Annotated in this window: 105 protein-coding genes, 2 tRNA genes and 3 pseudogenes (1 of these 110 running past the window's edge); 38 read left to right on the top strand and 72 right to left on the bottom strand. The window is 34.0% G+C overall.

What is annotated here, in order from left to right; genetic code table 11:
- From FNW38_RS00535 to FNW38_RS00520, 4 genes are all read left to right on the top strand, one after another.
- A protein-coding gene (locus tag FNW38_RS00535) for a glycosyltransferase (protein ID WP_143385795.1) crosses the window boundary here: on the top strand, positions 1–679 show its 3' portion. The gene continues 455 nt to the left of window position 1, outside the view; 679 of the gene's 1,134 nt are visible here — the last part of the coding sequence; the start codon falls outside the window, past its left edge; its stop codon occupies positions 677–679.
- Positions 680–1,073: 394 nt separating this feature from the next.
- Positions 1,074–2,147, top strand: a complete 1,074-nt coding sequence (locus FNW38_RS00530; RefSeq protein ID WP_143385796.1) for a glycosyltransferase — start codon at positions 1,074–1,076, stop codon at positions 2,145–2,147.
- A gap of 16 nt (positions 2,148–2,163) precedes the next feature.
- A complete protein-coding gene (locus FNW38_RS00525; RefSeq protein ID WP_144064430.1) occupies positions 2,164–3,516 on the top strand; it encodes an O-antigen ligase family protein in 1,353 nt (450 codons plus the stop codon).
- A 227-nt stretch (positions 3,517–3,743) separates the two neighbouring features.
- Positions 3,744–5,138: an exopolysaccharide biosynthesis polyprenyl glycosylphosphotransferase gene (locus tag FNW38_RS00520; RefSeq protein ID WP_144064431.1), complete on the top strand. Its 1,395-nt coding sequence runs from the start codon at positions 3,744–3,746 to the stop codon at positions 5,136–5,138.
- 246 nt (positions 5,139–5,384) lie between these two features.
- Here FNW38_RS00520 and FNW38_RS00515 read toward each other — a convergent pair whose 3' ends face one another.
- Complete coding sequence (locus FNW38_RS00515) at positions 5,385–6,524, bottom strand: lipoprotein N-acyltransferase Lnb domain-containing protein (protein WP_144064432.1); 1,140 nt, start codon at positions 6,522–6,524, stop codon at positions 5,385–5,387.
- A 316-nt stretch (positions 6,525–6,840) separates the two neighbouring features.
- Positions 6,841–7,911, bottom strand: coding sequence for a putative type IX sorting system protein PorV2 (locus FNW38_RS00510; RefSeq protein ID WP_449404041.1), 1,071 nt, complete (start codon positions 7,909–7,911; stop codon positions 6,841–6,843).
- An 825-nt stretch (positions 7,912–8,736) separates the two neighbouring features.
- Here FNW38_RS00510 and FNW38_RS00505 point away from each other — a divergent pair.
- Genes FNW38_RS00505 through FNW38_RS17910 form a run of 3 tightly spaced genes read left to right on the top strand, consistent with a single transcriptional unit; the run spans position 8,737 to position 10,483 of the window.
- A complete protein-coding gene (locus FNW38_RS00505; protein WP_143385800.1) occupies positions 8,737–9,450 on the top strand; it encodes a CDP-alcohol phosphatidyltransferase family protein in 714 nt (237 codons plus the stop codon).
- Between the two features lie 8 nt (positions 9,451–9,458).
- On the top strand, positions 9,459–10,322 hold the full coding sequence (locus FNW38_RS00500; protein ID WP_143385801.1) for a GH25 family lysozyme: 864 nt from the start codon (positions 9,459–9,461) through the stop codon (positions 10,320–10,322).
- A 17-nt stretch (positions 10,323–10,339) separates the two neighbouring features.
- Positions 10,340–10,483: a hypothetical protein gene (locus FNW38_RS17910; protein WP_185963055.1), complete on the top strand. Its 144-nt coding sequence runs from the start codon at positions 10,340–10,342 to the stop codon at positions 10,481–10,483.
- 136 nt (positions 10,484–10,619) lie between these two features.
- Here FNW38_RS17910 and lptB read toward each other — a convergent pair whose 3' ends face one another.
- From lptB to FNW38_RS00475, 4 genes are all read right to left on the bottom strand, one after another.
- Entirely contained in the window at positions 10,620–11,360 is a 741-nt protein-coding gene (lptB, locus tag FNW38_RS00490) for an LPS export ABC transporter ATP-binding protein (protein WP_035667905.1), read from the bottom strand.
- 159 nt (positions 11,361–11,519) lie between these two features.
- A complete protein-coding gene (locus tag FNW38_RS00485) occupies positions 11,520–11,873 on the bottom strand; it encodes a carboxymuconolactone decarboxylase family protein (RefSeq protein WP_143385803.1) in 354 nt (117 codons plus the stop codon).
- Positions 11,866–12,681 (bottom strand): twin-arginine translocase subunit TatC, encoded by an 816-nt coding sequence (tatC, locus tag FNW38_RS00480; protein ID WP_143385804.1) that lies wholly within the window; start codon positions 12,679–12,681, stop codon positions 11,866–11,868. The genes FNW38_RS00485 and tatC overlap by 8 nt, the downstream gene beginning before the upstream one ends.
- Positions 12,681–13,646, bottom strand: a complete 966-nt coding sequence (locus FNW38_RS00475; RefSeq protein ID WP_185963054.1) for a KpsF/GutQ family sugar-phosphate isomerase — start codon at positions 13,644–13,646, stop codon at positions 12,681–12,683. The genes tatC and FNW38_RS00475 overlap by 1 nt, the downstream gene beginning before the upstream one ends.
- Before the next feature lie 85 nt (positions 13,647–13,731).
- On the opposite strand from FNW38_RS00475, the gene recQ reads away from it, so the two are divergent.
- Complete coding sequence (recQ, locus tag FNW38_RS00470; protein WP_143385805.1) at positions 13,732–15,927, top strand: DNA helicase RecQ; 2,196 nt, start codon at positions 13,732–13,734, stop codon at positions 15,925–15,927.
- Between the two features lie 128 nt (positions 15,928–16,055).
- Here recQ and FNW38_RS00465 read toward each other — a convergent pair whose 3' ends face one another.
- Positions 16,056–16,289 (bottom strand): hypothetical protein, encoded by a 234-nt coding sequence (locus FNW38_RS00465; RefSeq protein ID WP_143385806.1) that lies wholly within the window; start codon positions 16,287–16,289, stop codon positions 16,056–16,058.
- Between the two features lie 194 nt (positions 16,290–16,483).
- On the opposite strand from FNW38_RS00465, the gene FNW38_RS00460 reads away from it, so the two are divergent.
- Complete coding sequence (locus FNW38_RS00460) at positions 16,484–18,046, top strand: NAD(P)/FAD-dependent oxidoreductase (RefSeq protein WP_143385897.1); 1,563 nt, start codon at positions 16,484–16,486, stop codon at positions 18,044–18,046.
- 84 nt (positions 18,047–18,130) lie between these two features.
- On the opposite strand, the gene FNW38_RS00455 is transcribed toward FNW38_RS00460, so the two are convergent.
- From FNW38_RS00455 to FNW38_RS00425, 7 genes are all read right to left on the bottom strand, one after another.
- Positions 18,131–18,490, bottom strand: coding sequence for a cupin domain-containing protein (locus tag FNW38_RS00455; RefSeq protein ID WP_185963053.1), 360 nt, complete (start codon positions 18,488–18,490; stop codon positions 18,131–18,133).
- A 289-nt stretch (positions 18,491–18,779) separates the two neighbouring features.
- On the bottom strand, positions 18,780–19,391 hold the full coding sequence (locus FNW38_RS00450) for a PAS domain S-box protein (protein WP_143385808.1): 612 nt from the start codon (positions 19,389–19,391) through the stop codon (positions 18,780–18,782).
- 247 nt (positions 19,392–19,638) lie between these two features.
- Entirely contained in the window at positions 19,639–20,421 is a 783-nt protein-coding gene (locus FNW38_RS00445; RefSeq protein WP_143385809.1) for a CHAD domain-containing protein, read from the bottom strand.
- A 92-nt stretch (positions 20,422–20,513) separates the two neighbouring features.
- On the bottom strand, positions 20,514–20,726 hold the full coding sequence (locus tag FNW38_RS00440) for an SHOCT domain-containing protein (RefSeq protein ID WP_143385810.1): 213 nt from the start codon (positions 20,724–20,726) through the stop codon (positions 20,514–20,516).
- 141 nt (positions 20,727–20,867) lie between these two features.
- On the bottom strand, positions 20,868–21,494 hold the full coding sequence (gene msrA / locus FNW38_RS00435; protein WP_143385811.1) for a peptide-methionine (S)-S-oxide reductase MsrA: 627 nt from the start codon (positions 21,492–21,494) through the stop codon (positions 20,868–20,870).
- Between the two features lies 1 nt (position 21,495).
- On the bottom strand, positions 21,496–22,056 hold the full coding sequence (gene msrB / locus FNW38_RS00430; RefSeq protein ID WP_143385812.1) for a peptide-methionine (R)-S-oxide reductase MsrB: 561 nt from the start codon (positions 22,054–22,056) through the stop codon (positions 21,496–21,498).
- 260 nt (positions 22,057–22,316) lie between these two features.
- A complete protein-coding gene (locus tag FNW38_RS00425; RefSeq protein ID WP_143385813.1) occupies positions 22,317–22,778 on the bottom strand; it encodes a GNAT family N-acetyltransferase in 462 nt (153 codons plus the stop codon).
- A 161-nt stretch (positions 22,779–22,939) separates the two neighbouring features.
- Between FNW38_RS00425 and idi the strand changes: the two genes are divergently transcribed.
- The 6 genes from idi (at position 22,940) to FNW38_RS00395 (ending at position 26,041) form a co-directional block, all read left to right on the top strand.
- Entirely contained in the window at positions 22,940–23,467 is a 528-nt protein-coding gene (gene idi, locus FNW38_RS00420) for an isopentenyl-diphosphate Delta-isomerase (RefSeq protein WP_143385814.1), read from the top strand.
- A gap of 101 nt (positions 23,468–23,568) precedes the next feature.
- Positions 23,569–23,979 carry a 6-pyruvoyl trahydropterin synthase family protein gene (locus FNW38_RS00415; protein WP_143385815.1) on the top strand — a complete coding sequence of 137 codons (411 nt, stop codon included), beginning with the start codon at positions 23,569–23,571 and terminating at the stop codon, positions 23,977–23,979.
- Entirely contained in the window at positions 23,979–24,437 is a 459-nt protein-coding gene (locus FNW38_RS00410) for a peroxiredoxin (protein ID WP_143385816.1), read from the top strand. Before FNW38_RS00415 ends, FNW38_RS00410 begins: the two co-directional genes overlap by 1 nt.
- A 154-nt stretch (positions 24,438–24,591) precedes the next feature.
- Positions 24,592–25,554, top strand: a complete 963-nt coding sequence (locus tag FNW38_RS00405) for a type I phosphomannose isomerase catalytic subunit (RefSeq protein ID WP_144064433.1) — start codon at positions 24,592–24,594, stop codon at positions 25,552–25,554.
- 68 nt (positions 25,555–25,622) lie between these two features.
- On the top strand, positions 25,623–25,889 hold the full coding sequence (locus FNW38_RS00400) for a hypothetical protein (protein WP_073209770.1): 267 nt from the start codon (positions 25,623–25,625) through the stop codon (positions 25,887–25,889).
- Between the two features lie 78 nt (positions 25,890–25,967).
- Positions 25,968–26,041, top strand: a tRNA-Thr gene (locus tag FNW38_RS00395).
- 160 nt (positions 26,042–26,201) lie between these two features.
- On the opposite strand, the gene FNW38_RS00390 is transcribed toward FNW38_RS00395, so the two are convergent.
- The 11 genes and pseudogenes from FNW38_RS00390 to FNW38_RS00345 all read right to left on the bottom strand — a co-directional run bounded on the left by FNW38_RS00390 (position 26,202) and on the right by FNW38_RS00345 (position 35,668).
- Complete coding sequence (locus tag FNW38_RS00390; protein WP_144064434.1) at positions 26,202–26,912, bottom strand: DUF4369 domain-containing protein; 711 nt, start codon at positions 26,910–26,912, stop codon at positions 26,202–26,204.
- A 221-nt stretch (positions 26,913–27,133) separates the two neighbouring features.
- Positions 27,134–28,980 (bottom strand): annotated as a pseudogene (locus FNW38_RS00385) (M61 family metallopeptidase).
- Between the two features lie 118 nt (positions 28,981–29,098).
- On the bottom strand, positions 29,099–29,263 hold the full coding sequence (locus tag FNW38_RS17390) for a hypothetical protein (protein WP_185963051.1): 165 nt from the start codon (positions 29,261–29,263) through the stop codon (positions 29,099–29,101).
- 9 nt (positions 29,264–29,272) lie between these two features.
- On the bottom strand, positions 29,273–29,443 hold the full coding sequence (locus tag FNW38_RS17385; RefSeq protein WP_185963050.1) for a hypothetical protein: 171 nt from the start codon (positions 29,441–29,443) through the stop codon (positions 29,273–29,275).
- 63 nt (positions 29,444–29,506) lie between these two features.
- Positions 29,507–29,785 (bottom strand): DUF2805 domain-containing protein, encoded by a 279-nt coding sequence (locus FNW38_RS00375; RefSeq protein ID WP_035670363.1) that lies wholly within the window; start codon positions 29,783–29,785, stop codon positions 29,507–29,509.
- Between the two features lie 119 nt (positions 29,786–29,904).
- A pseudogene (locus FNW38_RS00370) lies at positions 29,905–30,657 on the bottom strand (sterol desaturase family protein).
- A gap of 249 nt (positions 30,658–30,906) precedes the next feature.
- Positions 30,907–31,509, bottom strand: a complete 603-nt coding sequence (locus FNW38_RS00365; protein ID WP_144064435.1) for an alpha-ketoglutarate-dependent dioxygenase AlkB family protein — start codon at positions 31,507–31,509, stop codon at positions 30,907–30,909.
- Positions 31,510–31,577: 68 nt separating this feature from the next.
- Positions 31,578–32,486 (bottom strand): EamA family transporter, encoded by a 909-nt coding sequence (locus FNW38_RS00360; RefSeq protein WP_144064436.1) that lies wholly within the window; start codon positions 32,484–32,486, stop codon positions 31,578–31,580.
- A 53-nt stretch (positions 32,487–32,539) separates the two neighbouring features.
- Positions 32,540–33,709 (bottom strand): DUF1501 domain-containing protein, encoded by a 1,170-nt coding sequence (locus tag FNW38_RS00355; RefSeq protein ID WP_143385823.1) that lies wholly within the window; start codon positions 33,707–33,709, stop codon positions 32,540–32,542.
- Between the two features lie 18 nt (positions 33,710–33,727).
- Positions 33,728–35,119, bottom strand: coding sequence for a DUF1800 domain-containing protein (locus FNW38_RS00350; protein WP_185963049.1), 1,392 nt, complete (start codon positions 35,117–35,119; stop codon positions 33,728–33,730).
- A gap of 144 nt (positions 35,120–35,263) precedes the next feature.
- Positions 35,264–35,668 (bottom strand): DUF2721 domain-containing protein, encoded by a 405-nt coding sequence (locus tag FNW38_RS00345; RefSeq protein ID WP_143385825.1) that lies wholly within the window; start codon positions 35,666–35,668, stop codon positions 35,264–35,266.
- A gap of 166 nt (positions 35,669–35,834) precedes the next feature.
- Here FNW38_RS00345 and FNW38_RS00340 point away from each other — a divergent pair, with 166 nt between their 5' ends.
- The gene (locus FNW38_RS00340) at positions 35,835–36,302 is read left to right on the top strand and encodes a hypothetical protein (protein WP_143385826.1); all 468 of its coding nucleotides are present in this window, start codon (positions 35,835–35,837) and stop codon (positions 36,300–36,302) included.
- A gap of 91 nt (positions 36,303–36,393) precedes the next feature.
- On the opposite strand, the gene FNW38_RS00335 is transcribed toward FNW38_RS00340, so the two are convergent.
- From FNW38_RS00335 to htpG, 6 genes are all read right to left on the bottom strand, one after another.
- Positions 36,394–37,128 carry a DUF3784 domain-containing protein gene (locus FNW38_RS00335; RefSeq protein ID WP_143385827.1) on the bottom strand — a complete coding sequence of 245 codons (735 nt, stop codon included), beginning with the start codon at positions 37,126–37,128 and terminating at the stop codon, positions 36,394–36,396.
- Positions 37,129–37,501: 373 nt separating this feature from the next.
- Complete coding sequence (locus tag FNW38_RS00330; RefSeq protein WP_143385828.1) at positions 37,502–38,191, bottom strand: hypothetical protein; 690 nt, start codon at positions 38,189–38,191, stop codon at positions 37,502–37,504.
- 5 nt (positions 38,192–38,196) lie between these two features.
- Positions 38,197–39,252: an RHS repeat domain-containing protein gene (locus FNW38_RS00325; protein WP_143385829.1), complete on the bottom strand. Its 1,056-nt coding sequence runs from the start codon at positions 39,250–39,252 to the stop codon at positions 38,197–38,199.
- Positions 39,253–39,256: 4 nt separating this feature from the next.
- Positions 39,257–40,300 (bottom strand): hypothetical protein, encoded by a 1,044-nt coding sequence (locus FNW38_RS00320; protein WP_143385830.1) that lies wholly within the window; start codon positions 40,298–40,300, stop codon positions 39,257–39,259.
- 2 nt (positions 40,301–40,302) lie between these two features.
- Entirely contained in the window at positions 40,303–41,652 is a 1,350-nt protein-coding gene (locus FNW38_RS00315) for a hypothetical protein (protein ID WP_143385831.1), read from the bottom strand.
- Positions 41,653–42,056: 404 nt separating this feature from the next.
- Complete coding sequence (htpG, locus tag FNW38_RS00310) at positions 42,057–43,958, bottom strand: molecular chaperone HtpG (protein WP_143385832.1); 1,902 nt, start codon at positions 43,956–43,958, stop codon at positions 42,057–42,059.
- A gap of 177 nt (positions 43,959–44,135) precedes the next feature.
- Here htpG and FNW38_RS00305 point away from each other — a divergent pair, with 177 nt between their 5' ends.
- The 4 genes from FNW38_RS00305 to FNW38_RS00290 all read left to right on the top strand — a co-directional run bounded on the left by FNW38_RS00305 (position 44,136) and on the right by FNW38_RS00290 (position 47,870).
- Positions 44,136–44,615, top strand: coding sequence for a lipocalin family protein (locus FNW38_RS00305; protein WP_143385833.1), 480 nt, complete (start codon positions 44,136–44,138; stop codon positions 44,613–44,615).
- A gap of 15 nt (positions 44,616–44,630) precedes the next feature.
- Complete coding sequence (locus FNW38_RS00300) at positions 44,631–45,326, top strand: OmpA family protein (protein ID WP_143385834.1); 696 nt, start codon at positions 44,631–44,633, stop codon at positions 45,324–45,326.
- A 103-nt stretch (positions 45,327–45,429) separates the two neighbouring features.
- Positions 45,430–46,410 carry an ABC transporter ATP-binding protein gene (locus tag FNW38_RS00295; protein ID WP_143385835.1) on the top strand — a complete coding sequence of 327 codons (981 nt, stop codon included), beginning with the start codon at positions 45,430–45,432 and terminating at the stop codon, positions 46,408–46,410.
- 452 nt (positions 46,411–46,862) lie between these two features.
- On the top strand, positions 46,863–47,870 hold the full coding sequence (locus tag FNW38_RS00290; protein WP_143385836.1) for a 3-oxoacyl-ACP synthase III family protein: 1,008 nt from the start codon (positions 46,863–46,865) through the stop codon (positions 47,868–47,870).
- A gap of 97 nt (positions 47,871–47,967) precedes the next feature.
- Here FNW38_RS00290 and FNW38_RS17380 read toward each other — a convergent pair whose 3' ends face one another.
- The 3 genes from FNW38_RS17380 to FNW38_RS17865 form a co-directional block, all read right to left on the bottom strand.
- Positions 47,968–49,425: a T9SS type B sorting domain-containing protein gene (locus tag FNW38_RS17380; protein ID WP_185963048.1), complete on the bottom strand. Its 1,458-nt coding sequence runs from the start codon at positions 49,423–49,425 to the stop codon at positions 47,968–47,970.
- Between the two features lie 78 nt (positions 49,426–49,503).
- Entirely contained in the window at positions 49,504–52,230 is a 2,727-nt protein-coding gene (locus FNW38_RS17375; protein WP_185963047.1) for a choice-of-anchor L domain-containing protein, read from the bottom strand.
- A 248-nt stretch (positions 52,231–52,478) separates the two neighbouring features.
- The gene (locus FNW38_RS17865; protein WP_262710377.1) at positions 52,479–52,613 is read right to left on the bottom strand and encodes a hypothetical protein; all 135 of its coding nucleotides are present in this window, start codon (positions 52,611–52,613) and stop codon (positions 52,479–52,481) included.
- Positions 52,614–52,820: 207 nt separating this feature from the next.
- On the opposite strand from FNW38_RS17865, the gene argS reads away from it, so the two are divergent.
- Positions 52,821–54,611 carry an arginine--tRNA ligase gene (gene argS, locus FNW38_RS00280; RefSeq protein WP_144064437.1) on the top strand — a complete coding sequence of 597 codons (1,791 nt, stop codon included), beginning with the start codon at positions 52,821–52,823 and terminating at the stop codon, positions 54,609–54,611.
- 2 nt (positions 54,612–54,613) lie between these two features.
- Here argS and FNW38_RS00275 read toward each other — a convergent pair whose 3' ends face one another.
- From FNW38_RS00275 to FNW38_RS00265, 3 genes are read right to left on the bottom strand one after another with little or no spacing between them, the layout of a single operon-like run.
- On the bottom strand, positions 54,614–57,157 hold the full coding sequence (locus tag FNW38_RS00275) for a TonB-dependent receptor (protein WP_143385839.1): 2,544 nt from the start codon (positions 57,155–57,157) through the stop codon (positions 54,614–54,616).
- Positions 57,158–58,057, bottom strand: coding sequence for a FecR family protein (locus FNW38_RS00270; protein WP_143385840.1), 900 nt, complete (start codon positions 58,055–58,057; stop codon positions 57,158–57,160). It lies immediately after the preceding gene.
- A 44-nt stretch (positions 58,058–58,101) separates the two neighbouring features.
- The gene (locus FNW38_RS00265) at positions 58,102–58,623 is read right to left on the bottom strand and encodes an RNA polymerase sigma factor (RefSeq protein WP_144064438.1); all 522 of its coding nucleotides are present in this window, start codon (positions 58,621–58,623) and stop codon (positions 58,102–58,104) included.
- Positions 58,624–58,858: 235 nt separating this feature from the next.
- On the opposite strand from FNW38_RS00265, the gene FNW38_RS00260 reads away from it, so the two are divergent.
- From FNW38_RS00260 to FNW38_RS00240, 5 genes are all read left to right on the top strand, one after another.
- Positions 58,859–59,890, top strand: a complete 1,032-nt coding sequence (locus tag FNW38_RS00260; RefSeq protein WP_144064439.1) for a hypothetical protein — start codon at positions 58,859–58,861, stop codon at positions 59,888–59,890.
- A gap of 134 nt (positions 59,891–60,024) precedes the next feature.
- Positions 60,025–60,753: a hypothetical protein gene (locus tag FNW38_RS00255; protein ID WP_235890115.1), complete on the top strand. Its 729-nt coding sequence runs from the start codon at positions 60,025–60,027 to the stop codon at positions 60,751–60,753.
- Positions 60,754–60,878: 125 nt separating this feature from the next.
- A complete protein-coding gene (gene ffh, locus FNW38_RS00250) occupies positions 60,879–62,228 on the top strand; it encodes a signal recognition particle protein (RefSeq protein WP_143385843.1) in 1,350 nt (449 codons plus the stop codon).
- 136 nt (positions 62,229–62,364) lie between these two features.
- Entirely contained in the window at positions 62,365–63,246 is an 882-nt protein-coding gene (locus FNW38_RS00245) for a bifunctional 5,10-methylenetetrahydrofolate dehydrogenase/5,10-methenyltetrahydrofolate cyclohydrolase (protein ID WP_143385844.1), read from the top strand.
- Positions 63,247–63,475: 229 nt separating this feature from the next.
- Positions 63,476–64,402: a magnesium transporter CorA family protein gene (locus tag FNW38_RS00240; protein ID WP_144064440.1), complete on the top strand. Its 927-nt coding sequence runs from the start codon at positions 63,476–63,478 to the stop codon at positions 64,400–64,402.
- A gap of 117 nt (positions 64,403–64,519) precedes the next feature.
- On the opposite strand, the gene FNW38_RS00235 is transcribed toward FNW38_RS00240, so the two are convergent.
- The 5 genes from FNW38_RS00235 to FNW38_RS00215 form a co-directional block, all read right to left on the bottom strand.
- Positions 64,520–66,751 carry a response regulator gene (locus FNW38_RS00235; RefSeq protein WP_144064441.1) on the bottom strand — a complete coding sequence of 744 codons (2,232 nt, stop codon included), beginning with the start codon at positions 66,749–66,751 and terminating at the stop codon, positions 64,520–64,522.
- 216 nt (positions 66,752–66,967) lie between these two features.
- Positions 66,968–67,780 carry a 23S rRNA pseudouridine(2604) synthase RluF gene (gene rluF / locus FNW38_RS00230; protein WP_144064442.1) on the bottom strand — a complete coding sequence of 271 codons (813 nt, stop codon included), beginning with the start codon at positions 67,778–67,780 and terminating at the stop codon, positions 66,968–66,970.
- 100 nt (positions 67,781–67,880) lie between these two features.
- Positions 67,881–68,729, bottom strand: coding sequence for an alpha/beta fold hydrolase (locus tag FNW38_RS00225; protein ID WP_144064443.1), 849 nt, complete (start codon positions 68,727–68,729; stop codon positions 67,881–67,883).
- A gap of 39 nt (positions 68,730–68,768) precedes the next feature.
- The gene (locus tag FNW38_RS00220) at positions 68,769–69,548 is read right to left on the bottom strand and encodes a zinc ribbon domain-containing protein (RefSeq protein WP_143385849.1); all 780 of its coding nucleotides are present in this window, start codon (positions 69,546–69,548) and stop codon (positions 68,769–68,771) included.
- A gap of 3 nt (positions 69,549–69,551) precedes the next feature.
- Positions 69,552–70,646, bottom strand: a complete 1,095-nt coding sequence (locus FNW38_RS00215) for a Nif3-like dinuclear metal center hexameric protein (protein ID WP_144064444.1) — start codon at positions 70,644–70,646, stop codon at positions 69,552–69,554.
- Positions 70,647–70,756: 110 nt separating this feature from the next.
- On the opposite strand from FNW38_RS00215, the gene lpxK reads away from it, so the two are divergent.
- Together lpxK and FNW38_RS00205 are read left to right on the top strand one after the other, a co-directional pair.
- Complete coding sequence (lpxK, locus tag FNW38_RS00210) at positions 70,757–71,791, top strand: tetraacyldisaccharide 4'-kinase (RefSeq protein ID WP_143385851.1); 1,035 nt, start codon at positions 70,757–70,759, stop codon at positions 71,789–71,791.
- The gene (locus FNW38_RS00205; protein ID WP_144064445.1) at positions 71,754–72,566 is read left to right on the top strand and encodes a purine-nucleoside phosphorylase; all 813 of its coding nucleotides are present in this window, start codon (positions 71,754–71,756) and stop codon (positions 72,564–72,566) included. Before lpxK ends, FNW38_RS00205 begins: the two co-directional genes overlap by 38 nt.
- Before the next feature lie 6 nt (positions 72,567–72,572).
- Here FNW38_RS00205 and FNW38_RS00200 read toward each other — a convergent pair whose 3' ends face one another.
- The 13 genes from FNW38_RS00200 to recF all read right to left on the bottom strand — a co-directional run bounded on the left by FNW38_RS00200 (position 72,573) and on the right by recF (position 87,037).
- On the bottom strand, positions 72,573–74,738 hold the full coding sequence (locus FNW38_RS00200) for a tetratricopeptide repeat-containing hybrid sensor histidine kinase/response regulator (RefSeq protein WP_144064446.1): 2,166 nt from the start codon (positions 74,736–74,738) through the stop codon (positions 72,573–72,575).
- A gap of 22 nt (positions 74,739–74,760) precedes the next feature.
- The gene (gene gap, locus FNW38_RS00195) at positions 74,761–75,765 is read right to left on the bottom strand and encodes a type I glyceraldehyde-3-phosphate dehydrogenase (protein WP_143385854.1); all 1,005 of its coding nucleotides are present in this window, start codon (positions 75,763–75,765) and stop codon (positions 74,761–74,763) included.
- Between the two features lie 74 nt (positions 75,766–75,839).
- Positions 75,840–76,709, bottom strand: a complete 870-nt coding sequence (gene lipA / locus FNW38_RS00190) for a lipoyl synthase (protein ID WP_143385855.1) — start codon at positions 76,707–76,709, stop codon at positions 75,840–75,842.
- Between the two features lie 289 nt (positions 76,710–76,998).
- Positions 76,999–77,820: an energy transducer TonB gene (locus tag FNW38_RS00185; RefSeq protein WP_143385856.1), complete on the bottom strand. Its 822-nt coding sequence runs from the start codon at positions 77,818–77,820 to the stop codon at positions 76,999–77,001.
- 203 nt (positions 77,821–78,023) lie between these two features.
- Positions 78,024–78,575 carry an RNA polymerase sigma factor gene (locus FNW38_RS00180; protein WP_143385857.1) on the bottom strand — a complete coding sequence of 184 codons (552 nt, stop codon included), beginning with the start codon at positions 78,573–78,575 and terminating at the stop codon, positions 78,024–78,026.
- Positions 78,566–79,672: a glycosyltransferase gene (locus tag FNW38_RS00175; protein WP_143385858.1), complete on the bottom strand. Its 1,107-nt coding sequence runs from the start codon at positions 79,670–79,672 to the stop codon at positions 78,566–78,568. Before FNW38_RS00175 ends, FNW38_RS00180 begins: the two co-directional genes overlap by 10 nt.
- A gap of 99 nt (positions 79,673–79,771) precedes the next feature.
- Positions 79,772–80,386: an FMN-binding negative transcriptional regulator gene (locus FNW38_RS00170; protein WP_144064447.1), complete on the bottom strand. Its 615-nt coding sequence runs from the start codon at positions 80,384–80,386 to the stop codon at positions 79,772–79,774.
- Between the two features lie 121 nt (positions 80,387–80,507).
- Entirely contained in the window at positions 80,508–81,521 is a 1,014-nt protein-coding gene (gene murB / locus FNW38_RS00165; RefSeq protein ID WP_144064448.1) for a UDP-N-acetylmuramate dehydrogenase, read from the bottom strand.
- Positions 81,522–81,569: 48 nt separating this feature from the next.
- The gene (gene asnB, locus FNW38_RS00160) at positions 81,570–83,417 is read right to left on the bottom strand and encodes an asparagine synthase (glutamine-hydrolyzing) (protein ID WP_144064449.1); all 1,848 of its coding nucleotides are present in this window, start codon (positions 83,415–83,417) and stop codon (positions 81,570–81,572) included.
- 2 nt (positions 83,418–83,419) lie between these two features.
- On the bottom strand, positions 83,420–84,487 hold the full coding sequence (locus FNW38_RS00155) for a glycosyltransferase (protein ID WP_143385862.1): 1,068 nt from the start codon (positions 84,485–84,487) through the stop codon (positions 83,420–83,422).
- Positions 84,488–84,502: 15 nt separating this feature from the next.
- Entirely contained in the window at positions 84,503–85,174 is a 672-nt protein-coding gene (locus FNW38_RS00150; RefSeq protein WP_143385863.1) for a DUF2461 domain-containing protein, read from the bottom strand.
- A 7-nt stretch (positions 85,175–85,181) separates the two neighbouring features.
- Positions 85,182–85,880, bottom strand: a complete 699-nt coding sequence (locus FNW38_RS00145) for a thioredoxin domain-containing protein (RefSeq protein ID WP_143385864.1) — start codon at positions 85,878–85,880, stop codon at positions 85,182–85,184.
- A gap of 77 nt (positions 85,881–85,957) precedes the next feature.
- A complete protein-coding gene (recF, locus tag FNW38_RS00140; protein ID WP_143385865.1) occupies positions 85,958–87,037 on the bottom strand; it encodes a DNA replication/repair protein RecF in 1,080 nt (359 codons plus the stop codon).
- Positions 87,038–87,269: 232 nt separating this feature from the next.
- Between recF and FNW38_RS00135 the strand changes: the two genes are divergently transcribed.
- The 7 genes from FNW38_RS00135 to FNW38_RS00105 all read left to right on the top strand — a co-directional run bounded on the left by FNW38_RS00135 (position 87,270) and on the right by FNW38_RS00105 (position 94,331).
- Positions 87,270–88,043, top strand: coding sequence for a tetratricopeptide repeat protein (locus tag FNW38_RS00135; protein ID WP_143385866.1), 774 nt, complete (start codon positions 87,270–87,272; stop codon positions 88,041–88,043).
- A gap of 86 nt (positions 88,044–88,129) precedes the next feature.
- Positions 88,130–88,705 carry a 6,7-dimethyl-8-ribityllumazine synthase gene (ribH, locus tag FNW38_RS00130; protein WP_143385867.1) on the top strand — a complete coding sequence of 192 codons (576 nt, stop codon included), beginning with the start codon at positions 88,130–88,132 and terminating at the stop codon, positions 88,703–88,705.
- A gap of 153 nt (positions 88,706–88,858) precedes the next feature.
- The gene (locus tag FNW38_RS00125; RefSeq protein WP_143385868.1) at positions 88,859–89,542 is read left to right on the top strand and encodes a DUF6624 domain-containing protein; all 684 of its coding nucleotides are present in this window, start codon (positions 88,859–88,861) and stop codon (positions 89,540–89,542) included.
- A gap of 177 nt (positions 89,543–89,719) precedes the next feature.
- Positions 89,720–91,561, top strand: a complete 1,842-nt coding sequence (gene mutL, locus FNW38_RS00120) for a DNA mismatch repair endonuclease MutL (RefSeq protein ID WP_143385869.1) — start codon at positions 89,720–89,722, stop codon at positions 91,559–91,561.
- On the top strand, positions 91,558–92,304 hold the full coding sequence (locus FNW38_RS00115) for a rhomboid family intramembrane serine protease (protein ID WP_143385870.1): 747 nt from the start codon (positions 91,558–91,560) through the stop codon (positions 92,302–92,304). Before mutL ends, FNW38_RS00115 begins: the two co-directional genes overlap by 4 nt.
- A gap of 73 nt (positions 92,305–92,377) precedes the next feature.
- The gene (locus FNW38_RS00110) at positions 92,378–93,241 is read left to right on the top strand and encodes a rhomboid family intramembrane serine protease (RefSeq protein ID WP_143385871.1); all 864 of its coding nucleotides are present in this window, start codon (positions 92,378–92,380) and stop codon (positions 93,239–93,241) included.
- Between the two features lie 43 nt (positions 93,242–93,284).
- The gene (locus tag FNW38_RS00105) at positions 93,285–94,331 is read left to right on the top strand and encodes an endonuclease/exonuclease/phosphatase family protein (RefSeq protein WP_143385872.1); all 1,047 of its coding nucleotides are present in this window, start codon (positions 93,285–93,287) and stop codon (positions 94,329–94,331) included.
- A gap of 11 nt (positions 94,332–94,342) precedes the next feature.
- Here FNW38_RS00105 and FNW38_RS17640 read toward each other — a convergent pair.
- The 10 genes and pseudogenes from FNW38_RS17640 to FNW38_RS00055 all read right to left on the bottom strand — a co-directional run.
- Positions 94,343–94,466: pseudogene (locus FNW38_RS17640) on the bottom strand (WbqC family protein); the annotation flags it as partial.
- Positions 94,467–94,480: 14 nt separating this feature from the next.
- A complete protein-coding gene (locus FNW38_RS00095; RefSeq protein WP_143385873.1) occupies positions 94,481–95,092 on the bottom strand; it encodes a nucleotidyl transferase AbiEii/AbiGii toxin family protein in 612 nt (203 codons plus the stop codon).
- Positions 95,047–95,352, bottom strand: coding sequence for a DUF6922 domain-containing protein (locus FNW38_RS00090; RefSeq protein ID WP_143385874.1), 306 nt, complete (start codon positions 95,350–95,352; stop codon positions 95,047–95,049). The genes FNW38_RS00095 and FNW38_RS00090 overlap by 46 nt, the downstream gene beginning before the upstream one ends.
- Before the next feature lie 30 nt (positions 95,353–95,382).
- Positions 95,383–96,003, bottom strand: coding sequence for a WbqC family protein (locus FNW38_RS00085; protein ID WP_143385875.1), 621 nt, complete (start codon positions 96,001–96,003; stop codon positions 95,383–95,385).
- A gap of 68 nt (positions 96,004–96,071) precedes the next feature.
- A complete protein-coding gene (gene lepB / locus FNW38_RS00080; protein ID WP_143385876.1) occupies positions 96,072–97,682 on the bottom strand; it encodes a signal peptidase I in 1,611 nt (536 codons plus the stop codon).
- A 45-nt stretch (positions 97,683–97,727) separates the two neighbouring features.
- Positions 97,728–99,302: a signal peptidase I gene (gene lepB / locus FNW38_RS00075; protein ID WP_143385877.1), complete on the bottom strand. Its 1,575-nt coding sequence runs from the start codon at positions 99,300–99,302 to the stop codon at positions 97,728–97,730.
- A 71-nt stretch (positions 99,303–99,373) separates the two neighbouring features.
- Positions 99,374–100,075 (bottom strand): 4-hydroxy-tetrahydrodipicolinate reductase, encoded by a 702-nt coding sequence (gene dapB / locus FNW38_RS00070; RefSeq protein WP_143385878.1) that lies wholly within the window; start codon positions 100,073–100,075, stop codon positions 99,374–99,376.
- 59 nt (positions 100,076–100,134) lie between these two features.
- Entirely contained in the window at positions 100,135–100,698 is a 564-nt protein-coding gene (locus tag FNW38_RS00065) for a DUF5683 domain-containing protein (RefSeq protein WP_143385879.1), read from the bottom strand.
- Entirely contained in the window at positions 100,698–101,597 is a 900-nt protein-coding gene (locus tag FNW38_RS00060) for a ParB/RepB/Spo0J family partition protein (RefSeq protein ID WP_143385880.1), read from the bottom strand. The genes FNW38_RS00065 and FNW38_RS00060 overlap by 1 nt, the downstream gene beginning before the upstream one ends.
- A gap of 4 nt (positions 101,598–101,601) precedes the next feature.
- Positions 101,602–102,369, bottom strand: coding sequence for a ParA family protein (locus FNW38_RS00055; RefSeq protein WP_143385881.1), 768 nt, complete (start codon positions 102,367–102,369; stop codon positions 101,602–101,604).
- Positions 102,370–102,782: 413 nt separating this feature from the next.
- On the opposite strand from FNW38_RS00055, the gene FNW38_RS00050 reads away from it, so the two are divergent.
- Both FNW38_RS00050 and trxB read left to right on the top strand, forming a co-directional pair.
- Positions 102,783–102,857, top strand: a tRNA-Pro gene (locus FNW38_RS00050).
- Between the two features lie 132 nt (positions 102,858–102,989).
- On the top strand, positions 102,990–103,937 hold the full coding sequence (trxB, locus tag FNW38_RS00045; protein WP_143385882.1) for a thioredoxin-disulfide reductase: 948 nt from the start codon (positions 102,990–102,992) through the stop codon (positions 103,935–103,937).
- Between the two features lie 190 nt (positions 103,938–104,127).
- Here the strand turns inward: trxB and FNW38_RS00040 are convergent, their stop codons facing one another.
- The 5 genes from FNW38_RS00040 to FNW38_RS00020 form a co-directional block, all read right to left on the bottom strand.
- Entirely contained in the window at positions 104,128–104,961 is an 834-nt protein-coding gene (locus tag FNW38_RS00040; protein ID WP_143385883.1) for a GIN domain-containing protein, read from the bottom strand.
- A gap of 89 nt (positions 104,962–105,050) precedes the next feature.
- Positions 105,051–105,791: a head GIN domain-containing protein gene (locus FNW38_RS00035; protein ID WP_143385884.1), complete on the bottom strand. Its 741-nt coding sequence runs from the start codon at positions 105,789–105,791 to the stop codon at positions 105,051–105,053.
- 2 nt (positions 105,792–105,793) lie between these two features.
- Positions 105,794–107,533 carry a PspC domain-containing protein gene (locus FNW38_RS00030; RefSeq protein ID WP_143385885.1) on the bottom strand — a complete coding sequence of 580 codons (1,740 nt, stop codon included), beginning with the start codon at positions 107,531–107,533 and terminating at the stop codon, positions 105,794–105,796.
- A gap of 2 nt (positions 107,534–107,535) precedes the next feature.
- Complete coding sequence (locus FNW38_RS00025) at positions 107,536–107,868, bottom strand: PadR family transcriptional regulator (protein WP_143385886.1); 333 nt, start codon at positions 107,866–107,868, stop codon at positions 107,536–107,538.
- A gap of 298 nt (positions 107,869–108,166) precedes the next feature.
- Entirely contained in the window at positions 108,167–108,622 is a 456-nt protein-coding gene (locus FNW38_RS00020) for a DUF4870 domain-containing protein (RefSeq protein WP_143385887.1), read from the bottom strand.
- A gap of 262 nt (positions 108,623–108,884) precedes the next feature.
- Between FNW38_RS00020 and FNW38_RS00015 the strand changes: the two genes are divergently transcribed.
- Positions 108,885–109,337 carry a DUF4442 domain-containing protein gene (locus FNW38_RS00015; protein ID WP_143385888.1) on the top strand — a complete coding sequence of 151 codons (453 nt, stop codon included), beginning with the start codon at positions 108,885–108,887 and terminating at the stop codon, positions 109,335–109,337.
- Positions 109,338–109,435: 98 nt separating this feature from the next.
- On the opposite strand, the gene FNW38_RS00010 is transcribed toward FNW38_RS00015, so the two are convergent.
- Both FNW38_RS00010 and FNW38_RS00005 read right to left on the bottom strand, forming a co-directional pair.
- A complete protein-coding gene (locus FNW38_RS00010) occupies positions 109,436–109,669 on the bottom strand; it encodes a hypothetical protein (protein ID WP_143385889.1) in 234 nt (77 codons plus the stop codon).
- A gap of 134 nt (positions 109,670–109,803) precedes the next feature.
- The coding region (locus tag FNW38_RS00005; protein ID WP_143385890.1) for a LamG-like jellyroll fold domain-containing protein at positions 109,804–115,343 on the bottom strand (5,540 nt) is incomplete at its 5' end.

The raw sequence follows: 115,343 nt of genomic DNA, 5'->3' as shown, positions 1-115,343 counted from the left end.
TATCTTCCTTACTAGAAATATACAAGTTTTGGTTTATGGAAAATGGGAAGGAAGTACAAAAAACATCAAATCTTTTTTTACAGCTACTTATGCAGCCAAAGATAAATTGCCATTAACTCGAAAAGATGTAAAGGAAAAAATTAATTTTGTTTTTATGGGGGCTTTAGTGATGGGTAAAAATCCTTTGTATGCCATTCAGTTAGTGGAATTGATGTCAAAAAAAGGATACGACGTAATGTTGCGTTTGTATGGTGAAGGAATAGAAAGAAAAATACTAGAAGATTATATCACAGTAAATCATTTGAAAAAAAACATTTCATTAGAAGGAAATCAGACCCAGGAAATTATAAAAAATGCGTACAAGGAAAGTCATTTTGTAATTTTACCTTCCGATAGCGAAGGTTGGCCAAAAGTTATTGCTGAAGGTATGTTTTGGGGTTGTGTTCCTGTGGCTACTTCCGTATCTTGCGTTCCTTTTATGTTGGATTATGGGGAAAGAGGAGTTTTGTTGGAAATGAATTTAGAGGAAGATGGGTTGCAGATTGAAACTCTTTTACATCATCAAATGGACTTTGATATTAAGCGTAATAACGCTGCCCAATGGTCAAGAGGTTATACCTTAGATGTTTTTGAGCAAGAGATTGAAAAATTATTAAACTGTTCTCGATATAATTTATAAATCTTGAACATTTGTTTTTATCTAGAATAACAGTTGTTATTTTAAAAATCACTCGAACTGATGCGTTTTGTTGTTGAATTGAGAAATTTTATTGAGAAATTTAAACGCAAAGATCATGAAGATTTTGTGTATTTAGAAGTTTTTAGTTTTCATACAACGGTTCTCGATATAATTATATAAAAATACTTTCGCTATTTTATACAATCGAAACTGACGCGTTTTTTGGAGTGTTTTTTGCATTATTATATGACAAAGAGAGATAGTGAACCGGCCCAGCGGCAATGACAAAACGGTAGGAGCGATAAACACAGATGAGATTCCTCCTTCGTCGGAATGACAAGTAAGATTGGAATGACAAATGGAATCGAATGATATTAGTTAGAGGAAATAAAAAATGCGTATACTTCAAATTATAGATTCTCTCGAGGCCGGTGGTGCCGAACGAATAGCAGTAAGTTATGCCAATGCCTTGATACGGCATAGCGAATTTTCAGGATTAGTGGTCACCCGAAAAGAAGGACCATTTGTCAATCAGATTGATAGCAGCGTTTCTTATCTTTTTTTGAATAAGAAAAAAACGCTTGATTTTAAAGCGGTATTTAGATTGCGAAATTATGTGAGACTAAATAAGGTCACAATTGTTCATGCACATGGGACTTCCTTTTTTATCGCTTTTTTGCTCAAATTGATTTACCCCAAAGTCAAGATTATTTGGCATGAACATTATGGAGGAAGGATAAGAGAATCTATAAGAGATAATTTTTCATTATTTTTTTCTTCTATTTTTTTTTCTTCTGTTTTTGTTGTCAATCACCAATTAGAGGCTTGGGCTAAGAAAAATTTGTTGGTAAAAAAAGTGTCGTATATTCCCAATTTTGCGACATTTGAGGAGAATTACCCTAATACCACCTTTTTAAAAGGCAATGATGAAAAACGGATTGTTTGTTTAGCAAATTTAAAAAAACCCAAAAACCATTTAGCAATACTTATCGCTTTTCAAGAAATGAAATTAAATGATTTAGGGTGGAGTTTACATTTGATTGGGAAAGATTATAAGGATGGTTACTCTATTCAACTTAAGGAATTTATAAATAAAAATAAATTAGAAAATTTTGTTTTTATTTATGGTTCTAAAAATGATATTAAACATATTTTATCTCAAATAACAATAGGGATATTAGCTTCAACTACAGAAGGTTTTCCAGTAACCTTATTAGAATATGGTTGCGCAAAATTGCCAGTAGTTTCTACTAATGTAGGGTATTGCCCATTAATCATTAAAGATAATTTAAGCGGGTTGTTATTTGATCCTTTAAATCAGTCACAATTACAACAACAATTGCATAAAATGATTTCAGAAAAATCACTAAGAGATAGATTTGGGATGCAATTGCAGGAATTTGTTTTTAATAATTATTCAAAAGCGAAGGTTGTTAACTTGTTATTAAACAAATATAAGACAATTTAAAAGCATATATTTAAAGATGAAAAAAGAGGATCAATCCTATCTCTATTTAATCGTACTCCATGTTTTTATTGGGTTTTTGATTTATGGACTGCCTTTTGCTTCAAAAATATACGGCTATTTTATTTATATATTTTTGTTTTTCTATATCATTAAAAAACAAAATAGAAATAATGAGGCACTTATTGCCGCGGCTTATGTGGTGGGAAGCGAAGTTTTCTTGAGAATGACAGGAGGAAATCCGCTATATGAAATTTCCAAGTATGGAGTAATGGTTTTTCTTATAACAGGGATGTACTTTAGTGGTTTTTCAAAAGGTGCTGTGCCTTATTGGTTGTATCTGTTATTGTTAGTTCCCAGCGTGGTGTTCACTACTTTTGTATTGGATTTTGATACCAATATAAGAACAACCATAGCTTTTAATATTTCGGGTCCCGTCTGTTTAGGGTTAGCTTCTTTATATACTTTCAGGCGAAAAATTGCATTAGAGCAAATGAACAATATATTGTTAAGCATGGGGTTGCCTATTATCAGTTGTATGGTCTACTTGACATTTTATACGCCAAATATTAGGGATGTTATTACAAGTACCCAATCCAATTTTGAAACTTCAGGGGGGTATGGCCCTAATCAGGTGGCCACCATTTTGGGCTTGGGCATGTTTATTTTTTTTTCCAGAATCATACTAGAATCCCGAACAAAATTTTTATTGGTAATTAATTTAATTATTGCACTAAACATAACCTATCGCGGGATGCTTACCTTTTCGCGTGGAGGTATGGTAACGGGTTTTATGATGATTGCTTTGTTGTTGTTTTTCCTGTATTTGAAATCAAACTTTAGAGGAAGGGTAAAACTGAATTATATTATTGTATTTGTCACTCTGGCAATGATATCGACCTGGAGTTATACTTCTTTTCAGACTGGGGGGCTTATTGACAAGCGCTACGCCAATCAGGATGCACAAGGAAGGGTAAAAGAAAGTAAATTTACAGGGAGAGAAGAAATTGCACAGGACGAAATCAATATTTTTCTGAAGAATCCCATTTTTGGGGTGGGGGTTGGAAAAGGGGTTGAAGCAAGAAAAGCAGAAACGGGAGACGGTACTTTATCGCACGATGAAATTACTCGAATGCTAGCGGAACACGGTACACTGGGTATTTTTGCCCTATTGATCTTGTTTTTCACGCCTTTGTTTTTGTATCTGGAAAACAAGTTCAACATGTTTCTATTGTGTTTTATTGTGTTTTGGTTTTTAACGATTAACCATGCGGCGATGCGAACCGCTGCACCTGCTTTTGTATACTCTTTGTCTTTACTCAATGTGCAGTTGGGGGGAGGTTCTAAAAAAGAGAGTAAATTAACTAGTTAACGATAATTTATTTTTATTAATGACGCCGTTCTCGACACCGTTTTTATTTCATTACATTAAGCAAAATCCCGAAGAATCAGGACTAATGGACCGTTCTTAGTTAATTACATCCAAGTTGGCAACAGATTAATTCGTTAAAAAGATAATTTTGTTAAAATATTTAACATTTCTTAGAATGATATGAGTTCAAAATGGCTAAATTGCACCAGTAATCCTAAATGCCATCCATGTTTTCAGTTGACAAAATTCATTTTGAAATATCAGAGCGGAAGATGATTCTTCGCTTCTTTGATGTTTTTTTTGTTTTGGGTGCACTGTTTTTTGTTGGTAAGATGTTCGATTTCGATTATTTCACATTCTCTACCATTAATTTCTACTGGACAATAGTTTTAGGTGTTTATCTCAATTTTTTCGGGACGATATTCGAAATGTACAACCTTCAGGTAGCCAGTAATCAATTTCAGGTGCTGCGAAGTGCCATTCTTACGGCATCAACGACCGTTTTAGTGTATTTATTAACACCGGTTTTTTCTCCGGAATTGCCATCCAAAAGAATTGAAATCCTAGTGTTTTATTTAGTTGTATTTGTGGCTTTGTTTTTATGGAGGATGTTTTATGTTAAATTTTTAGCATCCAAGCGGTTTCTTCAAAATGCTGTTTTAATATGTGATAAGGAGCAGGTAGAAGAGTTGATTTCCGGATTAGAACATATCGATCCGCATTATAAAATCGTAGCGTATGTCAATTCGGATTGCACAGTTAAGGATGATTCTAAATACCATTATGTTCCAAACATAAAAAGTGACGAGTTGTTTTCCTTTGTAATTGAAAATTCCATATCAGAAATTGTGATTGCCTCTCAAAAAACAGAAGGAATCACCGCTGAATTGTATCAACAATTGCTTCGTTTACTGGAAAGGGGAAGTGTTATCCGGGAGTACACCCAAGTATATGAAAATAAAACGCATCGTATCCCTGTACATTATATATCCAGAGATTTTTATCGATTTTTCCCTTTTAGCAGAAGCAACCACAATACGTTGTATCTGTTAAGCATCAGAATTTTTGAAATAAGCATGTCGGTGCTTGGATTGGCTGTTGGTCTGGTCTTATTCCCTTTGATTTTAATTGGAAATGCAATAGGGAACAGGGGGAAGTTGTTTTATAGCCAAGAACGTGTAGGCAAAGACGGAGTTGTATTTGAAATTTTTAAATTCAGGACTATGATCAGTAATGCCGAATCAAACGGAGCTGTTTTTACCACTACAAGCGACTCGAGAGTAACGGCATTCGGAAAATTTTTAAGAAAAACCAGGATTGATGAATTTCCCCAATTTATAAATATTTTAAAAGGGGATATGGCGGTTATTGGCCCTCGCCCTGAACGTCCTTTCTTCGTCAAAGAAATAGCTGAAATAATGCCTTTTTATGAAACCAGACATGTTATAAAACCAGGCCTTACGGGTTGGGCACAAGTCAATTATGCTTATGGAGGGACTATTGATGACAGCTTGATCAAACTGCAATACGACCTGTATTATATCAAACACAGAAGTATTTTTTTAGATTTGAGCATTGCTTTTAAAACGATTACCACTGTGTTGTTTTATAGAGGGCAGTAGTTTGCTTATTCGTATTCTCTATTATTATTATTATTATTATTATTATTATTATTATTATTATGACTGTCCGCTTAGCGGACTATAATTATTTTTTTAGCCACGAATTTCCACAAATTTCACGAATTAGTGTTTAATTTTTCTTTTAAGGATAAAAAAATCGTGACAAATTCGTGAAATTTGTGGCTAAATTTTTCTTTAGTATTATTTACGGATAGTCATTATTATTTATAATCTAAAGTCGCATTTTTAAATAATGATAGGAATGCGTTTTTTATTTTGAATTGCCAGGCGGACTAAAATAATTCCACTTGCAATTACCAAAGGCAGTACGATCAACAAATGGGCTTTATTGATTAGAATGATCAGGTAAACAAGTAATGACAGGATGTTGAATGCCGCCAGGTTGTAAATTCCTTTTTTGTTTTTTGTCGCATAAAAGTAGAGCAGTCCCAATAAGGAGGGATTAAACAATAAGATATTATAATTGTAGCCTAATTCTTGATGAAATGAATAAAATCCCACAAACACGAAGAATAGCCCTAATATTCCCATCATAATGAGGTAAAACAGATCGATACTTTTGTTATTTATCAGGACAGCAAAGCCAAGAAGTACTAGATACGTATAAACATTATTCCACCAAGAGCCGGAAACTTCTTTTTCGAATTCGATTATAGTTTTGTTTTCGGGAGCCAGCAGCTGATTCTGAAAAGAAACTTTTTTCAGACTTTTTTGTAATTCGAAAGGCAAAAAGATTTGTGTCCCCAAGCCGTCGACTTTTTTACCGAAGATAATGCTCGTTCCTAATTTTTCATAAAAGTGATTGTCAAAATAGGGATACAATATGGTTCTATAGGTGATATCAGTATCTGCGTTTTTAACAATTGCAATCGTGTCTAATGTTTTGTTGATGATATCGACGACCATTGACGTACAGTTTTTGTCAATAAATTTATAGGTGTAATGACTTTCCCCCGAAGCTAAAGAAATATTCAGGTTGTCAAATAATTGCTGTTTCAGGTTTGGAGGAATATTTAATTCCTGCTCATAAACGGATCTTTTTTCATAGGTGTATTCATTGATGAAATCAGCGTAGGAATGCGCTACTGCAAAATATTGTAAATCGCCTTTGATGAATTTCAAAACAAAATTAGGGGTATTAAAGTCGAAAGCACCATAATTATACACCACATCGATGTTGTTGTAAGCGTCATTGATACGGATTGCGGTATGGCCAAACATTGAATAGGATTCGTTACCCGTACCGCAAGTGAGCACACTGACTTTTGCCTCTTTTGACAACAAAAGGTTTTGACCGAAACTATGGTTTGTGGTTGAAAACAGCAGTATGAAAAGAACTATTTTTTTTAAAGAGGGTATATTCATTAGGAGATATTATTAAAAATGGAACACAGATGGCACAGATGGAACAAATTTACACGGATTTTTCAGTTCAGCATGTAAAAGGTAACACGAATTTCACTAATTGTCACTAATTGTTTTGTGCAAATTAGGGAAATTCGTGTTACCCTTTTTGTCTGCTATTTATGGGCTACACGTTAGTCTTTTTGGAGTGGTGTGGGTGAGTTAAGTTAAGAAGCAATTATTTATTTATTATGTTCTTAATCAGTGCAAATCTTTTTCATCAGTATTATTTGTGTGCTATTTTAATTTAAGTATGCATATGTATTTTTAAAATTAATTAATTTCTAAACAACCCTAAATCTACTTTAACCGAAAAAATATTCGAATACAAAGCGGTACTTTGATTGCCTAAATCGGTCAACGCATAATCAATCTGGATGCCTTTGTATTTAAATCCCAATCCAATATTGGGCTGAAACCCTACTTTTTCGGTGCTGTCCAATTGTTCTACATTCTGAAAATTTCCCGCACCCGCACGTACGAAGACCAAATCGGTATAGCCAAATTCCAAGCCTATCGCCGGATCGATACTTACAAAATCGGTCGAGATAAGGTCATTCGTTTTGGTAAATCGCATATTCATATTGGCTGCAGCCAAAATACTATAGTCATACCGAATGATAAATTTTTTTGCTATTCCCAGTTGGGCTTTTGGGGCTGTAATCTCTGTGCTTTCCGGTAATTCCTGATTTTCTCCGGGTACCGCATTAGCGATTTTTTTGTACTCTTCTTCATCAATATTCCATACATTGTAGGTGGTTATGATGTCGCGAAGCATTAATCCAAATTGCCAGTTGTTTTTTTTGAATTGTAATCCAACATCAAAACCAAATCCCCAAGAGCTGGCAAATTTCCCGATTATTCGCCGTATTACTTTGGCATTTGCACCATATTGAAATCCGGGAACGGGGAGTTTTCGGGCGTACGAAAAGGTGAAGCCATAATCAGCCGTTGAAAAAAGGCTGATTCGGTTGTAGTCGATATTGCCTTGACTGTCGATTAATTCTGTGGTATTCAAAATATCATCCACACCAAAACGGATTAACGAAATTCCCCAAGCGCTCTGGTCGTCAATGGGACTCGCATAAGCTAAGTAATCGTATTGGGCAATATTGGCAAAATAATTGGCATGCATTAACGATACCTGATGGTCTTCCAAGTGCATCAGTCCCGCCGGATTCCAATAGCCTGAATTGACATCGTCGGTTGAAGCCACAACAGTATTTGACATACCCAAAGCCGCCGCATCAACGCCAATATTCATAAACTCATTCGAGTATTTCCTGACGGCCTGACTGTAATTTAGGGTACTAGCCAAAAGCAATACAAATAAGGAGGCTTTTTTCAAGGGTATTGTTTTGACAAACCGAAAGTCTGTTTGATTTTTTGTCAAAAATATAATTTTTTACTGAGGTTATTTCATTTTACTATTGAATTTACCGTGACGGACTAATTGATTATGGATCATTCTAAGCATTTGTTAGTCCTGTAGTTTTTAAAGGTAGAAAAATGGTATTGCCTCGATGGCTAACGGAAATTTGAAATAGCACGCGGATGACGCAGATAAAACGGATTTACACGGATTTTTTGAAGATTGTAAAAAAGGGAACAGTGAAAATTTGTGTCTAAAGAACGTTTAGGCTTAAAAAATATTTCAAGAACTGTCTTTTAAGCAAGGCTTCTCGATACATTTCTGGCTTAACTAATACTTGCTTTCAATCTAATTTCATCAAGCAAAGTCCCGAAGTGTCGGGACGAAGTGACGTCGTCGAGGTGATAATCCCGTCAGTTCGAGGCTTAATTTTTTTACAAAAAAAAGCAATATAAAATGACGTATTATACCTATCTCGTCTGGACATAAGTCTAAAAATAAACACGAATTACACGAATTGCCACGAATTCATTCGTGAAATTAATTACACGAACTGTATTAGCCGCATAGATTTGTGAAAATTAGTGGAATTCGTGTTCAAATTTAACCTTTACTATTTGTGTCTATACGATAGGTTTTATATTAGTTTTGAAAAAACGTCAATGGTAGTGATTTTTGTGTAATGCAATGAAAAAAAAATAGTATCGAGAACAGCTGTTGAAAAATCTCTATTAAAAAACGTACTTCTCCTTCACTTATTATACTAAATTTGTCAACTTTGGTCCACTAAACTCTATCACTATGAATATTAAAAAGCATATCCCCAATAGTATCACCTTGCTTAATCTTTTTTGCGGCTGTATCGCTTTGGTTTTTGCATTTCACCGTAATTTTGAAATGGCTTTTTATTTCGTTTGTCTGGGTATCTTTTTGGACTTTTTTGATGGCTTTTTTGCCCGATTGTTCAAAGTTTCCAGTCCGCTGGGTTTGCAGTTGGATTCCTTGGCAGACATGGTTACCAGTGGTGTTGTGCCCGGTTTAGTGATGTATCAAATGATGGTAGACAATTCAACTGGTTCTGAGACTTATTTGCAAATCTTTCCTTATTTGGGTTTCTTGATTTCCTTAGGTTCTTGTTACCGTTTGGCGAATTTTAATATCGATACCCGTCAGACTGATTCTTTTATTGGTTTGCCAACGCCTGCCAACGCCTTGTTTATTTTAAGTTTGCCTTTGGTTTTAAGTTATTCCGATTCCCTATTTGTTTTCGAAATTTTGACGAATCCATGGGTTTTGTTGGCGATTACTTTAGTAAGCGCTTATATTTTGAATGCCGAAATTCCGCTATTTTCCTTAAAAATCAAAAAGTTTAATTTTGCGGCCAATGCACTCCAAATTAGCTTTCTGATGCTGTCCCTTTTATTATTGATTTTCTTCCAATATTTAGGAATTCCTTTGCTGATCATTTCTTATGTTTTACTATCGGTCGTGAATAATAAATGGCTAAAAAAGTAGGTTTTTGAATGAAAAGAAAAATGGTTAGAAGGAAAACCACACCAATTCGCAAACCCAAAAAGAAAGTGTCTGTTTTCTCTGGTAAGCTCGTGCGGTATTTGATTGTTACTTTTGTTATTGTACTAGTTATTGCTGTTGGTTATCATTATCGGGATGGTTTAGCCTATTATTTTAGTTTTAAATCAGATAAAATTCTGAAAAAGGAGGCGGAAGCCAAACGCATTTCGGATGTCCGAAATTTTCAGGTTTTAGAAAAACACGAAGGAAAAAGCGTCGGTTTGGATGTTTCGGAATACCAAGGAAAAATCCAATGGACTTATGTGGATACTTTAGAGCAAAAATATCCCTTAGATTTTGTGTTCATTCGTGCTACAGTAGGGAGAGACAGAAAAGACCGTCGGTTTGATCGAAATTGGCTTGGTGCCAAAGAAAATAAAATGATTCGTGGGGCCTATCATTATTACCGTCCCAATGAAAATTCGCTCGAACAGGCCGAACTTTTTATCAAAACCGTTACCCTTCAAAAAGGGGATTTGCCTCCTGTTTTAGATATTGAAAAACTACCTAAAAATCAATCGCTTGATCGCTTAAAAGTAGGTCTGAAAAGATGGTTGAAACGAGTGGAGCTGCATTACGAGGTAAAACCTATTATCTATACCGGTGAGAAATATTACGACGATTTTTTAAAAGAGGAATTCAGTGACTATCTTTTTTGGATTGCCAATTATAATTTTTACAGGGAGGAAATAAACGAAGATTGGTTGTTCTGGCAATTCACCGAAAAAGCATCGGTTCCGGGAATCAAAGGAAATGTAGACGTCAATATTTATAATGGCGATTTACAGCAGTTGCAATTTATAACCAAGGAATAAATTAGAGATTTTTTTTGATGATTGAGAAAAGAATGAAAGCGAAAAATAAAATAGCTCCAATCATAAAAAGAACTGATTTCGGGTTGGCAAAATTTATCGTAAATCCTATCGATGGAATTCTTTTAGGAGGTGTAATTCTTTTTTCTTCGGGATTGAAATAGAAAATACCCCAAATCCAATTTTTAGGGTCTTTGGGCCATTTTTCTTCAGTTTCTTTACTCGGGTTCTCCATAATTAATAGAATTACAATCGGGTAAATTTAGTTTTTGCAAAAGCGATCTGTAAAGGGTTACAATTTTAAAACTCTAATTTCTTTTTACGCAATTCAAAGTTTTGACCCAAATATACTCTTCGTACCATTTCATCTTCAACTAATTCTTCCGGAATACCTGCTTTTAAGATTCCACCTTCAAACATAAGGTAGGTTTTGTCTGTAATTGCCAAGGTTTCCTGAACGTTGTGGTCGGTGATAAGAATACCAATATTTTTGTTTTTTAATTGCGCTACGATTCGTTGAATATCTTCTACGGCAACCGGATCGACACCTGCAAATGGTTCATCCAGTAAGATGAATTTTGGGTCGGTGGCAAGACATCGCGCAATTTCGGTACGACGACGTTCACCCCCTGAAAGTAAATCTCCGCGATTGGTACGGATGTGTTCCAAGCTAAACTCTTCTATTAAACTTTCCATCTTCGCTTCTTGTTCGGCTTTGGATAGTTTTGTCAATTGTAAAACGCTCAAGATATTGTCTTCGATACTTAATTTTCTAAAAACAGAAGCTTCTTGCGCTAAATAACCAATTCCCTGTTGCGCTCTTTTGTACATGGGATAATCGGTAATGTTCAAATCGTCCAGGAATATGTTGCCCGAATTTGGTTTAACCAATCCTACAATCATATAAAATGAAGTCGTTTTTCCGGCACCGTTGGGTCCTAAAAGTCCCACGATTTCGCCTTGATTTACTTCTACCGAAATGCCTTTTACAACACTGCGTCCTTTATAGGTTTTGATTAGATTTTCGGCTCTTAATTTCATATTCATATTCAGATTCTTAGATTTTTAGATGGTTAGATTTTAGACAAATAAACGAATAAACCTATAGTCCAATCCTTCCTTTAACAATTATTTAGTTTCTTCCCATATCCAGCTATTTGCCTAAAATGGTCAGGAGCCATTTTTTATTTGATGGAAATATTATTTTGTAGTGGTGGTTTCTAATGCTTCCCAAAATTCATAGGCTCTACGCAAATGAGGCACCACAATAGTTCCGCCAACAAGCGTAGCGATTCCCATGGCTTCCATCATTTCTTCTTTAGTTACCCCTTCTTTGAAACTGGTTTCCAAATGGTATTTTACACAATCATCACAACGTAATACTGCCGAAGCTACCAGTCCTAAAAGTTCTTTGGTTTTTACATCTAATGCACCTGCTGCATAGGCATTGGTGTCCAGATTAAAAATTCGCTTTACAATTTTATTATTGTCCGCCAATAATTTTTCGTTCATTTTAGAACGGTAGTCGTTGAATTCTTGAATGATATCAGCCATTTATCTTTTTTTGATTTTTTACTACAATTTTTGAAATTAAGATGCTTGCCTCGTAGATCAATAACATCGGAATAGTTACAATTATCTGACTCACCACATCCGGTGGGGTAACAATTGCGGCAACGATAAGGATGATAATTACGGCATATTTCCAATATTTTCTTAAGAAAACAGGAGTTACTAGCCCTAATTTTGTTAAGAAATAGATAATGATAGGCAATTCAAAAAACAAACCACAAGCAATCACACTTGTTTTTACCAGCCCAATGTAAGAATCAATACTAAATTGGTTTTTTACCACGGCACTAATGGTGAAAGTGGCAAAAAAGTTGACTGACATGGGTACAATTACAAAATAGCCAAACAACACTCCCAAAAAGAAGAGCAATGAGGATGAAATCACGAAAAGTCTCGCGTGTTTTTTTTCTGTTTCATACAATGCCGGGCTGATGAATTTCCATACTTCCCACAATATGAAGGGGAATCCAAGGATAAATCCGGCCGTTATACAAGTCCAAATCAACACGTTGATTTGTCCTTCCATATTCGTGTTTTGGATAATGAAAGGCATTTCGGTTACACAAATACTTTCGGCAAAACCCAATTGATTGGATAAATCACAAAAGAATCGGTACGTTATAAAATTAGCATTTGTTGGTCCGAAAATGATGACATCAAAAATATAATCACTAATAAAAAAAGTAACGGTAGCAAGAATTAATATTGCAATAGTACTTCGAACCAATAGCCATCTTAATTCTTCAAGATGATCTAAAAACGACATTTCGTTTAAGTTTTTCTTCGCCATTATACTATTCCCTCTTTTAAAATATCGTGTAAATGTAGTACGCCTTTGTACTCGCCGTTGTCCACCACCACTAATTGTGTAATGGAGAAGTCTTCTAGAATATTCAATGCATCTGCAACCATGGCTGTAGATGGTATTAATTTTGGATTTTTAGTCATAATATCTTTGGCGGTCAAATCAGTGAAGGAGTCTCTGTCATTTAGCATTCTTCGAATGTCGCCATCGGTAATAATTCCGACAACTTTATTCTCATCTACAACTGCAGTTACTCCAAGACGTTTTTCGGAAATTTCGAAAATTACTTTTTTTATCGGTGTATCCGGTGCTACCATTGGTTTCAAAGTGTGTTCCAGCATGTCCTTCACACGTAACAATAATTTTTTACCTAAAGCGCCTCCTGGGTGGTATACGGCAAAATTTTCCGGTTTGAAATCCCGCATTTCCATCAGGCAAACGGCAATGGCATCGCCCATTACTAATTGCGCTGTGGTACTATTGGTCGGTGCCAGATTATTAGGACAGGCCTCAGCCTCTACTGTGGTGTTCAAAACAAAATCGGAACCTTTGGCAAGAAAAGAAGTCATATTTCCTGTGATTGCAATTAAGGTATTGCCAAAACGTTTTAAAAGCGGCACCAGAACTTTTATTTCCGGACTGTTGCCACTTTTTGAAATACAAATAATACTATCGTCATTTTGAACCATTCCTAAATCACCATGAATCGCTTCGGAGGCATGAAGAAATAGCGAAGGAGTTCCGGTGGAATTAAAGGTCGCTACCATTTTTTGAGCAATAATGGCACTTTTTCCAATACCTGTCACCACTAATCTCCCTTTAGAATTATAGATGTTTTGCGTGGCTTCAATGAAGTTTTCATCAAGAAATTCAGTTAGTTTGGCAATTGCTTCACTTTCAGATAAAATAGTTTTTTTGGCACTAGCCAATATATTTTCTTTACTTATCAAAACAGAATGGTTAAAATTTGTATTTTTAAAAGAATTTTGTATCTTTATGTGATGCAAATTTATACAAAATACCACATAATCAAGAATGAATTCAAACGAAATTGATATCCACAAAGAATTAAAAAAATATTTTGGCTTCAGCCAATTTAAGGGATTACAAGAACAAGTCATTAAAAGTCTCCTTAATAAGCAAAACACATTTGTGATTATGCCTACAGGAGGAGGGAAGTCGCTCTGTTACCAATTGCCTGCTTTAATTCAGGAAGGAACTGCCATCGTAGTTTCTCCTTTAATCGCTTTGATGAAAAATCAAGTTGATGCCATTCGAAGTTTATCTTCTGAAAATGGTGTTGCCCATGTTTTAAACTCCTCCCTTACCAAAACCGAAATTACCCAAGTAAAAAAAGACATTACTTCCGGTTTGACAAAATTATTATACGTTGCTCCAGAGTCTTTGACCAAGGAAGAGTATGTCGCTTTTCTTCAAACGGTACCCATTTCCTTTGTAGCTATCGATGAAGCCCATTGCATCTCCGAGTGGGGCCATGATTTTAGACCCGAGTACAGAAATCTAAAACACATCATTAAGCAATTAGGGGATGTGCCTATTATAGGTTTGACCGCTACAGCTACACCAAAAGTACAGGAAGATATTCTGAAGAATTTAGATATGACTGATGCGACTACTTTTAAAGCATCCTTCAACAGACCTAATTTATATTACGAAGTACGTACCAAAACTAAAAATATTGAATCGGATATTATCCGTTTTATAAAGCAACACAAAGGCAAATCAGGAATTATATATTGTTTGAGCCGCAAGAAAGTAGAGGCTATTGCCGAAGTTTTGCAGGTAAACGGAATAAGTGCCGTGCCTTATCATGCGGGATTAGACGCTAAAACCCGTGCCAAACACCAAGATATGTTTCTTATGGAAGATGTTGATGTGGTGGTGGCAACCATCGCTTTTGGAATGGGAATCGATAAACCGGATGTGCGTTTTGTGATTCACCACGATATTCCTAAATCATTGGAAAGTTATTATCAGGAAACCGGTCGTGCGGGTCGTGATGGAGGCGAAGGACATTGTCTTGCCTATTATTCCTATAAAGATGTCGAGAAATTAGAAAAATTCATGTCGGGTAAACCTGTTGCCGAGCAGGAAATTGGTTTTGCTTTATTACAAGAAGTGGTGGCTTATGCCGAAACTTCCATGTCCAGAAGGAGATTTCTACTGCATTATTTCGGAGAAGAATTTGACGATGTCAATGGAGAAGGAGCTGATATGGATGACAATGTCAGAAACCCGAAAACAAAAGTGGAAGCCATAGATCAAGTGGTGAAACTACTGGAAGTGGTACGGGATACGAAGCATTTATATAAATCGAAAGAAGTTGTTTTTACGTTGATTGGTCGTGTCAATGCTGTCATAAAAGCACATAGAACGGATACACAATCTTTTTTTGGATGTGGTTCAGATCACGATGAAAAATATTGGATGGCCTTATTGAGACAAGTTCTTGTGGCAGGATATTTATCCAAAGACATTGAAACTTATGGAATCGTCAAAATCACCAAAAAAGGATTGGATTTTATTAAAAATAGAGAATCCTTCATGATGTCTGAAGATCATGAATACAATGAAACAGAAGATGAAGCGATTGTAACTGCTGCGAAATCTACAGGAGCTGTCGATGAAGTTTTGATGAGCATGTTGCGTGATTTACGCAAAAAAGTAGCCAAGAAATTAGGCGTTCCTCCCTTTGTGGTTTTCCAAGATCCATCATTGGAAGATATGGCCTTGAAATATCCGGTTTCTCAAGATGAATTGATTAATATTCATGGCGTTGGGGAAGGGAAAGCTAAAAAATACGGTGCAGCATTTCTAGAATTAATTAGTCGGTATGTAGAAGATAACGATATCATTCGTCCGGAGGATTTAGTGGTAAAATCTACCGGAGTCAATTCAGTAAATAAACTCTATATCATTCAAAATATTGACAGGAAATTATCTCTTGATGATATTGCTTCCGCGAAAGGGATTAACATGGATGCTTTAATAAAAGAAATGGAGCAAATTGTTTATTCTGGAACCAAGCTGAACATAAAATATTGGATTGACGATATGCTTGACGATGATCAGCAAGAAGAAATTCATGGCTATTTTATGGAATCCGAATCGGATAATATAGAAGATGCCCTCAAAGAGTTTGATGGGGATTATGATCTTGATGAATTGCGCTTGATGCGAATTAAGTTTATTAGCGAAGTGGCTAATTAAAGAAGTGTTCAGTGGTCAGTTTTTTAGTGTTCAGTTATTTCGGTATTAAATAGGACTGATTATTAAAAAACTGACTACTAAAATTCAGTATTAATTGGACTGATCACTAAAAAGCTGACCACTGACCACTAAAAAATCTCTCCTCGATGCGGTTTCAAAGCATCCCGAACCTGAATCATATTTTCATCGGTAACCACCATAAAAGCGATGGCTTGCATTTCGCCATGAATTTCAAAACCCGTGATATTCAAGGGTAATTTTTCAATTGCGATATATTCTTTCAAATGAATTTCGTGGTGCTCGGCAGTTTTTTCGGAAGCAGGTCCACGGAAATCCCATATCAGTTTTATTTTTCTGGACATTTTTTTATTAGGTGCAAAGGTTCATAGATTCAAAGTGCCAAAGTTACAAAGTCTAATTTAAAAATGAGTTAATTTGGAAATTTGAAAATGGATTCTTTATTGAATCACTAATTCCACTTCAAAATACTATTTTTGTACTTTGTTTTTGTTTTTCGAATAAACGATTCAACAAAGCAATGATTAAACAAGATAAAATGCCTCAAGAACTCCTATTACAAGTAACACCAGAAACAGCTGCAAATGAATTGTTGCTAAAAGACTATTTGGCGAAACAAATTAAGGTTGCTGCGAAAGAAATCGAACATATTTCCATTTTAAAACGCTCGATTGATGCGCGTCAAAAAGCGATAAAAATCAATTTGAAAGTGGCAATCTATTTGAAAGGAGAGCCTTTTCAGGAACATAAATTCCAACTTCCCGATTATGCGAATGTTGAAACGGCTCAGGAAGTTATAGTGGTAGGCGCTGGTCCCGCCGGACTTTTTGCCGCTTTGCAATTGATAGAGTTGGGTTTGAAACCCATAGTTATTGAGCGTGGAAAAGATGTTAGAGGCAGAAGAAGAGATTTGAAAGCCATCAATGTCGATCATCTTGTCAATGAAGATTCTAATTATTGTTTTGGCGAAGGTGGGGCAGGAACCTATTCGGACGGAAAATTATACACTCGTTCTAAAAAACGTGGTGATGTAACGAGAATTTTGGAGTTATTAGTGGCTTTTGGGGCTTCGGAAGATATTCTGATTGAAGCGCATCCGCATATTGGAACTAATAAATTGCCTCAAATTATTCAGGACATTCGGGAGAAAATCATTGCATGTGGCGGACAGGTTTTGTTTGAAACACGACTAACCGATATTTTAGTAAAAAACAATGAAGTGCAAGGAATTGTTACTCAAAACGGAGATACGATTCTTGCTAACAAAATAATCTTGGCTACAGGACATTCTGCCCGAGATATTTTCGAATTATTAGATCGAAAGCAGATTTTTATCGAAGCCAAGCCTTTTGCCTTAGGTGTAAGAGCCGAGCATCCACAATCGTTAATTGACAGTATTCAGTACAGTTGCGATTATCGTGGGGAACTTTTGCCTCCGGCACCGTATTCTATTGTGAAGCAAGTGGGCGGTAGAGGAATGTATTCTTTTTGTATGTGTCCCGGTGGTGTGATTGCACCTTGTGCCACCAGTCCTGGTGAAGTGGTTACCAATGGTTGGTCGCCATCCAAAAGGGATCAGGCTACTGCCAATTCTGGAATAGTAATCGAGTTAAAATTGGAAGATTTTAAACCGTTTGCCAAATTTGGTGCTTTAGCCGGAATGGAATTCCAAAAAAGCATCGAGCAAAAAGCATGGCATTTGGCTGGGAAAACCCAAAAAGTTCCTGCGCAACGCATGATCGATTTTACCCAAAATAAAGTTTCCTCCGAAATTCCGAAAACGTCCTATGTTCCCGGAACGACATCCGTTGAAATGGGGCAGGTTTTTCCCGGGTTTTTAACGCAAATATTGCGAGAAGGTTTTTCTGAATTTGGGAAATCCATGCGCGGTTATTTGACCAATGAAGCCATACTTCACGCACCGGAATCAAGAACTTCTTCGCCAGTGCGTATTCCCAGAGATCCGTTGACTTACGAGCACGTCCAAATAAAAGGCTTGTATCCCTGTGGTGAAGGAGCAGGTTATGCTGGTGGAATTATCTCGGCGGCAATCGATGGCGAGAAATGTGCGTTGATGATAAAAGAGAGTATTGGAAATTAATTTTTTTATCAATCAATCCATTGCTTTTAAAAAGGAAACAGCCCGATACAGGCTGCTTCATTATAATTTTTTAAATAAAATCTGTTATTTTTTCGGAGCAGGTTTTATTTCTGTCACAACAATCTTGAATGTGGTAGTTCCTGTGTTTTTTGCCATGTGCATTACGGGTGGGAAATACAGTACTTCTCCTGCCTTGATATTGGATGTGGTTGCCGGCTTGCCTTTTTCTGTGATTTGAATTTTACCACCGGTCAAAGCATACACGGTGTGATGAGGGTGGCTATGCCATGGCATTGTTGCGCCTGGGGCAAATTCTGCCGACATGACCCTCACTTTATCATTGTCAAGGAGGATTTTTTTATACACTTTCGGACCAGCTTTCATAGGGTCTTGTGCATGCATACCTGTACTCATCATCAGGAATAATCCAACGAGCAACGACATCGAAATCTTTTTAATTGTTTTCATTTTATTTCATTTTTATTGATTAAACATATAGTGGGCAATGGTCGCATTGTCCATTTTTTTAATACTATTTTGTCACGTTTTTTATGATGCAAATAAAATTATGTTAATCGTGCGAAATTTAATTTATAAACAAGTGGAATGCTTCTCAATTTGAAAAAGGCTGAATTGTGGCTTTCAGGGTTTTGCCTTTTCAATAATCGTTAGCTCTTTATTTTTGTTTTTATCAGTGTTGTCAACACAAAAAGCAACTTTTTTTTTGGGACTACTAATTTACAAAAAATAGTAAAAGGAATATATTTATTTTACGTATTTGTTTTGTAAAATACTGTTGTGTAGTTTGTTGTAATAAATCTTTATTGAGTATAATCATGGTTTCATGAATAGTATCAATGATTGATTCAGTAAATTCACAGGATTCTGTCAGCTTTTCATTATTTTTTTTTAATTCCTGAATGTTGGAAATAAGTTCTTGATTTTCGGTGATATCTTCCCCACGCTGGATGATATATTTTACATTATTATCAGCATCTAATATGGGAGAGTGACTTACTTTCCAATATCTAACTTCAAACCCACCACCATCGGCCACCGGTTTTTTAATATCGTATTTTTGAACCGGTAGAGTATCGGTTCGCTTATTTTTAATCACACTATTAAAAGAAGCGCGTATCTTTTTTTCTCCATCGGGATTTATATCATCAGGGTTAATAGGAAATACATCAAAAATATTCTTGTCTAAAACATTTTTTCTTTCCATCATCGTGACTTCCAAGAAAGCATCAGTAACTGCGATTATTGTAAAATTAGTATCTAAAACTAATAACAATGCCGGAGCGTGATTGAATAACTCTTTGTAATTATTTTCACCCGTACATATTCTATTTTAGTTTTATAGCTATAATTTTTTATACTTTGAAAAGGTTACAAAAGCTGTTGTATTTCGATAGTATTACTTTGATTTCAAAAGCTTGCAAAGTTGATAAATTCAAATTCAAAAGATTTGTATTGTTTCTAATTATTATTTGACTAATAAAAACAGGAAATATAATCAATTTTGGCTATTTCTATATAAAATCATGTTTCGGTTCTTATCGACTCAACTAATTCTATTATTTCAACCGTTTCTATAAACGACTACAGGGTAAAGTTGCATTTATTTTATGAAATAACAATTCATTTTCGAAAGTAAATGATGCTTTGATGTTTTCAAGTTGAGCGCTTTCATTTGGATTGATTTCACCGGAATCTATTACTTTTTTCAAATGTTTGATAATTATCTGGTTATCGTGCCATTCTCCAAGTAGTTCCGGTAAAATAAGATTGCTTCTAGTCAGCTTGTTTTGCTTGCCATAATTCAGACTTTTATAGCTATACTCATATTCTTTTAATCGCTTGCGAAGTGGGTGAATTTGTTTGCTTTTTAAGGCATTTTGACGGAGCAATTTTTCAATTTTAGTTCTTTTTTTATCCATATAACGGTTCGCCTTTTTTTTACTTGTTTTGGCAAGCAAAGGAACAATTTTGCGATACTTTTTTTTTAGAGTTTGAGATAAACCGTTATTTGTAATCAAGAAAAAAACTTTTAGTTCTCTGGTTAGGAGCTTTTTTAAATGATCCTTGTATTCCGGAAGTAAATTGAAAGCAAAATATTCCTCAAGCAGGGATTCTTCCACCTGAAGCTCTCTTACTTTTCCTGCCTGACGAAAAATACGTTTGAAGGGTTTGAAAGTCTTTTTTTTCTTAAATCCTTTGGAATAATAATTTGCCAAATTAAATAAAGCATTAAGCTTTTTGATTTCTACTCTGAGTGCATGAAAAGTATCGGGTGTGTAGGATTGTTGCTGTTTTTCCAAAAGAAAGCTAATGGTGCATTTTCGTTTTTTTAAATATTTTTTAAGCGCTTTCATCTTTTAAAAATATTTATTAACCGTTTTATTCTAGAATTAAAATAGAACGGTTAATACTTCTTTATTGCGTTTAATGAAGTGAAGGTTGTTATTTAATTCTCATCAAGAAATTTCTTTTTTTCGTCGAATTCTTCTTTCGTAATTTCTCCTTTGGCAAATCTTTTTTTTAGAATGTCCAATGGGGTGTCGTTTTTTGTTCGTTGACCAGGAATGTTATAAGGAGTTGCGAATATCCATATTACCAGGATTACCCAAAATATCCACCACAATAAATGCATTCCCCAAAAGTGATGTCCGTTATGCATAATATAGTGTTTAAGAGATTGATATGTAGTGTAAATATATGAATTTCAGTGCCAGAAAACAATTTATTGTAATGGATTCTCTTACAGGGAGGTAAAACAAACCGTCTTATTACATTAAACGAGACGGTTACTTTATAATTGTTATTTTTTCTTTTTCAATCGGTTTTTAAATAGTTTTTCAAATTTTTCTATTTTGGGTTGGATGACCATTTGGCAATAGGGTTGATTTTTATTGTTTGCATAATAATTCTGATGGTACGCTTCGGCTTTATAAAACTTGGTCAGCGGTTCCAATGTCGTTACTATGGGACTGTCATATACTTTCGCTTTTTTCAACGCATTGATAATTGCTTGCGCCGCTACTTTTTGTTCCTGATTTTTATAAAAAATGGACGAACGGTATTGTGTTCCGGTATCAGCACCCTGACGGTTTAATGTTGTTGGGTCGTGAACAGTAAAGAAAACTTTGAAAATTTCGTCCAGATTCGTTACCGTTTTATCATACGTGATTTGCACCACTTCGGCATAACCCGATCTTCCGGTGGAAACATCCTCGTAAGTAGGATTCGCAATTTTACCACCTGCATATCCTGATACCGCTGATTTTACTCCGTTTAGATTCTCATAAACCGCTTCGACGCACCAGTAACAGCCCCCGGCTAAAGTGATGGTTTCGAGATTGGATTGTTTTGTGGCTTTGCCAGTTGTGTTGTTTTGTCCCAACATACTCAGTGTTGTCAATAGACCAATTAAAAATAAATTCTTCATATTATTTTGTGTCAGGTATAAAGTCAAGGGCTATAGAATTCATGCAATATCTTTTTCCGGTTGGCGCAGGTCCATCATCAAAAAGATGTCCTAAATGACCACCGCATCTGCCGCAAAGGGCTTCAATTCTTTCCATTCCAAGTGAATTGTCAGTTTTATAAACAACACTGTTTTTATTGTCTTGTTCAAAAAAACTGGGCCAACCGCAACTGCTTGAAAATTTGGCTCCGGAACGGAATAATTTATTTCCACAAGCAGCACAATAATAGGTTCCTTTTTCATCCGTGTTCCAATATTTTCCTGTAAATGGTCTTTCGGTGTCAGCATGTCGCATTACTTCATACACATCTTCCGGCAGCACTTTTTTCCATTCGGCATCCGTAAGGTTTAGTTTTGCTGTATCTGTATTGGAGTAATATGGGTTTTCGGGTTTGTTGATCGGATTTTCCATGCCAGAAGTTTTTTTTGTGTTGTTTTGGTTGTTTGTATTTTGCCCACAGGCAGTAAACATGAATAATGGGAGCAAAAATAATGCGCTTAAAAAACGGGTTGTTGTTTTCATAGGTAGATACTATTTGTTCTTTATAGGACTCGAGCGACAGCGAACAGGCGAAGCAATATGGTATCGCCATTCTTCATTATTGATTGTGCTTTTGAATCATGGTGATTTCATAATTTTGTTTTTATACTACAAATGTAAAGTGTTTTTGGACCATAAAATGTCGCCTACTTTACAAATTAATAGCGATTTAAGTAAGTTTTAACTAGTGTTATTTACGTAAAAAAATCGTTCTTGGATTTGTAATTAAAAAAAACGTATTGCTATAAACCCATTCGCATGTTTATCAAGTGCTTTTTGAACCCCACTTTTTCATACGCTGTAATTGCCGGACTGTTGTCATTATAAACATCCAGTCGAAGTTCAACTATATATTGAGAACGGCACCAGTCCTTGAGTGCTTCAATAATTCTGGCGTTTACTCCTTTTCCTCTGTGATTCGGATCAGTGTACATAAATCCTAAATACCCATATGTTTCATGATTCAAATACGGTTTTGCGGTCTCTATTCGCGCATATCCGGAACCAATAATCTCCGAATCCATTTCGGCTACCAATACTTCAATATGAGATGCTGAAATCATTTTTTCAATGTCGTAATAATGGATTTTTTCCTCTTTTAAAGTAGGGTCAAAAGGACGTTCGGCAGTAATAATCCCCTGTTCGAATTCCAGGAGTTTTTCTAAATCGTTAGGATGTGCTTTTCGGATGTTTATAGTATGCATTGCAGTATTTATATTTGATTATAAAAATACAAAAGAAATAGATGGGGTTGTATTTTATTTGGCTTTCTTCAAAATGATTTCGCTTCAACAAATCGAAACAGAACGTTAAAGCCCCCTTCGATAATTATCTTTTTTGTATTTTTGTAAGGCTAAAAACACCTATGAAAGAAGAAAACGTAATATTAGTTAACGAAAATGATGTGCAAATTGGGTTGATGCCAAAGCTTGAAGCGCATGAAAAAGCCATTTTGCATCGTGCTTTTTCCGTTTTTATATTAAACAGTACAAATGAAATTATGCTGCAACAACGGGCGCATCAAAAATACCATTCCCCTTTATTGTGGACCAATACCTGTTGCAGTCATCAGCGTGAAGGAGAATCTAATATTGAGGCGGGAAGCCGAAGATTGTATGAAGAAATGGGTTTTGAAACGGAACTTAAAGAGCTTTTCCATTTTATATACAAAGCTCCTTTTGATAATGGCTTGACCGAACACGAACTCGATCATGTTATGATAGGATATTATAACGATAATCCAAAAATAAATACGGAAGAAGTTGAAGACTGGAAATGGATGAAAATCGAGGATGTAAAAATCGATATGGAAATTCATCCGGAACGATATACCGTTTGGTTCAAAATAATCTTCGATGAATTTTATCATTTCCTTGAAGAACATAAAGTGTAAGATTGCAGGTATAAGATTTCAGAATGCAGTATCTGAAATTGTAAATTAAAAATCTAATTGTCACCCTTGAGAACAGCTGAAGGTTAACACCATAAATTAACATGAGAGTTACTATTTCACGAAAAGCCCATTTTAATGCGGCACATAGATTATATAGAAAAGACTGGACTTTCGAGCAAAACGATGCTGTTTTTGGCAAATGCAACAATCCTAATTATCATGGCCACAACTACGAATTGATCGTTGGTGTAACCGGTGAAATTGACCCTGAAACCGGATTTGTCATGGATGTGAAATTCCTGAGCGAAATCATTAAAGAAGAAGTTGAGGATCGATTCGATCATAAAAATCTTAATCTCGATGTGCTGGAGTTTCAGGATTTAAATCCAACAGCCGAAAATATCGTCGTGGTAATTTGGAATAGAATCAGAAAAAGAATCAAACCACAATTTGAATTGGAAGTGGTTCTTTATGAAACGCCTCGAAATTTTGTAACCTACAAAGGGGAATAATGGGACTAAAAGTAGGAGATAAAATCCCAAATTTTAAAGCAAAAGACACCAACGGCAATGATTTTGACAGTCAAAGCATAGTTGGACATAAACCGCTTGTTATTTATTTTTATCCAAAAGACAATACACCAGGCTGTACCGCTCAAGCCTGCAGTTTTAGAGATCAATATGAAGATTTTAAGGATTTAGGTGCCGAGATAATAGGTGTCAGCAGCGATAGTGTTGCTTCCCATCAAGAATTTACTAAACACTATAAACTGCCTTTTCTTCTTTTGTCAGACCCTGATAAAAAAATTAAAAAGCTTTTTGGTGTTCACTCTCAAATGCTTGGATTAATTCCCGGACGTGTAACGTATGTAACAGATAAGAACGGAATTATTCAATTGATTTTTGATAGCATGTTTGCCACTAAACACATGCCTAAAGCACTTGAAACCATTAAAAGATTAGTATCATAGAGTGACAAAATCGTATTAGATACGTTTTGTGTTTTTATCTTAATTTGTATCTTATCCCCACTTTACAGCGAGATTTTTTTTTAAGAGTGAACGGAAGACTGGTTTGCGGAAATGATATAGATTATGCAAATTTGCAATACATAAAAAAAGTAACATGAAATTTTATCCATTACAATTTGAACCCATTCTGAAAGAAAGAATTTGGGGAGGCGAAAAACTAAAAACGGTACTTAATAAACCGATTACATCAAAAATAACTGGCGAAAGCTGGGAGCTATCGACCGTAGAAGGCGATGTGAGTGTTGTAGCCAATGGCGAATGGAAAGGAAAATCATTGACTACCCTGATTAATGAATGTCCAAGCGAAATTTTAGGAACAGCAGTTCATGCCAGATTTGGCAAACAATTCCCACTACTTTTCAAATACCTGGATGCTCGTGAAGATTTATCCATACAAGTTCATCCTAATGATGAGTTGGCCAAAAAACGACATAATTCTTTTGGTAAAACTGAAATGTGGTACATCATGCAAGCTGATGATGATGCCCGAATAATTGTTGGTTTTAAAGAGAAATCGAATGCCAACGAATATTTAGAAAATCTAAAAAACAAAACTTTACTTTCTATTCTGGATGATGTACAAGTACAATCAGGTGATGTTTTCTTCTTGGAAACAGGAACGGTTCACGCTATTGGTGCTGGACTGGTTGTTGCCGAGATTCAACAAACTTCTGATATTACCTATCGCCTTTATGACTTTGACAGGGAAGATGCACAAGGAAATACAAGAGAATTGCATGTCGATTTGGCTTTAGACGCTATTAACTATAATAAAGTAGAAACCAAAAAAGAATATACTAAAAACGCAAACGAATCCAATAGAGTTGTGGATTGTCCTTATTTTACGACCAATTTTATTCCGTTAGATGGAGAAATTACGGTTTCTAAATCAGGAAAGACTTTTACAGTTTATATGTGTGTGGAAGGAACATTTGAAATGGAATATGGCAATTCAAAATTGGAATATAAAAAAGGGGACACCGTTTTGATTCCTGCTGCAATGAATGCATTCATTCTCAATGGAAAAGCTTCAATTTTAGAAATTTACATTTCATAGTCGGTAATAGAAAGATTATGTGTACTTTTGCAGACGCAAATTAAAATTCAAATTTTAAAAAAATAAAAATGGCAAACGTTAAGAATTTAAAGAAAGACATCAACTACGTTTTAGGAGATATTATTGAAGCAGTTTACTTGTTCGAAATTTCTACAACAGGAAAACCAACAACAGAAACTAATGCTTTAATTGACGAAGCTATTGCTGCTTTTGACGCTTTAATCACAAAAGTAAACGCTAAAAAGGTAGAAGATAAAAAAGCACACTTCAAACAAATCAATGTTGAATTGGAACAAACTGCTAATCAATTGATTGCTAAAATCAACGAATTGTAGTAAAAAAAATCGCAAAAAAAGTTTGAATTTATTTTGGAAAATAGAAATTCAGACTTATATTTGCACCCGTAATGAGTCGCCAGCGTAGCTCAGTTGGCTAGAGCAGCTGATTTGTAATCAGCAGGTCGTGGGTTCGAGTCCCTCCGCCGGCTCTTTAATAAACCATCTAATATTTGTTAGATGGTTTTTTTCTTTTTTATTAAGAAGGAACAATTAAATTTAATTCAAAGTTAAAAAAAACCGTCCCGATTTATCGGGACGGTTTTTGTTTTTAAGATATAAATTCAGAAAAAATGAGGTATTGTATCGATATTATTTCTGATTTTTGATTGATGCAACATATTTAGTCAATTTTTTTCCATAAAGCGATTGCGCTATTTTTGGAGACATTGATTTTTGAATCGTATCTAAGTATTTAATATTGATATCATAGATCTCTGATAAGGCAATATATGGTGCTACATCGTAGTTTCTATTGTTTATCGCAAAGTTAGTGGCAAATAAATACTTTCGTTTTATATTAGAATCCTGCTTTGCGCTTAAACTGTCAATCGCTTTTGGGTTATTACTTTTAATGGCATTGAATTTTTGTTCAATTAAAGTAAGTTCTTCATCTCTAAAACGTGAATTTATTTTTTTGTATTCTTCATACAAATCGTTATTTTTTGATCCTGTAATTTTTGCGCCAGAAAGATAGCCGTCTAAACTAGTCTCAATAGTTATATTTCCCGGTTCAGCAAAAAACAAAATATTATTATCCAATGAATTGCTTACGCCTCGGTCCAAAAATAAGTAAAGCATTTCAGGAGATTTTAATTCTAAATCACTTTCAAATGCAGAGCTTCCATCGATGTTTATAGTGTCTATCGCTACTAAAGCAGTATCAACCACTCTTTGAATGTATAAAGTTCCTTTTTTTAATCCTTTAATATTTCCGGTAATATGTAAGTTTGTTTTTGATCCCTTTTCGTTACAAGATGACAAAAGTAAAAGGGTAACGAATGCAATAATAGATTTTTTCATGAGAAGTTAATATTTGTTTTTTTTTTTTTGGAACATGGTATCGCCATTCTTTATTATGATTTGTCCCGAAGCTTCGGGATTGAATCATGGCGATTTCATTTGTGTTTATATTTTGGCGCAAAATAAAGAAAATTGTTGGAATGATTTGGCAACGCATCTAAATTTTACAAAAAAAATCCCAATCTATTTCTAAATTGGGATTTTATTAATTGTTTTTCAGATTATCCTTTCAACCAAGCTTCTTTTACTTTGTTTGCGGAAGAATCGGTTGCTTTGAGACTATCTTTTTCTTCGTAAGGAAATTTTACTTTTCCTTTAAGTGTTTGCTCTTTGCCGTCGCGTTTTATTTTTATGGAAATAACATCGTTTTCTTTCCAGTTTTGACTTTCAGAAATCATTTCATAGATATTATCAAGAGAATATGGTTTTTCGTTTATTGCTAATATAATATCACCTCCTCTAAGGTCTAAGCTTTTGTAAAAATCGATCAATTCCATATTCGGAATAACAATAATCTCTTTATTTTCAGGATTTACCGTAATGTATGGCACTCTTCCTTTTAAGAAAACATTCCCCGGAGTTTTTTCGGTAGATTTTGTAACCCCTACTTTTGCCAAATAGGTTTCATAAGGAATTGGAGTTGGTCCAGATACATAAGTAGTTAAAAAAGAACCTACTTCCGGATACGTTAAAGCTGTGATTTTTGCGAAAAGCTCCTCATCATTAAATGGTTTTGTGGACCGTACTCACTCGATAGTTTTTGCATCAAATCAAGAATTCCTCTTTCTCCATTGCTTTTTTCTCGAATTATAATATCCAAACACATTCCAATAAGAGTCCCTTTTTCATACACATTCAAATATTGGTCTTTGTACGGTTGTGTCAATACATTCGCACTCATAGTTGTAAAAGGCATAGTGTCATTCATGGTGTTTGCACGAGTTATTTTTTCAGCCAAACGCGTGTAAAACTCTTTCTCATCAATTAAACCTTGGTTAATTTGAAAAAGGTTGGCAAAATATTCTGTTACGCCTTCATACATCCATAAGTGTTGAGACATTTTTGGGGCATTGTAATCAAAATATTGAATTTCTTTAGAATGAATGGATAAAGGAGTTACGATATGGAAGAATTCGTGTGAAACTACATCTTTCATCGCTTTTATTAATTCTTCTTTTGGCATCATCTCAGGAAAAACTACTGTCGTTGCCGTGGGATGTTCTAAAGCGCCAAATCCCTTTGCGTCACTTTCTGTCATGCTTGACAGATACAACAAGACACTGTATTTTTTCGTAGCATTTATTTTGCCTAAAAAGTTCTTTTGGGCAGTCATCATGGTTTTCATCTCCGGAGTAATGCTTTCGGCAGTAACTTTTCCAGTTGGAGAATATACCCCAATCAGTATTTCCATACCGTCAACAGTAAAAGTGGTGTAATCTGGTTTAGCGTACATGATAGGGTTTTCTACCAATTCAGCATAATGTGGCGTTATGAATTTATCATTTGTGGTACTTACATCCAGGTCAGTCATTGAAGTAGCGCCCCAAAGTGTTGCAGGATGTGTTATGGTAACGTTGTATGACAGGTCTTTCTTGTCTTGAAAATAACCTACAAAACAATGCATGTTTAGCATAAAGTTTTTGTCGGCATCAATATTTGTTCCCGCTGGGGAAAAAATTTCATGAGTTTTTTCAACATCAAAAGTGTCATTTACCAAGTAGGTTATTTTTACTAATGATTTTGCATTTTTGATGTTCCAGGTGTTGTCATCAGTTTTAGAAACTGGAAGTACATTTCCTTTAGCATCATACGCTTTCAAATCGTCTATGTATTTTCCGTAATCATCTATTGAATAAGTTCCGGGAACGGTTTTAGGAATGCTGTAGGTAACTTCGTCAGTATAGTTTTTTGGTGATGCAACCGTAACAAGTACTTTGTCCTCTTTTACGTCATTTAGGTTGATAGTAACCTCGATTTGTTGTTTTGCAGCAGCAGTAACAGATGAGCTAGCGGTTTTACAGCTCCAAAGAACAGAAGCAAATGCAAGTGAAAAAATTATTCTTTTCATTTTCGTTGGTTTTTATTTTAGGGATAAGTCCTTTGTACCATAAAAATGTTACAGTTTCTATTGATTTAAAAAATATTTTTTTATGGTAGGGATGAAAAAAAATCGGAAAGGATGCTATTTAATGTTGCGCATTTAGTAACTGTAAGGTTGCTTCTGGATTTTCGACTTCAATAATTAGTTTTTTGTAATGATGATTTTCCAATTCTATAATTATAGCTTTGTTTTTATTCATCACATCCCAAAAATTTCTGCCTTTTTTATAAAATGTTCCAGCGGCTATCAAGCCAGGAATTTATGTTCCGGGCATTCTGAAGCCTTTCCAAAACGTAAATTCTTCTTTGTTTTGATAGGCTCTAATGATTCTTGCTTTAGAAACAACAATTTTACTTTCCATTGCCCAAATTTTGTGCAATCCTTTGATTTTAAAAATAGATATGCCGTCTTTTGATATTACTGAAACCATAATTGCATTTATAAAAGATTGTATTTAAAAACAAAAAACTCCTGAATTACAGGAGTTTCGTTTTTAATCCAATTTGTTTTTTATATAGTATTTACCATCCAAATCTTCATCAAAATCATCTATTTTAACGGGTTTTGGTTTTGGTTTATTTGCAGTAGCTTTCTTTTTCCACATTTCAAATTTTTCTGCAGGCATCTTCTTTTTCATGATCTCAAGAACCTCTTTTTCAGCCAAACCAAATTCTTTTTTGATAATTTCAAAAGGATTTTTTTCCTCTAAGGCTAATGTAACAAGTTTTTCTGTTTGTTCCCAGTTCAATTCTTTGCGGTTACTCTTTTTCATCACGTGAAAATTAATTCAAATAAGTTGTTAATGATTAATAAATGTCAATTCTAATTATATTCCAATATTAAGAAAAAAAATAATTACTTCTTATCAAAAGGTCATTTTTTTTATTGTTTTTAGTTGTTTTCTGTTGAACGGGGTTTTTGAAACGGTATTTTGAGCAAATTTTTCAGTTGGTTGTGCTCTTTCGGATTCCTATGTGTATCAATTCCGTATACAATTTCTTCTTTTGGTAGCGCCATAAAGGTACCAAAAAGACGATCCCAAACCGAAAATATATTCCCGTAATTACTATCGGTATACGGTAACACATGGTGGTGGTGTACTTTATGCATGTCTGGAGAGACGATAAAATAGCTCAAAATGGTATCTGCTTTTTTAGGGACTTCCTACGATTAAAACACCCAAAGTGGTGAATGTAAAGCGGATAACACTTTCTCCGGGATGGTGTCTGTTTGCAGAGGTGGTGTCAACCCACGTATCGGTATGATGAATTAAGTGAAAACGCCATAGCAATTTGGTTTTATGTTCTACTAAATGCACCAAATAAGCTCCTATTAAATCCAATAAAAGTAATCCTATGATCATATAAAGCCATAGTGGCATTTGCGGAAGCCATTGTAAAATTCCAAAATGATTTGCAATTGTCCAATCAGCAGCTTTTAATAAAATAAAAGCCAGACAGAAATTGACAATGATAGTCGTGAATGTCAGAAAAATATTGATACTTGCGTGATGCCATTTTTTATAAGTAAAATTAAAAAGCGGAAAAGCATTTTCTATTAACCAAAAATAGTGATTCCACACACAAGAATTAAGCTTCTATGGGAGGAAGGAATGGTTGAAAAATAAGCAATAATTTCATTCATAATTCGAGTATTTATTGGTCGCAAGCATAGTTTAAAACTATGCACTTTAGTGCATTTCGCTTTTAGCTTCTAAAAAAAATCAAACACGAATTTCACAAATTACCACGAATTAATTTGTGAAAATTAGTGAAATTCGTGTTTAAGTATTACATTTTTCATTTTTGCAGACTTTCAGTCTGCCAACCAAATCTATGGACTTTTAGTCCATAGTGGTTTAGTTCAAATCTAATGATTTTTTGCAGAAATTATCTATTTGATTACCCGAAAGGTACCATTTATTCTGGGACCTATGGGCTTAGTGGTTTTTGGGATTTGGTGTTTCCAGAAATGCTGCGTCGTTCCTTTCATCAATAATAAACTCCCGTGTTCCAGAACGATACTTTTTTTCTGGTCTTTATCGGAATTGTGTTTCAATTGAAAGGTGCGTTCGGCACCAAAACTCACCGAGGCGATCACAGGATTTGTGCCTAATTCTTTTTCATTATCGGCGTGCCAGCCGTTACTGTCTTTTCCGTCGCGATAATAATTGAGTAAAACGGTGGTGAAGTTCGTTCCGGAAACACTTTCGACCCGTGATTTTATCTTTTGCAAAAGCAAATTCCAAGGATGCGGTTGCATTTTTATATTCGAATAGGAATATGGTTTTCCTTCGTTTCCAAGTAAAGCGGTCAATCGGGGTTGTGCATGAATCTTGCCAAAAACGCGAATTTCATCTTGTTGCCAAGGAATTTCCTTTTCTAATTTGGCAAAAATAATATCCGCCTCTTCCCTGTCAAAAAAATGAGGATAATAAATAATATCGGCATCCGGCAAATCAAGAACTATTGGTTGAGATTGAAAGAGTGAATCCATTTGACAAAAATAAAAGGAATTTTCAAAATAAAAACTTAGATAAAAGTTTACTAAAAATTAATTCCGGACTACTTTGTGAAGTTCAAGGATTTCTTAAAATCCACATTCATGATGACAATGGCCAGAATTATTAAAACAATTCCAAACCATTGTATCGTATTTACTTTTTCGTTTAAAAGAAAATAAGCCATTAATACCGAAACCGGAAGTTCCAATGCCGAAACAATGCTTCCTAACCCAATTCCGGTAAGCGGGAAACCGGCATTAAACAATAATGGCGGGATCACTGTTCCAAAAAGCGCCAATACAATTCCCCATTTGATGAAAATATCAAAATTGAAAGAGGTTGTTTGTGTTGCGATTGCAAAACCAGCTACGATTATGGCTCCGCCAAGCAGCATATATAAACTGCGTTGCGCCGATGAAATATGAGTTGCCACACGATTAGCGGTAAACATAGTTGTGGTAAAAGATGCTGCAGCTAAAAGTCCTAAAACAATCCCTCGCCAGTCCAGTTCTACTTTGCTCTGAATGAGATTTGTTGCAAGAGCCGTTCCAATTAATACGATGATTACGGATATGATTTTTTGTGTGGAAGGGATTTTCTTTTCTAAAATCATTTCGAATAAAACACCCATCCAAACTGTTTGCATTAATAAAACGATTGCGATAGAAACAGGAATGTATTTTATGGCTAAATAATAAAAAACACTGGTCATTCCTAAAGATGTTCCGGCAAGCATCAATTGAAAAACGTTTTTCTTGGAGGCTTTTACGACATCATTCCCTTTTTTAGCTTTTTGATAGCTATTGATAATCAACATTCCCAGAATTCCATATACAAACTGGGCAATTGTGACTTCGGGAGTGGTAAAACCTTCGCCATAAGCCATTTTTACAAACGTAGCCAGCATTCCATAACTCGTTGCGCCCAGACCAACTAAGAAAACTCCTTTTAATACACTATTCTTTATCATTTATTCCATTTTAAAAGCGGGTAAAGATAGGGTTTTGTGGTGATATGTCTTTCTTAAAACAGTCCTTCCAGCGCTTTGTTTCGTATTCCAATTTGAGAGGAATCAAATTCCAATTTGTTTTTCAAAAGGGAGGCATAAACGCTCCTGAAATCAATCTCATGTTTTAAATCGCCATTGTCTAAATCCGAAAGATTGGGATTTTTTCCTATGATTTCCCCTCGGTTATTGCCTCCAATAATAAACATTGGTGCGGCTGTACCATGGTCTGTTCCTCTTCCATTGTCTTTTACGCGGCGACCAAATTCAGAGAAGACCACTATTGTTACGTTTTGTAATTGTTGTGATTTTTTCAAATCTTGATAAAAACCAAAAACAGCATCATTCAGATCCGTCAATTTATTTTTGTGTATGGAAAGCTGATTGTCGTGTGTGTCGAAACCGCCAAGCGAAGTATAATATACCTTTGAATTCAGGTTTCCTTTTATCAATTTCGAAATCCATTCGAGGTTTTTGGCCAAGCCGGTTTTTGGATAAACCACATCTGAAGCTGCTGATTTTGACAGCGCTTTCTGGATATCATCGGAACCTTCAATGACGGAATTGGCAATTTTTCGAACAAAATCCAACTGTGGATTAGCGGATAATTGACTGTCGTTTTCCTGTTTGTTTTTTGTGATAAATCGGTTGGGATCTTTTACCGTAATCGAGTTGGGTTCTTCGCCTTTCAACGCTAAATTGTCAATGCTGTCAATGTTTATTCCGGCCGTCGGTTGGTGTTCTTTGCATTGTAAATCAAGATATCGACCCAGCCAACCATCGTTTAAATATTCCTGATTGGTTGGTGCGGTTTGCCAAATTTCCTGACTTCGAAAATGAGAACGAACCGGATTTGGATACCCCACATTTTGTATTACCGACAAATCGCCACTTTGTTGCATACTGGCAAAACCTTTCAAAGCGGGATGAAACGCCATCCCTTTTGCGGAAGTTAGTATCTCATTTTTTGAAATGGCAATTTTTGGACGCAAGTCATAATAGAGTGCATCTTCAAACGGAATAAAGGTGTTTAGCCCATCATTTCCGCCATTTAACTGAACGAAAACCACGCATTGTTCGCCCAAAACCAAATTGTTTTGTGAGCCAAAAGAATATAAAAAATCAGGCAATAGGAGTGATCCTCCTGTAAAAGTTCCTGTGAGTGTTAAAAAATTTCTTCTGTTCATTTTCTTGATTTTTAAATCTTAAATTAATTGGAATTCCGGTGTCTTCACCATAAAATTAAATAATCGCGTCACGGCATTTTCCGAACCTTCGGTTTTACTGTCGAAATCGTATTTTAATAATTTCTCAAAATCCTGCTGGTCGGTTTCATCGGTTTGAAATAGTAATCGGTCTTTGAGCTCAGCAATGATTTGTTTATTATTTCCTTCTTTGTCCCATTGCAATCTTACGTTCAGCGGTCGGTTTGGATTTTGTTTCATCATTGTATTCTCATTTTCTTTTTTCCCTCGGTTTAAATTTCTACCATTACAAAGTAAATCGGCAACATTGTTTCGTTGCAGAAAAACTTGCGAAGTGAGCCAAGAATTTCCGCCGTCCCATCCTTTCACATTGGGCTGGTTGAATAAATCCATGCCTTGGTCCTTGATAAAATGCGCTATTAATTTTCCATTGGGATTTTGAATATGGAGTTCAGCTGTTAATTGTAAAATGTATTCCAACGGGTTTTTAATTTTGGAACCTGCATTGTTTTTGGTGAATTCTTCGGTGAAAATTTTAGTCAGAAGTGGTTTGATTTCGAAATCCATTTTCTTGAAATAATCACCATAATAGTGTACTAATTCCTCTTTTGGATTATCATAAATAAACCATTTTAAGATCTTTCGAGTGATTAAATAAGGGATTTTCGGTTGTTCGAAAATGGCATCGACTATTTCATCTAGTTTTAAATTGCCTTTTTTTCCAAGATAATTGAAGCTTTCATTATCTTCGAAAAATTTTCTGTAAACTGCATTTTCTTCCCCAATGCCAAGTCCTGCAAGACCTTTGGCCCCGTTTTTAATATCCTCTTCTGTGTAGTTTCCTATTCCAAGGGTAAAAAGTTCGAGTAATTCCCGACTTAAATTTTCATTGAGTTTGTCTTTCCTGTTATCAACATTATCGAGGTAACGCACCATAGCATTACTTTTAATAATTTCTTTGGTCAGGGTTTTGAAATTATCAAAAGCATTCTCCCTTAGAATTTGATTGTGCTGAAAAAGCCAATAATTCACTTTTACTTTTTGGTAAGTAGAAACAAAATGGTTGTGCCAGAAACAAGTCATTTTTTCGCGAAGCGGAAATTCGTCTTCGGTCATTTTATCAATCCACCAGGCTTTCATTTCAAAGGAAGTTAGCACTTCTTTTTTGAGCATTTCTTTTGCTTCTTCAGGACTTGAGGATTTTAATTTTTTTCGAAGTCCTTTTAATTCATTAAATGATTTTGGACTGTTTTCCAGAAAATCAGGAACTGTTGAATCAAATTTTGTGGCAAAAGACTGTTCCAGGAAATTTTTCAAACCTGTTCTTTTGATGGTTTCCGCTTGTTTAGCTGAATATCCGAGTCGCAATGACCAAAGGGTGTGGTTGTTCATAATCTAAAGTGCTATGACAGTTGGACTTTGAAATTGAGAAAGGGTTTAATGCGTAAAAAAATGTTTCTGACTGGTTGAATTATTTGTTCGGCTTTAATCCCAAATACTATCAGGTTTTCGTATCTGTAATCCAAATAGGTCTACTTAAACACCTTCTTTTTTATCCATCAAATCGCTCAAATGTAACCGGAGTGCATCGACTGAAATGTTAATTTCCCAAAACGATAAACCCAATGAAATAAGCAAACTAAATAAACTCAACCCAAAAAGATAAACGCCAAATAATTGCTGTTCTAAAAACAATAACAACATGGTAAATACCGACAGGAATAAACTCAAGACGCCAGCCATTTGCATGTAGCGAATGAGTGTTAATCGCAAGTTTAGGTTTTTGATTTCCAATAAAATCATACTGTTTTCTTTCTCCTTGTATACTTCTTTCAGTCCTCTTATGATTGTGGCTATTGTTAGAAACCGATTGGTATATGCCAATAAAATTAATGAAGTTGCTGAGAAAAGCAGGGCTGGAGTTTCAATATGTAAGGTCATAATTGGGTTGTGTTTTTTAATGAATTATCTAAAGTACGCAATTCGATTCTTTTTTAATACGTTTTTAAAATAATGCAACTTTTAGGTAGGGTAAAATGCTTTACAGTTGTCTTATTATTGAAGTTAGAAATACAACCGATAGTACCTGTAACTAAAATTTATAATCATGAAAACAATTAAAACTCTAATTATCCTGCTTTTTTTGGGAACAATAGCAACAGTAAATGCACAAGAAGCCAGTGCAGAAAGTGAAACAAGCATAAATACCAATCCAGATAAAATTACTTATTATCAACAAAGAGGTAGTGAAGATGCCAATTATGAGTTAACATTTAAGGCTAAAACGAAAGCCGAAGAAAAAGCCTTTTGGAAAGAGCAAAAAGAGTACGAAAAGGAGTTAAGGAAAAACAATAGAAAAGCGTATCAGGCTTATATTGCCAGTAAGCAAGATGTTTATACCATGCATCATTCTCATTGTGATGCACATTGTCACCACAGTGATTCTTTTTATGGACACGCAGGATTTTATTATTATGAATATGATCAAAGAAATTATCAAAGAAGACCAAGCAATACTTCGGTAAATACACAAATAGGCGTGCGTGCCCCCAGCGTACGATTTGGCCTTTTTTAATATATTGAAGTTTGCAAAAATCCGTTTTTTCTTGTTTAGAAAGAACGGCTTTACTTATTTTACAGCAGTAATTGTATTTATTGCTGTCGAGCTATTTCTTATATAGAATGTCAGGCAATGTTTTTTTTATTTCATTTAGCAATTTTTCGTTCGATTCTTCTTTTGCTGAGAAATAAATTTTGGTACCATTAGATTTTGTTAAAAGCAGGTAGGGCTTATTGTCAGAATTCAAAATCAGCTTAACTATTTCGTCTTTATCCGTTTTGAAATACCCTTTTTGGATGGTTCCGAGAGCAAATCCATTCGTTTTCATAGTGGTTTTTGGTTTGTCATCTACCAGTTCGATACTTTGGATTTCGGTTTGGGTTACAACTTCTCCATAGCTTCCTTTAAATTCAATTGAATGGGAGTTAAAGATGATTTTGTCTTCCTTAAACCCAAGTCCGATGAGTCCAATTACAAAAATCAAAGTTCCCACCAGAATGAAAACTCCAATTTTATTCCCTTTTGTAGGCACTCCCGTAAAATATGTAGAACTGGTCCAAATGAAATAAATGTAGGCTAGAATTGGATAGACACCTAAGAAAATTCCACCTGCGTTTTCATGGATTAAATAAGTCAATAGTGTTCCAAACAGGAAAAACGAAACACCTAAAAAGATATGAAACTTTCGAAAATAAGGAATATAAGCTTTAATATCTACTTTCTTTCGCTCTTCTTCACTCATCGTATTGTACCCCGACAATAAGTATTTTGCATTATTTTCTGTTACAATAAATCCTATTGTTACAAAAAGTAAACTCATTCCAATTAATACGTACATCATTTTATTTGTATTTATTTATTTTGTTAAGTTAAGTTAAGTTTATTTGTCATTCCGACGAAGGAGGAATCTCTGTTTGTTGCTCACGTTTGTTGAGATTCCTCCTTCGTCGGAATTGACAAAATCATGGAGATTATTCCTTAACCTTTAGATATTGCGATCTCGCTAGCTGAGGGATTTCGGAACAGAGTATTTTCTGTTTAACGAAAACGTGATGTGAAACGGCAATTCCACTAAAATCCCACTATATCAAAACGCCTATTACAGGAAGCCTATTACAGGAAGCTTTTCTGTATCGGTAGTCTGTTTCTTTTCAATTCACTTTTGCAGTTTATTCAAAATTTTGTTTTAATAACTGCTTAGATCTAAAGCTAGATTAACAAACGTAATATAAATAAACTATTAGTTGATTACCATTTTTCCATTTTACCCAACCTTTTTTATGTTTATAACTACAATATTCGCAATTTTTATTGCATTCAATTTTTATCCAATCTCCTTCCACTTCAAGAACTCTATAGCTTAAATCTTTTTGGGTTTTTATTTTTTTTGATTTAGTATTTTTTTGGGAATGTAAACTAATATTGTCTGGTAATTTAATTAATACATCCTTTATAAACTCTCCCCACTTTTTATATAGCAGATTATTATCTTTTATTATTTTCCATTCGCCGTTTATATAAACCTCATATTTATTATCGTTAGATTTATTTGCATCAATAACAAAAACTCCATAATCAGGATAATATGCACGAATAATTATATTTGGGATTGGGGAATTATATTTTGAATTATCATTATAGTAATAAGGATATATTTTTTTTAAAGTTTTATTGTTTTTTAAATCGATTTTATTTTCAAAATAATGAATATTAATAACTTCATTTTGTTTTAATAATTTAGCATTTAAAGAACCATTTTTATTGAAAATAGAAATAGAATCTGGTAAAATAAATATTGTTTTTTCTTTGCAATACAACACTCCTTTTGAAATTATCTCTCCATTTTGAGCTTTCAGACTTTGCGTCAAAATTAGAATAAATAAATAGATAATATATTTTTTCATTTTAATTATTTTTTAATTATTTTCGGATTAAACCCTTGTAAGTGAAGGTGTGTAGTGTGGTCTGAATGAATATTACGTTCAATTGAAGAACTTGTATGAGGTAATAAATTGCCGTTTCCAAATCGTTCTGAAATCATATCTTTCCAGCCATATTTATATAATCCCTCATTGAAAGTGGATTGTCTAGTAACATCGAAATTGGAACTCCTAATATTAGTGGAAGCACTTTTTTTATTTGTATTTAAATATCTTAAATCTCCATTTTTTCCAAGTTTATGTGAGGTACTTGGTGCAGGAGATTTACCATCGGATAGACTAAAACCAACAACTCCTATATCTTTGAAATTTGCTTGTGAAGCTGCCCCAAACAAAGCAGCCGCAGCGTCTCCTCTAATATATGATCTATATTCATTTCCTTCTTTTACACTTAATGAAAATGATGAATTAGAATCACTTGAATTAAAATTAATTGAAGAGGGAAGTTGAAGAAGCCCATTTTCATTTTTATTAATTTGAGTAATTGACTCTATTTTTCCTTGTTTATTTTCAATGGAAAATCTATCAAATTTATCATTTGTTTTAGTTACTTCAATAATGCCATTTTGTTTAATTAAATAATCATCAGGAGGCATTACATCTTCCGCTGCCATACCTGTAGGATCATTAAATCTCAATGGATTATTATTAACAAAAGTATAAGGCGACCAACTCGGGAATTCCTCACTCAAAGGGTCTGGAGAAATCCAACGCCCAACTCTATCTCCGATTGGTTGGGCATCGGGATTTAAACTGTCTTGTACAATTCGCCCAACGATTTCGTTCTTGTAAACGTGCCAACGAATTGTACCGATTGTTACAATACTATCAAGATCGTGAAATTCTAAATATTTACCCTGGCTTAATGTCGCAATTTTGGCTTTGTAGCCAAATTGCGTAAAAGGATTTCCTGCTTGGATGTTTTTTTCTCGTCTTGCTTTTTCTTCTTTTGATAGTTTTTCTTGTGCTGAAAGCACAGAAAAAGAAAAGATAAAAAGGAATAGGTAATACAGTTTTTTACTCATAATACTAATGTTTGCTCATTGTTTTTAATGCTTTGTTTTCGTATTTATTTCTTTCTGTTTTTAAAGAGATTAGCCATTCGAGATACATATTTTCGGGCATATTGCGGTAACCGATTTCGTGAATATGTGCATATTGTTTTTCTAATTCCCTAAACTCTAAATCGCACTTGGTTTTGTCTTGTATTTGCTCAATTTGTTTGTAACGAGTTTCGGCTTTTAAGATTAAAGCGGATGCAAAATTGGGATATTCCTTGATAGCGGTTTTGCAACATTTGAGAATAAAAGTGCCGTCATTATTGGGGAATTTTGCATCGTAATTGTCTGCCAAATCGAGTAAAACAAGTGCAATACTTTCCCGATTATTCAAGGCTTTCATATAAACGCCGTTTGAAATGGCATCTAAATGCACATAGCCCGAAGCCATTACCCAAGCATCAATCGGGAAAATTCCGCTTGTAAGTTCCGTATTATACCAACCGTCTTTTTTGCTGTTGTGTTTGATATAAACGTGATTGGGAGCGAGTGCCAAATTGGCTTGTACTCCTAATTCTTCGCAAAGAATTTTGTATAAATAAGGTAATGAATGGCAATTACCTTTTCGGGTGTAAAGCAATTTTGAAACAAATAAATTTTCTCTTGTTTCGTGTCCGAAAATATCATTAAAATCATAGCCGAAAGGCGAATATTTATAAATGGTATCATTAATGTTGAGCGGGATGGTGTCGCACATTATTTGATATACCGAAGCCCATTTGTTAACCGTTGGTTTGTCTTTTTCGAGATAAGCTAAAAATCGATCTTTGATTAATGAGTTACTTAAATGAGTTAAAAATTTGATCTGACGATTGAAGTCAATAGTGTCTAATTTATTGTCTAAATAAGTATTCTCGACTGAGAAAACCGCCTTTTTGAAACTATAGCTATTTTCATTAACAAGCATACTATTGAGCAAAGCGTAGCTTTGCTCAAATAGTTTTTCTTGATTTTGTGCGGTAGCACAAAAAGTTGAAAATAGTATTAGTAAAATTATAAAAGTTGTTTTCTTCATCTTTAATTTTTAAGTGTCTTGATAATTGTTCCTTTAAATTGGGCGTTTAATGTTTCGTTTTCTTGTTTGCGTTTGGCTTCTTTTAGAGAATTTAACCAACTTTCGTAGGCTTCGGCTGGCATTTCTGTATAGCCTAATTGTTCTACTTTTTTGCCTTGTGTATTGGTTTCTTGCAGTAATGCAACTGTATCTGGGTAGCCTTTTATATGTTGTAATTGTTTATTATCTCTTGGGTTAATTCCCAATTGTTTTGCCACAAATTCAAAACGAATTGCGGAATAATTGGCTTTTATCATTTGAGCGTTTACATTATTTGGATATAATTCTAATGCTTTGTCGGTTACTTTTTCTACAAAATCATCATAACCAAATTTATGAATATAGCCGTTAGCCAAATCTACATAAAATGCTGAAAATAATTCTTGTTTTGATAGATTTTGTAAGTAAATGTGATTTTGTAAGGCTTCGGCTTTGATGTAACCCGAATTTATTAAAAATGATGGAGCGGTAAACATTCCATTTGTGAGTTCGATATTATACCATTTGTTGTTTTTATCTCTAAATTTTATGAAAGAATGATTTGGAGAAAAGGACAAATAGGCTTCTGCCTGAATTTGTTCGGCAAGAATTAAATAGAGTAACGGCATTGAATGACATTGGCCTGTTTTGGTTTTCAATAATTTAGACACAAACATTTTCGTCCAATCTTTGTTTCCCATATAATCTACAAAATCATATTTGAAAGGTGTGTGTTTTAGTCCGTTTGATTTTAGAGTTAAGTTTTCGGAAAAGAATTGAAAAAGCATATAGTTTTTGGCAACATTACTTTGGGTATCGTATTTCAGTTCTTTCATTTTGGCAAGAATATAATCGCCTGAATTTTTTATGATTTGGTCGAATTCCGCTTTGTCTTCTTTGTTTTCAAGATAAGCGTTTTCAATTTCAAAATTTAAATCTTTTACGGAATAGTTTTCAATGTTTAGCGTTAGCATTTTTTCGTAAACGTTTCTGTATTGTTCTGTTCCTTTTACGTTTGAGAAACTCGGAAGATTATAATTGATGTCTGATTTTGATTGGTTAATGTCTGTGTAAATTTCACGCATTTGAGTTTCTTTTTGCTTTTCTCTTTGTTGAGTTTCTTGTATTATTTGTTGGTTTTGTTGTTGAATTCTTTGTTGTTCATCTTTTCCATAAATTATATCCATTGGGTTTAGTGCTTTTAGAATATTATTGTTTGGATTAGACCAGTTTTGGTTGTTGTAATTCGTAAACTGTGTTGGTTGTGGAATTGTCGGCAATTTTACTTGTCCGATAGAAATTATTGGTAATAAAAGTAAAAATATGTTCTTCATATTCTGTTTTTTCAACGTTCCGTGTAGCTCAAAGGTTTCCTGTAACTCGTTTATCATACTTTGTTATAATTCAAATATATAAATAATTCTTTACAAATAGTTAAAAGGATTATTTAATAAGTGAACTGGTTTGAAAGGTTTTGATAAACATTATTTTGAAAACAAAAACACTCTAAATAGCCCTGATGGCAATGGAAATCCCGCGCTGTCATTGCGAGGAACGAAGCAATCAGCGTGGATTGCAATGGACAGCAGGACAGAGCGTTCTTATGAAAACCAATCATTTTGCTCCTAAACAAAAAAAGGCTGCCCGATGTGGACAGCCTCTTAGTATTTTGGATATTCCGAAACAAGTTCGGAATAAGCGATTCACACCATTTTACTTCATAAAATGGGTTCTCTGCTTATTTTATCATGTCAAAACTTCTTTTCACGAAAGCCGTTAATGCTTCTCCTTTTAATAAGTTTTGTGATAATTTAGCTAAGTCTAGTGCTTGTTTTACCAAACTTTCCTGAGCTGATTTGTCTTCGGTAGTAAGAATGGTTGTAGCCAAATCGGAATTGGTGTTCACAACCAAATTGTACATTTCAGGCATATTTCCCATTCCGAACATTCCGCCACCGCCAGACTGACTCATTTCTTTCATTCTACGCATGAATTCCGGTTGCGTAATAATGAATGGAGCCGCTTGACTGTCCATTGCTTCCAGTTGTACGGAATAGTTTTGTTTTGGAACTATAGTTTCTAAAACTGTTTTCAAGTTAGTTTGTTCTTCCTCAGATAATTTAGAAATGGTGGTTTCCTCTTTCTTGATTAAATTATCAATATGGTCTGAATCGACACGTACGAAAGTCAGACCGCTGTTATCGCCTTCAATTTTTTGAATTAAATGCGAGATAATTGGGGAATCAAGCAATAAAACCTCATATCCTTTTTCTTTTGCAATTTCGATATACGAGTGTTGTGCTTCTTTATTTCCGGCATACAAAACAACCAGTTTTCCGTCTTTATCAGTTTGATTAGCGGCCAGTTTTTCTTTTAATTCTTCCAGTGTATAAAAGGTGTCATCTACTGTAGGATACAAAACGAAAGCACCTGCTTTTTCATAGAATTTATCTTCAGAAAGCATTCCGTATTCTAAAACGATTTTAATGTCGTTCCATTTTTTCTCGAAATCTTCACGGTTTTCGTTGAATAACGATTTTAGTTTGTCGGCAACTTTACGGGTGATATAATTCGATATTTTCTTAACGGCAGCGTCAGCCTGTAATCCAGAACGAGATACGTTCAATGGAATATCCGGTGAATCAATTACACCTTTAAGCATGGTCAAAAATTCAGGAACGATTCCTTCAACATTATCCGTTACGTAAACTTGGTTTTGGTACAATTGAATTTTATCTTTCTGAATTTGTAAATCAGAACCTAATTTTGGGAAATATAAAATACCGGTTAGATTAAACGGGTAATCAACATTTAAATGAATGTGGAATAACGGTTCTTCAAATTGCATTGGATACAATTCATGGTAGAAATTTTTATAATCGGCATCAGATAATTCAGTTGGCAGTTTTGTCCAGGCTGGATTTGGGTTATTGATGATGTTGTCTGTTTCTACTTCTGTAAAAGTTTTGTCTTTGTCTTCTGGTGCAACTTCTTCACCCTTTTTTTGTTCAATTTTCTCCGTTTTTGTTCCAAATTTAATTGGAATAGGCATGAACTTATTGTATTTATTCAATAACTGGTTGATTTTAGATTCTTCCAGAAATTCTAAAGAATCTTCAGCAATATGCAAGATGATTTCTGTTCCACGAGTAGTTTTATCAGCAGGCTCTAATGTGAACTCAGGACTTCCGTCGCATGTCCAGTGCGCTGCAGGTTCGTCTTTGAAAGATTTAGTGATAATTTCCACTTTTTCGGCAACCATAAAAGCAGAATAGAAACCAAGACCAAAATGGCCGATAATACCAGAATCTTTAGCAGAATCTTTGTATTTGTCCAGAAATTCTTCGGCACCGGAAAAGGCTACTTGGTTGATGTATTTTTCTACTTCATCAGCAGTCATCCCCAAACCTTGATCGATAATGTGCAGTTTTTTACCTTCCTTGTCGATTTTTACTTCGATAATTGGGTTGCCATATTCTACTTTGGCTTCGCCAATGCTTGTTAAATGTTTTAATTTTAGCGTAGCATCAGTCCCATTTGAAATCAATTCACGCAAGAAAATTTCGTGATCACTGTACAAGAATTTCTTGATTAGGGGAAAGATGTTTTCTACCGAAACATTAATTTTTCCAGTTGTCATATTTTGAATTTTTAAGTTTGAATTTGGAACTATTTACTCAAATAAGATACCAATTTAGGTTAAAGTGACAAATTGTCGGAAGTGTTAATTATGATATAAAATAATTTAATTCTGAAACAAATTTGTTTTGTTTGCTTTGTATCTTTGTGTAAGTATTAATTCATTAAATTTTAAAAAATGAAAAAAGTTATTTTATTATGCATATTAGCTGTTTCGATGTTTGCCTGTAAGTCAACATCAGTAACAAGTACAAATACAGATAGAAAAGCCCAAGTTGCAATGAAAGGAAACTGGGAAATAAGTTCCGTGACTTATCCCGGTTCACAATATATTAAAGTGAATTCTTTTCAAATTGCTGATTCAGAATGTTTTGTTGGAAGTACATGGAAATTTGTTTCAAACAATAACAAAGGAAATATGGCTTTGACAAGAGCAAGTTGTACAGCATTTAACTCACCAATTACTTGGTTTGTGAATAAAGATGGTCAGTTTATCCTAAAAGTTCTTTATGCTGGAGAAAAAGCCAGAAAAGTTAGAGAAGGTTACATCCTTATGGTTGCAAACCAAACAGAGGCTTCTTTTCAATTGATTGATAAAATTGATGTAGGTGGAAAAATGACCGATGTTGTTTACCAATTTAATAAAGTTAACAAATAAAAAATAGATATAGATATGAAAAAGATTTCAATAGTTGCAATAGCAACACTAATGATTATAGGTTCCATGTTTACAAGTTGTGAAGCATTAAAAAATACCAATAAAACACAAAGAGGAGCCGCAATTGGAGCTGCTGGTGGTGCCGTAATAGGCGGAATTCTGGGGAATAACCTTGGAAAAGGTGGAAAAGGCGCATTAGGTGCTGTTTTAGGCGGAGTTGTTGGTGGAGTTGCCGGTGGAGTTATTGGTAACAAAATGGATAAGCAAGCAAGAGAAATTGATGCTGCACTTCCAGGAGCTGAAGTGGTTCGTGTAGGAGAAGGAATTAAATTAGTTTTGAATGAAAATGCAGTGCGTTTTAATACTAATAAATCTTCTTTGACTTCAACGGCTAAAGCTAATTTAGACAAATTGGTTCCTGTTTTTAAAGAATATCCTGATACGAATATTACTATTTACGGATATACAGATAGTACTGGTACGCCAGAATATAATTTGAAACTTTCAGGAGAAAGAGCGGTATCCGTTAGAAATTATTTAACTAGCAAAGGGGTATCTTCCAGTAGATTTCAAGTAACGGGTTTAGGAATTGCTGATCCAATTGCTTCAAATGAAACAGTTGATGGCAGAAGCCAAAATCGTCGTGTTGAATTTGCTATTACTGCAAATGAAAAAATGATTAAAGATGCGGAAGCTGAAGTAAAAAACTAAGCATCACAATACTATAAACAAAGGCTGTTTCTTCACGAAACAGCCTTTTTTTGTATCCGAATTTGAATTAAACATTGTAAATTTGCACTCTTAAATACAGATGATGCTCGAGATAAAAAATATATTCTTCACTTACATTGATAAACCGGTCATTGAAGATGTTAGTTTTACTATTGCCAGAGGCCAAAATACCGCTATTATTGGTGAAAGTGGTTGTGGTAAAAGTACCTTACTTAAACTGATATACGGCTTATATGATTTGGATGAGGGAGAAATAACGCATAATGAGAAACCCATTTTAGGACCGAAACACAACCTTATTCCTGGGGAAGATTATATTAAATATCTAGCTCAGGATTTTGATTTGATGCCTTACATAACTGTCGAAGAAAATGTAGGGAAGTTTTTGTCTAATATTTATAAGGATAAAAAAAAGGCTCGAGTTCAGGAGCTTTTGGAAATGGTCGAAATGACGGAATTTGCAAAAGTAAAAGCCAAATATTTAAGTGGTGGTCAGCAACAAAGGGTGGCTTTGGCCAGAGTTTTGGCATTAGAACCAGAAATCATTTTGCTGGACGAACCGTTTAGCCAAATTGATTCGTTTAGGAAAAATTCCCTGCGTAGAAATTTATTCCGTTACTTAAAACAAAAAGGGGTTACCTGTATTATTGCTACACATGACAGCGCCGATGCTTTGTCTTTTTCTGATGAAACGATTGTGATTCAGAATGGAAAAGTGGTTGCAAAAGGGAACTCAAAAGAGTTGTATGAAAACCCTGTGAATAAATACATTGCCTCTCTTTTTGGGGAAGTAAATGAATTAAAATTATCTCAATTAATTGAACTTGAAGGAGATGATGAGGAAACCCTTTTATTGTATCCACACCAATTGAAAGTAGTTGACAACGGAATGATACAAGTAGTTGTGAAACAATGCTATTTTAAAGGAAGCCATTATTTGATTAAAGCTGCTTTTGAAAAAAGGGCGATTTTCTTTGAACACGATTCGGAATTAGAATTGAATCAGGAAGTGACATTGATGTTAGCTGATAGACAGATTCGAAAAATAAATATGTCTTTTTAATAGGATGCCTTAGCCCTGATGGAAGCCTACCGTGTGGACACAAATTTTTATACATTAGAATAGAACACAGATTTGACAGATTAGACGGATTGTCACAGGTTTTTTTGATTATAACATGAAAAAGCCAACATGATTATGACATTTCGGGACACGACTTTTTTAATTAGAATAGAAAAGAACAAATTTAAATCTGTGTTAATTTGTTCGATCCGTGTTATCTGTGTTCTATTTTGAGATGTGTCCAGACGGTAGGATGGAAGCGGCATCCTTTTATTATCGTTTTTTTACGAGAATAAAAGATATAGCATATAGCAGGACACGAGCGAAGCGAACTGACGAAGTAAATAGCTCTTGAAAATATATTGCATATTACTAAAAAAGCAGTAATTTGGGGCCTAATATTTAGCGTATCGTTAAATATGTGTTCTTGATTTTAACAAAATAACAAAACTATGTATCATTCAAAAATAGCAGGATTAGGATTTTATGTCCCTTCCAATAGTGTTACCAATGACGATTTGGCGAAAATTATAGACACGAATGATGAGTGGATTCAGGAGCGTACGGGTATTCAGGAAAGAAGACATATTATTCGAGGTGAAGATACTACAACTACGATGGGAGTAAAAGCGGCTGAAATTGCGATCGAGCGTTCCGGTGTTGCTAAATCAGCTATTGATTTTATAGTTTTTGCCACCTTAAGTCCCGATTACTATTTTCCAGGTCCGGGAGTTTTGGTACAACGTGATTTAGGTTTAAGAACAGTAGGCGCATTGGATGTCAGAAATCAATGTTCGGGATTTATTTATGCTTTGTCAGTTGCCGATCAATACATCAAAACGGGAATGTATAAAAATGTTTTGGTGATTGGTTCTGAGGTACAATCGACAGGATTGGATATGACGACACGAGGTAGGGGTGTTTCAGTGATTTTTGGTGATGGAGCAGGAGCAGTAGTTTTGAGCAGAGAAGAAGATTTGACCAAAGGAATTTTGTCTACACACTTACATTCCGAAGGGCAACATGCAGCCGAATTAATCGTGAAAGCACCGGGAATGGGAGGGCGTTGGGTTACTGATATCTTGGCTGATAATGATCCGGATGACGAGAGTTATTTTCCTTATATGAATGGACAATTCGTGTTTAAAAATGCGGTGGTTCGTTTTTCAGAAGTAATAAATGAAGCTTTGCAAACCAATAATTTGCAGGTTTCGGATATCGATATGTTGATCCCGCATCAGGCGAATTTGAGAATTTCTCAATTTATTCAAAAGAAATTCGGTTTGACGGATGACCAAGTGTACAATAATATTCAAAAATACGGTAATACAACTGCCGCTTCTATTCCGATTGCTTTGACCGAAGCATGGGAACAGGGGAAAATAAAATCAGGAGATACAGTAATTTTGGCTGCTTTTGGCAGTGGATTCACTTGGGGAAGTGCTATTATAAAATGGTAAATTAAAAATTTAGATTTCAGATTTCAGATTTGTTTTGATAAATAAAAAATTGTAGATTTTAAGTAGTTTTACTCTTCTAAAATCTAAAATTATTTTATTATCTCTTCAAAGAAAAGTGGGATTTAAATATTTTTGAGATTCCTTTTTCAGAATAATCAACCGTAAACCAATAATCGGTAGACGGCAATTGTTGTCCGTTAAACATTCCGTTCCAGCCATCAGTTGAAGGTGTTATTTGTTTGATTAGTTTTCCGTATCGGTCAAAAATGAATATTGGCGCATTTGGATTTGTAAATATCAAATGTTTGATGTTCCAAGTATCGTGGAATCCATCACCATTTGGTGTGAAATATTTAGGATAATTTATGAGCACTGCGTTAATTGGAGCAGGATTACAGTGTCCGTTTTTGTCTCTAACCGAAATAATATGTTCTCCCGGTGAAACATTATTAAAGGTATTGCTGTCTTGGAAAAGTGAATCATCAATCTGGTATTCATAATTTCCAGAACCTGCGCCCAATACATTTACAGAAATAAAAGATGGATTTTCAAATGCATCGCTGTATGTGATTTCAAGATAGGGTGCATATTTAGAGACTTTTGCAGGGACTGTATTTATGCAATTTGTATTTGTGTTGGTTACTTTTACGGTGTAATCTCCAATTTGACTGGTTGTAATTGATGCCGTGTTTCCACCAAACGGATTTCCGTCAAGAGTCCACTCAAATATATAATTGGATGCTGTCAACCCTGTATTTAGAGTAGCTGGATTCAATAAAGTTCCCGTTTCATAATCTTCACAGATAATATATTCTGGGTTTAATTGAATATTGGGTAACGGATTCACAATCAATTTTAATTCGACAACGGCAAAACAAGGATTCGGTATCGTATTGTTTGAAACCCTAATCCAAACGCTGTCGGTAAACGGATTGTCGTTTTGGTAAGTCGCAGGATTTGCAATTGGAATCGCATTTATGTCATTGGCCGCAGCCAAAGAAGTAAAGAAAGTTAAAGTAAAGTTGGCGTCAGGTGATTGCCCGTTTAAGACTTGATTTCTGATGGCTAAAGTGGTTAAGTCAAATTCAAAGATACCGTCGTTTGTGCCAAATAAATCACAGGTTTCCAAAGGGCTAACAGGATTAGCAACAGGTCTGGGAGCAATGGTAATACTAAACGGATTTTCGTCGCTACAATTCAATCGATCTCCAGTTTCATAATAAATATAGTAGGTTGGCAGAACGGTTGCAGGCGTTACCGTTGTGCCAAATGGTATTCTATTTCCACCGCCCAAAGGACCTCCGGGAGCGTCATAATAAAAATTATTAGTAGAAGGCAATGCAGGAAAAGTAAAACTGTTGCAATACGATAATTGTGCAGGAATTGGATCTGCTTCAACACCATTTATAGCAATATCGAAAAAATTTTCACTATAGCAAGAAGGGTCATTCGGATGTGCCGCATAAATATATATTCTATTGCTTTTGCTAATAATAGTTCCCGTTGGTAAAGGGTTTACACCATTTGGATCATCAAAATAGCTTCCGTTTATCAAGGGACTTAAAACATAAGAATTACACTGTTCTACATCCGCTCTGGAATCTATTATTGGTTTTTGATTTATGGTAATTAGTCAAGGTTTTTCATTAAAACAACCAGCAACTGTTGCAGATTGTTTGTAAATATATACGGTTGTCGTTGTAGTTATTGCATCGACATTTGGAATTAATTTTATGTTTCCAGGAACAGTTGGGCCTCCAGACAGTATGTAATAATCGCCGCCGTCAACTTGAACTGGCAATAAATAACTGGCGCACACTGTTACATTCGAAGGAGTAGTCAGAAACGGAGCATTTATGGTAATTGTAAAAAAATCATCATCAGTACAATTTGGCGTTCCTGCTCCCGGAACATAAATATATACTTTTTTGGTTTGCGCAATAACTCCTGGAGGAATTATGTTTCCGCCACCACTTGGGGCATCACGGTATTCTCCAACAGGTGCCAAAGGCAAATTATAAGGTTGGCATTGGGTTACGTCAACCAAACCCAACGTGTCAATATAGACTGTAAAGATAGTATCTGGAGTTCTGCAAGTATTATTTGTTGCAAAAACATAAAGCGTTGTTGTCGTAGTTATTGGCGAACTTGCGGGTGTGTATATTCCTGTTACAGCATCGTAAGTATAATAATTTCCAACGGCTAATGGAGGCAGAGTATAGGATAAACAATCAAAAGCATTAGAAATAGGGGCTATTGTTGGCGTAACGTTTATGGTAATGTCAAATTTACTCTGAAGTTCACAAGGAGTAATATCTGTTGAAACAAAATAAGTATAAATTGTGGTTATTCCAGGAGTTGTTATTGAGGCTCCAGCAAAAAGTTCTGTTCCACCACCAGTTGGGCCGCCAGGTAATGTAAAATAACGCGTTCCAAAACCTAATGTTGGTAATAGATATATATCACAAGCATTTATATCAGCCGGTTTTATATCAATAGGTATGACAATTTCTACATGAAAATTCCTCTCGTTAGAACAACTCGGCGTTCCTCCAGTTTCGTTATAGATAAATATTGTTTTATCCGTATTAATTACATCTCCAGCATTTAGCATTGGTAAGCCTTTATTTGTTCCTGAATAATAATTCCCAGGGTTAACGAGCACAGGCAAGACATAACCAGTGCAAACAAACTGGTCAGGAATAAGATCTAAAGTAGGTCTTGGTACAACAATCAGGCTAAAACTTGTAGTATTGAAACAAGTAAAGTCAGTCTTGGTTTGAATTCTCACAAATAACGTTGCATTCCCTGAAGTATAAATAATAGAAGGATCTATGGGATTTATTCCTGTATTTGCATCTGCAGCATTAATATGATAAGTAACATTATATATTGTTGGCGATTGTCCTCCTAAAACCGCGCTTGTTTGGGGAGAAATATCAAAAGCGGCAGTATTTGAATCTAGTGTAGTTTCGCATAAAGTTATGTCTCCAGGTTTATTGGCAACTGGAGGAGGCGTAAGTTCCAATTGAAATGACTTTGTAAGGACACAATTTGTCGCTGTGTCCAAAATTCTTATCCAAATTGGGGCAGGTAAATTGGCAGTGGCGATTGTATAATTATTCGGTAAAGGAGCACTGTTTGTAGTTGCATCCGCCAATGTTGCGTGATAACTTATTTGCGTTCCGGCAACATTTACAATTGAGGTGTTAAAAGACAAGTCGAAAGTAAAACTAGTTTGTCCAGCAGCATTACATTGATATAAATTTACAGGATCAGGAGTTGTTATCGCGTTATAGAATTCAACGTTTATAAAATCAGTGGTTACAGGGCAATCCGTTGAAATAATGGTGTAAGTAAGTCCGTAAATTCCAGCTTGGTTCACGGTTAGATTAGGTGTATCTCCTCCAATTAGGTTTCCGTTAAATGTCCATTCAAAAGAATAAACAGCAGAATTTAAGCCCGAAGTAAGCGTGTGTGTACCGTCATTGCAAATTGCAGTATTGCTCGCTATTGTCAAATCTGGACCCAAAACATCTTGGCCCACATTGAAACTATTTGCCCCCAAAAATATGGCAGAATCGGCTTGATTGTCTTGCCTGTCGGCAATTACAAGTTTTATGTGGTAAGGTGTGTTTGGAACTAAAGTTGTTGATGTGGCATTCATCATAACGGTTTGACCATTAAAGTTTGTGGCTGAACCAAGAGCATTAGAACCGCCATTGAATGCTCCAAAATAGGTTGGGTTTTCTGATGAGCAAGACGAGTTATACAATGAATTCCGAATGGTGACTACCGAAATTGGAATCGTGGTATTGGGTACAACGGCAAGATTTGTTGTAACTCCAGTAGATGTATTGGTTAGCAAGAAAGCAAAAGCATCAGAAAATTGACATTGAAAATTGCCGTATTCTTCAGAAGCAAATAAAAATTGAAAATTAAAGTTTGGAGAAAAAGGCACAAAGTCAAATTCTAAAACCGTTGCGTTTGTTGAGTTCATTGTGATTCCAGCGGCTAAAAGTGTGGCTTCTAAATCGGCATCGCCAGTCCAAGAGGCATTTCCATCGTTGAGTAGGCTTGTGTTTGGTCCAGATGCATTGGCCGCATTTCCGGTGCTCAGAATAACGCCACTTGACAATGGAAAAGCTGGATTTGTATTGTCGAAATGTCCAATTCCGTTTGTAGAACCAAAATTTGTTCCAGTTCTCCAAGTAATGTTATTTACCGGAACACAGGATTTGTTTACCAAAACATCAGTTACTAATTTCGGAACAGTATAAGTATTTGTATCTACGGTAATTGCCTGCGAAAAACACCCTGTCCAAAAGAGTGAAATTATTATAAGTAGGCTTTTTTTCATAAAGAAATATATTTGGGGCAAAAATATAAAGCAATCAAATTAAAGAATTTTTTATCAATAAAACGAATAATATTAATAATTTCAAGTTTGGTTCCAAAAAAAATTAATGAAAAACAGGCCGGAAAATCACTTATTTCCATTATCAAATTAAAGCTAATGGTCTGATATTATTTCATATAACTATACAAGAAACCCCGAAGTGGCATACTTCGGGGCTTCTTTGGCAACAAATTATTAAAACTAACTATTTAAAATCCTCCACTACTTTGGGTTTCATTTTTTTTCTCTTTCTTTTCTTGGACGACCTTGTTCTTTCCCGATCCAAAACGGTAATTAAATCCTACATAGGCTGTTTGACTTTTCCAATTAAATTGTCCGTTCATGACCTAAATATGTAGTAATCGAAATCTTTATAAACACAATAAGTAGACTGTAGGACGAATGAAATGTTACAGTAATTTTTAAAAAAATGGACAAATTATTGTTTTCTCAAAGTAATTTCTTCGTTTTTAGTGGGAAATTATCTCATTTTCCAATTTCCTAATTGCGACATTATAACTATCTTTGCACCCTTAAAATCAATACAAAAAATGACATTATCTCAAATTCTTACACCTTCTATTGAAAAAGCGGTTCTCGCTTTATTTGACATTGCTATCGACAAAGTTGAATTTCAAACCACTCGGAAGGAATTTGAAGGTGATATTACCATGGTGATTTTTCCATTATTAAAAGTTATAAAAAGTAATCCTGTAGAATTAGGAAACAAAATTGGTAACTATTTGGTGGAAAATGTAACCGAAGTGAGTCGTTTTAATGTAGTTTCCGGATTTTTAAACATTGTTATTTCTGACGAATATTATTTGGATTTCTTCAATGGAATCAGAGACAATACAAAATTTGGTTTCGTTACACCATCCCGAAGCTTCGGGACTGAAGATAAAGCAGTCATGGTGGAATATTCTTCACCAAACACGAATAAACCCTTGCATTTAGGTCACGTCCGTAATAATCTTTTAGGATATGCTGTTGCTGAAATTATAAAAGCTTCGGGTAAAAAAGTCTATAAAACCCAAATCATAAACGATAGAGGAATTCATATTTGTAAATCAATGTTAGCTTGGCAAAAATTCGGAAACGGACAAACGCCAGAATCAACAGGGTTAAAAGGAGATAAATTAGTTGGGAATTTTTATGTTGCTTTCGATAAAGCGTATAAAGAAGAAATTGCCCAATTAATGAGCACAGGAAAAACTGAAGAAGAAGCCAAAAAACAAGCGCCAATCATTTTGGAAGCTCAAGAAATGTTGTTGAAATGGGAAGCTGGGGATGCTGAAGTGATTTCACTTTGGAAAACTATGAACCAATGGGTTTATGATGGTTTTGCCATTACGTATAAAAATTTAGGTGTCGATTTTGATTGTTACTATTATGAAAGCAATACCTATTTGTTAGGGAAAGACGTCGTTCAAATTGGTTTGGAGAAAGGTGTTTTCGAAAAAGATCCTGACGGTTCGGTTTGGATTGATTTAACGGATGAAGGTTTAGACAGAAAAATTGTGCTTCGTTCAGACGGAACCGCTGTTTATATGACACAGGATATTGGAACGGCTATTCAGCGTGTAAAAGATTATCCGGATGTCGGCGGAATGGTTTATACGGTGGGGAATGAACAGGATTATCATTTTAAAGTTTTATTTCTTATCCTGAAAAAACTAGGTTTTGACTGGTCTAAAAATCTCTTCCATTTATCTTACGGAATGGTAGATTTACCTTCTGGAAAAATGAAAAGCCGTGAAGGAACCGTTGTCGATGCCGATGATTTGATGCAGGAAATGACAGATACAGCCCAAAAAATTGCAGAGGATTTAGGGAAATTAGATACCTATTCTGCCGAAGAAAAAGCAAAATTATACAATACGATAGGTCTGGGTGCTTTGAAATATTACATTTTAAAAGTAGATCCAAAAAAACGAATCCTTTTCAATCCGGAAGAATCAGTAGATTTTGCAGGAAATACAGGACCGTTTATTCAATATACCTATGCCAGAATTCAATCGATTATTCGCAAAGCTAATTTTGATTTTTCCAATGCGTCACAAATGGTGACCTTGCACGAAAAAGAGAAAGAATTATTGAAACAATTGGAATTATTTCCTGAGGTGATTCAGAATGCGGCTCATAATCACAGTCCGGCTTTATTGGCAAACTTCACTTACGATTTGGTACGGGAATACAATTCATTCTATCAGGCAGTTCCTATTCTTGGAGAAGAAAATTTAGAGAAGAAAATATTCAGAGTACAATTGTCTAAGAAAGTGGCTGATACTATCGCCGCTTCTTTCAGACTGTTAGGGATTAATGTTCCGGAAAGAATGTAGGATTAATAAGTTATTCTAAAACTTAAGTTTGGAGTTCGTAGAAGTGAAAAAGTTTTTACATCTTCAATAGAATTTGTAATCGCATTTATTCTATAATATTCATTAATTTCATTTTTTCGATTGAATACATTCAATACGGAGAAACCTAGTTTATATTGAATTTTATTCAAGCTTTCCCATTTGTATGTTGTCGAAAAATTAACTTGAAAAAAGTTATCCAAGACTTTATTGTTAGGGGTATTGTAATCAATTTTTGGATTTGAGGAATTACTATAATTTATCGCTGAACTTATAGGAGTTGTTTCGGGTTTTCCAGAATACCATTTTGAACCCAATGCTATTTTTAGATTTTTTCTTTGATAGATCCCAGCCCAAGAGACAATATGATCCAATTTAAAGTTGTTCGGAAATACAGGTTGTTCTATATTTGGAAAATGGTAATTATTATTGTTATAAGCATAACTCAACCAGGTAATGAAATGATTTATTTTTTTTTGCACCAGCATTTCAATTCCTAAGACCTCGTAATCACCATTAATTTTTACAAATTCTAATTGGTTTTGAAATCCTTGACTTGAGCTGTTGATTCCGGTTACTTTTTTATAAAAATGTTCTAAAGTAAATAACCAATTATTTTGGGTATAAAACAAACTAATTGATGCCTGTTTGCTTTTTTGAATAGGAATTGTAGTGCCATTTGCCAATATCCACCGTCTTTTTTCTATGCCAAAATAATCTTTCTGCAGATCAATAACCTGATAACAATTTTGACTTTTGAATTCCCCTAATACTTCTAAATTAAAATGTTTTGTGACAGCATAATTAAACTGCAATCTTGGTTCAAAAAGGTGCTTTTTAAATTTTTCAATATAGTTTAATCGCGCTCCGAGATTAAAATATATTTTGGATAAGGTATCGTTATATTTCCCTTCAACTATCAGCGCATGAGTTCGTAGAACTTCTTTAATTCTTCTGTAAAATATTGGACTATTTACTTCATCTAAATTTATAGTACCAATTTCGTTAAACTGATATCCATTATTAAACGTAAATTTTGAAGAGATAACATGACTATTCTCAAGCTTAACACCATTGTCTAGCACTTTATTTTCCTGTCTTACAACCTGATTATCTTGTATTTTGTTTTTTTGGGCATTAAGTTCATAGGAGCTACTGTAAACATTGAAATTACTACTATTTTTTGCATTCCAAATTCGTTTCCACGAAAGGTTACCGCCATAATTTTTTTGAAATAAAACATTATTTTCAGACTGAATTATAGTGTTAATTCTGGTTGTTTGAAAAACTTTAAGCTGATCATTAATGGTTATAAAATCAAAAACGAAATGGTCTTTTTGTCCAATTTTTTGAGAGTATTTTGCCGTAATATCGTAAAAATTAAATTTCTCGTCACTGGAATAATCTACATTTTGATTATTGGAAAAATTAGTAATACTTGTATTTTGAAAAGCTTTATTATAATATTGTTTGTAGGTAGGTGTCTGTACAAAATCGCTTATGGATTTTCTTCCCGCAATTTCCAGGAAACCTTTTTTGGTGATAGTAAACTTTGAATAAATGTCTGCATTAATCATATTTATTCCTGCACCAAAACTGTTTCCTTCAGAGTTATTTGGGTTAGAGGACATGTCAACAACACTCGATACACTTTCGCCAAAAAAAGCAGAACTCCCATTTTTAGTTATGGAAATAGTATGGGCTAAATTAGGATTGAACGCCGAAATTAATCCGAAAAAATGTCCCGTTTGGTACATTTTGATGCCATTCCACAAAAATAAGTTTTGATCATGTGTACCTCCTCTCACATTAATGCTAGAAATACTTTCTTCAACACTATAAATACCGGGAATTTGCAACATAGTTTGCAATACATCGGGTTCAATTAAACCAGGCAATATTCCGAGTCTCTTTGGTTTTATTGCAAATGTCCCATCAATTGTTTTTGAAATTCCGGATGTTAAAAAATGATTGGCTATTATATTATTTAACCCCGAAACTTCAACTTCAAGATAAATTTTAAGGCAATTTTTATTTTGTAAATCAGAAACAGAAATTTTTTTAGTGGCAAATCCCACATAACTGACCAGTAAATCAGTTACCTTCTCCTTTTTTAGTTCAAAATATCCATTTTTATTAGTTGCAGTACCGGCACCTACAAACTTAATATTCACATTTTCCAGTGGAGAATTATCATCTTTCGAAAATACATATCCACAAATATTTTTTGAGTCTAATGTATTATTGCTAAAAACGTTAATGAATTTATTGTCTATGTTTTCAAAGAAGAGATTGGTTTTCTTTTGAAGATAATTAATCTTCTCATTCAAAGACAAGGTTTTTTTTGGAGGGACAATTTTAAAAACAACTATTTCATTATCAATATAATTAAAATAAATATAATGTTGTTTCTCTATTGATTGAAGAATATCTTTTAATGCAATTGCTTTGCTTCTGTCTTGGGCTTTTATACTCAAGGCAAAAACAAAGCAAAAAAATAAGACGTAAATACGTTTAATAAAAAACATTTATTTTCCTTCAAAAATTATTTTGTTTGGAGCAATTTTATTCGGTTCTAAATGATAAGTAGTTGCAATAATTTGAAGGGCAACATCGAGATTATCAATAGGAATTTTCCCAGTAAATAATTCACCTGAATATTTTGCTTTCACTTCAATAGAAACGTTGTACTGTCTTTGAATTTCATCTAATATGTTGTGTAAATTTTCTTTATTAAAAGCAATTTTATTTTCTAGCCATTCTGGTTTAGAAGCATTAACGGTTGTATTTATCTGCTTTCCATTTTCAAAAGTAACACTTTGCCCGTGGGTTAAAATTACCTCTCTCTCTATGTAATTTACTTTTACCCTTCCTTCAAAACAAGTTACATCAAACCGATTTTTTCTTGCTTTTACATTAAACTGAGTTCCAAGAACAGCAACCTTTCCAAGATCAGTTGCAACTTCAAATTTTTTGCCTTTTGCTACTTTAAAATATGCTTCTCCATGTAATTCAAGACATCTTTTATTGTCCCAATTCCATTTTTTATATTCAATTTCTGAACCAGCATTTAAAACTACTTCGGAATTATCGGGTAACGAAAAAGTGGTTCTTTTGCCATTAGGTGCATATTGGGTTTGTAAAACAAAATTTTGCATCATAAATGTAATTCCTAACCCAATGACTAAAACGGCAGCCACTTTAAACAGCCAGTTTTTGTATAAAGGAATAACTTTAGACGTAATTTTTTTATGACTAATAACATGTTCTAAAACTTTCTCTTCATTAAAATCCGGTACTTCTAAATGAGCAGTATAGTTTTTAATTTTTTCATATTTTTCATAATCAGGATTGGCTTTAAAATCAGCTAATTCAGCTTCTGTCAAATCGTTGTTTAGCCATTTTGCTAAAATGTAATTCTCTTCCATTGTATTAATCTTATATGTTTAAAACAAGTAAAAACAAATTTACCCTACTTTATAGTATCAATTTTTTTTCTTAGTTCAACTAAAGCCAAATGTATTCGCTTTTCAACTGCTTTAACACTTATATTTAATTCTTCTGCAATTTCGCTATATTTTTTACCATCTATTCGATGCATCAAAAATGCAACTCGTTGTGTTTCATTCAAATTTTCAATTGATTTTAAGAGCTTGCTTTTGAATTGTTTTTCTTCGAGTATAAATTCCGGGTTTTCATTTGTTTTATCAAGACCAGTAAAATTCTTTTCATATTCCAAAACTACTTTTTGATGTGCAATTTCGTTAAGAGAGTTATTATTGGCAATTATATATATATAGGATTTAGCTTTTTCAATGGGGACCGCAGCACAGTTTTGCCAGAGTTTAATAAAAGCTTCTTGGGTTAAATCGTCGGCTTGGTCTTTATTTCCATACTTATAAAAAATAAAATTGCGGAGTGACTTTGAATGACTTCTGAAAAAGTTTGAAAAAATAATTTTATCGCAAGTTTCTGATAATGAATTTTTTGTCATTTATTTCGTAATTTTTTACCTTACAAAGATATATTTATTTTTAAATTTTGGTAGGGTAATGTTGATGTAAACTGTTTTATTATTAAACCGCTAATTTTTTTATATGAAATGAGCATAATGAAAACTCGATACAAACACCGATGAAGATATACGAAACGGAGTTCGATGACAGAAAAAAAACAATATAAAAAGTCATCAATTCCATATTCCATTAAAAAACAAATATTAGCTACATATGAAAACAATTAAATATTTATTAATGAGCTTTACGGCAATAGTATTTATTTCTTGTCAAAATGAGGAAACATTGGTTATTCAAGATACTACTCAAAACTTAACGGCTGTATCTCCTCTTACGAGTTTGATTTCTAGGGTATCACAAAACCCTACGTCTAAGGATAATATTTTGGATAATTCTAGCTGTTTTAATGTTCGGTTGCCGGTTATTGTTATTGTAAATGGAACGCATATTACAGTATCTAACCAAAATGATTACCACACGGTTCAAAACGCATTAGATGCTTTTTCAAATGATGATGATATAGTAAACTTTGTTTATCCAATAACAATTCAGTATCAAAATTTCAGTACGCAACTGATTACAAATGTTGATCAATTAGACGACGTTATTGATAATTGTGATGAAGATGATGGGTTTGATGAGATTGACTGTATACATATAAATTACCCAATAAAGATTGATATTTATAATGCAAATAGTCAAATTGCAAAGACTATTACTGTTCAAAACGATACAGATTTATATAACTTTTTAGAAGATATAGAAAGTAATGTATTTATTTCCATTAACTACCCTATTTCTATTACAAACCTGAATGGTCAAAATGTTGTAATTACAAACAACTCTGATTTTGAAAACAGTATTGAAGATAGTATAAAAGATTGTGATACTAATTCAGGCACTGGAGGAAATCCGAATTTCACTTCGATTTTGACAGATGGAACATGGCATGTTTCTTACTATTTTGACAATATTGATGAAACTTCAAATTACAATGGTTATAATTTTACTTTCAATTCTAATGGGAGTGTTGCGGCTGTAAAAGGAACAAATAATATTGGCGGAACTTGGTCAACTTCTGTAAATAGTGGTCAAGATATATTTCTGTTAAAATTTGATGACAGTAAATTAGATGAATTAGAAGACGATTGGAAAATTACGGAATACACAACTACTAACGTTAGACTGAAAAATGAAAGCAATAGTAGTGGAGAAACTCATTATCTGTATTTTACTAAAAATTAATTACAACCAAATACAAACCTTAATTAGTTACTTTAAATTTTAAAGAGCGATTTTTATAAATGTATTTATAAAAATTGTTTGCCAAAAATATTAATTATTAACCCCTAATTATATATTACTTAACCTTTAAAAAAATGAAAAAAATGAAAAAAACATCAATTTTAGCATTACTTGTCATTATGATAAGTTCTTGTACGGATAATCCATCTACAAGCGGAAATGTGACATTAAAAGCTTCGGCCGTTTCTGTAACAGGGAAAACTTCTACCACTGCTCGTACTGCTGCATCAACAGTGGTAATCACGGATTTTAAAATAAACATTGGTAAGGTAAAATTTGAACTAGATGAAGAAGGTGAAATGCATCATACAGATTCTATTTATGATGATGATGTAAAACTTGTAGGCCCCTTTTTATTAGATTTACTTGATCCAAACAAAACTTTGAGTCAATTTATTACTTCTGTTAATGTTCCAAATGCGAAATATGAGGAAATTAAGTTTAAGTTTGAAAGAAGTATTCAGCCTGGAGAAATGGAAGGTAAAACTTTTTTGATTAAAGGTACCATTGACGGTAAAAACTTTATTATCTGGAGCGGCAAGGATGCTGAACTTGAAATGGATTTTGATGATCCAACTAAAGATTTTACAGTTAATAGTAATGATGTAACTCTTAATATTAAAATACAACTTGATGCTCTAATGGCAAAACTAACATCATTAGCAAGTCAAAATCTACTTCTGGATACTGACGGAGATGGTGTTATCGAAATTAGTACTGATAATGATGATGGGCACCATGATTTTGGAGAGCAAATAAAATCTTTACTTGAACAAGAAATAGACTTAGATGACAAGGATTAATCAAAAGTTAATTTAATTTTATTAAAAAAGGGGCTATCTTAAAAAGACAGCCTCTTTTTATTTGTAATACTATTTAAACTTCAAAATCAAATGCTTAAATTTGCACTTCAATAAAATAAAAAATCATGTTCGATAATTTAAGCGATAAACTAGACAAAGCCTTTCATATACTAAAAGGTCACGGAAAAATCACCGAGGTAAACGTAGCCGAAACATTAAAAGAAGTTCGTAGAGCTTTACTTGATGCCGATGTTAACTTTAAAATCGCCAAAGATTTTACCACCAAAGTAAAAGAAAAAGCAATTGGTCAAGACGTATTAACCACGCTTCAACCGGGACAATTATTGGTAAAGTTGGTCAAAGACGAGCTTACGGAATTAATGGGTGGCGATGTTGCCGGAATAAATCTTTCTGGTAATCCAACGGTTATTTTAATGTCGGGTTTACAAGGTTCAGGTAAAACTACTTTTTCTGGAAAACTAGCGAATTATTTATTGACCAAAAAGAATAAGAAACCATTATTAGTAGCTTGTGATATCTATCGTCCTGCGGCTATTCAACAATTGTATGTTGTTGGAGATTCGATAGGAGTTGAGGTGTATTCTGAACCAGAGAATAAAAATCCTGTTGAGATCGCTCAAAATGCAATTAAACATGCTAAAGCCAATGGTTTTAATGTGGTGATTGTCGATACAGCCGGTCGTTTGGCCGTTGATGAGGAAATGATGAATGAGATTGAACGTGTTCATAAAGCGATTCAACCTCAGGAAACTTTATTTGTTGTTGATGCCATGACAGGGCAAGATGCTGTAAATACTGCAAAAACCTTTAACGAAAGATTAAATTTCGATGGTGTCATCTTAACTAAATTAGATGGCGATACCCGTGGTGGAGCTGCAATTTCAATTAAATCGGTTGTAAATAAACCAATTAAATTTGTAGGGACAGGGGAAAAAATGGATGCTATTGATGTATTCTATCCTGTTCGTATGGCGGAACGTATCCTTGGGATGGGTGACGTCGTGTCTTTGGTAGAAAGAGCGCAGGAGCAATTCGATGAAGAAGAAGCAAGAAAAATCCAAAAGAAAATCGCCAAAAACGAATTCGGTTTTGATGATTTCCTTTCTCAAATTCAACAAGTAAAGAAAATGGGTAATATGAAAGATTTGGTTGGAATGATACCAGGTGCTTCAAAAGCCATGAAAGATGTTGAAATTGAAGATGATGCTTTCAAGCATATTGAAGCTATCATTCATTCGATGACTCCAAAAGAAAGAAGCAAGCCAGCTATTATTGACGTGAAAAGAAAAGCTAGGATTGCAAAAGGTTCCGGAACAAAAATAGAGCAAGTCAATCAATTGATGAAGCAGTTTGAACAAATGAGCAAAATGATGAAAATGATGCAAGGACCAGGAGGCAAAAACCTAATGAAAATGATGGGTGGCATGCAAGGTGGTATGCCAGGAATGCGTTAATTATTTATTTAAGGTTTAAAGGTTCCAATTTTTTGAACTTTTAAACCTTAACTTTTATATAAAAATAAACCACTACTAAACCTTAAAGTTTCTAGTTTTCAAAACTTTAAACTTTAAACTTTAAACAATTTTAAAAATGCAACTACTAGACGGAAAAAAAACAGCAGAAGATATTAAAAGCGAAATCGCTGCCGAAGTACAAAAAATGAAAAGCAATGGGGAGAAAGTACCTCATTTAGCAGCAGTAATTGTGGGTAACGATGGTGCTAGTTTAACGTATGTTGGAAGTAAGGTAAAAGCTTGTGAACGAGTGGGTTTTGAATCGACTTTAGTGAAAATGCCAAGTACTACAACTGAAATTGAGTTGTTGAATAAGATTAAAGAGTTGAATGAAGATGATAACATTGATGGGTTTATCGTTCAATTGCCGCTTCCTGAACAAATCGATGAGCAAAAAGTATTGATGGCAGTGGATCCAAGTAAAGATGTTGATGGATTTCATCCAGAGAATTTTGGAAAAATGGCATTAGACATGACCACTTTTATTCCTGCAACGCCTTTCGGAATTCTAGAATTGTTAGAAAGATACGGTGTGGAAACTAAAGGAAAACATACCGTAGTTATTGGTCGTAGCCATATTGTAGGTCGTCCTATGAGTATTTTAATGGGAAGAAAAGGCTTTCCAGGAAACTCAACGGTAACCTTGACGCATAGCTACACTAAAAATATTGAAGAAATTACGATTCAGGCTGATATCATTATCACCGCTCTTGGTGTTCCTAATTATCTAAAAGCGGATATGGTGAAAGATGGAGTTGTGGTTATTGACGTTGGTATTACTCGTGTTCCTGATGAAACAAATGACAAAGGTTATGTAATAACCGGTGATGTTGATTTTGAACATGTGAGTAAAAAAGCATCGTTTATTACCCCAGTTCCCGGTGGAGTAGGACCCATGACGATTGCGATGTTATTGAAAAATACACTTTTGGCAAGAGAAATGAGAATAAACAAGTAAGAACAATATACTTTACTTAGAGCCTTAAACGATAGTTTAAGGCTTTTTTTATCTTAAAAAACGCTTAAAATTCTGATAATTGATTACTGTAACAAAATATAAAGAATACTTTTGCAACACTTAAAAAACAGGCCATTTAAAATGGACGATTATTATTCGGAAATATTGAATTAATATAGCACTTGATACACCATTCAAAATGCTATGAATAAACCTATAGAATTTTGAAATGAGAGCTTTTTACAAAAACAATAACGGATTAATTGCCACTAAAGAATGGTCTCCAAACTGCTGGATAAATATTGAATGTCCAACTGAAGCAGAAAAGAAATACTTACTTGAGGAATTGCAAATTCCCGAGGCATTCTATAATGATATCGAAGATATTGACGAAAGACCCCGTATTGAGATTGAAAATGGGTGGACATTGATTCTCATGCGAATTCCTGTAAAGAGCAATGATGTAAAATTGCCTTTTCATACGATTCCTGTAGGCGTAATTTTCAAAGACGACATTTGTGTTACCATAAGTTTTCAGAAAACAGAAATGCTTATCGATTTTGTAACTTACACCCAACGCAAGAATATTGATATAAAAGATAACTTTGATCTCGTATTGAAATTGTTGTTGTCTTCGAGTGTTTGGTATCTAAAATACCTCAAACAAGTCAATCAAAAAATTAAATTGGCAGAAGATAATCTGGAAAAATCGATTAAGAATGAAGAATTACAAGCTTTGCTTCAAATAGAAAAATGTTTGGTGTTCTTCATGACTTCGCTGAAAGGGAATGATATTTTATTACACCGAATTCGGAATATAAAATCACAAAAAGAACATTTTGATCTCGAATTACTGGAAGATGTTGAGATTGAATTGCGTCAGGCACAGGAAACCACCAATATTTACAGTGACATCCTGACTGGAACGATGGATGCGTATGCCTCTGTGATTTCTAATAATATGAATACTATTATGAAACAGATGACTTCGATTTCGATTATTCTGATGATTCCAACATTGATTGCGAGTTTGTATGGAATGAATGTGCCCAATGACCTGCAAAATAATCCGTATGGAATAGGGATTATCATTTCAATATCAGTTCTGTTATCTGCTTTTGGTGTGTTTTTATTTAAAAGAAAAAGATGGTTTTAAAAAAACGTTTCGAATTTTGAAACGTTTTTAAATCTGTTATCCCATCCTTAAAATAGGAATGCATAAAATACACCGTTACGGAAGAGTGTTTCGTATTGATGTTTAGGGTTTTATTGGTTACATCTGGAGCTGCATTTGTTTAGCTATTATTTCTTCCAGGTTTTTTAAAACAACGGGTTTCGTTATAAAATCATCCATACCGTTAGAAATGGCTTTTACCTTGTCTTCATCAAATGCACTTGCAGTTACAGCAATAATTGGTATCGCGTTTATTTGATATTTTGGAGAGGAATGTATTTTTTCTGTAGCTTCAAACCCATCCATTTCAGGCATGTGTAAGTCCATAAAAATAATGTCATAATCGTTTTCATTATAAAGTGAAACCGCTTCTTTTCCATTAATTGCAATATCTGAAGGGATATTTAGTTTATCCAGAAGTTTATACAATACTTTTTGATTGATTAAATTATCTTCAACAATTAATGCTTTATTAATAATTACATCTTTTATAGTATTAAACTGAGTTTCATTGTTGTCTTCAATTGAAAGCACATTGGTATTAATTTTAAATGGAATTTCAAAACTAAAACTCGATCCGCCACTTTCTAAAGCTATAATATTTAATTTAGTTCCTCCCATTAGTTGTACTAATTGGTTAGAAATTGTTAAACCCAATCCTGTGCCACCATATTTTCTCGTGGTTGTTAAATCTGCTTGTTCAAATGCTAAAAGCATTTGTTCTGTTTTATCAGGGTCAATACCTATACCAGAATCCGTGATTTTAAAATTCAAATATTGTAAATCATCTATTCGATTTAATAAATTTACCTCAAGTTTAACATCACCATGAGTTGTAAACTTAATTGCATTGTCAATAAGGTTAATCAATACTTGTTGCAATCTTAAATTATCACCAAGTATATTATTAGAGATTTTATCATCATAAATAAAATGTAGTTCTATGTTTTTATCATTTATTCGGTATTCAAATAATCGGATTAGTTTAGTGAGTTCTTTTTTAAGATTTATTGGATATTGTTCTACCTTCATTTTACCAGCTTCCATTTTTGAATGATCTAAAATCATATTTACAATCCCCAAAAGATGGTCTGCACTGTGTTCTGCTATTTCGATGTATTCGGTTTGTTCGCTATTCAATGCGCTTGTTTTGAGCATGTTTAACATTCCGATAACTCCATTAAGGGGTGAGCGAATTTCATGACTCATATTGGCAAGAAATTGTGTTTTGAATGTTGCTATTTTATTTGCTTGCTCGGTTTTTTTTTCTAAAAAAATAATGTTTTCAGATAGCTTTTCTTTTAATATTCCGTAACTTTTTAATAAGAAATCAACTTCTCTAATTGATGATTTATGATTTAAATTAGATATAGGTTCTTTGAAATTGGACTTTATATAATTTGAAATATCTAAAGAAAGTAATTTGATGTCTTTTGTGAAATATTTAGATATATAAGTACTTAATATTAAAGCAATTAGCATCATGAGTAGTGTTTGGCATAATTGAAAATAGAATAAGGTTTCTTTTAATTCATTTATTCTTTTTTTATTATGGGCTATAATTTGAACAAATGAATTTTCAACAACCTCATTGATTTGATTTATTTTTCCATATAGACCTTGATTTTGAGCAACTCCTAGTTTTGAACTCAATTTCACCAAAGAATCAAAATCATTTTTGTAATCTATAAGAACTTGCCTGGTTGCTGAATCAATATTTTTTTCTCTTATAGTAGAATTATACAAATCCTCAAAATTTTTAATATAAGTATCGTCTGAACGTAACAAATAGTCTTTTTCATGTCTGCGAAATTGAAGTAAAGTAATTTTATTTAATGAAGACTTTTTTTCTAAAAAATGTGCTTTGTCTCTCATTTTTCCTTCAATTCCATAATCTTTAAACCCCCGAATTAATGCTATTTTTTTAAATTGATTTACAATAACATAAAGATTATCTATTTCTTTTGAAAGCGTAATCATAGATTGATTTGTTCCAATGTTCAACTCTTTCGATTCTTTGAAAATTAGATCAACTTCCTTTCTTTGGCTTTTTAAGTTGTCTATATATAGTTTAAGGTCTTTCTGATTATGATTAATATAAAAGTCTTTTTCCTTATATCCAAACAATAAAAAAGTTTGAAAATTTCTTATGTTAGCACTAAAGTCTTGTGAAACCCGATACGATTTGTAAGTGAAGTTATTCAGATGATGCACTTTACGGTCGATATACAGATAAAACATAAACCAAACAACTATCAAAACAATCATTAATGAAAATGATAAAAATATTTGTGTTCTGAAGTAACGAAAATTGTTGAAGAAAAATTTCAAGTACTATTTTTTTAGATGTCCTGCAAATTTATTGCGTTCATTAAAAAAACAGATTAAAATACTTCAAACAAAAGGTTAAGTAATTGTATCCCGAATTGAAATAGTCAGTGGGTATCACTATTTAATAAGCCTGTGGAGGCCTTGTTTGGATTTATAAATTGTATCCCGAAAATAGAATGATAATAAGTTAATCGTTGTTTAATAGTTGATTATGGTTTAATAATCCCCTCTTCCTTTAAACCTTGGATCGTCTCTTTTGATGAATTCGGTTCTTCTTTTTGGTGCTTCCGTTTTAGGTAAACTGGCTTCTTCTGTTTTACTGGAAGGCTCAATAAGCTCGTTCAATTCTTTGATTTCGGCATCAGTCAGATCACGGTAACGCCCTACAGGAACATCTAATGAAATATTGATGATGCGAATGCGTTTCAAAGCCGTAACTTCGTAACCTAAATATTCTGTCATTCTACGAATTTGGCGATTCAATCCTTGCGTCAGGATAATTTTGAAAGTGAATTTACTGATTTGTTCCACTTTACATTTTCGGGTTACCGTGTCCAAAATTGGGACTCCATTCCCCATTCGTTCTATAAAACGATCTGTAATAGGTTTGTTTACCGTTACCGTATATTCTTTTTCGTGATTGTTTCTGGCGCGCAATATTTTATTAACAATGTCACCATCATTGGTCATGAAAATCAATCCTTCACTGGCTTTGTCTAGTCGACCAATAGGGAAAATACGTTTGGGATAATTGATGTAATCTACAATGTTATTACGAACGTCTAGGTTTGTGGTACATTCAATTCCAACAGGTTTATAGAAAGCAAGATAAACGGGTTTTTCGTTTTTCTCACGGATGAGTTTACCGTCGATACGCACTTCATCATCTGGCGAAACTTTTGTCCCTAATTCCGGAACGACTCCATTGATGGTTACACGACCTTCTTCAATGATTTTATCGGCTTCTCGGCGGGAGCAATACCCGGTTTCTCCTATGAATTTATTGAGGCGTTTTAGATTTTCTTCCATGATGCAAAAGTAGTACTAAATTGTTTAATCGTTTATGTGGTTATTTGTTTATTTGAAAATTAAGAAGTCAGTAAAAGATTTTACTGCGATCTCATTTTAATTACTCCGCTTCAAATAAAAAACGGGAGACTTTTTCATATAACTCGTCGTCATGCATGCTGTGTCCTAAACCCTTAGTTTCAATAAAAACCACATTCTTCCAGGTACTTGCAATTTTTTTTCCTTCTTCGAATAAAACTACCGTGTCGTCAATGTCATGGGCAATCAATCCTTTTATGTTTAATTTTGAAGCGAATAGTTTTCCGGAAAATTGTTCCAGGTTAAGTTTAAAATTATTCAAATAATGATCTTCTAAAGATTTTGAAATTTTAGAATTCAAACTCAATAACGCAATGTAATTGTGCAGGATAATCTTGAAATCACTTGGTGCTCCCAGAATTACCATTTTTTTAAGCAGATTGTTTTGATATACCGATTGGTAATACAAACAGGTTTTTCCACCAATGGAATGACCAATCAGGTACTGTGGCTGAAACTTTTCTACAGCGATATGAATAAATTCGGCATATTTAGGAATGCTAAATTCTTTTCCGCTGGATAATCCATGAGCCGGACCGTCGATGGCTATAATAGTACTTCCTGATTTTTTTAGATAGGGTAGGAAGTTCTCCCAGCGAGAAGCGTTGCTTTCCCATCCGTGAACCAAAAGAATTATAGAATCATTTCCTTTCCAAGTATACGTTTGAAAGCAATGTTCTTCTTGTTGGAACGTTTCGGACTGTGCTTCCTGTAGAATTTCCGGCAGATTAGTTTTAGATAATTTACCTTCTCTGGGTTCACTAAAAAAGGCATACGCGAGTTGCGATGCTTTTTTTGGAAATACAAAGCTCAAAAGGTTAATGTATAATCCAATAGATTTAGTGAATATAAAAAACAACATTTTTTTCATAATAAAAAAGTCCCGATGTTTATCGGGACTTAAAAGTAATTAGAATTTAGAAAACAATTGTTCCATTTTCTCTTTTTCTTCGTCAGCCAGTGTGCTGTCGACTAATATTCTTCCTGAATGTTCATCAGTGATGATTTTCTTTCTTGAAGCAATTTCTACTTGTGTCTGAGGTGGAATGGTGAAGAATGATCCTGCAGATGCTCCTCTTTCAATAGAAACAACAGCTAATCCATTACGAACACTTGTTCTGATTCTGGTATAAGCTTTCAATAGTCTTTCTTCGATTAAAGCTTGATATTCAGCTGATTTCTCAGATAAAAACGCTTCTTCTTTAGCAGTTTCAGACATAATAGCGTCTAATTCTGATTTTTTGTGTTTCAAATGGTTAGATTTTGCTTCTAATCTTTCTTTTGAATTTGAGATTACTTCTTTCTTATGTTCGATAGAAGCTTTCATTTCTTTAATTTGTTTTTCAGACAATTGAATTTCTAATTCTTGAAATTCAACCTCTTTAGTCAACGAATTAAATTCTCTGTTATTACGAACAGTTTCTTGTTGCTTTGTATATTTTTTGATAGCCTCTTTGTGCTCATCAATTGCATTCTTTTTTACCTTGATTAGATCTTCGATAACTTCGAGTTCACTTTTCAATTTCTCTGAACGTGTGCTTAAACCTGCAACTTCATCTTCTAAATCCTCTACTTCTAAAGGAAGTTCTCCTCTTACGTTTCTGATTTCGTCAATTCTAGAGTCAATTAGTTGTAAATCGTAAATCGCTCTTAACTTGTCCTCAACACTTAATTCTTTCGTATTCGCCATATTCTATAAGTACTTAACTGGATTTGAATTTTCTTCTGATAAAATAACTGCAAAATTAAGGTTTTTTTTCCGAAGATACTCAACAATATAATTTTTTGTATAGCGTTCGCTTTCAAAATGTCCAATATCAGCCAATAAAAGCCTATTTTCGGCTTCATAAAACTGATGATACTTCAAATCAGCAGTTAAATAAGCATCCGCACCAGCCTGAATCGCATTTTTTATCGCAAAACTTCCTGCTCCGCCAAGAACTGCCACTTTTTTTATTTCCTTTCCTATAAAGTTGGAATGTCGAATGCCATCAGCTTGCATTTTTTCTTTTGCAAAAAGTAGAAACTCTTTTTCTTTCATGGGATTTTTCAATTCCCCAATCATTCCCAAACCAATATTTTGATGTTTGTTTTGTAAATCATAAATTTCATAAGCGATCTCTTCGTAGGCATGGCTTCTAAATAATGCTTTTAGAATTTTATTTTCTAAATGCTTTTCGAAAGTGACTTCGATTTTGATTTCATCTCCTTGTACAAATTCAAATTGCTCGCCGACTTGAGGGTTACTGTGCTCGTTTCCCATATAGGTTCCGATTCCTTTCGAATTAAAACTGCAATTTTCATAATTCCCAATCGTTCCCGCACCGGCATCAAATAATGCATTTCGAACTTCTTCTGCATTTTCAGGAATAGTATAGGTTACTAATTTCCGAATAAAATTTTGCTTCGGAATCAGGATTTTAGTCTTTATTAATCCTAATGCATCACAAAATATTTTATTCACGCCTTCTTGATGATTGTCCAAAGCAGTATGAACGGCATAAATGGCGATGTCATTTTTTATGGCTTTAATAACCGCTCGCTCCACGTAGTTTTTACCCGTAATTTTCTTTAATCCGGAAAATAATATGGGATGAAAACAAACCACCAAATTGCATTTTTTGGCAATCGCTTCGTCTATTATATTTTCTAAAGCATCATGGCAAACTAAAACACCTGTCGCTTCTGATTCTTGATCTCCAACCAATAAACCCACATTGTCAAAATCTTCAGCATAGGCGAGTGGCGCCATTTCTTCAAGCACGGAAATGATTTCTTTGATTTTCATGATTTTTTAGTTTAAAGTCTAAGGTTTAAAGTTTAATGTTGATCAACTTTAAACATTAAACAAAAGAAACAAAATTTTAAATCAAAGATAATTTATTCTACTTTCGTAAAATGAATTTACTGCGAAAATTACTGTTTCCGTTTGCCATTTTATATGGTCTGATAACGAGTATTCGGAATTTTCTTTTCGACAAAGGGATTTTAAAATCCTATTCTTTTGATTTACCTATTATTGCTGTTGGAAATCTAAGCGTTGGCGGAACCGGAAAAACCCCTCAAATTGAATATTTGATTCGATTGCTTTCTGATAAATATAAAATAGCTACTTTAAGCAGGGGTTATAAAAGACAATCAAATGGGTTTGTTTTAGCAGATGCCACTTCGGATGCTACGATTCTTGGAGACGAACCTTTTCAGTTTTTTCAAAAATTCGCAACCATTCAAGTTGCCGTAGATGCTGATAGAAAAAATGGAATTGAACGATTGCTTGGGCAACAAGAAAAACCAGAAGTTATTTTGTTAGATGATGCTTTTCAACACCGAAAAGTCAAAGCAGGTTTCTATATTTTACTGACTTCCTATGGTGATTTGTATTCGAATGATATTGTGCTTCCAACAGGAAATTTACGGGAGAGTAGCAGTGGAGCAAAACGAGCCAACGTGGTTATTGTTACGAAATGCCCTTCGAATCTTTCGCTTGACGAGCAAAATGAGATTAAAAATAAATTGAAAATTGCTGAAAATCAGCAATTGTATTTTACTTACATCGATTATGATGAGTATATTTATTCCGAAAATAAAAAGATAAAAGTCGATGAAATTAAATCTTTTGATAAGGTACTAGTGGCAGGAATTGCAAAGCCCGAACCGTTTTTTGCTTATTTGCAAAATGCAAATGATGCCAGTTTGTCTTTTCCTGATCATCATAATTTTACCGATAAAGATATTTTAGAAATTAAAAATTTAGCGCAAAACAACATTATTATTACTACCGAAAAAGATTATGTACGATTGAAAGGAAGTTTGCCAAACGAACAACTTTTCTATCTGCCTATAAAAAGCTCTTTTATTTCAGGAAGTGAAAATTTTGATAAAACCATTTTAAATTATGTGGAAAGAAGTACAACAAACCGTAAGTTATATTAAAGAAAGGATCTATTTTACACCTGAATATGGTGTGATTTTAGGGTCAGGTTTAGGTAGTTTTACTAATGAAATGAAAGTAGAATTTATTTTGCCTTACAACGAAATTCCAAATTTCCCTGTGTCAACCGTTCAAGGTCATAAAGGAGCATTGGTTTTTGGAACAATAGGAGATAAAAAAGTAGTTGCCATGCAGGGAAGATTTCATTTCTACGAAGGCTATTCGATGAAAGAAGTGACTTTTCCCGTTCGAGTGATGAAATTTTTAGGCGTTGAAAAATTAATTGTTTCAAATGCTTCAGGAGGCGTAAATCCAAATTATAAAGTGGGTTCTATTGTCATGATTACAGATCATATCAATATGACACCGGAACATCCTTTGCGTGGAAAAAATGATGAACGTTTCGGACCTCGTTTTGTAAATATGAGTGAACCCTATTCCAGAAAAATGATTGCTAAAGCTACCGAATTAGCACAGGAATTAAATATTGAGGTTCACGAAGGGATTTATCTTGGCTTGCAGGGTCCAACTTTTGAAACTTTGGCTGAATATAGGATGGTGAAAATTCTTGGGGCTGATTGCGTAGGAATGTCAACTGTTCCCGAGGTGATTGTGGCGCGTCACATGGATCTGGAAACATTCGGAATTTCTGTAATTACTGATATGGGAGATGAAAAAAGTATAGGGACAATTTCTCACGATGAAGTTTTGGAAGCCGCTAAAAATGCCGAACCAAAGGTAAGAAGTCTAATCAAAGAATTGATTTTGAAATATTAGTAATTACTATACATTTTTAGCAATAACAGCATAGAATTCTTCTGGTATGAATGGTTTGGTAACAACATCATTCATGCCAAAGGATAAAAGCATTTCCCGATTTTCATCTAATGAGATAGCGGTGAGTGCAATTATAGGTGTTTTAGTATCAAATTTTCTAATTTCTTCTGTAGCAATAGTTCCGTTGATTCCTGGTAAATGGACATCCATAAGAATCAAGTCAAATTTATTCTTTTTGACTATTTCTATAGCATCTTCACCATTATCAATAATCTCACATAAAACTCCTTTATTGCGAAGCATTTTTTCTGTGATCATTTGATTGATTTTATTGTCTTCTACCAAAAGTATTTTTTTGTTTTTTAAGGAAGAGTCATTGTATGTTTTCGGTTTTTCTTCAATGGTTACTAATTGCGAACCTAGTTTAAATTGTAATTCGAATGAAAAAGAAGAGCCTTTTCCTACTACACTTTTTAAATTTATCCTTCCTCCCAGAATTTTAATCAATTTTTTTACGATTGTTAAACCTAAACCAGTTCCACCATATTTACGATTGATTTCTATCGAGCCTTGTGAAAAACTATCAAAAACACTTTGTAGCTTGTCTGCCGGGATTCCAATTCCAGTATCAATTACTTCAAAATATAAAGTTGCATTTTTATCCTCTAAAGAATGGAGTTTTGCAATTACGCTTACGGTACCGTTTTTTGTGAATTTTAGTGCATTGTTAATCAAATTCATCATTATCTGAGATAATTTTGTAGGATCACCAATCAAATAATCTGGAATAGCCGGGTCAACTTCGAGTTTAAAAATGTTGTTATTTACAGATGCTAATTCTTTTAAAGAGTTTTTTATGTCTTCTAATAATTGTTTAAGATTAAAGCTGATGTATTCTATTTCAAGTTTATTAGAATCAATTTTGTTGATTTCCAGAATTTCATTTATAAATTTTGTCAGATAATCTCCTGAAAATTTTAATGAAGATAAATAGTTCATTTGGGATTTTTTCGGGTTTTCTTCCAACAATAAATGGGCTATTCCATTTATGGCATTTAATGGTGTCCGAAGTTCATGACTCACGGTCGATAAAAATTCTGATCGGGCATTAGAGGCTCTTTCTGCTTTCTCTTTTGCGATTTCTAACTCTTTATTTTTTTCTTTCAACATTAGATTGGACTGCGTTCTAATGATGTTGTTTTTATACAAAGACAAACTTAGTAATGATAAAATAGAAATTAAGGCAATAGCCAGAATGCTGATTAATTTAGAGAATTTACTGGTCTTCTCCTGCTGTTTGGTATCTCTATCAATTTGTGCCAGTTCCTTTAGACGTTCGGTTTCTTTGAATTTATCGTAATCATCAATTCCTAGTCTTTCGTTATTTAAAATAGAAATACTTTCTTTCAGATTGAGATGTTGTTTCAAATAGGAATAGGCATTGTTTTTATCCAACATTTTTTCAAAAACAGTACTTAAGGCAAGTAAAATATTTGATTTTTGTTCTAGATTTTCATCCTTTTCATTCAACTCCAATGCTTTATTAAGATAGTTTAAAGCTAAATTATATCTATTTTTTGAGGCTTCAATTGTTCCTATTTGGTATAATGCTTCTACCTTTGAATTTAATATTGCCTGACTATCAGGTTTAGCAATGATGGTTTTGAAAATTGTTGACGCGACATCGTAATTTGCTTTTGACTTGCTTATAATTCCTCTTTGAAGCGGTAGTATTTCGGCAGTGTTGGTAATTTTTAGTTCGTCAAATAATGATTGTGTTTCAGTAAAACAAATTTCGGCATCAGCAAAATTTGATTTTTCTATATAACATACTCCAAGGTAATAATAGGAATAGGCGTATGTAGCGGTTGGTTTTAAGTTTTTATATAACGTAATGCTTTTATGAAAGGTTTCAATAGCATCATTATATTTTTTTAAATCAAAATAAATTTTACCTAAGTTATAGATTTGATTAGCCTGAGCTTGAGTATTACGAATTGCCTTAGAATAGTTTATAGCCTTTTGTGTGTAAAAAAGTGCGTTTTTGTATTTATTGTTTAAGATATTTGAGCTACTTAAATTACTGTAATACGGAATGCTATCTGTTTTCTCATTAGTCTGAGAATACAGAAACGAATTTAAAAAAAAGATAAAAATGAAAAGATATTTCATTTGTAGCTAAATTTTTTTCTTATTAGTTATTTTTACTTTCAATCAAAAGAATCAAATCAATAATTCTGGATGAATACCCTATTTCATTATCATACCAGCCTACTACTTTTACCATTTTATCAATTACTGAAGTGAGTTGCGCATCAAAAAGGCAAGAGTTTGTATTTCCAATGACATCAACAGAAACAATTGGATCTTCAGTATAATCAAGAATTCCTTTTAAGTTAGTTTGTGCTGCAATTTTGAAAGCGGCATTTATCTCATTTATAGTAACGGCTCGTTTTACATTGAACGTAATGTCCGTCAGGGAACCGTCCGGAACAGGAACTCTAATACCGCATCCTCCAATTTTCCCTTGCAATTCAGTAAAAATTTTTGTTAATGCCTTAGCAGCTCCAGTTGTTGTAGGTACAATAGATTGACTTGCCCCACGTGCTCTGCGTAAGTCTTTATGCGGTTGATCGTGTAAACTTTGATCCGTAGTGTACGAGTGAATAGTTGTAATATAAGCCTGCTCAATGCCACAAAGTTCATCGATAACTTTCATCATTGGTGCTGCATTGTTCGTTGTGCAACTGGCATTGGATATAATGCTTTCAGTACCATCAAGAATATTTTCATTCACACCCAGAACGACAGTTTTTATCGTATCCACTTCTGAAGGTGCAGAAAGAATCACTTTCTTGGCGCCAACTAAAATATGGGCATTTATATCTTCAAAAGTACAATACTTTCCAGTCGACTCAATTACGTAATCGATATCTAAACTTTTCCAATCCAGATTTGAAATGCTTTTTTCGTGAAAAAACAAAAAATGTTTTCCGTCTACAAAAAAACCTTTTTCATCAGGACTTACCGAGAATGGTAAAACACCGTGAATACTATCGTACTTCACTAAATGTGCCATTGTTTTAGTATCTGCAATATCATTTATGGCAACGACTTCAATGTTGGGATGGTTTAAAAGTAAGCGAAATAAATTCCGACCAATTCTTCCAAAACCATTAATGGCAATTCTTGTTTTCAATATTTTTTTGTTTAAAGTCACATGTTTAAAGTTTCAAGTTGAGCAACTTTAAACCTTAAACTTGAAACAATTTTTTAAAGAATATGTTTTTGTGCTTTGTATGAAGAACGAACTAACGGTCCGCTTTCTACATGACGGAAACCCAATTCCAAACCAAATTTCTCATATATTGCAAATTGATCCGGCGTTATGAATTCCTTTACCGGCAAGTGTTTTTTACTGGGTTGCAAGTATTGACCTATCGTAACAATATCAACATTAGCCTCGCGTAAATCTCGCATCGTTTGGAAAACTTCTTCTTCTTTTTCACCAAGGCCAAGCATAATTCCTGACTTCGTTCTGTTGATACCTTTTTCTTTCAAGTAACGCAACACTTCAAGGCTTCTATCGTATTTTGCCTGAATGCGCACTTCACGAGTCAATCTGCGAACGGTTTCCACATTATGCGAAACCACTTCAGGATTAGCTTCCACGATACGGTCAATATTTCTTTCGATACCTTGAAAATCCGGAATCAACGTTTCAAGCGTTGTGTTTGGGTTCATTCTGCGAATGGCTTTTACGGTTTCTATCCAAATAATGGATCCGCCATCTTTCAAATCATCTCTGTCAACACTGGTAATTACAGCATGTTTGATATTCATGATTTTTATGGAGCGCGCCACTTTTTCCGGCTCATCCCAATCTACAGTTTCCGGTCTTCCGGTTTTTACACCACAAAAACCACAGGAACGTGTACACACATTTCCTAAAATCATAAAAGTAGCTGTGCCTTCACCCCAACATTCGCCCATATTAGGACAACTTCCTGAAGTACATATCGTGTTCAAACTATATTTATCTACTAAGCCGCGAAGCTCCGTATATTTTTGGCCAATTGGGAGTTTTACCTTCAACCATTTCGGTTTTCCTACAGGTAAAGTATTTTCTAAAACAGTTTCCATATATCAATTTTCAAAGGACAAAGATAAGGAATGTAGTTTATTTGTGGATTTGTTTATTTGTTTATTTGAAGGAAGAGAAGTTGAAGCAGTTGGAGCACAATATTTGCGTTTTTTTAGGAAATAGTTGTCCTGCTTTTCGTTGTATCCACGCAAAAAAATGTGTGGGATGCCACTGCAATCAGGGCTAAAGAGAACTTTTGGTTGTTTTTAAGATAAAATATTTAAAAAAAAATAAAGGCAGTATTCAAAAAAAGATTCAAAATTAAATGAAGCTTTTCTGTTTTTTTAATTAATTCATCTGAACCGTAATAGGGAGATTATAGGCAGTTCGAACCGGTTTTGAGCCAATCATTCCGGGCGACCATTTCGTTTTCAATGATTTCAATACTCGGATGGCTTCTTTTCCTAAACCATAACCAGGATCTCTTTTCACTTGAATGTCAGTCATGCTTCCGTCTTTTTCTATTACAAAAGACACATAAACTTTCATGGTGCTGCCGCTGTCAATATCTGGTCTTTCAAAATTATTTCCTACATAAGTATAGAACTTATTGATTCCTCCCGGAAATTCAGGAAGTTTATCTAGAGTTAGAGTGGCTACAATTGTATTTCCGGGATCGATAGAACCTGTCGTTTCCGTTCCTGTTCCGGATGTAGAAGACGGATTTATACCAACAGTTGTTGTTCCTTCAGTACTCGTGTTTGTAACCGTAGTATTATCAGTGTTTTTTGCTATATCTTGATTTGCCAGTTGTGCCTGAACGATAATAGGATTCACAAGTTGGTCGCCTTGAATAGGCACTTCGGTATTTTGTGTTTTTACTTCGGGAATAACCGACTTTGCTATTTCCTGAAGCTGATTGGGTATAATGTCAGTTACGTTGACTATGGTATTTGTGAATTCTGGTATCGTTATCCTATTTTGAGGATTAAAATAATTCAGAATCACAGGAATACTCAAAGCAGAAGTTAAAAGTAATATTCCCATAAAAAGTGCCATTATTGAAGTTTTGGTGCTTTCCTGGCGCAACTGATACGCTCCATATTCTTTGTTTCTGTATTGAAAAACAAGGTCAATCCAGCGGGTCTCGTAAATGCTTAATTTTGACATAATTTATGGATTTAAAGGTTAAGTATCAGTTAAATCATAAGCAAGTGTTGTTTATTTTTAACAACGTAAATAACAAGAAATTTAGTATCAAAACTGTGGATTATTTTTTAGTTTAATTGTTTAACCGTTTATTCGATTAACTGGTATCTCTAATATCGATTAAACGAATAACCAAATAAACGAATAAACCCCAAATCAAAAAACTATCTTCTACTCTGAATGATTTCCGCCAGAAGTTTTTTGGCGCGAAGCAATTTAATTTTGACATTACTCAACGGTTCGTTAATTTTGTTGGCGATTTCCTGGTAACTCATTTCCTGAAAATAGCGCAATTGGATGACTTCTTGATAATGTGGTTTTAATTCTTTTATGAATTGCAGTAATTGCGAAAGGTTTTGTTCCGTAATCAATTCATCTTCTGCCGATGGAGTAGTGTCGGCAATGTTGTAGGCTTGTTGGTCTTCTTCCTCAGTAATTTCAACAAAAAGGCTCGATTTTTTTTTTCGTAATAAATCGATGTGAACATTTTTTGCAATAGCGATAAGCCAAGTGTTAAACTGGAATTCGGAGTTGTAAGTGGCTATTTTGTCAAAAGCTTTCGAGAAAGTTTCGATGGTAATATCTTCTGCATTGGTTTCGTTTTCAGTACGTTTCAGCATAAAACCATATACTTCATTCCAATAATAATCCAATAGAAAAGTAAAGGCAACCTGATCGCCTTGTTTTGCTTTTTCTATTTGTTTGTTTATTTCCAATGTACCGGTTTTGAGAATATATTTGTTATAAAGATATTGATTTGTGTGAATATAAGTACTATCTCAACGATAGGAAACCAGAATTTAATGTCATTTTCTTTTAATTTTCCTGCAGAAAATCCAACAACAATCCAAGCGACAAGGTATCTGAGAACAATTAAACTCAAAACTAATATCCATTGAAATTGGAAAGCTAATAAGATAATAGGCAATAAAATAAATAGCAATTGAGAGCAATAGAAAACTCCTAGTTGTAATTTATCGAGAGGTTTATAATAATTTGCCGTAGCTACGTGTCTTCTTTTTTGGGTAAACCAGTCTTTGTATGTAGTTTTTGGTTTAGAAAGTGTAAAACTTTCCGGTGTGTAAGCGATAGTTGTATTTCTGGCATTTGCCGCTTGGTTTACAAATAAATCATCATCACCAGAACGAATTTGCATGTGTTCTATGAAACCATTTACATTAAAAAATTCTTCTTTTTTATAAGCTAAATTTCTCCCTACACCCATATACGGATGTCCTATTTTTGCCCAAGAAAAATATTGAATTGCCGTAAGTAAAGTTTCAAAACGAATTATTTTATTCAGGAATGAATTAGCAATTTTTTCATATTTTCCATAACCTAAAACAATTGTTTTTTGCATCGTAAATTGAGAACTCATTGCAATTATCCAATCTTTTGAAGTTGGGTAACAATCCGCATCAGTGAATAATAAATATTCTTTTTTAGCCGCTTTTATTCCTAAAGTCAGTGCGTATTTTTTGTTTCCCCAAAAGGCTTCGTTGTTCTCCACTTTTACCAAGCGAACATTTGGGTATTGCTTTTCAAAACCTTCAAAAATAGCCAAAGTATTATCACTTGAAGCATCATCAATCAAGACAATTTCAAAATCAGGATAGTTTTGTTCCGCAAGTAGCGGGATAAAATTCGCTACATTTTCTTCTTCGTTTTTGGCACAAACAATAACCGAAATCGGGATTCTTTTTGGCATTATCTTCTGTGCTTTGACGAAAGCAAATTTCCCAAAAACACCTAGATAATACGAAATTTGAACAACAACAATAAAAATAAAAAAGTAAAGAATTAGTATAAGCATCTGAGTTTAATGAGTTTTTAATACCGAAATTTCGGGAGAGTGCAAAGGTATGAATAGAATTATGAATTGTAAATTATAAAGTATGAATTTTGAAAGAATTTATCTGGGGCATTTCTTCATTTCATTTGCTACAGCGATGGACTGATTTGTGTTGGTTTTTTCCAACTCTGAAATGATGTTTTGGTAGTTTTTATCATCTCGGTTTTGTGACATTTTTTTCGTGGCCTGAATTGCTGTAATTTCTATTTCGAATGCTACAATGCCTCGTGTTTGCATCATGGTTTTTTTTGACAAATCTTCCACACGAATAGGGTTTTCAGAATTTTGTTCGTATTTATCCACTAATTTTTTTAGGGATTCTATTACCGCGTCGCCTTCGATAATTTTAATTTTCCCGTAAACATGAACTGCAATATAGTTCCATGTTGGTACATTTTCATGATCATACCAAGAGGAAGAAATATAAGAATGCGGTCCGGAAAAAATAGCTAAAACTTGGTCATTATCGGCAAAACCTTTCCATTGTGGATTTTCCTTGGCAATGTGTCCATGTAAAATTTCCTTTCCGTCTTTATTAGTGTCCAATTCTAATGGGATATGAGTTGCCCATAATTTTCCATTGGTTTGATTGATTAGAATACCAAAACTATTCTGTATTAGAAAATCTTTAATTTCTTCTTGATTTTCGTTTTTATAAATATCTGGAGTGTGCATTTTTAATTTAAGAATTAGGATTTAGGGATTTTGAAATACTATTTTGAAATTGATAATCTGAAATCTATATTCCGATTTCTATCGGAGCTGAACACTGCGACTGAATACTGAACACTAAAACCTATATCACATTGACTTCGGCCTCAATGTGAATGCCAAACGTCTTAAAAATAGTCTCTTGAATATTCTTCGAAATATTCAAAATTTCCTGTCCGGTGGCATTACCATAATTCACTAAAACCAAAGCTTGGTTTTTATGGATTCCGGCATCGCCAAAACGTTTTCCTTTGAATCCGGCTTGCTCAATCAGCCATCCTGCAGGAACTTTTACTTCGGTTTCAGAAACGTCATAATATTTCATTTCTGGAAATTGCTGATGAATTTTCTCGAAATCCGATTTCAACAGAATAGGATTTTTAAAGAAACTGCCGCTGTTTCCCAGTGCTGCCGGATCTGGTAGTTTACTTTGGCGAATAGCAATTACGGCATTACTAACGTCTTTTAGTGTAGGATTGGAGATGCTGTTTTTTGCTAATTCAGTTGTGATATCTCCGTATGAAGTATTGATTTTATGGTTGCGCTTTGTCAATTTAAAAACAACGGATGTAATCACATATTGGTCTTTTACTTCGTTCTTGAAAACGCTTTCTCGGTAGCCAAAATGACACTCGTCTTTTGTAAACGTTTTAATTTCCTGATTTTCTCTGGTCATCGCTTCACAGGAAACAAAAGTGTCTTTAATCTCAGCGCCATAAGCGCCAATATTTTGTACTGGAGTGGTTCCCACATTTCCGGGAATTAGCGACATGTTTTCTAAACCGCCAAAATTTTGGTCGATGGCCCAAAGCACAAATTGATGCCAGTTTTCGCCAGCCTGACTTTCGACCCAGACAAAATCATCGTTTTCTGCTATAATTTTTTTGCCTTTCAAATCGATATGAATAACCAATGCATCAATATCTTTTGTCAAAAGCATATTGCTTCCGCCGCCCAAAATAAATTTTCTCTGGGATTTATTTTCTTGTAAAATAGTTTTCAAATCGGCTGCCGAATGTACCGCAACGAAATGTTTTGCTTTGGCTTCAATGCTAAATGTATTGTATTTTTTTAAAGAGAAATTATGTAGTATTTCCATAAAAGAAAGTGCTTTTTGAATTTTTTAATTCCAGGTCAAAAGTAAGAATTAAAATTTAGTTGCATACGTTTTCATCCAGATATGCATCATAAATAAAGGCATGATGTAAGAAGTCATTCGACTGTCTCCTTTTTGTAAATTCTGAACGAGTTTCTCAATGTTTATATGTTCAAAATAAGGAATTTGGAACAAATCACTTTTGGAAAAAGATTCTAACTCTTCTTTAAAAGCGGGGCTTTTTGTGATGTAATCTCCCCAAGGAGCACTCAATCCTACTTTCCTGAATTTTAGAATTTCGTCTGGCAAGCGTTCTTGCATTGCTTTTTTTAGAATGAATTTCCATTTTTTTCCTGTAAATAGCCATTTATCTTCCAATGAACCTAATCCAACAATTAATCTTGGATCTAAAAATGGTTCCCGACATTCAATGGATGCGCCCATTGTGCAACGGTCATTCCTGTCCAGAAGCGAGCATAAATAGGTATGTTGGTCAAAATAAAGTGCTTGTCGGCGTAAATTATTCGGATATAAAGATTTTGCTTCTTTATAAATTTGTTTTCTGTATTCGTTTTTTGGAGGCGTATTAATTCCAAAGGTTTCCGCAATATCATTGGGATAAATATTAGAGCCGTTATATATTACTAAATCAGATTTTTTAATGATTTGTGCGTAACGTGTTAACTTTTCGTACCGTGGTTTTTTTGTAAAAACATCTAAATTACCAATGGTTGCTATGGAATTCAATAACGATGGATATTGCAAGGCTTTGTATCGCACATAACCTCCCATTAATTCATCAGCGCCTTCACCGGAAAGCACTACTTTTACCGATGGTTTTGCCATTTGTGAAACTGCCAAAAGATGTGGTTCACTCAAATGCATAATTGGTTCGTCCTGAAAATAAGTCGAACTTATTAATTTATCATACAGATTTGTATCCTCCAATTGCATCGTATGAAAACCATAATCGAATTTCTCAGCCATCATTTTAGCTAAATGTGCTTCGTTATGTTCTTTTTCTTTGAAACCAATATTAAAAGTTTGTATGTCTTTGTAATTTTGGTGGTGTAATGAAGCTAAAATGGAGGAAGAATCCAGTCCGCCACTCAATAATACACCAACAGGAACGTCACTTACCATTCGCAATTTTATGGAATCGTCAAAAGTTTCTCGAAACCATTCCACCGGATTTTGAATTTTGGGTTGATTTTGAATTTCCTTTTTTAAATTCCACCATTTTTCGGTAGTGGTTTTTCCATCTTCATGAATGGTCATGATATGTCCGGGCAATATTTTTTTTACATTTTGATACAATGTATTTTCACCGGCTACAAATCGGTTAAAAATGTATTCTTCCAGTCCGTCTTGTGCCATTTTAGTAGGAACTCCAGCCGTGAAAAGTGCTTTTTGTTCGGATGCAAAATAAAAAGTTTCGTTGTAAAAAGAATAATATAAAGGTTTAACGCCCATTCTGTCCCGAACAACAATTAACTTTTTTTCCATTTTATCCCAAATAGCAAAAGCAAACATTCCGTTGAGGCGGTTGAGCATTTTTAAACCATGCAGTTGGAATAATTTCATTAAAACTTCGGTATCCGAAGTGGTTCTAATATCAAATCCATTGCTTTTTAATTCAGGATAAAATTCTTTGTAATTATAGATTTCACCATTATAAACGAGCACATATCTCCCATCATCCGACAGAAAAGGTTGGTGTCCTGCTGAGGAAACATCCAGAATTGAAAGTCTTCTGTGTCCAAAACCAATATTATTTTCGATGAATAATCCTTTATCATCAGGTCCGCGGTGTTCCAGTAAATCGCGCATCTTAGTAAGAATACGTTCGTCCACTTTTTTTTGTGATTGTAAATGCAAGATTCCATTAATTCCACACATAGTTAGTTGGGGCTGTTTGTGTTGATTAATTCGTGGTATTTGTTGGCAATAATTTTCATGTTTATATTGTAATCAGCATTTTGTTCTACAAACTTTCTGTTTTTCAAAACGACATTATTTCGATATTCGCTATTTTCAAATGCCCAGATTAATTCTTCTGCGAGCATTTCAAAATCATCAACGGTGACTAATTGTCCATTTTCTCGGTGTTTAATCCAACTTTGATTTCCTGGAATATCGGTTACAATTGGATAACAATTAGTAGCCATCGCTTCAAATAAAGAGGCCGAAACACCTTCAGTAATAGGCATGCTGATGTAAATGTTAGATTTTTGCAATAATTTTGGTAATGCTGTATTTGGAATTCTCCCTGTAAAGTTGACTTTGTTTTCGATATTTAATTTTTTTGATAAATCTTTCAAAGTCGATAGTTGTGTTCCTTCTCCTATAATGGTAAGTACGAAATCAATTCCCTTTTGGTTTAGAATGGCAAAAGATTTTAAAATAATAGCATGACGGTATTCCGGCAATAAAGAGCGCGTTACGATAGCGCTGATTTTTTCAGGATTAGCATTGTTTTTATTCCCGAATTTTTCCAAATTAATTCCCTTTGGTAAAACCAAAACTTTATTCATATCAACATTGGCCTTGATCATAGAAATAGTCATCACTGGTCCCCAAGCATGAATTAAATCCGCTTTTTGAAAGGCATAGTGCTGAATAAGTTTTTTTAAAGGTAATAGAATGGATTTTTCAGGCCATAAATCGGTTCTGCCTTGTTGTGCAATCGCCACTGGTTTTACACCGCATAATGCAGCAAGAAAGCCGTAACTTGTAGTTCTCTCTGCAATTACCATATCTGGTTTGTGTAATTTTATTATTTTTCTAATTCTAAAAAATGCTAATTCAAATTCGAAAATCCTTAAAATTCGGTTTTTAAGATTATTGTTGGATGTTTTTAATTCCCAAGTGATAATTTCAAAATCACCAAATTCCCTGAGACCGTTCATCCAAGTGATGGCATCAGCTCTATAGGATTCTCCCAGAAAAAGTATTTTCTTTTTTTTCATCGGTATAAATTGAAATTACTCAGAAGTTAAGGCGCGATTTATAAAATCATTTAGCGGCTTTAGTGCAATTAGTTTTTTGCTCATTGTAGCAACAAAATCTTTTTTTGTCACTTCTGAAATATCAATTCTTTGAGAAGACTCAAAGCTTTTTAATTTTAAAAATTCAATTGCCGGATGTTCTTTTTCGTAACCTCGTGGTGGGTTTTTTAGCGTATTTTTTTCATTCCGATCAAAATCTTTAAATTCTTTTTTGAAATGTTTCTCGTCAAGAATTGCTTCTAAATCATCATGGAAATAAGCAATTTCCTTTCGCATTTTTTTCAAATCCTCCGCTTCGGGACAATACAATCCACCGGCAATAAAACTGGCTCCTTTTTCTAAATGAATGTAATAACCGGAGCGATTCTGACCTTTGGCACCAGAAGAAAGCCAAACACCCAAATGTGATTTATAGGGAGACTTGTCTTTAGAAAATCGGATATCACGATTGATTCTGAAAGTACAATTTTTGACTTCCAGCATTTCCAGCGATGAGTCTAATGGTTTCATGGCATCAAGGAAATCACTAACTAATTGATGATAGTCTTTCTTGAAAGCTTCGTAACGTTTTTTATTTTCCAAAAACCAATCCCTATTGTTATTGGCTTGTAAATCATCCAGAAATTGTAGTGTATCTTTTGAAAGCATCTTGAAGCTATTGTAATTGTTTTCTTAAATCGTTTTCACTTATAAAACCAGAATGTTTCCATTTTACTTCTTTGTTTTCATATAATAATAAGGTAGGAAGTTCACTGATTTTCATTTCTGAAAGCAGGGTTTTATTTTCGTCGGCATTTAATCGAATTATGGTCACTTTGTCCGCTAATTCTTTTTGCATTTGCAAAATATATGGTGTCATTTTTTTGCATGGTGCACACCATTCAGCATAAAAATTAATCAGTACTTTTTTATCTGAGTTTAATAGTTTGTTGTATTTCTGAACTGATAGGCCTATGATTTTATCACTTGGTTTAGAAAGTTCCGCAGCATCCCATTTTAATATTCCGCCTTCTAATTGGTATATGGTTGTAAAACCTAATTCGTTTAGTTTTTCAGCAGCTTTTTGACTTCTTCCTCCGCTTTTGCAATACACAAAAACAGGTTTTGATTTGTCGAATTTTTCGGCATTTGTAACAAAATCATTGCTAAGCCAATTTACATTTTTCGCATTGTCAATATGATCCGATGCAAATTCTTCAGGAGTTCGTACATCAAGGATTTGTGGATTTGGAGTTGCTGCAATTTTTTCTGCAAAAGCTTCGGCTTCAATAGTTTTTACGTTTTTTGAAGTTTGACCGTTGCAGGATAAAACTATAAAAGATAGGATTAACAGAAATATAGAATGAAATTTCATTGATGTGATTTTAAATTGGAATAGGCTAAATTAGGTAATTTTTAAATTTCCGAACCTTTTAAATTATTAAATAAAAGTTATAAGTTGAAAATTTTATACGTCTGATGTGTCGATTTTACAATGGCTTCCGTGCGCTCCGGATGTGTGTCTGAAATAAAAAGTTGTCCAAAAGTATCGCTGTTGACCATTTCGATTATTTTGGCTACGCGACTTTCATCCAGTTTATCAAAGATGTCATCAAAAAGTAAAATCGGTTTCACACCACTTTGCTTTTTTAGAAATTCAAATTGTGCTAATTTTAAAGCGATTAAAAACGATTTTTGTTGACCCTGAGAGCCAAATTTTTTGATAGGATGTTGGTCAATTTCAAATGCTAAATCGTCTTTATGAATCCCCACACTTGTATAATGTAAAGCGCGATCCTTGTTGATGTTTTCCTGTAAAAGGGTCAGCAAATCTTTTTCGAATAAATGACTTTCATATACGAGTTGAACGGTTTCCTGCGAACCGGTTATAGCTTGATGGTGAACATTGAAAATAGGAATGAACTGGTCGATAAATTGTTTTCTTTTTTCGAAAATATAATTCCCAAAACTGTTGAGCTGCTCATTATATATAGAGAGCGTATCGTTTTCGAAAACATGGTTCAGTGCAAAATATTTCAGCAATGCATTACGTTGACTCATTACTTTTTGATATTGAATGAGTTGTTGCAAATAATGGGAGTCCAGTTGCGAAATGACGCTATCCATGAATTTTCTTCTGGTTTCGCTGCCTTCTACAATCAAATCCCTGTCGGCTGGTGAAATGATAACCAAAGGAATAAAACCGATATGATCTGAAAATTTATCGTACGCTTTCCCGTTGCGTTTCAATATTTTTTTTTGGCCTTTCTTTAAACTGCAAAGGATTTGTTCATTTCTTTCGTTTTTTTCAAATTCAGCATCAATTACAAAGAACTCTTCTCCGTGTTTTATATTCTGAACGGCTAATGGGTTGAAATAGCTTTTTCCATAAGACAAATGGTAGATCGCATCCAGCACATTAGTCTTTCCAATACCATTTTTACCTACAAAACAATTTATTTTGCTGTCAAAATCGAAATTTGCTTCCGAAAAATTCTTATAATTGAATAATGAAATTTTTTTTAAATACATGGGTAAGGCTTGCTGGTATTGAGAACTTTGATGTTTTTGAATGAGTTTTTCAAAGTGGGTGCAAATTATTGAAAAATATCGATAAAAATGGCTTTTCCATTTTTTCTATGGTAATTATTTTGTCTTTGGAAAGAAAGAACCTCTTAGGATATTTTTTTTAAATATAAAAGCATATTTTTTATGTCGGTTTGAATAAAAATTTTATTTTTGCGACTCACTAAATTAAAATTAAATGGCTACTTACAGTAAAAGAGGATATAAAGCACCAAAAGAAAAAGAAGTAAAAGATACAGTTGAAGAGGTAAAGGTTGACGAAAAAGATAGCACAACTGCAGGTGTTTTTTCTAAATTAGATGAAACAGCTTCGTTAACGGAGAATTGGGTAGCCAGAAATCAAAAAATCATTATTGGATTAGTTGCAGGTGTTGCGATATTAACTGTTGGTTATTTAGCCTACCAAAAATTTATTGCTGCTCCACAACAAGACGAGGCTGCAAATGAAATGTTTGTTGCTCAACAAAATTTTCAAAAAGCTACCGATGGAGTGGCGAGTGATTCATTATATAAGTTGTCTTTGAATGGTTCAGAAGGGAAATTTGGATTTTTAAAAATTGCTGATGAATATTCTGGAACAGATGCAGGAAATTTAGCTAATTATTATGCAGGTATTGCTTATTTGAATACAGGAAAATACACTGAAGCGATTGAGTATTTAGGTAAATTCAAGTCTGAAGATATTGTTTTGGGTGCTTTGGCAAAAGGAGCAATAGGAGATGCCTATTCTCAAAAAAATCAACCGAAAGAAGCTTTGGAAAATTACGTAAAAGCTGCTGAGTCAAATAAAAATGATTTTACAACACCACGTTTCTTGCTAAAAGCTGGAAAAACTGCTTTAGGATTAGGAAATAAAGAAGACGCCTTAAAATATTTCACAGATATTAAAGATAATTTTGATGCAACTCCAGAAGCGGCTTCAATTGACGTTTTGATAGGATTAGCACAATAATAAATAAGTATTCAGTTATCAGTTTGAAGTAAGCAGTTTATTCTGCACACTGAAAACGGAAAACTGTACACTAAAAACTAAAAAAAATGGCTACCGTAAATAAAAATTTATCCGACTACGATAAAAATTCAGTCCCAAATGCGAAAGATTTTCGCTTTGGGATTGTTGTTTCAGAATGGAATGATTCTATAACTGAAGGACTTTATAAAGGTGCTATAGAAGCCCTTTTGGAAAACCAAGTTCCATCCCAGCATATTATTCGCTGGAATGTTCCAGGAAGCTTTGAGCTTATATATGGATCAAAGAAAATGTTGCAAACGCAGAATGTTGATGCTGTTATTGCTATTGGATGTGTAATTCAGGGGCAAACCAAGCATTTTGATTTTGTGTGTGAAGGAGTAACTCAAGGAATTAAAGATTTGAATGTACAAACTGATATTCCGGTTATTTTTTGTGTTTTGACTGATAATACCATGCAACAATCCATTGATAGAAGTGGAGGAATTCACGGTAACAAAGGTACTGAAGCTGCTATTGCGGCTATAAAAATGGCCTATATTCGTCAACAAGCTTCGTTGTCACATCAAATAGATAATCAACATTTATTGTCTGCAGGGGCTATCCAAATAGAAGAAGGATCGCCTTTAGAGTTAAAGGAATAAATAATAAAATTAATAATTATTAAACCTATACTGTTTTATAAATAGTATAGGTTTTTTGTTTTTTTTATGATTAAATAAGCTACCATTCCCAAATAGAATTTCATTAAATTTGATGTTTATGCTACAAATAATAAATTACATATTAATTTACATATGAAAAAGTATTTACTAAATAGTATTGTACTATTAATTTTTGGATTGACTCAATCTCAAACTAGAATAGACCAAAATTTAAAAAATGAGTTGAATATTATTTTAAAATCTGATCAAATCCTTAGAGAATATATAGATTCTGAGACAACCGAAAATAGAAAAGTTGAAATACTTAAAGAAACGGGTTATTCCAAAGAAGAGTTGTTTCAAGATAATGTTTTCATGATTTTAAAAAAGCGAGATTCTATTAATTTGGTCAAAGTTGAAAAAATAATTGCAGAATATGGTTATCCAGGGAAATCCCTAGTTGGTGAACCTACAAATGAAGCGACTTGGTACGTGATTCAACACAGTAATGAAATTCCAAAATATTTTCCTTTAATTAAAGAAGCCGCAAATAAAAGTGAAATTCCTTTTACGCTGTTTGCAATGATGCAAGATCGATTATTAACATCTGAAGGAAAAGAGCAAATTTATGGAACACAAGGAGGGTGGAAAAAAACAACAAATAAAGAAACTGGATTAGCAGAATATCTCAGATATATTTCACCAATAAAAGATCCGGAATCAGTTAACGAACGTAGAAAAAAAGCAGGTTTTACAAGTACAGTTGAAGAAAATGCAAAAAGAATGGAAATAGTATATAAGGTTTATTCTCTTGATGAAATAAATAATATAAAATAGTTTGCAATTCAATAATAATTAGGATTGTTAAATTGACTTATTCTGTTATACAGATTGTTATGCTTTTTTTGTTTTTTTATGATTTTCTAAACTACAAAAGCCAATAGAAATTCATTAAATTTGTACATCTTGGGTTTGAAAAACTTTAAATCCTAAACTTTAAACCTAAATTTTTTAATGTCGAGTATTATTCAATTACTTCCTGATCACGTTGCCAATCAAATTGCTGCTGGAGAAGTTGTTCAAAGACCGGCTTCGGTGGTCAAAGAATTGCTTGAAAATGCAGTTGATGCAAGAGCAACGGACATCAAATTAATTATTAAAGATGCGGGAAAGGCATTAGTACAAGTAATTGATAATGGTTTAGGTATGAGTGTGACTGATGCACGTTTGTGTTTTGAACGTCATGCCACTTCCAAAATTCGTCAGGCCGAAGATTTATTTTCTTTGCATACCAAAGGTTTTCGTGGAGAAGCATTGGCATCTATTGCGGCTATTGCCCATGTAGAAATGAAAACCAAGCAAGATCAAGAAGAACTTGGAACGCATATCATCATTGAAGGCAGTAAATTTGTATCTCAAGATGTTGCTGTTTTGCCCAAAGGCACTTCATTTGCAGTCAAAAACTTATTCTTTAATATTCCTGCACGACGCAATTTCTTGAAGTCGGATACGGTGGAATACCGCCACATTATTGATGAGTTTCAACGTGTGGCTTTGGCTCACCCAAAAATACATTTTACGTTTTATCACAACGGCAGTGAAATGTTTAATTTGCCGCCTTCCACTTTACGACAACGAATTGTCAATATTTTTTCGGGTAAAACCAATGAGAAATTAGTACCGGTTCAGGAAGAAACCGAAATAGTCGCTATACAAGGATTTGTAAGTAAACCTGAATTTGCCAAAAAAAATCGTGGCGAACAATTTTTCTTCGTGAACGACCGTTTTATAAAAAGCGGTTATTTGCACCATGCGGTTATGGCTGCTTATGACGGGATTTTGAAAGACGGTGCACAACCCAGTTATTTTTTATATTTATCTGTGCCTCCCAATACAATTGATATCAATATTCATCCTACTAAAACGGAGATCAAGTTTGATGACGAGCATGCATTATATGCTATTTTAAGAGCGTCAATTAAGCATAGTTTGGGACAATTTAATGTAGCTCCCGTTTTGGATTTTGATAGGGATTCTAATTTAGACACGCCATATCATTACAAAGATTTAGAAGGGGCAACACCTACGATTCAGGTTGATGGAAACTTCAATCCGTTCTCTGATGATAAACCCAACAAACATTTTTCAAATTACAAGAAGCCTGAACCAACGGCAAATTGGGAAAGTTTGTACGTGGGCTTAAAACAGGATACAGATGAAATTGGGCATATTACTTTTGAAAACGAAGAAGTAACTTCGTCTTTATTCAATGACGAAGAAGTGGAACATGCAGTTCATAAAACCTATCAAATACATAAAAAATACATTGTTTCATCGATAAAATCAGGAATGGTAATTGTCGATCAACAACGAGCACATCAACGCGTTTTGTATGAGCAGTTTTTGGTAAATATGACGGTTAATCAAGCTTCAAGCCAGCAATTATTATTTCCATTGAATTTGTTCTTTTCAACAAGCGAGATGGATCTCATCGCTGAATTACAATTGTCATTAAGGAATACTGGATTTGTTTTCGAAGAAAATAATATAGATCATATCGTCATTTCGGGAATTCCAGTGAATGTGACAGAGAGTGAAGTTTCACTGGTTTTAGAACAATTGTTAAGCGATTTGCAGGATGGAATTCCAGAAAGCAGTTTTAGCCAGAACGATACAATTGCCAAATCTATGGCGAAAAGTTTGGCTGTAAAAACGGGAGCGCACCTTACAGAAAAAGAACAGGAGAACTTGGTAAACGGGCTTTTTGCCTGTAAAGATCCCAATGTTTCTCCATTTCATAAACCCACTTTCATCACGATGCGTGTGGAAGATTTAGATAAAAAATTTGCACTATGAGAAACGTAACGGAGACGGTTAAGCAATTAATCATTATAAATATATTATTTTTCGTTGGAACGCTTGCATTAGGAGATCCAGCCTATAAAATGCTTTCCATGTATTTTCCTGAAAATCCAAATTTCCAGGTTTGGCAGCCTATTTCACACATGTTTATGCATGGTGGATTTATGCATATTTTCTTCAATATGTTTGCCTTATACTCTTTTGGTTCTGCATTGGAAAGCATTTGGGGGAGCAAAAAATTTCTGTTTTTTTATATTTCCTGTGGTTTAGGTGCAGCATTGCTCCATACAGGGATTAACTATTATTATTTTCAGGATGGAGTAAATATTTTGATAGAACAGGGATTTTCTAAAACGGAAATTTTAGCTGTTTTAAATGGAAAAGGCAATGATCAGATTGTACCGCTTTTAAACAGTCCTAGTTTTCAAAATTTCGTAAGTGCCTATTTTGGAACTGTAGTTGGAGCTTCAGGAGCTATATATGGTGTAATTGTTGCTTTTGCTTTTATGTTTCCTAATGCTGAATTGGCTTTGATGTTTATTCCTGTTCCAATAAAAGCAAAATATTTTGTACCAGGGTTAGTTTTAGTAGATTTGTATTTAGGAGTATCCGGTCAATCAATTTTTGGAGGCGGTGGCGGAATAGCACATTTTGCCCATGTAGGAGGCGCTTTATTTGGTTTTATAATTATGTGGTACTGGAAGAAAAATCAGTTTAATAAAAACCGTTGGAATTAAAAAAGTAATCTGTTTCTAGTAGTAGTCTTCAGTATTATGGCTAAAACATCTGATATTAAATCCTAATTAAATTATGAATATTATTGACGACCTGAAATTACAATACAAGATGGGAGGAATAGCAATTAAGCTAATTTTCTGGAACGTGGTTTGCTTTTTGGTTTCATTATTGTTTTTCTACCAATTTAAGGTTGGCGCATTTGATTTTCCAACCTGGATTGCCCTTTCTTCGGAACCTTCTAATTTTATTGTGAAACCTTGGACTTTTCTAACCTATGCCTTTTTTCACGATGGATTTTGGCATTTGTTATTTAATATGGTGGTTTTAAACTTTTCAAGCACTTTGTTTTTGACCTTTTTTACACCGAAGCAATATTTAGGGTTGTATGTATTGAGCGCTATATTTGCCGGAATAGCTTTTGTCGCCGGTTATTATTTTTTGAATTTAAGTTCTTCCATTGTTGGTGCTTCTGCAGCAATTATGGCTGTTTTAGTAGCCACAACAACCTATCATCCATTGATGAATTTACGATTGTTGTTAATTGGGAATGTAAAACTGTGGCATATCACTTTTGTGATTATTTTAATTGATTTAATGCAATTTAGATTAGGAAATACTGGCGGACATATTTCTCATCTATCCGGTGCGTTTTTTGGTTTTATTTTTATTAAATTGCTCAAGAATGGAATTGATTTGAGTAAAATAGTATCACGTGTTTTTGATTTTTTTACAAATTTGTTCAAAAAAAGTGCATCAACGCCATTCAAAAGGGTTCATAAAAATTATAGTAAACCAGTTGAGAAAAGTAGTTCAAGAATAATTACAAAGGACAAAGCACAGCAACAGATTGATGAAATTTTAGATAAAATTAGTCAGTCGGGTTATGATAGTTTGACAAAAGAAGAAAAAGAATTTTTGTTCAAAGCGGGTAAGTAAGTTAGCAGTGTTCCGTTTTCAGTCTGCAGAAAAAAATGAAAAAATGAAAAACCTTTCATGGTTCAATAAAGTAATGTTTGTATTAAATATAGCACTCGCTGTAATGACTTTCATTGCCTACGTTTTGCCTTTTTTAGCGCCAAAATCCTTTCCTCTTTTGTCGGTGTTGACGCTTTTTATGCCTCTTTTTTTTATTATAAATGGGTTGTTTTTTGCGTATTGGGCAATTCAATTCAAAAAACGAATGATTGTTTCCGGTCTGGTACTTTTGATAGGAATTACTTTTATAAATAAATTCTATAAATTTTCTTCAGTCGAATTGCCCAAAGCAGAGAATGATTTTACTATAATGAGCTACAATGTTCACCTATTCAATGTGTTCAAATGGATTGATAGGGACGATGTCCCTTCTGAGATTCTAACCTTTATAAATGATAAAAATCCCGATATATTGTGCATTCAGGAATATTCTTCTTCAGCCAACATTGATCTGAAAGTATATCCGCATCGGTATATTTTTACAGATGGAAACAATATTAAAAGTGGGCAGGCTATTTTTTCTAAATTCCCCATTATTGACCAAGGAAATGTTATTTTTCCTAACTCCACTAATAATGTTGTTTTTGCAGATATTAAAAAAGGAAAAGATGTTATCAGGGTTTATAATATGCATTTACAATCCTTAAAAATATCTCCTGATGTTAATGAAATTGATGAGAATATTGAAGCAATTAATCAGGATAAATCTCAAATGATGTTTAAAAGAATTAGTATTGCTTTTAAACAACAACAAGAGCAAGCAGAGATTTTTATGGAGCATAAAAAGGATTGTAAATATCCTATTATAATTTGTGGAGACATGAATAATAGTGCTTTTTCTTATGTTTACCGCAGTATTAAAGGAAAGCTGAAAGACAGTTTTGAAGAAGCTGGAAAAGGTTTTGGCGCCACTTATAAATTTAGATACTATCCTGCCCGTATCGATTATATATTTGCTGACGAAAAAATGAAAGTCAAGAAATTTGAAAGTTTCCCGGAATTTATAAATTCCGATCATTTTCCTATAATGGCCAGATTGTCTTTCGAATAAAACTTTGGAATCTATTTTATTATAAGTTTTTGTTTCTTCAAATAATCCATTGCATATTTCCCTTCATTAAATAATAAATCCAGAATGCTTAAATTATTTGATGAAACCATATTTGTCATCAAAAAATTGGGTGTAAATTTTCTAGAAATTTAAACTAAGTTATGTTCTGCTTTTACTATTGTGTTTTTTATTTCATTCCAATCAACCTCTTCAAACATAATTGGCATTTCTTCATTTTCAGCATCGTCGAAATAAGTTAAACTTTTTAAAACCATAAATTCAGAACCATCTGTATATTTTTTATTGTAAAATGAAAACAGTTCTTTTAGGGAGTATTTTTTTAGAAGAAAATACAAATCAATGAAGTCCTTCCGGCTTCCCCTTCCTGCAATAGCATTGAGTTTCATAGCCGCAACATCCTTGTCTGAAACCATTCTTATGTTTTTAATACTATTTGGGCTTTCGATCAAAGGATATTTATAATTTACAAAATCAACTTTAATGCCATCTACGGAGAAAATAATGATACTTTTGCTTTTTTTTAGAGTAATAACTTTTCCGAAATTAGATAGTTCTTCAGTGAATTCGACTTCGTTTATTTCGGAATTCCCAAACATATCGATATCTACCGAAAAGCGATGTCCAATTTGTAATGCTAACGAAGTTCCTCCAACGAGATTAAATCCTTCAAATATTTCCGAAGTCATTATCTTGTTTAATAATTCCAGGAGTTTTGGTTCGATTGTTTGAGTTTGTAACATCTGAAATTGGATTTTTCTATTTGAAATAGGTTGGCTAAAAAAGAAAGTGTAACAACATCCAAGCTTCTGAATTGAAGAGAAATATTTTTTATTACTTCTAAACCGTAAACTTTTTTGATGATGTTCCAATCGTTCATAACGCCAAATTCGAGTACCTTATAGATGATTTGTTCTTTTGATTTTTCAAAATCCAAAGACATTGTATTAACATCCCAAAAAATATGAGGAGATAATTGAGATATGGTGTATTTGGTTTTCATTTAAACAAAGATATAAAATTGTTTTCAGTCTCATTCTATTTTCTGTTTCTTCAAATAGTCCATTGCATATTTTCCTTCATTAAATAATAAATCCAGAATACTTAGATTGTTGATAAATCCATGTTTATCATCAAAAACCTGGGTATAAGTTTCAAAGGAAGAAGGATCCTTTTTTCCATCTACCAAAAATCTAAAGTCTTTTATGGCATTTGTATCCACTTCATGAAAATATTCAGTTGTAGTAGTAAAATCCAATTTCATTCTCAAACATTTAGTCATAATAGCTAAAGTTTCAAAATTCAAATCCAAAAGAAAGGTATGTTTTTTTTCGAATATTGGACGTAAGTCATCTTCGAAAAATTCAAAAAAAGGAGAGCTTCTGTATGCCGCTTCCAGTGATTTAAAATGTTGTTTCTGCCAGTCAAAATCAGTTTCTATTTTGATATCTTTTGTCTTTTGATGACTTTCTTTCGAATGTTTTACAGGGATATTCAATAACTGAATTCCATTTGGACTATAAATATAAGTGCGATTGCGATTGGTTTGTTTTTGAAAATTATCCTCTATTTCGAACATAATACTTTCAGCCTGAGCGATCGCTGCAAAATGGCTAATCGATGGGAAATAGGTGGGATGTATTAGTGTGTTCATTTGTTGATTTGTTTAAGGTTTAAAGTTTAAGGTTGTTCAACATGGAACCTTAAGCCTTAATTTTTATGTTACCCCTTTTTCTCTTTTCTCTTTTTCCAGAAATGCTCACCAACAAAAAAGGCTGTTAGGGCAAATAAGAAATGGATTAAATAAGATTTAGGTTCCCCATTTCCATTTACGAAAGAGAAAACACGATTCCACCTTATTTTTTGAAACCCTTTACCATCCTTATCCCAACTAAACCAAATGAATACAGGTTTACCAACTATATGGTCAAAAGGAACATATCCCCAAAATCTTGCGTCTAAAGAGTTTTGGCGATTATCTCCCATCATCCAATAATAATCTTGTTTAAAAGTATAACTGCTAACTGGTTTTCCGTTTATTATAATTTTGTCACCGTTAATCTGTAATGTATTTTTTTCGTATTCCTGTATAATGCGTTTATAAAATGGAAGTGTGTTTTTGTCTAATTTGATTGTCTCTCCTTTTTTTGGAATATAAATAGGTCCAAAATTGTCTATGTTCCATCCTAACGAATGAATGTGAGGAAATACATCTCCATCTTCTCCCTTTGGAAGTAAATACTTTTTGACACCTTTAACTACTGGATTGTTCGCTATCCTGGCTGCTTCGTTATCGGTTAATGTCAATACATATTCTCCATTATTGGTCAATGCAAAATCTCCATTCCCATCCTTCAAACCATCTCTAGCGCCATACCTGTTTACTAGGGAATTTTGATCCATATTTGTACCTTGAGTATTTACAAAAAAGTTATATTGAAGTTTTGCACTTTCTGGTAATTTGGTTGGTTTTCCATTGATATAAATGTTTCCTTCACGAATCTCCAAAGAATCTCCAGGTATTCCAACACAGCGTTTTACTAAATTTGTTTTTTTGTCAATAGGTTTGTAATAATTTCTTGTTGGTTTAAAATTATCCATATCCAATAAAGTATCTGCGGGTTGATTAAACACTACAATTTCATTGCGTTTAATCGTTTCAATCGAAGGGAATCTAAAATAGGGTAATTGAAACTTGTTCAAAATCGAAGTTTCCTTTTTTGTAATATCATCATTGAATAGGTATGACTTAACGCCTAAAAATGGGATTGAATCATGTACCATAGGCAACGCAATTGCAGTCATAGGAGTTCTTGCTCCAAAATTTAATTTACTCACAAATAAATAATCGCCAACGTATAATGTTTTTTCTAATGAAGAAGACGGAATCGTAAATGGCTGTATAAAATAGGTGTGAACCAAAGTAGCAACAATGACAGCAAATAGTAATGAACTAATGGTATCGGAAGTTTTATTCTCGGGGATTAAGTTTCTCTCTGCTTTGTAATCTAACTTTTGAGTATAGTTGATATAATAGATGTAGAATCCAAAAGTAACAATCCCTAAAAAAGTATCTAAAGTAGATTTTTTTCCAAAACTTCTTAAAGTTTCGACCCAAATTACGGGAAACATAATAAGGTTAATAATAGGAATAAAAAGCAAAATCGTCCACCAAGTAGGACGGCCTATTATTTTCATTAAAATTATAGCATTATAAACAGGAATAGCTGCTTCCCAACGTTTTCTTCCTGCGCTTTCGTATAGTTTCCAAGTTCCTAAAAAGTGAACTACTTGAATAATTAGAAAAAATAAAAACCATTGATATAGTGTCATAATTTTTTGTTTAAAATTTAAGGTTGTTCAACTTGGAACTTTATACTAAATATCCTTTTTTGTCTTTCTTTTTTTCCAAAAATATTCTCCAACAAAGAAGGCTACTAAACCAAGCAAAAATAATTTAAAATACGATTGAGGCTGACCTTCTCCGCTAACAGTTGTAAAAATTCTGTCCCAACGTATTTTATTTAACCCTTTTCCATGAGGGTCTATGCTTAACCATATAAAAATTGGTTTTCCTACGATATGATCTTCAGGAACATAACCCCAATAACGGCTGTCTTCGGAGTTATGGCGATTGTCTCCCATCATCCAATAATAATTTTGCTGAAAAGTATATTTGTCAACAACCTGACCATTTAGTCTGATTTCGTTTCCTGTTACCTTAAGGTCATTCTTCTCTCCATTTTTATTCGTCTCATAATCAGTAATTATAGCTTTGTAAAATGGTAATGATTCTGTTGTTAAAGCGACTGTTTTTCCTTTTTCCGGAATGTATATCGGACCGTAATTATCGCGGTTCCATTTGTTAATATGAGGGAATATGCCGTTATCAGATTTTTTTGAAATCTCTCTGGTCACAGCAGTAATGCCAGGTACATTTTCTAATCTTTTGGCTCCAGCTTCAGTCAAAGCACCCATAAACAGCGTATCCCTTTTAGTCTGGTCCATAAATCCAGCCGGATCAGTCACATCCATATCTTTAAACAGATATTCAAAATCGATGGGTGTTTTTCCGTCTAAGGTTATTTTATAGGAGAATTGTGGTTTTGCTCTTTCCGGCAATTGTAATATTTTGCCATTAATATAAATAATACCATCTTTTATAGACAGGCTATCGCCAGGAATCCCAACGCATCTTTTTACATAATTCGATTTTTTATCTACGGGTTTGTAAGCGCGTCTTTTAGATGTGTCAAAAAACTTATAAACGGTATCAACAGGCCAGTTGAACACTACAATATCAGTGCGATCAATATTTTGAATTCCTGGTAATCTTAAATAAGGTAATTGTGGCCAAGTCAAATAAGATTTCCTTTTGGTTAAAGGAATTGAATCATGAACCATAGGCAATGCTACAGTGGTCATAGGAACTCTAGCTCCATAATTCATTTTACTCACAAATAAAAAATCACCAATTAACAACGATTTCTCCAATGATGATGTAGGAATGGTGTACGGTTGGATAAAATAGGTATGAACTAATGTAGCCACGATAACAGCAAAAAGTAAAGAACTAACAGTATCTGCTGTTTTATTTTCAGGTTGTAAACTTCTGTCAGCTATGTACTCTACTTTTTGAGTATAGTTGATATAATAGATGTAGAATCCAAAAGTAATAATTCCTAAAAAAGTATCTAAAGAAGATCTTTTTCCGAAACTTCTCAGTGTTTCAACCCAAATCACCGGAAACATAATTAGGTTAATAATAGGGATGAAAAGTAAAATCGTCCACCAAGTAGGGCGGCCTATTATTTTCATTAATACAATAGCATTATAAACAGGAATGGCGGCTTCCCAACGTTTTCTTCCCGCGCTTTCGTATAGTTTCCAAGTTCCTAAAAAGTGAACTACCTGAATAATTAGGAAAAATACAAACCATTGATATGGAGTCATAATTTTTTGTTTAAAGTTCAAAGTTTAAGGTTGTTCAATTTAGAACTTTAAACCTTAAGTTTGAAACAAGTTTATTCTAAATTTAAAACATCTTTCATTGTAAAAACACCTTGTTTGCCTATAATCCATTCAGCAGCAATTACAGCTCCAAGGGCAAAACCTTCACGATTGTGTGCAGTGTGTTTTATTTCTATAGCATCAACTGATGAATTGTAGGTTACCGTATGAGTTCCTGGAACCGATCCAATTCTTTTGGCTTCAATATGGATTTCATTTGCTTTAGGACTCTCTAATGTCCAATTCGTGTAGGAACTATTTTCAATTACTCCTTTTGCTAATGAAATGGCAGTTCCACTTGGTGCATCCAGTTTTTGGGTATGATGAATTTCTTCCATGTCAACCGTGTAGCTGTCGAATTTTGACATTATTTTAGCCAAATACTCATTGAGTTCAAAGAAAATATTCACGCCTAAACTAAAATTAGAACTGGATATAAATCCTCCGTTTTTTGCTGCGCAAAGTGCTAACATTTCATCATAATGTTCTAACCAGCCGGTTGTTCCGGAAATCACAGGAACATTAGCATGGAAACAATTGGAAATATTACTGACAGCTGCTGTTGGAACACTGAAATCGATAGCCACATCAGCATTTGAAAGGCCTTCATAAGTGTTGAATTCATCTTTTTTCAAAACAATTTCATGACCTCTTTCAAGAGCAATTCTTTCTATTACCTGACCCATTTTTCCGTATCCTAAAAGCGCAATTTTCATTTGTTTTAATTTTTTAAATTTAAATAAACATTAACCTGACGGGTTGTATCGTCCTGAAGTTAAAAGTTATAATTAAGAGTTAGTCCGAAGGTTGTTTTGAATGTTACATCATTGGGATAAATATTTGGTCTTACGGATAAGTTTTCGTCAACATTAAACTGCAACAAGGCAGCATCAACATTGGCGTCAACAATATTTAGAACATAAAATCCCAAAGTTACCAAAGCAGATAAGTCCCGATTTCTTTGATAAAATTTTTGTCCGGCAATTAATCGGTTATTGTCTAAGAAAGCAAAATCATCCGTAGTATATCCTTCTAATCTGCTTTTATAGGCATCTCTATATTGATGGTATTTTTTATTATTGCTAATGTAAAAATAAAGACTAGTTCCTATAGCACCGTAAACAAGAGGTATTTTCCAGTATTTTTTGTTGTAAGCTTGACCCAGTCCCGGTAAAACTGCCGAATAAAAGGCTGCTTTTGCAGGTGTCAAAGGATCGATATCATTCGATTTCAAAGTATCTTTTGCTATCAGAATCGCTTCCTCAGTTTTCGATTGCCCAAAAACAGTAGCGTTTCCTGCTATAAAGAGGAATAGACCTATGAAAATGATTTTATGCACTACTCGTTTATTAGTTTAATAATTCTGTTGAAATCTTCTTCAGAGTGAAATGGAATAGTGATTTTTCCTTTACCGTTTCCGGCTACTTTTACATCGACTTTGGTTCCGAAATAATTCGTAAAAGTGCTTTTGTGAGAATCTGCAATTTCAAACGATGCCGCTTTAGGTTTACCGGCGGGTTTTGGTTTTAAACTTTCATGATAGTTTTTTACCAATGATTCGGTATCACGAACAGATAAATTTTGACTAACGATTTTTTGATAAATGTCAGTTTGAATATCTTGGTCTTCAATGTTGATTATCGCACGACCATGACCCATACTGATGAAACCATCGCGAATTCCGGTTTGAATTATCGGGTCTAATTTTAAAAGTCTCAAATAATTGGCAATTGTAGAACGTTTTTTTCCCACACGCTCACTCATTTGTTCTTGAGTCAATTGAATTTCATCAATTAAACGTTGGTACGAAAGTGCAATCTCAATTGGATCCAAATCATGGCGCTGAATATTTTCAACCAATGCCATCACTAGTGATTCATTGTCATTTGCAATACGAATGTAAGCAGGAACAGTAGTCAATCCCACAAGAGTTGACGCACGAAGACGGCGTTCACCCGAAATCAACTGGTATTTATTGAAGTCTAATTTACGTACGGTAATAGGCTGAATAACGCCTAACTCTTTAATGGAAGTTGCTAATTCTCTCAGCGATTCTTCATTGAAATTGCTTCTTGGCTGGAACGGATTTATTTCAATCGCATTTATTTCAAGCTCAATAATATTTCCTACAACTTTATCAGCATTTTTATCATCAACGGATTTTATATCGTTTTCCGGATCTTTCAATAATGCAGATAATCCTCTTCCTAAGGCTTGTTTTTTTAGTGCTTTTGCCATAAAACTATTTACTGTTTTTCTTTATAACTTCTTGAGCAAGATGTAAGTAATTGGTAGCTCCTTTGCTTGTCGCATCGTAGTTTATTATACTTTCTCCAAAGCTTGGTGCTTCGCTCAGTTTTACATTTCTTTGAATAATGGTATCAAAAACCATGTCGTTGAAATGTTTTTGAACCTCTTCAACTACCTGGTTTGATAAACGCAATCTCGAGTCAAACATGGTCAACAATAACCCTTCAATGTCTAAATCTGGATTGTGAATTTTTTGGATGCTTTTTATGGTATTCAATAATTTGCCTAAACCTTCCAAGGCGAAATATTCACATTGAATAGGAATAATTACCGAATCAGCAGCAGTCAAAGCATTCAATGTAAGTAATCCAAGAGATGGTGCACAATCTATAATGATATAATCGTACTCGTCTTTGATACTTTCCAATGCTTTTTTAAGCATATATTCCCTGTTTTCTTTATCAACCAATTCGATTTCAATAGCAACAAGATCGATATGTGAGGGAATCACGTCCACATTTGGGGCTGAACATTTTATAATGGCCTCTATTGGTGTATGACTGTGTTCCAAAATTTGATAGGTGCCAATCTCAACAGATTCGACATCAATACCCAATCCTGAAGAGGCATTCGCCTGTGGATCAGCATCTATAAGTAACACTTTTTTTTCTAAAACACCCAGTGAAGCAGCAAGATTTACAGACGTTGTAGTCTTTCCAACTCCACCTTTTTGATTAGCAATCGCGATGATTTTGCCCATTTGTTTTTCTAAATTTTGAACCGTAAAAATACAATTATTTATGGTTTCTAAAAATCTATTTTGTTAACATTTGTTAAAGCTTGATTTGTCGTCATTTGACAGATTCGAATTTTTAAAACTGAATTGGATTTTCAAGAGCTGCTGTAGTTGTTCGTTTCAAGTTCTTGAACGCCCCCTTTTTTTCTAAAGCCCTAAAAGGAGTTTGGCCTAGTCGCTCTTCTGTGTCAAGAAAAATAGGGGGCAGGCAAAGCTTTTCACTGCCATCTGGATTAGGAGAGTTCGATTGCGATACTGTTTTTAGAAGCCAATTTCTTTAATAGAATCTAACCGTATTTTAACGCCAAATAAATTATTTCTTATTTTGAAAATAGTTTTGGAGAAGCAAAAAATAGTTATATATTTGCCGACGCTTTCGGGGTGTAGCGTAGCTCGGTTATCGCGCCTGCTTTGGGAGCAGGAGGCCGCAGGTTCGAATCCTGCCACCCCGACTAAAAATCCTTTCTGTCTTTACAGAAGGGATTTTTTTTATTATAGAATAGCTAAAACTGATTATCCAGGTGCCATAATGCACTAATTATAACTTATTTTTGCACTGTTAAAAATTATAATATAACCATACTATGTCAGATACAATCGAAAAAATTAAATGTCTTATTATAGGTTCTGGTCCAGCAGGGTATACTGCAGCTATTTATGCCGCCAGAGCTAATATGAATCCAGTTTTATATCAAGGAATCCAGCCTGGAGGCCAATTGACAACAACCAATGAGGTAGAGAACTTCCCGGGTTATGTGGATGGTGTTACAGGGCCTGAAATGATGGTTCAATTACAAGCGCAAGCACAACGCTTTGGTACGGATGTGCGTGATGGTTGGGCAACCAAAGTAGATTTTTCTGGAGCTATTCATAAAGTTTGGATCAACGGTACTAAAGAATTGCATTGCGAAACTGTAATTATTTCAACTGGAGCATCAGCTAAATATTTAGGCTTACCCTCTGAACAACACTATTTGAAAATGGGTGGCGGAGTTTCTGCCTGTGCTGTTTGTGACGGATTTTTCTATAGAAATCAAGAAGTAGTAATCGTTGGAGCAGGAGATTCAGCTTGTGAAGAAGCACACTATTTGTCAAAACTTTGTAAAAAAGTAACGATGTTGGTGCGAAGTGAAAAATTCAGGGCTTCTAAAATCATGGAAGAACGCGTTCGTAAAACGGAGAATATCACGATATTAATGAATCACGATACGGTGGAAGTATTAGGAGATGAACAAGTAGTTGAGGGTGTAAAAGCAAAAAATAAAACTACAGGGGCTATTTTTGATATTCCTGCTACGGGTTTCTTTGTGGCTATTGGTCACAAACCAAATACGGATATTTTTAATGAATTTGTCACTTTAGACGAGACAGGATATATTATCAATACTCCTGGAACTTCAAAAACGAATGTTGACGGAGTTTTCGTAGCCGGTGACGCTGCAGATCACGTGTACCGTCAGGCCATTACTGCTGCCGGAACAGGTTGTATGGCTGCTCTTGATGCCGAAAGATATTTGGCTTCTAAGGAATAAAATCAATTAGATTTTTTTGAGATAATAGATTTGTTAGATTATTTTTTAATCTTGCTAACTTTTCAAAATGAAAAATTCCCATTTGCATTAGCAAGTGGGAATTTTTGTTGGTTTGGAGATATTAATTAATCCAATTTTTACTCCCCTCCTTCGGAGGGGTTGGGGGAGGAAGGGGTTGGGGGAGGATTTTTTATTTCAATTTTTTAATCAATTTAGCTTCATCAGCAAATTGTCGCATTTCAATTTTTGGTGTCCCCACAAGTTGAATTTCTGATTTATCAGCGGCATCGATAATAACGGCTGTTGCTGCGTTTAAACTGCAAGTGGAATAACTTTCGGTGGTTACATCGGCATTTTTTATGGTAAGTTTATTTCCTGTTAAGGTTGAATTATTATCCAATCGGATTATCGCATTAGTCGCGTCACCTTCTATAGTCGCATTTGATTTTTGGTAGATATCAACTTTCAAATCAATAGTAGTAACTAATGCTTTTAGAGATGAATTTTTACTCAATTCGATGATTGCATTTTCTGATTTTAAATTCAGTTCCGTTTTTGATTTGTCATCAGCTTGTAATATGAAATTCTTGGTATTGACATTCAAATAAAGTTGGGAAAAATCATGGGCTTTAAATGTTAAATTGTCTAATTGAATTTCTTGTATTGCGTTTATAGTTGATTCATTTTTTGAAGTGACCAGATTTAAATCATTGGTATAGGTAACTCTTACAATTAGGTTTTTGTAATTCACCGCTTCTTTAGTGGTATAAATGCGCAGTATATTGTCTCTTAAATCGAATGAAATAATATCGTGTAAATTGTCATCGGCTTCAATTTTTATTTCGGTTTTTTCTCCTCTTTCCAAATGAACTTCGAGATTGTCTTCTACTTCAAGCGCTTCAAAATTACCAACTTCCCTTTGCTCAACGGTAACCGTTTTTGATCCTTTTATTTTCTCTTTTTTCTGAGCCAGTGTCAATGTGGTTGATAAAAGCACTAAGAGTATGGCAGTATATTTTTTCATTTTCATTTGGATTAGGATGTATACAAATATAAAAAAACCATCCACTTTTGATGGATGATTTTATCTAATTTTTGATTAAAAAGAAATTCTTATTCCTGATGAATGCTTCCTCCTGAATTCTCTTCTTTTCGAATTGATTTTGGAACTGTATTATAACTCACGCTTCCTCCACTAGATGCTTCTGCATCCAAGCTTACAATTGGATGTACATTAACAGAAGCGCCACTTGAAGCGTTAGCTTTGATTTCATTTGCCAATAAATTTTTGGCATCTATAGTACTTCCACTTGACGCTGCTGCATCTAGTTTAAGAGCTTTTCCATTGATGACAATAGTACTTCCGCTACTGGATTCACAAAAAATAGCATCCGATTCAATATTTAGATCTATTGAAGCTGCGCTAGAGGCTTCCAGTTTAATATTTTCCCCTTTTAATGTATTGCTGCTTTTGATTGTAGCTGCACCGGAAGCCTCTAATCGATTAATAACAGGCATCTTTACCGTTACTTTTTTGGATTTTATATTGTTGAAAGAATTATAATCACAGGCAATAATAAGAACGCCGTTTTCCACTTTGGTGGTGATTTCTTTTTGCAAATTATCATCAGCTTCAACAATGATTTCTGTTTTGTCTGATTGTTCAATAACAAGCTCTATAGCATTGCTGACTTTAACGCTTTTAAAATCGCCTTGTACAATTCGCTTTTCAGTGGTGACATGGCCACTTCCTTCTATTGATTTCATGTTGACCATATGATTACATGATGCAAACAATAATGCAACCAAAGTGACACTAATGAATTTTGTGATTAATGTGATGATTTTTATCATGGCTATTTGGTTTTAATGATAATGCCGTCTTTATTAATTTTTAATTCTTGAATGTTGTTTTTTGAATTAATGATCGTGTCATTTTTTACAGAAACTCCGTTTTTATTAATAGTAACAGAGGTTTGAGTGCTGTCGTTGTCATCCATGTCATTATCAACGTCATCATATTCATTTTCATCAGCAGGACAATTTAAACATTTTATTTGAGAGTTTTCCACTTTGTAAATGTAATTGTCTGAACTGTAATGCAAGTTGAAAAAATCATTATCAGAACGATCATAATTTTCAACAGAAGAATCTGGTTTTAGTAAAGTTCCTTCTGGTAAATACAACGTTATTTCTACTTCTTGATCACGGAATTTATTTTTGAAATCAGTTAATAGATAGTTGTCTAAAATCAATTGATTACCAATAATCGTATAGCCATATTGAATTTTTTCAGCTGTTTTCTTAGCTTCAAACAATGATTTTCCCTTCGCTTCTTTTTCAATTTGGATATAAGGTGATTTTTCATCCGTTTTGCGGATATTGATACGTACTTGATTAGAATAAATCACTTTTGCACCGGTTGAATCCTCGGTAACCATGAAATCGTGATTGTCATTTATATTTTTTGAAAAATAATCATTATGTACAAATTTTATACGCAAGGTGTCATTTTCTTTCAATGGTATGATTTGCTTATTTACAACTCTACCGTTAGCCGAAAACGCTGACATTTGTTTTACACCTATTGATATTAACAATGCAATTGAAATTATCCAAATTGCCAATAAAGTATATTTAGCGATATTTCCGATAGATTTCATATTTGGGGCTAATAATTTGAAGCCCAAAAGCATTAGGAAAAATGCCGGAATACTTACAGCGATGTAAAATAAAACTCCAAAAAACCAAATCGGATAATCCGTGAAATTTCCAGATTCGATAAAGTCATGAAATGGGAAATTAGTGAAACCTGTTGAGCCCAGTGATAAAACACCAATTAAGAAAACGATTAGTATTGCTAAACTTGACATAATCAAAATCACACCTAAAAATTTTGCAAAAACCTTGAAAACAGTAATGATAAAATCACCAAATGAGCTTCCTATTTTATTGGCACCTGTTTTTATTTGATTGCCATATTTGTCGTAATCAACATTTTTTATTTTTCCTGAAACGCTTTCAAACTCTTCTCTAACTTTTTTTTCGATATTAGAAATGTTAACCGGTTCCCCTGTCATTTCTAGTTTTTCTGATGTCGTAATGGCTTCCGGTGTTACCACCCAAAGGATAATGTAAGCAAGAATACCGGTTCCAAATCCAGCAAAAACTAATAATATTAAAACAATTCTGATCCAAACAGCATCGATTCCAAAATAGTGTCCTAATCCTGCGGCAACACCGCCAATCATTCCTTTTTCTTTATCGCGATACAGTTTTTTAGATCTTCTATTGGAGTTGTCACTATACGTTTGAGAACCTTTCAATTCATCTTCAATGATGTAATCTTCAGGTTGTCCCATTACAGCAATTACCTCATCAACATCTTTTAATCCTACAACGTGTTTGTCGCTTATTTGTTTCTCGTTCAATAATTCTGAAACACGCATTTCAATATCTTTTATAATCTCATCATGCCCTGATGAATTATTTAAAGAACGTTTTATGGCATCAAAGTATCGTGTTAATTTTTGGTATGCATCTTCATCTATATGAAAGAACATTCCGCCTAGGTTTATATTTACAGTTTTGTTCATGACTATTGTTTTTGGTTGGTTATAAGGTTTACGGCATCAGATAATTCAGCCCAAGTGCTACTAAGTTCGTTTAAAAAAGCTTGTCCTATTTCGGTTAGACCATAATATTTTCTTGGTGGTCCTGATGTGGATTCTTCCCAACGGTAGTTGAGTAATCCGTCATTTTTCAATCGGGTGAGCAGCGGATAAATGGTTCCCTCCACCACTAACAATTTTGCGTTTTTCAAAGTGTCTAATATTTCCGATGTGTAGGCATCTTTTTCTTTCAATACGGATAAGATGCAAAACTCGAGAACACCTTTACGCATCTGGGCTTTTGTGTTTTCAATGTTCATAATTTCTTTTTTTTGATTTTTGGTTGATTAAACTATTCATTTTTTGATTGATGATTGATTTTGTCATTGCGAGGAACGAAGCAATCTCTCATTGCTTAGCACTCTTTCTTTTTGGAGCTATTTACTTCGTCAGTTCGCTTCGCTCGTGTCCTGCTTTCTATTTCAATCTTTTTTATTTTTAAAGGAAAAATAAAAAAGGATTTCCATTGCAAATGAAATTCACTGAACTCCTATGGAAATATATAAAATGTGAAGTAATCAGGGCTATTTAGAAACTGCTTACCTAATTTAGTATTTACTATTTAATAAATGGAATCGTTATTGGGTAGTTGTATTTTTCTCCATTTGATGTTTTTATAGCGGCATAAATAATTAAAAAGAATTCCACTATTTTTAAAAGGCCAATAATAAAAAGAGCCACTAAACCTACTGTTAACATTCCGATGTTACCTTCAAAGCTAAAGTTTCTTAAAACAATATCGTGATCATTTATTAGCGCTTCAAAAGGAATATTCTTAAAGAAAGTAATTAGAAATGTAGGTACGGCTATCATAATTAGTACTAAAGAATACAATAACAAACTCAATTGGAAATTCAGCACTTGTTTACCATTATGATCCACAAATTCCGATTTGTCTTTTTTTGAAGACCAAATCAATATTGGGAAAATGTAATTTCCAAAAGGAATAAAATATTGAGTTAAGGAACTCAAATGAGTAAATGTTGCGGTGTTTTTTTCGGTAGTTGTTTCCATGATTAAAAGTATATAGTAATTTCTTATACAAATATATGGTTAAAAGACAGTATCTTGTTTAGCATAATACCAAATATTAACATTATATTAACAAAATATTTTAATATGTACGCATAATATTTTTTTGTATTTTAGCAAAAAAACCAGCAATAATGAACTCGCCATGATTCAAAATCCCAAAAATAATAAAGAATGGCGATACCATATTGCTTCGCCTGTTCGCTGTCGCTCGAGTCCTATAAAAAACAAATATTAGCTTCATATGAAACTTACCGTATCAAAACTTAATAGATTTCTACTCTTCAAGTTACCATCGGCATTTATCTGTGGCGTACGTGTAAAAGAGATAGATGCGCATCAATGTGTAGTGTCAGTAAAACACCGTTGGATTAACCAAAATCCATTTAATTCCATGTATTTTGCAGTGCAAGCTATGGCTGCTGAGCTTTCTACGGGAGCTTTGGTTATGTATCAAATTCAAAAAAGCGGTAAAAAAATATCGATGTTAGTGGCTAACAATAAAGGGAATTTTACAAAAAAAGCGACTGGAAGAATCACTTTTACTTGTAATGACGGCTATTTAATAGAAAAAGCCATTCAAGGAACTATTGCTACTGGAGAAGGGCAAACCTTCTGGATGAAATCCATTGGAACAGACGAAAAAGGAATCCAGGTTTCCGAAATGGATTTTGAATGGAGTGTAAGAGTTAAATAAAATATGCGTAAATTATTTATATCGGAATTGTAAAAATAGAAAAACGTCTCTAAATTTAGAGGCGTTTTTTATGGAGAATCGAATAATTTCGCTTTAGTTTAGCATTTTTTTCCACTGGCTTTAGCCATTGATGCATCACATTTTTTTCCTTCCGCTTTGCATTTTGTGTTACATTTTTCTACTTCTGCTGCACTCATCGCTTTTGATTTTGAATCTTTTTTTGCACAACAAGATTCTTTTTTAGCTTTTTCTTTTGCAACAGTTTTTACTTCTTGAGCGCTGGCATTAATTGCAAATAAAAATATTGCTAAAAGGGTACCTATTTTCTTCATTTTGTTTTATAGTTAAAATTGTATTATTAGTTGAATTAATTTTCAAATATAAAAAGAATAATTAATATCAATTTTATAATTAGGGTTAATATTTAATTAATTAAGCCAGTTTTTATCATTAGAGATAGATTTAGTTATTTAATAATTATCTTTTTACTAAAATCGCCTTTGGAAGTCATAATTTTTGCAATATAGATTCCTGTATTTAAATTTTTAATTGGAATTTGTATATTGTTTTGTTTTATATCTTCAACAATCCAATCTGCCATAGGTTGACCTAATATATTGAAAAGATATACTGTGTTTACCGTTGCGTCAATAAAATTATTCTTGATGTTTAGAACTTTATTGTTATTGGTGTAATATACCATAATTCCTTCATCCAAATTGGTTTTGTCAACACCATATAACTTATTCACAAATTGTAAGGAGAAGCGATTTTTATATTCGCCAATCGCGAGTGAAATTGGGAAAGTATTATTTTTAATGTCGTGATAGATTCCGGTTATGTTGTCATGTAAATAAATTTCGAGGGTTTCGGGTATATTTTCTAAAGCGTCAATTTTGATAGTCGCTTTACCTTCATTAGCCACGATAATACCGAAAGGGATTATTTGATCATCATTAAAGTTTGGAACTGCCTGAATCACAAACTCGCTATTACTTAATTCCCAATACATATCATTATCATTCATGTCAAACATTTGTGCATCATAACCAATATCAAATTGATTCGTGGTGTTATTGTCCGCACCAACTAATAATTGACGGTGCGCACCAACAGTTGAGTCAAAACCCAATCTGATTTTTAACCTAGTGTCTGTTATTTCTTGTGTTTTTGTTTTTTTAGTACCGCTTGATTTCATAAATAATGAACTCGCCGAAGTTTCTCTTACAAATACACGTTGACTATTTTTAAAATTAATTAAACCACCATCGACGGTTGCTGTTGTCCCGGATATGGCTGGAGTTAAAGCTAGATCGGCATCCACAAAAAAGCCTTGACCCACAGGTATATAGCGCCCTGGTGTATTTAATCCAGAAGCACCATTATTTAAAGTTAATGAACTGTCATTGATACCTGGAACACCTCCCGTTAAAGTATAGGTTGCATAACCACCCTTATATTCGGCCAATATGTGATTATCTGATATGCCAAAATGATCCCAAAAATAGAGTGCGCCATTGAAAATATTCTTGCCAGCTCTTCTGCCTGCCAAATTATCTAAAATAAATTCATCGGCATCGAGTGCGCAGGGATAGGGATTTCCAATTAAATAGGTTTGGATTGCAGGTAAGGGTAGCGTAATAGTTCCAGAATTAGGCTTTCCAACAAAAACATGATTTTGTAGCGCATTGATTGCTGCTGTTCCACCTGTACCCTTCATGGTAAATCCTTCTCCCACTTTTAATGACCCTGTATTTGCAATATAGTTCCATTGAAAATAGTCTTGCCAATCCGTATTAGAATCTGGTGTTGCTGAATTGTAGGACCATATCCAACGGTTACTAATTTTTATTGGAATTTCTAATGCACCATCAGCATAAAAAGCACCGTCGCCAAAAGTTATAGTTTTTGGAATATCAGAAGTTGTGCCATCCTTCAAAACATTTGGAAGCGTGTATGGCTTATTATTTTCGACCCCTTGAATAATACTTACGGGTGATGACCAATAATTGTAATTGAAACTGTTTTTTTTGCCTTGTTGGTCACGCTCGAGATATCCTAAACTGGTTGCGTCAAAAATACTTTCACTGAATTGAGTCGTAGTAAATAGGTTAGTTGCATTATAGGTGCCATATCTCTTTTGCACCAATTGGGATTCCCCTACCAGATCAATAGTACCATTCAATTTTAAATAATGGGTAATCCATAAGCCCTGACCGTCATTTTTTTCAATTGGAGCGGTTACCGCAGGATCTGCAATGGTTAATCTACCGGCAGTCGAAATTAAACCTAATACCGTAATATCTTTATTTCCTGAACTAATATTGTGTGCCGCTTGTACAATATTCCAATCTATAAGAGTTCCATTATAGCCGGTACTATTTGGATAATCCCAAACAGAATCGCCATATTTCCATGGAGTTGTACCGGCCCCTCTATCGGTCCAATTACCATCTCTTATTGAAACATAAGGTAAAGGAGCGGTTTGTTCTTCGGAAGTCGTAATGTTTCTTAATTTGCCATCAACGCCCTTTCCTCCAAAAGGGTTAAGATAACCACAAACAATTAGGTCCATACGGTAATAGCCTTTTAAATTGGACCAATATAAGGGCTGGTCATCGGTTCCGTCTTTATTGGCATCCGGACCATTAATGTCAATAGGTATTATTTCTCCTCTAACAGCAGCGCCATTGTTAACAATTTGTTGATTCATCATTTGTCGTACATGGTCAGGACTTAAGCTTACTTCCCAAATTCGTAATTCATCCATCCATCCTGAAAAATAATTTACTGGTTTATTTGGAGGGTTATTTGCTTGATCCATGGCTCCCGCAATACACTCAAAACTATTAGTTATCGGTGTAGAACCGGCAGCAGTAATAACTTCAATTCCATCAACATATAATCTATAGATTCCGCCACTATAGGTGACGGCAACATGATACCATCTACTGGTAGTTAATGGGAAAGGCGAAGTTATTTTACTTCCATTATTCCAATTAAATGACAATGTACTTCCGACAAGTCTTAGATCATAGCCATCAATAAGACTGTTTGCATTCCGTTTAGATAGAATGGTTTGGATGGTACTTGGTGGGTTTGCAGGTTGTGGATCTGGTTTTACCCAAACTTCTATACTAAATGCACTACCTAATCCATAATTGTTTTTAAAGGCTACATAATCATCAACGCCGTCAAAATCAATAACTTTACAATTGGTTAGTGTTACTTGAACATCACTATAACAGCCGGAAACATCTAGCTTCCATCTCAAAGTATAGACTCCCGCATCACCCGAAAATGATGAAGTTGGACTCTTCGCATCAGAAAAACTATAGGTTCCGCATGTATTTGTAGTATTAAAGACAGACCATGTTCCTGTTGCTCCCGTACCAGGATCGTCACTAAAATCATTAGTTGCCAATGGGTAGGCATCTTTATCCTTATTTTGTTTTGCAGTTTTAGTGTTGTCATAGGCATTAAGATTAACCGTTCTTTCTCCACACTCTGCATTGGTATATTCCATTGCTTTACCAGCATAGGCATAATTTACTTTTACGGTAGCTATTGCCGTTCCGGCTGGATCATATGCTCTGCACCCGTTAACTAAACTTGTTGCTCCATATTGGTGAACGCCTGGTGATGTTGGAACAAATGAGTATGCAACATCAATCGCTCCGGATGCAAGTGGTGGAATGATCGGGTCTCCAATACCATCAGTCCATTCTAATTGAGCACCTACAGGTTTTACAGGGATAGTAATATTATCTATTGCCCATACGCTTTCATCAGTCGTTCCGAAAAATGTCCATTTCACTCTAAGATTAGTATAGCCACCAGCAGGCATTAGTTCAATATATTTATATAAATTAAAACAGGAGTCATCGCATGCGAACATATAATAACTGGGAGTTGAAGAAGTTGGAGGACAGCTTATAGGCATATTGTCATACCAAGTTAATGGCGGGTCTTTCCCTATTAATTCTCGTAAGGTAATGGTGTAATTTGCTCCGCCATCTAATGACAACTCTAACTTGGCATAATCTCCCACACGTAGGTGATACGCTTGGTCGAAGCAAATAGACGCTTCTGCTAAACCTTTCAAACTAAATATAGGGGTTTCTAAGGTTGTTGGTCCTACACCATACTTATCAGTATAAGCTGTGCTATTATAATTGCCATGGGCTATTCCAAATTTCTTCCCCGCTGTGCCATTATCATATTTTATTATATAGGCAGTACCTACATTTTTAGCATCATTGGTTCCTGTCCAATTGTTGACTTTTGTGTTATTAGCTGATGCTGTCCATGCCGTTCCTGCTACTTCTCCATCGATTTTCCATTGAGTGGGATCCCACTTGGCAGGAAATTGCCCCGTATTAAAATCCCCACCCTGACCTATGTTTACTGTAGAAGTGTAACCGTTATGTGCCACTAAGGTTATAGGATCATTTAGACATATAGTAAAATTATTTTGTTCTAGAATTGGAGGGACATCTGGAGGTATTGCATGTACATTTACCATATTTGAATATTGTGTACAGGTTCCCACTTGCACTTTGACTCTAAATAAAGTGGATTTCGTATTTTGAAAATAAAAGGTAGTATTATAGGCGGTGGTGCTAGCAGTGTTTGGAATAACTTGCCAATTGATATCTCCAGCTTCAAATTTTTCCCACTGCACTATAGTCCCTGTTTCGCCTGATAAATTCAATGTTATTGGATTTGATTCATTTGGACAAGAAGTTATGGCTATATTGTCAGTAGCATCTGCTACAGTATAAATGTCAGAGACAAAACCTTTCAAAGATCCTCCAGAAATTTGTGGCGCTGTTAGCGTTACATTTTGTGTTTGAGTTGTTGTGTTTCCGTTACCATCATTGAAAGTCCAAGTCACGACAGTCGTTCCTTGCGCAGTGATTGGGAATGGAGTTGTTGTTGTACCAGTAATTGTTCCTCTGCAATTATCAGTTGCTGTGGGTGGTGTTAAATCTCCTGTTTTTATTTCGCAACCTGAAATATTTAATCCAGATAATGCGTTTGGTACCGGCGCTATTGTGTCATCAATGATTACATTTTGAATTTTTGTTATTGAGTTCCCATTTCCATCATCAAATTTCCATGTAATAGAATAAGTCCCTTCAGTACTAAATGTATGAGGTATCGAATAATCTCCTGTTGTTCCGGTTACAGTTCCTGCACAGTTATCTGTAGTTGTTGGCGCTTGGACAGTTACTGAACATTGAGCTGTTATATTTGGTAATACGGGTACTGTTGGTGCTATATTATCTACTACCGTGATTGTCTTTGTGCCAGTTATTGTATTGGCCGGTGTAGCACTATCAGTAACCGTATAGGTAATCGTGGTCACTCCTTTATTAAATGTATAAGTGCCTACTTGACCAGCTGTTGAAACTTTTGTTGTAGCTCCACTCAATGTATAAGCAATCGTTGAACCAGTACAGTTGTCTGCAAAAGTAGCATCTGGCACCACTACCGTTGCAGTACAGACTCCTGCAGCAGTAAAAGCAGATTGACTCACTCCTGGCGTTACGGTTGGTGTTATATTATCTACTACCGTGATTGTCTTTGTATCCGTTATTGTATTGGCTGGGGTTGCGCCATCTGTAACTGTATAGGTAATCGTGGTCACTCCTTTATTAAATGTATAAGTGCCTACTTGACCAGCTGTTGAAACTTTTGTTGTAGCTCCACTCAATGTATAAGCAATCGTTGAACCAGTACAGTTGTCGCCAAAAGTAGCATTCGATACTACTACCGATGCAGTACAAACTCCTGCAGCGGTAAAAGCAGATTGATTCGCTCCTGACGTAATTGTTGGATTGATATTATCGGTTACGGTAACTGATTGTGTTGAAGTTGCTGTATTACTATTTCCGTCTGTTGCGGTCCAAGTTACGGTGTTTAATCCTTTCACCAAACTCGCTGGTGAACGTGTTACGGTTACCGTTGTACAATTATCTGAAGCACTTGGAGCTGTTAATT

Source organism: Flavobacterium gawalongense (assembly GCF_007097265.1).
GTDB classification, from domain to species: Bacteria; Bacteroidota; Bacteroidia; order Flavobacteriales; family Flavobacteriaceae; genus Flavobacterium; species Flavobacterium gawalongense.
The sequence above is the reverse complement of the archived record's forward strand: the minus strand, read 5'-3'. Positions and strand labels throughout refer to the sequence as shown.

Bases quoted from the DNA above. Each gene is read 5' to 3' on its own strand.
- FNW38_RS17385 (WP_185963050.1), bottom strand. From the start codon at position 29,443: ATGGTTTCAGTAATATCAAAAGACGGCATATCTATTTTTAAAATCAAA.
- FNW38_RS00365 (WP_144064435.1), bottom strand. From the start codon at position 31,509: ATGGATTCACTCTTTCAATCTCAACCAATAGTTCTTGATTTGCCGGAT.
- FNW38_RS00040 (WP_143385883.1), bottom strand. From the start codon at position 104,961: ATGAAAAAATATACTGCCATACTCTTAGTGCTTTTATCAACCACATTG.
- lipA (WP_143385855.1), bottom strand. From the start codon at position 76,709: ATGGAAACTGTTTTAGAAAATACTTTACCTGTAGGAAAACCGAAATGG.
- murB (WP_144064448.1), bottom strand. From the start codon at position 81,521: ATGGAAATACTACATAATTTCTCTTTAAAAAAATACAATACATTTAGC.
- FNW38_RS00290 (WP_143385836.1), top strand. From the start codon at position 46,863: ATGTATCATTCAAAAATAGCAGGATTAGGATTTTATGTCCCTTCCAAT.
- FNW38_RS00185 (WP_143385856.1), bottom strand. From the start codon at position 77,820: ATGTCAAAATTAAGCATTTACGAGACCCGCTGGATTGACCTTGTTTTT.
- FNW38_RS00095 (WP_143385873.1), bottom strand. From the start codon at position 95,092: ATGTTACAAACTCAAACAATCGAACCAAAACTCCTGGAATTATTAAAC.
- FNW38_RS00360 (WP_144064436.1), bottom strand. From the start codon at position 32,486: ATGATAAAGAATAGTGTATTAAAAGGAGTTTTCTTAGTTGGTCTGGGC.
- FNW38_RS00295 (WP_143385835.1), top strand. From the start codon at position 45,430: ATGCTCGAGATAAAAAATATATTCTTCACTTACATTGATAAACCGGTC.
- FNW38_RS00025 (WP_143385886.1), bottom strand. From the start codon at position 107,868: ATGAACATTGAAAACACAAAAGCCCAGATGCGTAAAGGTGTTCTCGAG.
- FNW38_RS00215 (WP_144064444.1), bottom strand. From the start codon at position 70,646: ATGAAAATCAAAGAAATCATTTCCGTGCTTGAAGAAATGGCGCCACTC.
- argS (WP_144064437.1), top strand. From the start codon at position 52,821: ATGACATTATCTCAAATTCTTACACCTTCTATTGAAAAAGCGGTTCTC.
- FNW38_RS17375 (WP_185963047.1), bottom strand. From the start codon at position 52,230: ATGAAAAAAAGCCTACTTATAATAATTTCACTCTTTTGGACAGGGTGT.
- FNW38_RS00390 (WP_144064434.1), bottom strand. From the start codon at position 26,912: ATGAAAAAATCTATTATTGCATTCGTTACCCTTTTACTTTTGTCATCT.
- FNW38_RS00505 (WP_143385800.1), top strand. From the start codon at position 8,737: ATGAATATTAAAAAGCATATCCCCAATAGTATCACCTTGCTTAATCTT.
- ffh (WP_143385843.1), top strand. From the start codon at position 60,879: ATGTTCGATAATTTAAGCGATAAACTAGACAAAGCCTTTCATATACTA.
- idi (WP_143385814.1), top strand. From the start codon at position 22,940: ATGAAAGAAGAAAACGTAATATTAGTTAACGAAAATGATGTGCAAATT.
- FNW38_RS00020 (WP_143385887.1), bottom strand. From the start codon at position 108,622: ATGGAAACAACTACCGAAAAAAACACCGCAACATTTACTCATTTGAGT.
- FNW38_RS00175 (WP_143385858.1), bottom strand. From the start codon at position 79,672: ATGCTTATACTAATTCTTTACTTTTTTATTTTTATTGTTGTTGTTCAA.
- FNW38_RS00445 (WP_143385809.1), bottom strand. From the start codon at position 20,421: ATGAAAGCGCTTAAAAAATATTTAAAAAAACGAAAATGCACCATTAGC.
- FNW38_RS00340 (WP_143385826.1), top strand. From the start codon at position 35,835: ATGAAAACAATTAAAACTCTAATTATCCTGCTTTTTTTGGGAACAATA.
- rluF (WP_144064442.1), bottom strand. From the start codon at position 67,780: ATGGAAGAAAATCTAAAACGCCTCAATAAATTCATAGGAGAAACCGGG.
- dapB (WP_143385878.1), bottom strand. From the start codon at position 100,075: ATGAAAATTGCGCTTTTAGGATACGGAAAAATGGGTCAGGTAATAGAA.
- FNW38_RS00240 (WP_144064440.1), top strand. From the start codon at position 63,476: ATGAGAGCTTTTTACAAAAACAATAACGGATTAATTGCCACTAAAGAA.
- FNW38_RS00335 (WP_143385827.1), bottom strand. From the start codon at position 37,128: ATGATGTACGTATTAATTGGAATGAGTTTACTTTTTGTAACAATAGGA.
- msrB (WP_143385812.1), bottom strand. From the start codon at position 22,056: ATGAAAACAACAACCCGTTTTTTAAGCGCATTATTTTTGCTCCCATTA.
- FNW38_RS00530 (WP_143385796.1), top strand. From the start codon at position 1,074: ATGCGTATACTTCAAATTATAGATTCTCTCGAGGCCGGTGGTGCCGAA.
- FNW38_RS00455 (WP_185963053.1), bottom strand. From the start codon at position 18,490: ATGTCGTTGCTCGTTGGATTATTCCTGATGATGAGTACAGGTATGCAT.
- FNW38_RS00205 (WP_144064445.1), top strand. From the start codon at position 71,754: ATGTGGAAAGAAGTACAACAAACCGTAAGTTATATTAAAGAAAGGATC.
- FNW38_RS00035 (WP_143385884.1), bottom strand. From the start codon at position 105,791: ATGATAAAAATCATCACATTAATCACAAAATTCATTAGTGTCACTTTG.
- recQ (WP_143385805.1), top strand. From the start codon at position 13,732: ATGAATTCAAACGAAATTGATATCCACAAAGAATTAAAAAAATATTTT.
- FNW38_RS00135 (WP_143385866.1), top strand. From the start codon at position 87,270: ATGGCTACTTACAGTAAAAGAGGATATAAAGCACCAAAAGAAAAAGAA.
- FNW38_RS00030 (WP_143385885.1), bottom strand. From the start codon at position 107,533: ATGAACAAAACTGTAAATATAAACCTAGGCGGAATGTTCTTTCATATA.
- FNW38_RS00055 (WP_143385881.1), bottom strand. From the start codon at position 102,369: ATGGGCAAAATCATCGCGATTGCTAATCAAAAAGGTGGAGTTGGAAAG.
- FNW38_RS00405 (WP_144064433.1), top strand. From the start codon at position 24,592: ATGAAATTTTATCCATTACAATTTGAACCCATTCTGAAAGAAAGAATT.
- FNW38_RS00375 (WP_035670363.1), bottom strand. From the start codon at position 29,785: ATGAAAAAGAGTAACCGCAAAGAATTGAACTGGGAACAAACAGAAAAA.
- lepB (WP_143385876.1), bottom strand. From the start codon at position 97,682: ATGACACTATATCAATGGTTTTTATTTTTTCTAATTATTCAAGTAGTT.
- FNW38_RS00265 (WP_144064438.1), bottom strand. From the start codon at position 58,623: ATGACAAAAAATTCATTATCAGAAACTTGCGATAAAATTATTTTTTCA.
- FNW38_RS00400 (WP_073209770.1), top strand. From the start codon at position 25,623: ATGGCAAACGTTAAGAATTTAAAGAAAGACATCAACTACGTTTTAGGA.
- FNW38_RS00275 (WP_143385839.1), bottom strand. From the start codon at position 57,157: ATGTTTTTTATTAAACGTATTTACGTCTTATTTTTTTGCTTTGTTTTT.
- FNW38_RS00355 (WP_143385823.1), bottom strand. From the start codon at position 33,709: ATGAACAGAAGAAATTTTTTAACACTCACAGGAACTTTTACAGGAGGA.
- FNW38_RS00105 (WP_143385872.1), top strand. From the start codon at position 93,285: ATGAAAAACCTTTCATGGTTCAATAAAGTAATGTTTGTATTAAATATA.
- FNW38_RS00155 (WP_143385862.1), bottom strand. From the start codon at position 84,487: ATGAAAAAAAAGAAAATACTTTTTCTGGGAGAATCCTATAGAGCTGAT.
- tatC (WP_143385804.1), bottom strand. From the start codon at position 12,681: ATGGCGAAGAAAAACTTAAACGAAATGTCGTTTTTAGATCATCTTGAA.
- FNW38_RS00260 (WP_144064439.1), top strand. From the start codon at position 58,859: ATGAAAACAATTAAATATTTATTAATGAGCTTTACGGCAATAGTATTT.
- FNW38_RS00015 (WP_143385888.1), top strand. From the start codon at position 108,885: ATGAAACTTACCGTATCAAAACTTAATAGATTTCTACTCTTCAAGTTA.
- FNW38_RS00200 (WP_144064446.1), bottom strand. From the start codon at position 74,738: ATGAAATATCTTTTCATTTTTATCTTTTTTTTAAATTCGTTTCTGTAT.
- FNW38_RS00500 (WP_143385801.1), top strand. From the start codon at position 9,459: ATGAAAAGAAAAATGGTTAGAAGGAAAACCACACCAATTCGCAAACCC.
- FNW38_RS00330 (WP_143385828.1), bottom strand. From the start codon at position 38,191: ATGAAAAAATATATTATCTATTTATTTATTCTAATTTTGACGCAAAGT.
- FNW38_RS00440 (WP_143385810.1), bottom strand. From the start codon at position 20,726: ATGCATAACGGACATCACTTTTGGGGAATGCATTTATTGTGGTGGATA.
- FNW38_RS00270 (WP_143385840.1), bottom strand. From the start codon at position 58,057: ATGGAAGAGAATTACATTTTAGCAAAATGGCTAAACAACGATTTGACA.
- mutL (WP_143385869.1), top strand. From the start codon at position 89,720: ATGTCGAGTATTATTCAATTACTTCCTGATCACGTTGCCAATCAAATT.
- ribH (WP_143385867.1), top strand. From the start codon at position 88,130: ATGGCTACCGTAAATAAAAATTTATCCGACTACGATAAAAATTCAGTC.
- FNW38_RS00515 (WP_144064432.1), bottom strand. From the start codon at position 6,524: ATGAATATACCCTCTTTAAAAAAAATAGTTCTTTTCATACTGCTGTTT.
- msrA (WP_143385811.1), bottom strand. From the start codon at position 21,494: ATGAAGAATTTATTTTTAATTGGTCTATTGACAACACTGAGTATGTTG.
- FNW38_RS00410 (WP_143385816.1), top strand. From the start codon at position 23,979: ATGGGACTAAAAGTAGGAGATAAAATCCCAAATTTTAAAGCAAAAGAC.
- FNW38_RS00125 (WP_143385868.1), top strand. From the start codon at position 88,859: ATGAAAAAGTATTTACTAAATAGTATTGTACTATTAATTTTTGGATTG.
- FNW38_RS00425 (WP_143385813.1), bottom strand. From the start codon at position 22,778: ATGCATACTATAAACATCCGAAAAGCACATCCTAACGATTTAGAAAAA.
- FNW38_RS00300 (WP_143385834.1), top strand. From the start codon at position 44,631: ATGAAAAAGATTTCAATAGTTGCAATAGCAACACTAATGATTATAGGT.
- recF (WP_143385865.1), bottom strand. From the start codon at position 87,037: ATGTATTTAAAAAAAATTTCATTATTCAATTATAAGAATTTTTCGGAA.
- FNW38_RS00520 (WP_144064431.1), top strand. From the start codon at position 3,744: ATGTTTTCAGTTGACAAAATTCATTTTGAAATATCAGAGCGGAAGATG.
- FNW38_RS00170 (WP_144064447.1), bottom strand. From the start codon at position 80,386: ATGCACACTCCAGATATTTATAAAAACGAAAATCAAGAAGAAATTAAA.
- FNW38_RS00315 (WP_143385831.1), bottom strand. From the start codon at position 41,652: ATGAAGAACATATTTTTACTTTTATTACCAATAATTTCTATCGGACAA.
- FNW38_RS00415 (WP_143385815.1), top strand. From the start codon at position 23,569: ATGAGAGTTACTATTTCACGAAAAGCCCATTTTAATGCGGCACATAGA.
- FNW38_RS00525 (WP_144064430.1), top strand. From the start codon at position 2,164: ATGAAAAAAGAGGATCAATCCTATCTCTATTTAATCGTACTCCATGTT.
- FNW38_RS00010 (WP_143385889.1), bottom strand. From the start codon at position 109,669: ATGAAGAAAATAGGTACCCTTTTAGCAATATTTTTATTTGCAATTAAT.
- FNW38_RS00460 (WP_143385897.1), top strand. From the start codon at position 16,484: ATGCCTCAAGAACTCCTATTACAAGTAACACCAGAAACAGCTGCAAAT.
- htpG (WP_143385832.1), bottom strand. From the start codon at position 43,958: ATGACAACTGGAAAAATTAATGTTTCGGTAGAAAACATCTTTCCCCTA.
- FNW38_RS00150 (WP_143385863.1), bottom strand. From the start codon at position 85,174: ATGCTTTCAAAAGATACACTACAATTTCTGGATGATTTACAAGCCAAT.
- FNW38_RS00060 (WP_143385880.1), bottom strand. From the start codon at position 101,597: ATGGCAAAAGCACTAAAAAAACAAGCCTTAGGAAGAGGATTATCTGCA.
- FNW38_RS00305 (WP_143385833.1), top strand. From the start codon at position 44,136: ATGAAAAAAGTTATTTTATTATGCATATTAGCTGTTTCGATGTTTGCC.
- lptB (WP_035667905.1), bottom strand. From the start codon at position 11,360: ATGAAATTAAGAGCCGAAAATCTAATCAAAACCTATAAAGGACGCAGT.
- lepB (WP_143385877.1), bottom strand. From the start codon at position 99,302: ATGACTCCATATCAATGGTTTGTATTTTTCCTAATTATTCAGGTAGTT.
- FNW38_RS17865 (WP_262710377.1), bottom strand. From the start codon at position 52,613: ATGAACGGACAATTTAATTGGAAAAGTCAAACAGCCTATGTAGGATTT.
- FNW38_RS00145 (WP_143385864.1), bottom strand. From the start codon at position 85,880: ATGAAATTTCATTCTATATTTCTGTTAATCCTATCTTTTATAGTTTTA.
- FNW38_RS00485 (WP_143385803.1), bottom strand. From the start codon at position 11,873: ATGGCTGATATCATTCAAGAATTCAACGACTACCGTTCTAAAATGAAC.
- FNW38_RS00255 (WP_235890115.1), top strand. From the start codon at position 60,025: ATGAAAAAAATGAAAAAAACATCAATTTTAGCATTACTTGTCATTATG.
- asnB (WP_144064449.1), bottom strand. From the start codon at position 83,417: ATGTGTGGAATTAATGGAATCTTGCATTTACAATCACAAAAAAAAGTG.
- FNW38_RS00115 (WP_143385870.1), top strand. From the start codon at position 91,558: ATGAGAAACGTAACGGAGACGGTTAAGCAATTAATCATTATAAATATA.
- FNW38_RS00465 (WP_143385806.1), bottom strand. From the start codon at position 16,289: ATGTCCAGAAAAATAAAACTGATATGGGATTTCCGTGGACCTGCTTCC.
- FNW38_RS00320 (WP_143385830.1), bottom strand. From the start codon at position 40,300: ATGAAGAAAACAACTTTTATAATTTTACTAATACTATTTTCAACTTTT.
- FNW38_RS17910 (WP_185963055.1), top strand. From the start codon at position 10,340: ATGATTGAGAAAAGAATGAAAGCGAAAAATAAAATAGCTCCAATCATA.
- FNW38_RS00345 (WP_143385825.1), bottom strand. From the start codon at position 35,668: ATGACCTTACATATTGAAACTCCAGCCCTGCTTTTCTCAGCAACTTCA.
- FNW38_RS00245 (WP_143385844.1), top strand. From the start codon at position 62,365: ATGCAACTACTAGACGGAAAAAAAACAGCAGAAGATATTAAAAGCGAA.
- FNW38_RS00220 (WP_143385849.1), bottom strand. From the start codon at position 69,548: ATGGCGAATACGAAAGAATTAAGTGTTGAGGACAAGTTAAGAGCGATT.
- FNW38_RS00085 (WP_143385875.1), bottom strand. From the start codon at position 96,003: ATGAACACACTAATACATCCCACCTATTTCCCATCGATTAGCCATTTT.
- FNW38_RS00090 (WP_143385874.1), bottom strand. From the start codon at position 95,352: ATGAAAACCAAATACACCATATCTCAATTATCTCCTCATATTTTTTGG.
- trxB (WP_143385882.1), top strand. From the start codon at position 102,990: ATGTCAGATACAATCGAAAAAATTAAATGTCTTATTATAGGTTCTGGT.
- lpxK (WP_143385851.1), top strand. From the start codon at position 70,757: ATGAATTTACTGCGAAAATTACTGTTTCCGTTTGCCATTTTATATGGT.
- FNW38_RS00225 (WP_144064443.1), bottom strand. From the start codon at position 68,729: ATGAAAAAAATGTTGTTTTTTATATTCACTAAATCTATTGGATTATAC.
- FNW38_RS00325 (WP_143385829.1), bottom strand. From the start codon at position 39,252: ATGAGTAAAAAACTGTATTACCTATTCCTTTTTATCTTTTCTTTTTCT.
- FNW38_RS00350 (WP_185963049.1), bottom strand. From the start codon at position 35,119: ATGAACAACCACACCCTTTGGTCATTGCGACTCGGATATTCAGCTAAA.
- FNW38_RS00110 (WP_143385871.1), top strand. From the start codon at position 92,378: ATGAATATTATTGACGACCTGAAATTACAATACAAGATGGGAGGAATA.